An 84048-nucleotide genomic window follows, 5' to 3' on the forward strand; every position below is an offset into this window, starting at 1 on the left:
TCCGTGCGATCAAGGTGGTCGGCGCGCTGCGCCGGCGCGGGATCGACCTGACGGTGCAGAACCTGCTGGTGCACCAGAGCGTCGAGGGCCTGGCCGGGTTCGCCGAGACGGCCGCGCCCGGCGGGCCGGCGAGCGTCGAGGAGGAGCGGGTGGCGCCGTTCGCGCTGCTGTCGCCCGCCGACCGCGCGGCTCTGCCGCCCGGCCTGGTGGACGCCTACCCGCTCGCGATGGTGCAGGCCGCGATGGTCTACCAGATGCTCGCCGACCGGGACGAGAGCCCGTACCACAACATCACGCTCTTCCCGTTCATCGACGACGCGCCGTTCTCGCTGCCGGCGCTGCGCGAGGCGGCCGCGCAGCTCACCAGGCGGCACGAGATCCTGCGCACCGGCTTCGACCTCACCGGCTTCTCCGAGCCGCTGCAACTCGTGCACGCCGAGGCCGTCGCCCAGGTCGGCTACGACGACCTGCGCGGGCTCGACGAGGAGCAGGTGAGGGCGGAGCTGGAACGGTTCACCGCCGAGACCCGCCGCACGCCCTTCGACATCGGCGAGGCGCCGATGCTGCGCTTCCACGTCCACCAGACCGCCGAGGACCGCTGGACATTCTCCTTCATCGAGTGCCACGCGATCCTCGACGGCTGGAGCCACCACTCGCTGATCGACGAGGTGATGGGCGACTACCGGGCGATCCGCGCCGGGCTGGCCCCGGCCGGCCCGGCCGGGCACACCGTCCGGTTCGCCGACCACGTCGCGCTGGAGCGGCGCTCGCTCGCCTCCGCCGAGGACCGCGAGTTCTGGCGGGCGCGCGTCGCCGACTTCGAGCGGGTCGCCCTGCCGTGCGCCTGGGCCGCCGATCCGCGGGCCGGCGAGCGGGCGTTCCAGGTCACCGTGCCGTTCCGGGACCTGGAGCCGGGCCTGCGCCGGCTGGCCGCCACCGCCGGAGTGCCGCTCAAGAGCGTGCTGTTCGCCGCCCACCTGAAGGCGCTGGCCACGATCAGCGGCAGCCACCGCTTCCACAGCGGCCTGGTCTGCAACGGCCGCCTGGAGACCGACGGCGGCGAGCTGGTCCGCGGCATGCATCTCAACACCCTTCCGCTCGGCGTCGAGCTGACCGGCGCCACCTGGAGCGAACTGGCCGGGCAGGTCTTCACCGCCGAGGTGGAGGCCTGGCCGCACCGCCGGTTCCCGCTGCCGGAGATGCAGCGCGCCTGGGGCGAGGGCACTCCGCTCGTCGACGTCGCCTTCACCTACCTGGACTTCCACGTCCTGGACAGCCGGCAGATCGACTCCGGCAAGGTGGTCGACGTCAGCCCCAACGAGTTCGCGCTGGACGTGTGGACCTTCCCCGGCGTGGTCTTCATCTCCGGCCGGCCCGAGCGGATCAGCCGCGCCAACGGGCGCCGGCTGGCCGCGCTGTACCGGCGGATCCTGGAGGCGATGGCCGCCGACCCGCTGGGCGACGCCCGGCGCAGCGTCCTGGCCGCCGAGGAGCACGCCCGCCTGGCGGAGTTCGCGACCGGCCCCGCCACGGCCTACCCGGACGCCTGCCTGCACCAGCTGTTCGAGGCGCAGGCCGAGCGCACCCCGCGGGCCACGGCGCTGCGCTGCGCCGACGGAAGCACCCTCGACTACGCCGCACTCAACGCCCGCGCCAACCGGCTGGCCGGACGCCTGGGCGAGCTCGGGGTCGGCCAGGAGTCCCGGGTCGGCGTGCTGCTGCGCCGCGGCCCGGAGCTGGTGGTCGCGCTGCTGGCGGTCCTCAAGGCGGGCGCCGGCTACCTGCCCCTCGACCCGGGCCACCCGGCGGCCAGGCTGACCGCACTGGTCGACGAGACCGGCGCCCGGGTCGTGGTCACCGAGACCGCCCTGGCCGGCCTGCTCGCCGCGAGCGCCGCCGAGCCGCTGCTGGTCGACCACGACCCGGGCATCGCCGGCCAGGACCCGGGCAACCCCGGCCTTGCGGTGACACCGGACTCGCTGGCCTACGTGATCTACACCTCCGGCTCGACCGGCACGCCGAAGGGCGTGATGATCGAGCACCGCAACCTGGTCAACTACGTGTGCTGGTGCCTGGAGGGCTACCGGCCGCTGGGCGGCACCGGCGCTCCGCTGTACTCCTCGATGGCCTTCGACCTCCCGGTCACCTCGCTCTTCCCCGCGCTGCTCTCCGGCCAGCCGGTCACCCTCACCGAGGACGACGGCACGCCCGGGATCGACGCCCTGGTGGCGGAGCTGGAGCGCGGCGGGTTCGGGCTGCTGAAACTGACGCCGTCCCACCTGGCGCTGCTGAACCGGTCACTGTCGCCACAGGCGCTGCGCCGCGCGGCCGGGCGCCTGATCGCCGGCGGCGAGGAGCTCACCCGGGAGATGGTCTCGCGCTGGGCCGAGCACGCGCCGGACACCGTGGTGGACAACGAGTACGGCCCGACCGAGACCACCGTCGGCTGCTCCCACCTCGAAGGCACCCCGGGGGAGCTGCCGCCGGGCGTGCTGCCGATCGGCCGTCCGTTCGCCAACACCACGATGCGGGTGCTGGACCGCGACCTGCAGCTGCTGCCGGTCGGGGTGGTCGGCGAACTGTACATCGGCGGGGCCCAGTTGGCCCGCGGGTACGTCGAGCGGCCCGGGCTGACCGCCGAACGCTTCGTGCCGGACCCGTACGCGGCGCGTCCCGGCGAGCGGCTCTACCGATCCGGCGACCTGGCCCGCTACCGGGAGGACGGGGTGCTGGAGTTCGCCGGCCGGGTGGACCACCAGGTGAAGATCCGCGGCTACCGGATCGAGCCGGGCGAGGTGGAGGCCGCGCTGCGCCGCGAGGCCGGGTTGCGCGACGTCGCGGTGCACATGGTCAGCACACCGGGCGGGGAGAAGGAACTGGCCGCCTACCTGGTGCCCGCCGACGGCGGCACGCTCGATCCGGTGGCGCTGCGCGACCGGCTGGCCCAGGTGCTGCCGGCCCACCTCGTGCCGTCCAGGTACCTGGTGCTCGACGAGCTGCCGATGACCGCGAGCGGCAAGATCGACCTGGCGAGGCTGCCGAAGGACACCCAGCCGGTCTCCGCCCGCCCCTACCGGGCCCCGCGCACGGCCGTGGAGAACATCCTGGCCCGGGCCTGGGCCGCGGCGCTCAAGCACGAGCAGGTGGGGATCGACGACAGCTTCACCGAGCTGGGCGGCCACTCGCTGACGGTGATGCAGGTGATCACCAAACTCCGGGCCGAGCACGGCTACAAGCTCACCTTCCAGGACTTCTACCGGCACCGGACGGTGGCCGAGCTGGCCGCCGTGGTGACCGACGCCAAGGCCGCGGAGGCCGCAGAGGGCGCGGGCGGCCCGGACGGCCCGGGAGGCGCGCAGGCCATGGCTGCGGACTCGATCGTCTGGCTGCGCCGCACCGGCAGCCGGCCGCCGCTGTTCTGCGTGCACCCCGGCAGCGCGCACTGGTTCGCCGAGCTGGCCGACCACCTGGATCCGGACCAGCCGGTGGCCGCCTTCGAGTGGCCGGGCCTGAGCCGTCCGTGCCCGGCGCCGGAGAGCGTCGAGCAGGTCGCCGAGCTGAACCTGGCCGAGCTGCGGCGCATCGCCCCCAGCGGTCCGTACCACCTGCTCGGCTGGTGCGGCGGCAGCCAGATCACCACCGAGATGGTGCGGCGCCTGCACGCGGCGGGCGAGGAGGTCACCTTCCTGCTGCTCGACCCCGCACTGGACACCTACGAGCGGGAGAACATGCACGAGTTCGTCCGCCGGTTCGAGCGGGCCGAGGCGGCGTTCGCCGAACTCGCCGACGCCGCACGGTCCGGAGCCGGGCAGGAGCGCGTGGCCGAGCTGCGGCAGCGGGCCGGCGACCTGCTCAACGGGATCCTGGACGACGGCGAGGTGGCCCCGCCGGAGCCGGGTGACGACTTCTGGCCGGGACGGATCCGGGTCTGGCGGGAGCTGCTGCAGACCCGGCTGGCCTACCGCCACACGCCCTACCAGGGCCGGTTGCACCTGCTCGCGGGTGACGACGTCGCGGCGGGCGAGCACGAGGTCGCGGAAGGGGTCAGCTTCGAGGACTTCACCGCGCGCTGGCGGGAGCTGGCCCCCGGCGGGCTGACGGTCCACCGGGTGGGCGGGAACCACCTGGGCGTCCTGAAGGCGCCCCATGTCGCGCAGGTGGCAGCGGTGCTGACCGGCCTGCTGGCCGGCGAGCAGCAGTAGGCACCCGGCCGGGACGGGTGGCCGGGGCCGCCCGCCCCGGTGCCGGACGAACCGGCCGGCGCGTGCACGACCCACCCGCCGGGTCCGCCTCCGGGCCCGGCCGGGACCACGTACCACCGACGAAGGAAGTGAACCGATGCCCCCCGTCCTCACAGCGGATTCGCACGACAGCGCGGTGACCCTGGACCCCAGCGCGTCCATGGCCGTCGAGAGCCTGGCCGCCGACCTCCTGTCCTTCGCGGGCGGACGGATCGACGATCCCGCCTGGATCCGCCAAGCCGGCCGGCGCCGCCACGAACTGCCCGCCCCCCTGCGCAGATCGCTGGCCGACTTCGGCCGCGACCCGGGACCGGCCGGCACGCTGCTGATCCGAGGGCTGCCGGTCGACGAGGAGCTGATCGGGCCGACCCCCATGGTCAGCGGCTCCGTCCAGCGCGAGGCCACCGTCCCCGCGGCCGTTCTGATGCTCCTCACCCACACGCTCGGCGAGCCGATCTCCTTCCGGCCCGAGAAGTCGGGCGCGATGGTCCACGACGTGGTCCCGGTGCCGGGCAGCGAGGAGTTCCAGGGCAACGAGGGCTCGGCCCTGCTGACCTTCCACAACGAGAACGCCTTCCACCCGCACCGCCCCGACTTCGTCCTGCTGTTGTGCGTGCGGGCGGACCACGACCGGGTGGCCGGGCTGCGCACCGCCTCCATCCGGCAGGTCCACCACCTGCTCGACGACAGCCACCGGGAGGCGCTCTTCCAGCCCGAGTTCAGCACCGCGCCGCCGCCCTCCTTCGCGCTGCCCGCGGCGCACACCCGGCCGCACCCGGTGCTCAGCGGCGCTCGCGAGGACCCGGACCTGCTGGTCGACTTCGCCGCCACCGAGCCGCTCACCGAACGGGCGGCGCAGGCCATGCTCGAACTCCAGCGGCTCTTCGCGGCGCACGCGCTCACCCACCACCTGCTGCCCGGTGACCTGGCGATCGTCGACAACCGGGTGACCGCGCACGGTCGCACCGGTTTCGCACCGCGCTACGACGGACGCGACCGCTGGCTGCACCGCACCTTCGCGACCCAGAACCTGCGCCGCTCGCGCGTCCACCGGGCCGGCGACGGCCACGTCCTGACCGGCTGACGCCGGGTCGCCGGCGGGGAGGACCCGATCACGCAGCCGACCGTGCGAAGCGCCACCGTCTCGTTCGCCGATGTCCTGATCACGGTCGTGGCCGGCGGCGAGCCGCACGCCGCGGCCGCGCGCGTCCTGCGGCCGGCGCAGGACGCGGCGCCCCGGTCGGCACCGTGGCGTCCCGGGGCGGCCCCGACATGGTGGCGCTCACCGTCCCGCCGCCGCACGGGCCGGCTCCGGCCGTGGCGCGGCGCCGGCCCTGGCCGATGCCGACCGGGTCCGCCCGCACGACCGGGCGGTCGAGGTGCCCCGCTCGGCACCGGCCTGCGACCGGCCCCCGCGAGGGCGGCGGCCTCCGGCGCGGCGCCGGCCCGCGCGCGGGTGAGCCCGGCGGCCACCTCGTTCGACTCCTGCCGGCTCGGTGCGTTCCGCCCGCAGGCGCGACCAGGCCTGGCGCGACCGGGCCGGGTGGTGCGCGCGGTGGGGGAGACCTTCGGGACCGGCGTGCCCGGTACCAGTGCACCGGCCGAGCCGCGGCGGTCGGGACGGCTGCCGACCCCCGGTTGCCCGCTCCCTGACGCGGTCCCTGCCAGACCTCGCTGAAACGCTCCCCGACGGACCGTCGGCGCTCCGGCGCCGGCGGTCCGTCAGTGTTTCGCCGCTCAACGTGGCATGGTGACGGGCCGCCCCCGGTCGGTCGTCGGGGGCGGCCCGTCCGGCCGGCCGGCGTCAGTCGCCGAGGGCGACGAAGCGCAGTTCGCTGGTGTAGCGGTTGCCCTGGTCGTCCGTGAGCCAGGTCTGCTCCGGGCTGGGCAGCATCTCGGTGACCGTCAGCCGGCCCTGCGGGTCCTGCCGGGCCAGCCGCCGGACCGCCTTGGCGAACAGGTTGACGTACGCCGGACTCTCGAAGTCCACGAAGAACGGCCGGGGTTCGGCCGGCGTGGTGACGAAGACGAACCTGGGCAGCCCGCTCGCGGCGTGCCAGCGGCGGACCCGCACGAAGCGGCGCGCCTCGTTCTTGTCCTGGGCGCAGTCCAGCGCGGCGCCGGGGTACCGCCAGGTCTCCCGGGCCAGTACCAGCCGGTCCACGGTGATCCGGGGCGTGTGGTCGGCCTCCGGCAGCAGCCGGCAGAGGTCGATCACCAGCGTGGTCAGCACGTGCGCGAAGACGTCCAGCACGCCGAAGACCGCGCCGTCGGGCAGCCGGACCACCAGGCGGCCGTCCCGCCGCTCCACCACCGCCTCGGCGCTCGGCACGGTGCGCTCCCGGTGCGGGTCGGCACCGTGGTCGAGCAGGGCGATCTGGTAGTCCTCGGGGCGGACCAGGGCGTGCCGGACCCGGGTGGAGAGCCGGGCCCGGTGCTCCTTGGGCAGCAGCGGCATCAGCCGCGGCCCCGGGTGGTCCAGGCCGGTCTGCGCGAACAGTTCGGCCGGGGCCGGGTGCTGGTGGACGAAGAGCGAGGCACCGAGGGTGTTGATGGCCACGTGCAGCTCGCCGAGCACCAGCTCGAACTCGCCCCGTTCGACGGCCCGCCGGCCGTCGGCGGCGAGCATCACGTCCGGACTGAGGTAGCGGGCCGCGGTCCAGCCGGCCGACCGCTCGCCGAAGGCCGCCCGGACCGCCTCGGCGATGTCCGCCGCGGCGACCGCGACGTTGCCCTCGTGCTCCGGCAGGCGCAGGATCGCGGACCAGCGCTGCCAGAACTCGCGCTGCAGGGCAGTCGCCTCGCCGGCCGCGTCACCGTGCAGGATCGGCATGCAGGCGAACCAGAACGACGCCAGGTCCACCGGTCCGCCGGCGGCCGTGCTGAGCCTCTCGTGGACCTGTTCGGCCAGTGCCAGCACCCGGGAGGCCAGCCGGGAGGTGAGCCAGCCGGCGCTGCTCATCAGCAGGTCCAGCGGCTCCAGCGCCCGCAGCACCTCGGCGCCGACCGTGGCGGTCGCGGCCCTGATGCTGTCCGAGTAGACGAGGGTGCGGCAGGGCGCGGTGGTGCTGCCCTTCTCGCGGGCCGCCGCCGTGTCGGTCAGCTCCCGGAACTCTGATTCCAGGGCGGCCAGCGCCGCGGTCAGCTCCGGCCCGGTGGCCGCCGCGGCGACTTCGGCCCGGCCGCGTTCGAGCACCTCCAGCATGCCGAGGCCGCGCCGGCGCGCCGGCTCGTCGCCGACCCGCTCCAGCCAGTCCCGCAGGTGGCGCTCGGGGTGGGTGCCGGCCGGCACCTCCAGCTTGCGGACGATCCAGCGCCGCCGGACCAGCTGGTCGAGCAGGTCCTCGACCTGCAGCGGCGTGGCCCGGTCGGCCAGCTCGCGCCGGATCTCCCGGGCCGGGCGCCGGCCGTCGCACAGCCGCAGGGCAGCCAGCTCCAGATCGGTGGCCGGCTGCGCGGGCCGGCCGGGCAGCAGGACCGCCGCCGGGCCGGTCCGCAGGTACGGCATGCGGCGCGGGGCGACCCACTCGCGCAGCCGCGGGTCGGCGTCCAGGACCTTGGCCAGCTCGTCGATCGACCAGCTGGAGAAGTACACCTCGGTCCCGGCCACCAGGCCCTCACCCGGCTCGACCGTCACGCCGGGCCGGTCCGGGTCGAGGGTGCCCCAGCCGACCGGGCCGAAGAAGCCGATGGTGTCGTTCTTGACGCAGAACCGCTGCCAGTAGTGCGCCACCAGCTCCTCGCGCTGCCGGTGGCCGCTGGTCCGGCCGGCCGCGCTCGGCTCCCACCGCACGAACGGCTCCACGGCGCGGCCGACCACCGCACGGTTCTGCCAGGCCACCGCGGCCTGGAAGTCCGGGCGGGCGGCGATCCGTTGCAGCTCCCTGGCGCCGTCCACCGCGGCCTCGGCGAAGGCCGCCTCGAAGGCCTTCCAAGCGGGCCCGGTCAGCACGGCCCGCGGGCCCAGGGCGTCGGCCGCCCGGGCCACGTCGGGCGCGGCCAGCCGCAGCACCCCGTCGGCCGGGAAGCCCGGCCCGCGCAGGGCGAACTGCCGCCACAGCTGCCATGTGTCCCCCAGCGGGACGGTTGTCCCGGCCATGGTCCCTCCTCCTAGCTCAGGCCGGCGTCGGCGATGACGACCATGGCGAGGTCCCCAGGCGACGGGTAGGTGAAGACCAGGGCGACCGGCACCTCCGCACCGACGGCCTGCTGCAGCCGGGCGGTGATCTGGAAGGCGCTGAGCGAGTCGCCGCCCGCCTCGAAGAAGTCGCTGAAGGTGTCCAGCGTGTCGTCCCCCAGCGTCTCCCGGTAGTAGGAGGCGATCAGCTCGGGCAGTTCTGCCGCTGCCACCTGTGGGCTGTGCGTGCTGGTCATCCGGTACCTCCGAGTGAGTAGCTGCTTGCTGTACGGGTGAGTTGGCGCAACGTCGGGGAAACGGTGCGGTACCGCCGGCCCGGTGCCGGCGGTGTTGCGGGGGTCAGACGGAAGCGCCCGGGGGAACCTCCGACAGCCCGGCGGACAGTGCTGCGGGCGTGTTGCCCCCCGACACCACGACGGCGACGCGCTCGCCGCGCAGCCGGCGGCCCGCCGGACAGAGCGCTCCGGCCAGCGCGACGCTGCCGCTGGGCTCGGCGGCAACGCCCGCCCGGTGCAGCAGCCGCATGGCCCGCAGGATCGCCTCGTCGGCGACCTCGACCAGCGCGTCCACCCGCTCCTGGACGATCGGGAACGTGACGGTGCCCGGCCGCTGCCCACGCAGCCCGTCGGCGACGGTGGCCGACGGCGGCACGGCCACCGGACGTCCGGCGGCCAGCGAGCGGGCGTACCGCTCGGCCCCGGCCGGCTCCACGCCGACGATCCGCACCGGGTGGCGGGCCGCCCGCGCGGCCAGGCAGATGCCGGCGAGCAGGCCGCCGCCGCCGGTCGGGACGAAGACGGTGTCGACCTCGGGCGCCTGCTCGAAGATCTCCAGGCCGACCGTGCCCTGGCCCGCGACCACCAGCTCGTGGTCGGAGGAGGGCACGAGCAGCGCGCCGGTCCGCTTCGCGTGGGCCAGTGCCTGCCGGTCGCGCTCGGCCACGCCGCCGTCCACCCGCAGTACCCGCGCGCCCAGCGAGCGGATGACCCGCTCCTTGTCCGCGCTGGCCCCGGCCGCCATCACCACGGTGACCGGGACGCCGAGGGCCCGGCCGCTGCGGGCCACCGCGATGCCGTGGTTGCCCGAGGAGCCGGCGACGATCTCGCCCGCGGTGACACCGGCCATCGCGTTGGCGGCGCCGCGGACCTTGAAGGAGCCGCTGTGCTGCAGGTGTTCTGCCTTGAGCAGGATGCCGGGCAGCGCGTCGAGGGCCAGGAGCGGGGTGCGGCGCACCCGGGCGGCGATGCGGTCGGCCGCCGCCCGGACGTCCGCCAGCCCGAGCCGGGTCGGCAGGGCCGTCACGGCGTCCGGTCCAGGGGCGGGGAACTCAGCGCGCGGCGGTCGGCCTTGCCGGTGCTGGTGGTCGGCACCCGGTCGATCCGGGCGAAGCGGCGCGGCATCAGGTGGAACGGCAGGGTCCGCGCCAGGTGGGCGCGGAGCCCGGCGTCGGTCACCCCGGCCAGTGCCCCGGAGAGGTGGGCGACCAGGTAGGTGCGGCCCTGGCCGTCGGTATCCGCGGTGACCACGGCGCCGGTCACCGCGGGGTGGCCGAGCAGCTCGCCCTCGATCTCGGCCGGGTCCACCCGGTAGCCGCGAATCTTGATCTGCCGGTCGCCGCGGCCCAGGTACTCCAGGTTGCCGTCGGGCCGCCGCCGGGCCAGGTCGCCGGTCCGGTACATCCGCGCGCCGGGCGGGCCCGCCGGATCGGGCAGGAAGCGCTCGGCGGTCAGCGCGGGGCGGCCGCAGTAGCCGCGCGCCACGCCGGCGCCGGCGATGTGGATCTCGCCGACCTCGCCGTCCGCCACCGGGTCGGACCCGCTGTCCAGCAGCCGGATGGCGACCCCGTCGATCGGCGTGCCGATCAGGTCGGCGGTGGTCTCCGGCCGCTCGGGCAGGTGCAGCCGGGTCGAGGTCATGGTGCACTCGGTCGGGCCGTACTGGTTGACCAGCCCGCCGCCGAGCGCCCGGTGGCCGCCGGCGGCGAGGAACGGCCGCAGCGACTCCCCGCTGGAGACGGCCAGCCGCAGCCCGCGCAGCTCCGCGGCGATCGTCTCGTGCCGGGTCAGGAAGGTGAGCAGCGACGGGGTGGCGCTGAGCACCGTGTCCACGCCGAACCGCCGCACCGTCTCGGCGAACCCCTCCGCCCGGAGCAGCACCGAGCGGTCCGCCAGGACCAGCCGGGCGCCCGCGACCAGCGGGGCGAAGGTGTCCCGGACGGACGCGTCGTAGCCGAGCGGGGCCAGCTGCAGTGCGGTGGTGTGCGGGCCCAGCCCGTAGTCGCGGGCCACGAACCGCAGGTAGCGGGTGAGCCCGCGGTGCTCGATCAGCACCGCGTTGGGCGTACCGGTCGAGCCGGACGTGTGCGAGACGTACGCCAGCGAGGACGCCACGATCTGCGGCGGCGCGGTCCGCGCGGCCGGTTCCGGCGCGACTTCGGAGCCCGCCCGGGCCTCCTCGTCGATCAGCACGGTCGGCCCGGGGACGGCGAGTTCGAGCTTCTCGGCCAGAGCGGCGGTGGTGAGCAGCGCGCCGGCCCGGGCACTGTCGGCCATCGCCTGCAGCCGTGGCGGCGGCGCGTCCACGTCCAGGGTGAGGAAGGCACCACCGGCCCGGGAGACGGCGGCCATCGCCACCACGGCGTGCGGGCCGCGCTCCAGCGCCACCGCGCAGACCCGCTCGGGCCCGACCCCCCGCGCGGCCAGCAGCCCGGCCAACCGGTCGATACGGGCAACCAGTTCACCGTACGTCAGGACGCCCTCCGGGGTGAGGAGGGCGGGCGCCCCGGGAGCACCGGCGGCGTGCGTCGCGATCGCGTCGACGTAGCTCGGCTCCACGGTCGGCTCTGCGGTCATCCGGCACCGCCCGGCAGCTTGGAGCGGTCGACCGCGACGAAGCGCAGCTCGGAGGTGTACCTGCGGCCCAGGTCGTCGGTGAGCCAGGCCTGTTCGGGGGTCGGAAGCATCTCGGAGACGGTCAGCCGGGCCTGCGGGTCCCGGGCGGCCAGCCGGCGGATCGCCTTGGCCAGGATGTTGACGTACACCGGGCTGTCGAAGTCCACGTAGAACGGCCGGGGTTCGGCGGGAGAGACCACGAAGACGTGCCGCGGCAGCTCCGTCGCGGCCTGCCAGTGGCGGGCCCGGACGAACCGCTTCGCCTCGCTCTTCTCGGTGGCGAAAGGCAGTTGGCCGGCGGCGAAGCGCCAGGTCTCGCGGGAGAGGACCATCTTGTCCACGGTGACCCGGGGGGAGTGGTCGGCGTCCGGACGGATCCGGAACCGGTCCATCACCCGGTTGGTCATCGCGTGGCAGAAGACGTCGAGCAGGTCGAACACGGCGCCGTCGGGCAGTTCGACGACCAGCCGGCCCGCCCGCTCCTCGACCGCCACGTCCGCACAGCGGACGGTGCGCGGCCGGCGCGGGTCGGCCGTGTGGTCCAGCAGCGCGACGTAGTAGTCCTCCGGACGGTCCAGCGCCGGGCGGCTGCGCGCGGACCAGCGGATCAGCGGCAGCTCCTTGGGCAGCATCGGGACCAGCCGGGGACCGGGGAAGTCCGCCGTGGTCTCCGCGATCAGCTCCTCGCGGTCCGGGTGCTGGGTGACGAAGAGCGAGGCGCCCAGCGTGTTCATCGCCACGTGCAGCTCACCCAGCACCAGGCTGAACTCGCCCCGCTCCACGGCCCGGAGGTCCTCGGCGATGAGCATCACGTCCGGGCTGGCGTAGCGGGACAGCGACCAGCCGGCGCCCGGCTCCCCGAACGCCTTGTGGACCTGCTCGGCGATGTCGGCCGAGGCCCGCTCCACCCGGCGGACACCCTCGGGGGCGGCGATCACGGCCGCCCAGCGCTCGCGCAGCTCCGCCTGGATGGCGTCGATGTCGGCGATCGACCGGCTGTGCGGGGCGGGCAGGCACTCGAACCAGAGTGAGCCCAGGTCCACCGTCCCGTGCCGCGCGCGCAGCCGCCGGTACACGTCGGTGATCCGGGCGCCGACGACCTCGGCGAACCGGTCGGTCATCCAGCGGGAGGCGGTCAGGCACAGCTCCAGCGGGGTGAGGGCGTCCAGCACCGCGCTGCCGACCCGGGCCGTCGCCGAGCGGCGGCAGTCCGCGTACACCAGGGAGCGGTTGGGCGCCGTCCTGACACCCTTCTCACGCTGCGCCGGAGCCTGCGTCAGGCGGGCGAAGTCGCCCTCCAGGGCGGCGAGCGCCGCGACCAGCTCCTCCGCGTCGGTCCCGGCGGCCTGCACCCGGTCCCGGCCGCGTTCCAGCACGGCGAGGCCGGCCAGGGCCGGCTCGCGGACCGCCGGGTCCCCGACCCGCTCCAGGGTCTCGCGCAGGTGGCGCTCCGGGTAGGCGGTGGCGGGGATCTCCAGCCGCCAGGTGACCCAGCGCCGGCGGACCAGCTGGTCGAGGAGGTCCGCCACCTCTTCCGGCGCGGCCAGGTCGGTCAGCTCCCGCTGGATGTCCCGGGCCGGGCGCACCCCGTCGCAGCGCAGCAGCACCTCGCGCTCCAGCTCCGACACCGGCTGCGCGGGCCGCCCCGGGAGCCGCACCTGCGCCTCCCCGAGCCGCAGGTACGGCAGCCGGCGCGGCGCCAGCCAGGGGCGCAGATGCGGATCGCGGTCCAGTGCCCTGGCCAGCTCGTCGATCGACCAGCTGGAGAAGAAGACCTCGGAGCGGCTGATCAGGCCCGTGCCGCGGTCCACCTCGACCCCGCGCAGCTCCGGGTCGAGGGTGGCCCAGCCGACCGGGCCGAAGAAGCCGATGGTGTCGTTCTTGACGCAGAACCGCTGCCAGTAGTGCGCCACCAGCTCCTCGCGCTGGCGGGGCATGCTGGTCCGGCCGGCCGCGCTCGGCGTCCAGGCCAGGAACGGCGCGATGCCGGTGCGCAGCACGGCGCGGTTCTGCCAGGCCACCGCGGCCCGGAAGTCGGGCCGGGCGGCGATCGTCTGCAGCTCCCTGGCGGTCTCCACGGCCGCGTCGGCGAAGGCGGTCTCGAAGGACTGCCAGTCGGCTCCTGCCAGCTGCGCGCCGGCGCCGAACCGGTCGGCCGCCTCGGCCAGGTCCCGCGGCGCCAGCCGCAGCACCCCGGTCACCGGGAAGCCCGGTCCGCGCAGCGCGAAGTGCCGCCACAGGCGCCAGCCGCCGCCGGGCAGCAGCACGGGCTCACTCATCGCCGTCTCCCGCCGGGGCGCCGCCGACGCACCACTCCAGCACCGCGCGGGCGCTGTGGTACTTGTTCTCGGCCTGCTCGAACGCGATCGAGGCGGGCCCTTCGAGCACCTCGGTGGTCACCTCGTCGCCGCGGTGCGCGGGCAGGTCGTGCATGAAGAGCGCGCCGGGGCTGGTCTCCATGACGGCCTTGTCGACCCGGAACGGCTCGAAGGCGCGCCGCCAGTCGGGGTCGGACTTGGTGGTGCCGGTGGTTTGCCAGCGAGTGGTGTAGACCACGTCCACCTCGGGCAGGTCGGCCGGGTCGTGCCGCTGCGTCACCAGCGCGCCGCCGGCCGCCGCGTACTCGGCGGCCCGGTCGAGGTAGTACTGCTCGACCCCGTACCCCCGCGGAGTGCGCAGGTGCAGCTCGGTGCCGCGGTAGCGGGACAGCGCCAGGGTCAGCGCCGAGGCGGTGCTGTTGCCCTCGCCGAGGTAGAGCACCCGCAGGCCGTCGATCCGCCCGAACCGGCGCAGCAGTGTGGTGAGGTCGGTGAGCGCCTGGGTGGGGTGCTCGGCGGCGCTCATCGCGTTGACCACGGCCATCCGCCGCTGGGCGGCGAAGGCCCTCAGCTCGGCCTCGCCACCGGCGGTCCTGGCCACCAGCACGTCGAGCATCCGGGACAGCACCGCGGCGGTGTCCTCGACCGTCTCCCCGGTGTTCTCCTGCAGGTCCCCGGGGCCGTACGTGATCAGCCGGCCGCCCAGGCGCAGGGCGCCGGCCGAGAAGGCGGTGCGGGTGCGGGTGGAGGTCTTGCGGAACAGCACGCCCACCACGGCGTCGTGCAGTGGGCGGGCGTCCTCGCGGCGGCCGGCGGCGAACTCGGCGCCCCGCCGCACGATGCCGTGCATCTCCTCGAAACCGAGGTCGTCGATCGAGATCAGGTGTCGGCGTAGCGGACCGGACATCTGCGGTCTCCTTCCTTCTTGACGGGCCTGACGGCCTGGGACAGGGGTTGACGGACCCGGGAGCAGTTGGGACGGACCATCAGATGGATCGCAGGCCCTGCCGCAGCACGTCGAGCCCCCGCTCCAGCACGGTGGGATCGACGGTCAGCGGCGGCAGCAGCTTGACCACCTCGTCACGGCGGCCGCACAGTTCGACGATCAGCCCGCGGTCGAAGGCGTACTGCTGCAGCCGCTCGGCGCGCAGCGGGCCGGCGCCGGCGCCGAGGTCGATGCCGAGCGCCATCCCGCTCCCGCGCGTCACCGGTCCCCGCCCCAGCGCGTCCAGTTCGGCGCGGAACCGGTCCAGGTGGTCGATCGAGGCGGCGAGCTGGGCGTGGAAGGCGTCCTGCCGCCACAGCTCGCAGGCCGCGGTGGCGGCGACGAAGGCCAGCTGGTTGCCGCGGAAGGTCCCGGTGTGCTCGCCGGGCTCCCAGACGTCCAGCTCCCGCCTGAACAGCACCATGGAGAGCGGGAGCCCGTAACCGCTCAGTGACTTGGAGAGGGTCACCACGTCGGGGGTGATCCCGGCGTGCTCGAAGCAGAAGAACCGGCCGGAGCGGCCGCAGCCCGCCTGGATCTCGTCCAGGATCAGCAGGATCCCGTGCCGCTCGGTGAGTTCTCGCAGGGCGCGCAGCCAGCCGGCGCTCGCGGGGTAGACGCCGCCCTCCATCTGCATCGGCTCCACGATCACCGCGGCGGGCAGCTCGACGCCCGAGGAGGGGTCGGTGAGCAGCCGCTCCAGGTAGCCGATCGAGTCGAACTGGCCCTGTGGACCGTCCTCGTAGGGCACGAACGTGACGTCCTGCCCGGTGACCCCGCCCGCCCGGCGGGCCCGGCGGCTGCCGGTGACCGCGAGTGAACCGCGCGACATGCCGTGGTACGCGCCGGTGAACGCGACCAGGCCGGAGCGGCCCGTCTGCTTGCGGGCGAGCTTGAGTGCGGCCTCCACGGCGTCGGTGCCGGTCGGTCCGGTGAACTGCGCCTTGTAGTCCAGCCCGCGGGGCCGCAGCACGGTGTCGGCGAACGCGGTCAGGAAGTCCCGCTTGGCCACCGTGTACATGTCCAGGCCGTGCGCGAGGCCGTCGGCGGCGAGGTAGCCGGCCACCCTGGCCTTGATGAAGTCGTTGTTGTGCCCGTAGTTGAGCGTCCCCGCACCGCAGAAGAAGTCGATGAACGTCCGGCCGTCCTCGGTGAACAGCTCGGCGCCCTTGGCCCGCTCGAAGACGGCCGGGAACTTGCGGCAGTACAGCCGGACCTCCGACTCCAGCTCCTCGAATATCTTGACGTCCGGCTCCGTCTGGGACTCCTGGCCGGTGGTCGGGGTGTCCTCGGCGATGTCCATCGGGTCCTCTCGGCAGGGAACGAACCCGCGGCAGCCGCTCGTGACAGTGCCCGCAGGTGGAGGGAGGGTCGCCATACCCGCCGGGCGGACATGGGCAGGAGCAGCGTGCCGCCGGACCGTTGCGCGGCACCAGGGAACGAATGGCAGCCGCGTGGCCGCGTCGTTGCGCGTTTGTCCCGGTCCGGCCCGCGAGCCGGTCCGGCATCCCGTCAGGCCCGGGGGTGGGCCCGGGACGGCCGGCCGGGGGTCAGATCAACCCGGTGCGCACGGCGTGCGCCACCGCGTGGGCCCGGTTGCGGACCTGGAGCTGGCCCATCAACTCGTAGATCACGTTCTTGACGGTGTGCTTGGAGCAGCGCAGCGTCGCGGCGATCGCCTCGTTGCCGTGGCCGTCCGCCATCAGCCGCAGCACCTTCAGCTGCCGGCCGGTCAGCGTCGGGGCGCCCGGCCGCCGCCCGGGCCCGGTCGGCTCCGGTGATCCGTCGAGCAGGCGGGCCAGCGCCAGGTGGGAGAGCCGGCCCTCGCCGCGGTGGGCGGAGTGGACGGCCGCGGCCAGTCGCTCCGGCGTCGCCTCGGCGGACAGCACCATGGCCCGCACGCCCACCCGCAACGCTTGCAGGGCGCCGTGGCGGGACAACACGTCGGCCACCACCAGCAGCCGCTCGTGACCGCCCGGCAGGCCTGGCCGGCAGGCCTCGATCGCGCCCTCCACGGTGTCGCCGACGGCCACCAGCACGTCCTGCGGGGACGGATCCGGCGCCTGGGTCGGCCGGAGCCCCGCGATGATCAGTTTGGCCTCCACCACCGCGCACGCCGCCGCGTCGCTCGACCGCACCCGCACCCTGACCCCCGCGCGGGGCGCGGTGGCGGCCGGGGCGGCCGTGGACGGGGCCGCGGCGGGGGCCGCCATCGTCGCGATCACAGCAGGCCCGCCCGCAGGGCGAAGGCCACCGCGTGGGCCCGGTTGCGCAGTTGGAACCGCCGGGTGACGTCGTGCACCACGGTGGTCACGGTGCGGGGCGAGTAGCACAGTTCTCGTGCGATCTCCTCGGTCTCCCGGCCGTCCGCGACCAGTCGCAGGACTGCCCGTTCCCGGTCCGACAGCGCCGAGCCGCCGGGCGCGGCCGCCCCGCCCGCGCCCGGGCGGCTGGCACCGGCTCCGTGGCCGTGTTCCAGCAGCCCGTCCAGCAGGTCCGGCGGCAGCGTGCAGTCGCCCGCGGCGGCCGCCACGACCGTCGACGCCAAGCGCTCGGCGGTGGCCTCGGAACGGCGCAGCAGCCCCCGGATGCCCGCCGCGAACGCCTGGACCGCGTCGCCGGCCGCCAGCTCGGTCGCGACCAGCACCACCTCCAGGCGCTCGTCCGCCTCGCGCCCGGCCCGCACCGCGTTCATCACCTGCGGGGCCACCCGGTCCACCATCATGACCGCGACCTGCGCCCGCTCCCCGGACAGCGCCACCGCGATGTCGCCGTGGCACTGCAGGCTGATCCGGGTACCGGCCTCCAGTATCGGGTCCTGCGCGACGATGCTGACTCTCACCGGTTCGCCCATCGGCTCCTCCTGGGAATTGGCCCTTGCCCGACAGGAGAGAGCATCGGCCGCGGGGCCCCGAGCGGCATCGGGTGCGGGCACCCAGTTTTCCCGACCCGACGGCGGTGCGGGTCCGCAGCGACCGCCGCCGACCCGCACCGCCGTCCCCGCGGCCTTCACCGCCCGCTCGTCCCCGCCGCCCGCAGGTGCCGTCCGCACCGCCCCACCGCCCGCCGCCACCGGGTTCGGCGGCCACCGCCGGTCCACCGCCGGGCCCCGGGCGGAAACATGGGGGCGATGCCCCCATGTCCGCCGCGGCCGTCACCCGGAACCGCACGGGGAGGGCGACGGGAGGGGCCGCCGCACCCGCTTGCCGGTCGGCCTCTCGTGCGACGGCGCCCCTCAGCCGCCGGGGACCGCGACGGGGTCGCCGCTGAACCTGGTGCTGTCGATGCGCAGGTGCTCGATTGAGCCATCGGTCGCCGCAGCGCACCAGCTCGACGGTGTGGGAGCTCTTGACCAGGGTGTGCCACGCCGGGACCGGCCGTGAGCACGTGCCGGGCCTCGACGAACGCGCTGAGGCGGGCGGTGTCACCTTCGATCGGCCCGGACGCGCGCAGGACGGCGCGCGTCCGCCGCGTGGTCGGCCGGGGTGGGAATGTCCTGCGGGCCGGTGTGGTTGAACCAGGCGTGATGGTGAAGGGGACAGTGTCCCCGGGCCTCATCCATCGCCTGCGGGGACGATCGTCCGGCTGAAGCCCTGCAGTGCCTTTCGCCGCGTAGGCGACCGCCCTTCACGATCACATCCCGTACGGGTTCAGCCCCGGCTCGGCCTCTTGGCCGTCCGGGCCTGACTCGTACCCGGGCCCGGTACACACGTGAAGCGTGCGACCCAGGTCAGCACCGCTGGCCGCTGACCCAGAGCCGTGTAGGGAACCCGGTGACCTTCACGGACAGGGAAGACCCTGTCACGGTCATCAGTGGTGGAAGCCGCCGCCGTGGGGACCGTGCCGGTCGTCGCCGCGGTCGTCGCCGTGATCACCGCGGTCGTCGCGCCCGTCACTGACGACGTCGTGCCGGCGCTGCAGCGTGGCGGTGATCCGTGGGCGCAGGGAGCGGGTCGGCTCCCAGGAGGGGCCGGTGAGGCTGACCGCGAGCGACCGGCCGGGCCGGACCGTCAGTCCCGGTCGGGCAGGGTGCGGACCAGGTCGGCGAGGACGACCGGTGACATCTCGTCGCGGGATCGGTCTCCGTCGGACCCTGCTGCCGCCGGAGGGCCGGCGCTCGCCGAATCCTCCGTGGAATCCTCCGTGGAAGCCACCACCGCCACCACCCCCCACCGTGCCGGCCCGCGACGGGAGGACCGCGCAAATCGCCGAAGGGCCTCAGGGTGGCAGGACGCGTCGCGTGGAAAGTCATGGGGAAACGCCTCGTTCGAGGTCGTGGGAGTTGGGTGCGGACCTGCGCCGGCGCGACTCGCCTCTTCCCCGAGTTTCACCCGGGTGGCGTACTCCTGCCACTGAGGCCGGCGCCGCAGCAGGCATTTCTGGCGTCAACAAGTGACGTTTCAACCAAATCTGGCGATACATCACCACGACGGTCGCGAGGGCGCCGACCAACGTCAAGGGAACGTCACCTTGACCGCCGTGCCTCTGGGAACGGTCGCTCCTGCGGCGGGGTCCTGACGGGAGATGGCGGCCGGTGCCGCGGACGGTCCCGAGCCGGGTGCCAGTTCGAGCGTCAGCGTGGTCCCGCCCAGCTTCACGGCGGCCTGATCCCTGGTGCACCTGATCAGGTCGGGCACCACCTCCTCGCCGCCGAACGCGGCGCTGAGCACATCCTTGCGGGCATCCTCGGCGACCTTGCCGGAGAAATAGAAGGCCACCGCCGAACCGGCGGCCGCGGCGAGCGCTCCGACCAGCGTGCTGCGCAGGTTGGTGTCCCGAACCGCGAAGGACACCGCGCAGAACGCCACGAGGCCGGTGACGAGTGCCATGGCGATCCAACTGCGCACGATGCTGTTCGACGACGCCGTGCGGCTCGGCACCGCGCGCCGGGCGATGACCAGGAGGAATCCGATGGCGACGACCGCGGACAGCAGGATGCACAGCAGGACCTGGACATGCCCCCACGAGATGGTCGCCGGATCGTTCGTCCGCGACCGGAGAACGCTCATGGTTCCGTCCTCCCACCAGCGATCCGGAGGGCAGACAGTGCCTCCGTGGATCCCCCTGCCGAGTCTGACCGCCGGCCGACGGGTCCGCAAACCGCGAAGTTGCACGGCCCGGTCGCACCGGCCGAGACTGATGTCCGGAGGCTCACGGTGTCTTCCCCTCCCGAATTGCGACTGCTCGGCCATTTCCGGCTGGAACGGGATGCCGAGCCCGTCGAGCTGTGCCGCAACGGGCAGCGCCTGCTGGCCTTCGTCGCGCTGCGCAGACGCGTGTCCCGTACGGTCCTCGCCGGGACGCTGTGGCCCGAGGTCACCGAGGATCACGCCCGGGGCAGCCTGCGCACCACCCTGTGGAAGCTTCCGCGGGGAGACCAGCCGCTGATCCGGTGCTCGGGAGACTCTCTCCTGACCACCGACACCCTCCACGTCGACGTGCACACCCTCACCGAGACGGCACTCGGGGTCGTCCAGGGCTGCGGGCCGCCACTCACCGCCCAGCTCCCGCGGGAACTGCTGCGGGGGGAGGATCTACTGCCGGGCTGGGACGAGGAATGGGTGCTGCTGGAGCGCGAACGCCTGCGGCAACTGCGGCTGCACGCCCTCGACGCGCTGGCCGAGGCGCTCGTCGGCGAGGGAAGGCCGGCGCTGGCCCTGGAGGCGGCGTGGGAGAGCGTCCGCACGGAGCCGCTGCGGGAGAGCGCGCACCGGGCCGCCGTCTCCGCGCACCTCGCGGAAGGCAACCTCGTCGAAGCGGTACGTCACTATCGCTCGTTCCAGCGGTTGCTGCGGGAGGAGCTGGGGGTCGAGCCGTCTCCGCGGTTCACGCGGTTGCTCGCCCGCCACGGGTGGCGGCCCCAGGACGGATGATGCCGGATTGACGCCGGGCTGACGCCACGTCCGTAGCCTCGACATGCTGATCCCGGAGGCAGCATGGCACCGACCCCGAAACTGCCGATCGTCCACGTCCGGGGATGCGCCGGTGACACCGCTTGCGTCGACAAGGTGGTGACCGACCCCTTCTACGGGTTCGACCAGGCTCCACGCACATCCCTGTCGGACCGGACGACACACCGTGCTTCTACGAGTTCGAGAGCCCTCTGCTCCGTCTCCACCTGGACCGGCTCACCGTGGCTCCCTGGGGCTGACGACACGAAGGGAGACGAACCGTCATGGTCGCACTGCCCAACGTCCGGTTCGGGGCGTCCAACGACGACGTCCGCATCGTGCAGAAGGCACTGATCGCCCAGGGCCACGACATCCCCGGCGGTCCCACCGGCTTCTTCGGCGAACAGACCAGGGCCGCCTACCGTGCCGAACAGCTCGCCCAGGGCTTCACCGGGGCCGACGCCGACGGCGTCCCGGGCTACGCCTCCCTGAGCGCGCTCGGCCGGCGCGCCGGCTTCACCGTCGACCCTCCCGGGGCCGGGGCCGGGGCAGGGCTCGGACGGCTCGGTCTCAGCCAGGTCACCTACGACGATCCGCACGACGACGTCGGACTGGAGGCCATGCAACGCTACGCGCGAAAGGCGTGCGAGCTGACCGGCATGGACTCGCGGTACGGCGTACCCGCGCTGGTCACCATCACCGAGCGCGAGTCGTCCTACAACCGGAAGCGGGTGAACCTCAACGACATCAACGCCCGAGGCCCCAGAGCGCCCGACGGCCACCCGCAGAACTGCTCCCGGGGTGCCACCCAGTGCATTCCCTCCACTTTCGCCGCCTACCACCAGGCGGGGACCGCCACCACGCCGTACGACGTGGTCGCGGACATGTGCGCCACGATCAACTACGTCCGCGACCGCTACCACGTGAACCGTTCCGGTTCCGACTTCACGGCGCGCGTGCAGCAGGCGGACCGGAACCGTCGTCCGCACGGCTACTAGAAGACCGCAATGGCCGCACTGTCCAACGTCGGGTTTCGGGGAGTCCAACGACGGTGTCCGCATCGTGCGGAAGGCACTGATCGCCCAGGGCCACGACATCCCCGGTGGCCCCACCTTCTTCTTCGGCGAACAGACCAAGCCACTCGACGGCAGGTGAGCGACGGTCAGAGGGTGACCGCCGGCCAGCATCTCGGCGGGGCCGGCGCCACGGGCAACGCCACGGGATCCGCATCCGCACTTCCAGATGCCCAAGGGCCCCTCGATGGTCCTACGGCGACGTCGCGAAGCCCGCTCGGATACCGGGGAGGTTCCACGTCCGGGGGCGCCCGGATGGCGACCCGGTGGTCCACCACGGACGATGGTGCAGGACATCACCGCGCGGCAGCAGATCTCCCGAGGCCGCGCCGCAGAGGTGTGCGTCCGCACCGCACGCCCGCCCTCGACCGACGGCCTCAGGAGGTGATCGGGTGCGTACTCCCCCCAAGCCCCCCGTCGGCTTGCGCCCGAAAGTGCTACGGCCCTCGCTGAACACCCGGCAGGCCCAGCTCGACGTGGCAGTGAACCTGGTGGTCCTCCTCGGGACGACGGTACTGCTGGGCTGGTTCGGCATCGGCAACTTCGCCCATGCTCTGACCTTCCCCGGTCGGCTCACCGGTGCCGTCCTCATCATGGTCGCGTTCACCACGCTCCTGGCCGTCGGCGCGGTCCTGGATCACTGGATCATGCACAGCTTCCCGTACTCAGGCCTGATCGCACTGATCGGCCTGTTCGCGGCGCTCCTGACCAACTCCCTGCTCCTGATCAGGACGCTGAAGAACGGCGATCTGGTCCTCTTCCCGGTGCTGTTCGGCGCACTCATGGCGGGGGCGGCATGGGCTCTCTTCGCCGTGTGGCGGACGTCGGTCACGGTTCCCGCCCCGAAGCGGGTAGCCGCTGCGCTGGTGGTCTCCTCGGTCCTCGCCGTCGCCAATTTCGGTTACCAGAACCTCTATCTGCCGTACCGGCGTGAGCCCAGACCTGTCATCACATTGTCCGTGGGGAAGGCTGTCCTGAGCAAGGACCGGAAAGCGTTCGCCTTACCGGTCGACATCACACTTCAGAACCACACCGACGTGGGGTTCTACGTCCTCGGCACCGAAGTCCACGCCATGGGGCAACGGGTGCGGCTGAGCTCCACGGACCGCCTCCAAGAGAAGTGGCGAAGCGATGCCGTGCAGATCTCCAGATCCTCGGGGGAGATGAACCCGCTCTCCCGCCGGGAAATCCACCAGGCCGGCCAGTTGGTGGACGCGAAACCCTGGATGCTGCCCGGAAGCTGGGTGGAACCGAGCGACGTCTTCACCACGCGCATGATGGTGCAACTGCCCATGGACACGCGGTACGACCAGCTGGCCTTCTACGCCACCGCGAGCCTCGCGCGCAAGGATCAGATCGTGCTGGATCCACCGCTCAACTTCGTGAGAACCACCTGGGGTGGTGGCAAGGCCCCGGCATGGTTGAGGAAGCACCAGAAGGGAGGCCCCGACTCCCTCGTCTACCGTGCCCGGGTGCACGAGAACAATGCGATCGACGAACACACCAGGGACCCCCGCTTCGTCACCGTCTATTGGACGTTCGGCACGCACGGTGCGTCTCTGCAGTCGTACGTGACGCGCAAGGACGACGATGGCAGCAGCCAGTTGTCCGGGGAGAAGCAACGTGAGCTGGTGAGCCGGTACGGCTTCGTGGATCCCTTCGCCGGCCCTGTCGAGCGGAGCCTGTGGGACGTCAAGAACCAGCGGTGAGCCGCTCCAGCCAGGCCACCAGGGCGAGTGAGCTGTTCATCCGGTCCCAGGCGTAGGCGTCCCCCATGCCGAGTTGCGCCTCCCGCACGGCCCGGCACAGCGTCTCCACGTCGAACATCTCCGCGATGAGCGGGTGCCGCGCGGAGCGGCACAGAGCGATGAGGTCGTCGCCGTGTGCCCGCAGCCCCCGGGCGTAGAGGTCGTCGAAGGGCACCTTGACCACCCTGCCGCGGATCGGGGCGGGTAGGAGGTCCGCCAAGGCCTCGCGGAGCACGGCCTTCGGGCGGCCCGGCCGGAAGGTGGCCGCGACGGGGAGGCGGCTCATCGTGGCGACGACCTCCGGGTCGAGGAAGGGGTGGGAGAGGAAGAACCCGTCTTGAGCCGCGCGGCACCAGGACAGCGGGTCGGGAGCGGCGATGTAGTTGGCGGCGTCGTACAGCGATTCCTCCGGTCTGCGTCCGAACAGGAAGCGGCTCTCCTCGATGCCGGCCTCCCGGTAGCCGTGAGTGCGCGCGAACCCGGACCGCAGCCATGGGGGGCGGTTGAAGGTGCCGAGTCCGCCGAGCACCGTTCCATGGCGGGCCAGTGCGGCGACCCGTTCGGTGGTGAGGGGGAGAGCCGGCTGGATCACGTAGGCGTGGACGACGTCCCGCAGGCCCCGCTCGCTTCCCGCGGCCCAGGCGCGTGCCTGCCGGGTCATCTGCCGGAACCGGCCCGTGCGGGCGAGCCGGTGCAGGTGGAAGGGGTTGGCGTCCGCGATCGGATCGGCGCCGCAGCCGGTCAGGAGCGTGTCACAGCCCCGTTCCGCCGCCGCGGCGTGGAGCCGGCTCCAGAAGGGGGCGCGGAAGGCGTGCGCGTGGGGCTCGTCCGAGTCTCCCGCGTGGTGCGGGAAGTCGTCGAAGTCGGCCACGTCGTCGGCGTCGACGATCACCGGGCGGGCACCGGGGGTGTGCCGGCGGATCTCCTCCAGCGCGAGGTAGAGGTACGGCTGCTCCGCGGCCAGCTCTCCGCGGGAGAAGCGCCCGGCGAGCAGGACCAGCTCCCCGGGGTCGCCGTGTTCCGCGGCGAGCAGACGTGCGGCGAGCAGCGCGACGCCGGTGGAGTCGGTGCCGCCCGAGACATGGCAGGCCGTCGTCGTGCCCATACGGCGTCCGACGGCGCTCTCCAGCGCCAGGCGCAACTGCTGCGCGGCCTCGTCGAGGCGGGGTTCGCCGGCCGTGGACGTCAGCGGGTCGGTGGCGGGACGGGCGCGTCGCGGCGTACGACCGCGCAGTCGTCCGGTGCGGGAGAGCTCCACCACCTCGCCGCCGAGGACGCGGTGCACCCCGGCGAACGGGGTGCGGTCCGTGTGCGGTTGTGCCAGGTTCCCGGTGAGGTACCGGCAGAAGTAGCGGGAGTCGAGCTCTGTGGCGCTGCCAAGGCTGCGGGCGGAGGTGCTCACGGCGTCCAGGTGGCCCCCGGACTCCCTGAAGAACAGGGGTATGCGTGCCTGCTCGTCGCGCGTCAGCACGATGCGGTCGCGGCACACCAGAACGGCCGCGTAGTCGCCGGCCGGCAGCGGCGGGGCGCCTCCCGGCCGGCCGAAGGCGTCGAGCAGGCCGTGGGCACCCGCCACCCGGTCGCGGGTCGAGCCGACCCAGCCGACGACGGCCGCGGTGCCGGCAGGCGAGGAGACCGTCGTCACGAGGCCCTCACGTGCCAGGGCGGCGCTGGTGCGGAGCCTCGGGGCGCCGCCGGACCAGTCAAGGCGGAGCGCGTCCATGTCACGGTCTCCCGCAGCCGATCGACAGCACGGGGGTGAAGGCATGCCCTCGCGGATCGGCGTCGGGGATGCACAGTCCGCCCGAGGACGTCCAGGCGTGCAGGGCGAAAGGGTGCTCGCGCACACCGACGTGGAGTACGGCCTCCAGGCCGCACCGCCGCAGCAGGACGAAGGCCGTCACCGCCTCGGACTTGCAGTCGCCGTTGACCAGCCAGCTGCTGTGGCTGTGCGACCGCACCGCTCGCTTCAGCCGTGCGACCTCCTCCGCCGGGGGAAGATCCGCGCGGGCGTATTCCGGGGCGGCCAGGGACAGCAGCCCCACAGCACGTCCGAATCCCACGGTCCGGATCAGCACGTGCACTCCTCGCAACCACAACCCGACGGCGGCGTCCGCGTGCCGCATCCGGCGGTCCGTCGCGCACCCGGCCCGCAGGAGAGCGGTGACGAGCTCGGCGCGGTCCTCGGGGCTTTCTCCGGCGAACTTCCTCAGATCCGCCGCTGTCATTCCGAGAAAACGCGTCCGTTTCCAGTCCGCGATCAGCGCTCCGTCGGACATCCCGGTGACACGGCAGTGCGGTGACAGGATCCTTGCCATGGCTGCCAGGGCGTCGGTGTCCTCAGCCACCGCACATCCTCCAGGTGTTTCCCTGCGAAAGGTGTCAGGACAGGTAACCGTGGCCGTCGTAGAGTCCGCCGCTGAAGCCCCGGATCAGACGGCCGTTGCCGAGAAGGACCAGCCGGTGCGGCTTACGGCGCCGCAGCAATCGGAGAAACATCGCCCACCTCCAGAACCAGGCAGGGCAGGACCGATCAACTCCAGGCTACTCCGCCCGGAATGCCCCGCAACCGGACTGCCGCGCCGATCGGTCCGGCCTTCCATGACCGCGCGCCGCACAAGGCCGGCCGACGTCAACGAGCCGTGCAGGTCCGGGATTTGCGCACATCCATCGCCCGCCCGGGTCGCGACCGGCCGGGTCGCGGAGCACGATGGAAGCACAGGGATTCCGCCCCGCGAGCCGGCGGCCGGCCCGTGAGGCCGAGCCAAGGAGGTCAGCATGGGCCACCCCGAACCCCGGCCGGACGGTATCGAATCGGAGAACCATCCGTGGAAGATCCGCCTCGTCGAGCACCCGAAGCGTTTTGAATCGTCACATTTTCGGGCCGCCAAAGAGACGGCCCACAAGATACTCCACGCCATGGACGATGCCGACCTGCCGTACGGGCCGAGGCCCGTGGACGACGAGGGGGCGAAGCATTCCGAGCGCTGGGAGATGCACCACGGCGGCAGTCTGTGGGTCAAGGGGTCCCGCGGGTGGTGCATGTACCGTGCCCGGGTCGGCATCGAGTGGAGCATGCAGTTCTGCGCCGATCCCGCGAAGGTGGACCGGCTCCGGCAGGACGCCGCCGAACTGGTCGACGCCTTCCCGCTCACGCTGCCCGCGCTGGCGGAACTCGGCTACGAGCGCGCCGAGGACCTGTTGCGCACGCCGATCAAGGACGCCGACGCCGTCGAGGCGTGGACCGACTCCTTGTTCAACTCGTGCGTGCCCCTGAGCCACGCCAACCACCAGGGCATCCTTCCGAGCGTGCCCGGTGAACACCACTATCCCTGGCCGGTGAAGGGTGCGGACTTCGTCCGGTACGACGACTTCCAGCTCTGGGTGACCCTGCCCGACGGCACCCACGGCGCCGTCGCTCCGGTGGACCGTCGCGGCTCCGGTGACGGGCACGTCCGCCTGACCTTCGTCCCGGAGGGAAGTGCCGCCGCCCCCACGATCGCCGAGGCCCAGGACCGGGGGCTGATGGCCGTCCTGCCGGCGAACAGCGATGTGGCCCTGCAGGCATTCGCCCGGCAGGTCGCCCCCGGCCGGCGCACCGCGGCCGGCCCGCTGTCGTCCCGCGCACCGCGGCGCACCGCCCGGAGTCCCGGCTAGCCAGGCGGGGTCCCGGTCAATCGCCGGGCTGAGAGCGTGCCTTATGTGGTGAGGAGGGCATGCGTGCCGCTTCGCCGTCTGCCACGCGGCGGGCCGGAAGTCGAACCGAACAGCGGGTGTGCAGGCCTGTCGGGGTGCAGTGCGCCGCCCGGGCCGCCGCTCGGGGAAGCAGGGCCCTGACCGCCTCGACCAAGCCCTCGCCCGCCTGTGTACGGCCCCGTACCGGCCATGAGCAGCGGCAGGTTGCGGATCGCCATGCCGAGTGCCGGAAGGAGGCCGCGCCCCGGGCAGCCGGTCAGAGCTGTCTCGCAGAACTCTCGCGTCCGGTCATTCGTGGACGGCGCGGAGCTTCGTCCTGTTGGCCGGGAGGCGTCCCGCCGGGGAATCATCCGGCGGGACGCCTCCCGGCCAAGGTCGGTGTCGCCGTCAACGATTCTTCGCGGACACCTCGTCCGGCGCGCTGACCGCGTCTGTATCGGCGGAACGGTGCGGCACCGCCGACCCTTCCACGGGCTTGGACCTCGCCAGCCACAGGCCGGTGAACACGGCGGTGGCCGAAGTGACGGTGCCGGCAGTGACGAAGGCGCTGTTGAGGCCGGTCTCGAAGGAGGCGCCGCCGGATTGCCGGGTGCGGACGACGGCACCGAGTACCGCCACGCCGAGCACCGCGCCGATCTGCCGGGTGGTGCTGCTGATGCCAGAGGCGAGGCCGCCCTCTTGCGGGCTGACCGCTTGGATGGCGGCGCCTGTCAGTGGGGACATGGTCAGGGCGAAGCCGATGCCGACGACTCCCAGCCGCCACCACACGTTCCCGTAACCGGTGTCGGCGTGCACCGTGCCCAGTGCCCGCAGCCCCCCTCCGGCCAGGGCCAGGCCGATGGTGACCACGATGCGGAAGCCGTACCGGGCGGCGAGCCGGCCCGCGAACGGGCTGGCGATCACCATGGCAAGAGATGCGGGGAGGGTCTGCAGGCCGGCGCGCAGGATCGAGCTGCCCTGGACGTACACGAAGAACTGGGAGAAGAAGAACGACGAGCCCATGAGCGCGAACCCCACCACGATCATGGCGGTGTTGGACACGGTGAACAGCCGCTGCCGGAACAGCCGCAGCGGCAGCATCGGTGCGGAGCGACGCGCTTCGACGAGAACGAACCCGGCGAGGAGGATCGCCGCGGCGGCGAAGCTTCCCAGGATGACCGGTGTGGTCCAGCCGCGGGCGCCACCCTCGATCAGCCCGTAGGTCAGTGCCCCCACCGCCAGAACGGACAGCACCGTCCCCGGGATGTCGATCGCGGGGGCGCTCGGATTGCGGGACTCGCCAAGGTGGCGCAGGCCGACCAGCAGCAGGATCACGCCGATGGGCAGATTGACCAGGAAGATGGCGGGCCAGCCGAAGGCATCTGTCAGCACGCCGCCGGCCACGGGTCCGGCGGCCAGACCGATTCCGCTGAATCCTGCCCACAGCCCGATCGCCTTGACGCGTTCCTGAGGAACGGGATAGGCGGCGGCAAGCAGGGCCAGCGAGGCGGGGCTCAGCGCCGAGGCCCCGATGCCCTGCAGCACCCGGGCGGCGACAAGCCATCCGGCTGAGGGTGCGAGGCTGCACAGCACCGATGCGGCGGTGAACACCACCGCACCGGCCAGGTACACCCGCTTGCGGCCGAACCGGTCGGCGAAGACGCCGCCGGACAGCAGCAGCATGGCGACCGCCAGCACGTACGCGTCGACGATCCACTGCAGACCGGTCAGCTGAGTGTGCAGCCGATGCTGCATATCGGGCAGCGCCGCTCCGACAATCGTGTTGTCGAGCAGCACCATGAATTGGCCCAGGCAGGTCACCGTGAGCAGGACGGCCCGGTTTGGTCGACTGCCTACGGCGGCAGGCGATGCAGCCATGGGGATTCCTCCCAAAAAGGTAGTTGCGCCTCTCCACGGCGGACGCGGTCAGCCCTTGGGCGCTCTAACGCAGTCATCGACTGCGTTAGGCGACTGTAGGGAGGCCCGGTGCGTAAACGCAAGTCACGGCTGCGTTAAAGTGGGGGCATGGACGAGCGACAGCGAGCCCGGCGACCCGGCGGGCGCGGCGCCCGCGTCGGCGCGGCGGTGCACCAGGCCGTCACCGATCTGATCAGCGAGCGCGGCTACGGCACGTTCACCGTCGGCGAGGTCGCGGCCCGCGCGGGCGTGGCCGACAGCAGCATCTACCGCCGGTGGGGGAGTTTGGAGACCCTGCTCACCGACGTGGCGCTCACCCGCCTCAACGCGCGGTCGCCGATGCCGGACACCGGGAGTCTGGCGGGCGACCTGCGCGCTTACGCGGCCAACGTGGCCCGTGAGATCACCGGACCCGACGGCCTGGCGTTGCTACGCCTGTCCGTCGCTCTGTCGAGCAATGGTCAGCAGGGCCTGCAGGCGCGTGACGACCTCCTGGGCGAACGCACCCGGCAACTGCAGTCCATGCTCGATCGTGCCCGCGAACGCGGCGAGGACGCACCCGACGCATTCGGCGTGCTGGACCACGTGCTGGCCCCGATGTACATCCGCGTGTTGTTCGGCATGGGCCCGCTCAGCCCCGACTACGTCGACGGGCTGGTCGACCGATTGCTGTGACCTCAGCCCGGTCCGCGGAAGCGGAGCGCGAAGGTGCCGCCCCGCGGACGCGGTGCCAGGGCTCCGTGAGGTGTTCGCCGACACGCGCCCGCCGGCTCGGGCATCCGGCCCTTGGCTGGCGAACGAGCTGGACGGCGGACGCGACGCCTGATGACCGGGCCCGGGTCGACACCGGGCTTGAAGCCGCCGGGCAGAGGCTTGCCGTCCCGGCAGGGCAGGAAGTCCAGCGGGCTGACGCCGCCGGCCGCATGGACGACGCCGTCGGAGGGATCGCGACCGGGTGCTGACCGGGGAACGCCGCCTGCTTGACGAGCTTTTGGTGCGGGTTGATCCGGGTGCGGGAGATGACCGCCGCGCGGATGTCGGGCCGCCAGGTGGGAAGGGACAGGGCGCGCCATGGTCATCGAGCCCAGCCTGCACAGCCCCTGGGAGCACGACTACGTCGTGTTACGTCCCTGTGACACCAAACGGACGGTTCCAAGATCGGGGCTTGACAGGCTGTTCCACGGACAGAGCGGCAGGCGCTCGCGGGGCCCTCGGCGGACCCGGGGGACGGCGCGGCTGCTCTGGCTCCGCCGCACGGCACGACATGACCATGTTCCTGGGGGATCGCCATGACCACACGCACCCGCACCACGGCCGCCGCCATCGCGGTGGCCGCGGCTGTCACCGGCACCGCGCTGCTGGGCGCCTCCGGCGCCGCCTCGGCGGCCGACGCCGTCGCCTCGCACGGCACCCTGACCGTCAGCAACGGCACCAAGTACGTGCAGATCAACGGACACCGGGTGAACTTCGGGGTGACCGTCCGCGACCTCGCCTGGTCCCCGGACGGCGCCAAGGCCGCCTTCGTCGACGGATCCGGCAACCTGGACATCGCCAACCCCGACGGCAGCCGGCGGGTCGTGGTGGCCAAGAACCCCGGCGGCCAGACCTGGTCACACCCGACCTGGCAGGTGACCAAGAAGGACACCCAGTACGGGATCCCCGCCAAGGACAACCTCATCTTCGCCGCCCGCGCCAAGGGCGTCTCCCGACTGAAGTACGTCTCCGCCAAGGCCGTCCACGGCACCCCGAAGACGCTGACCCTGAACGGCGCCCCGGACCCGGACGGCGCGGTCCCGCAGACCGGCAACGTCTGGCCCAACGCGGCCGGCCATCACGGCACCTCGGTCTACGCCAACGCCGACACGGGCGCCGTCTACATCCGTGACGACTATCTGCGCCAGCAGGGCGGCAAGCTCACCAAGGGATCCCAGCCGGCGCTGTCGCCGAACGAGGAGGAGGTCGTCTTCGTTCGCTCCGTCGCGGGCCACGACCACCTCTTCGTCGAGGACTTCACGCACGGCAACCACGTCAAGGACCTCACCCCGCACGCCACCACGGACTACACCGAGCCGGCCTGGTCCCCCGACGGCAAGACGCTCGCGGCCCGTACCCCCGCCGGCACGGTCACCCTGCCGGCCGACGGCACGGGCCGGCCGGCCAAGGTCACGTCGACGGCCGGCCTGGCCGCCTACCGTCCCTGAGTGTCCCCACACCGCACGGCATCGGGCCGAGCCCGTCCCAGGCGCGGAGTCACTCCGCCGTCCGGGCGAGCTCGGCCCTCAGTGCGTCCAGGTGCGCGTCGGCCGTGTCGTGCGGCAAGAACTCGACGACGTCGAGGAACCGGAACAGCACCTGGCTGCTCGTGACGGCGTACTCGTACTCCCCGAACCCCACCACCGCGCCCATCGCCCCCCGGACGGCGCCCCGCACCACGTGCGCGGTCATCTCGTCCGGTTCGGTCGCCGACATCCCCCGCCGGGCGTTGGGCCGGGCCAGGTACGGGCACACCATCGAGGCGTACAGCATGCACGCGCGGTGCCCGGGGCCTTCGAGGGTCGGCGCGACATTGCGGTACGGCCGTCCGGCGGCGAGCGCCTCACCGATCGCCGCGCTCTCCGCGGCCCCCACCACCCGCCACACCGGGCCCTGTGCCATGCCCCGGTCGCACACCGAGCACAGCCGTTTCCGGGCGCACGCCGCGCTGCGCTCGTAGTCGGTCAGCGCGAACTGCGGCTCGTCCCCCTCCCACGGAGTGATCGCCGGTACCGGATACCCCCGTACGTCCCGTGGCCGCGCCACTACCGCCGGCGGCATGGGAACACTTTCGAATCGCACCCCCCATGCCTACCAGACCGGCAGGCACGGGAGGAACCTTCCTCCGTGTCCCCGGCGCGGCACCGTACGCGGGGGCGGAGGATCGTCACCGGCCTCCCCTGGCGCCGCAGGGCGGCACCGTACGCGGGCCGGATTGGCCGGCGCCACCGGTGCGGCTGCGCCTGCTTCCCCTGCCGTAGGCCGTGCTGCTGACGGAGCCGGCCATCCCCGTGCGCTGGCGGGCGAGCCTCGTGCTGATCGCCCTGCCTCTGGCCACCGCCTCCGCGCACCGGCCCGTCGTCGTCGGCGCCGACACGGCGTTCGCCGGTGTCCTGGAGCGCGACGGGCCTTGTCGAACGATCGGTTCACGACAGGCGGGCTCGCCTCCGGGAGCTCCTCGAGCACCATTACTTGGCTAGCCACATAATGAGTGCTACTTTTATGTGGCTAGCCACGGAAGTTGCTCGGGGCGGCATCCCACTTCAAGGAGAGCAGTCATGAAGGCCATCGTTTTCGACACTTTCGGCGGCACCGAGGTCCTGCACGAGGCGGAGATCGACACCCCCCAGCCCGGCCCCGGCCAGGTCCGTGTGCGCGTCCAGGCTGTCGGCGTCAACCCGGTGGACGGCAAGATCCGCTCCGGCGGTATGGAGGCCATCTTCCCCACCACCCTCCCCGCCGTGCCCGGCGGCGAGATCGCTGGAGTGGTCGACGCCGTCGGCGAGGGCGTCGACCACCTCAAGGCCGGGGACGAGGTCCTTGGCTGGTCCGACACCGGCTCCTATGCCCAATACGCCCTGGCCTCCGCGGCCGTCCTCGCGCCCAAGCCCGCCGGTCTGGACTGGGCGCACGCCGCCGCCCTGCCCGTGGCGACCGACGCCGCCGAGCGCGTCCTGGACCTGCTCGGTGTCACCTCCGGTGAGACGCTGCTGATCCACGGTGCATCCGGGGCGCTGGGCACCATCGCCGTCCAACTGGCCGTCGCACGCGGCGCCCGCGTCATCGGCACCGCGGGGCCGGCCAACCAGGAGTACGTCACCTCCCTCGGCGCCACCGCACTGGTCTACGGCGACAAACTGGTCGACCGGGTCCGTGCGCTCGCCCCCGAAGGCGTGGACGCTGTCCTCGACGCCGCGGGCAGGGGTGCGCTGGAGGACTCCATCACTCTGCGCGGCGGCACGGACCGGATCGTCACCACCGCCGACTTCCGTGCCGCTGAGCTCGGCGTCGTCTTCGCCGAGGGTCCCCAGCGCCGCTCCGCCGCCCGCCTCGCCGAGCTGGCGCAGCAGGCCGCCGACGGCACCCTGGTCACCACGATCAGCGCCACCTACCCCCTCGCCGAAGCGGCCAAGGCCCAGCAGACCAGCGACGCCGGCCACAACCGCGGCAAGATCGTCCTCACCGTCGACTAGTACGCCGGCCCACTTGTTGTGTGATGAGGGAGAGCCATGTCAGACCCCACCTCAGCGGAGCTTCCGAACACGGCGGGAGCGGGGCCGTTGAGCTACGCCATCTTCCAGCTGGCCCGCACCCACCGTGCCCATGCCGCCGGCATGCTGCGCGCCATGAACCTGCACCCGGGGCAGGAGCTGCTGCTGATGCAGCTCTTCGACCACGATGGCCGGACCCAGGCGGAACTGCTGGAGCGGGCCGGTCTCGACCACTCCACCGTTTCCAAGTCCCTGCGCCGTATGCAGGAGGCCGGGCTGCTCACCCGGGAGCCCGCCTCCCACGACCGGCGAGTCATGGTGGTCCACCTCACCGATGCCGGGCGCGCCCTCCAGGAGCCCATCGCCGACATGTGGCGGACCCTGGAGCAGGTGTCCGTGCGCGACCTGACCCCTGACCAGATCCAGGCATTCACCACATGCGCGCGCATCATCGAGAAGTCGGTCAGGGACCACAGCCGACAGCCACCTGACGAGTAAGCGAGCGCGGAGAGCCGGCTGACTTGCCGGCACCATCCGTGTCCTGTGCGGAGCGAGGGGTTGCCCGAAGGCAGTCCTCATCGGGTGCCGTGCGGATCGCATCCCGTACTGCGTATGAATTGCGTACACAGTCCGCTCCTGTCGCGGACTTACGGGCCGCCCGGTCCACGGGCCAGGAGGGCCGCCAGTCCGGGGTCGATCGCGGTCAGCTGCCCCGGCGCGCCGCGACGCCCGCGCCCCCTTGCCGAGTCCGCCGCTTTGCGGCACTGGCCAGCCACTGTCCGGCCGGTTCGTCCGGCGCGGTCGCGGTGATGGGGCGGCCGGTGTGCCGGTCTCCGCGTGAGAGACGCGGGCCACGACGCTTTCCTCCCACGCCTCCTTCGCCGGGTTCCACATCGTCCCCGGCTCATCGAGGTCCACCGCCCGGCAGCCAGGCACTGCGGCCCGGCGCCGGAAGACTTCGCGATGAGTTATCGGCGGTTGTGCCGTCTACCCGTCGACGAAAGGAGCGCACCATGCGCGAGATCATCGTTTGCACGTTCCTGACGCTGGACGGCGTCATGCAGGCGCCGGGCGGTCCGGACGAGGACGCTGAGAGCGGCTTCGAGCACGGCGGCTGGCAGAAACCGGTGGCCGACGACGAGGTCGGCACGGCCATCTCCGGTTGGTACGAGTCCTCCGACGCGATGCTGCTCGGCCGCAAGACGTACGAGATCTTCGCCTCGTACTGGCCGGCCGCCGATCCCGGCAACCCGTTCACCCATCGGATGAACAGCATGCACAAATACGTGGCGTCTCGGACCCTGACGTCCGTCGGGTGGCAGAACTCCACACTGCTGGGGGGCGACATCGTCGATGCCGTGCGCGAGCTGAAGGCGTCCGACGGCGGCAACATCAACGTCGTCGGCAGCGGCGACCTCGCCCAGACCCTCATGCGGCACGGCCTCGTCGACGAGTACCGGCTGACCATCCATCCGGTGATCATCGGCACTGGCAAGCGGCTGTTCGCCGACGGAGCGATCCCCACTGCGCTGGAGCCGGTCAGTGTCTCGCCGACGAAGGGCGGCACCGTCGTCGGCGTCTACCGGCCGAGCGGTAGGCCCAGCTACGACAGCTACTAGTCGAGGACCCGCTGCGCTTTCGCACGCCAACCGCTCTTCGAAGCTGTTTCCCATCCCCGGTCGGCGCTTACACGCCCGAAGGCGGTCGCCACCATCATCGACTCCCGGTCCGTGATGGCGGCCTCCACGATCGGCAGGGACTCTCGCCCTACGACACGGGCAAGAAAATCAACGGGCGCAAGCGGCACCTCGTCGTCGACACCCGCGGCCCGCCGCTGAGGGCAGGCTGGTGACCTGCTGGTCTCACACCCGGCGGTGCGCGCGTGGGGCTGTCTGTTCGAGTACGCCGCCGGCCGGGCCCCCGTGGGCGGCGTACAGCTGCGGGTTCTGCACCGCCGCGCCCCCGCCTTCACCGCCGCCCCCGGTGCCAGCAGCCGGCGCGCCCGGATGCGGTTGTGCCCAGCCCGTTCGAAGCGGGGCCGGCGTGCATGCCGACGGCTCCCGTCCTGCGACCAGGAGGGGAGCCGTTCAGGTGCGTCGGAGGCGTGTGTCTTCAGTGGGTCATGCGTGGCGGTGCGAGTGCCGGTTACCGATGACGAGGCGGTAGAGGAGCAGCAGGATGAGCGAGCCGACGATTGCGGCGATCCAGGTGGAGAGGTTGAAGAACCCGTCAATGGAGTCGACGCCGAAGATCACCTTGCCGAGCCAGCCGCCGAGCAGGCCGCCGGCGATACCGATGAGCATGGTGACGATGATGCCGCCGGGGTCCTTGCCCGGCATCAGGGCTTTGGCGATGGCGCCGGCGAGCAGGCCGATGATGATCCACGCGATGATGCCCATGGTGTGTCTCCGCTTCGTCGTCGTATAAAGGCTGTGTTAGCTCATCGTCTGCACCGAGCGCGCCCGAGTAAACGTCTTCTCCGGTCGCAACCCGGCCGGCTCCTGATCCGTGAGGGGAGGGGCCGGGACGAGAACGTGCGGAAATCCGCCTCTTTCGGCCTGCGTCAATCCCCACCTGTGCTGGTGCCTCACCCGTTCACGCGCTGGACCACGGGGCGGACCTGCTGGACCGCACGTGGCGGCGGCTCCGGTGGGCGTGGCGTCCAGGTCGTGGCCCAGCTATCGGCAGGATCCGCTCCTGATCTCGCAGAGGGTCCAGGTCCGCGGGTAGCAACCGCCCACGGACTGAGTACCGGCCCCGCGCAGCGATCCTGTCCTGGCCGGCCAGGACAGGTCGTGGCCACGGTGGAGGCCGCCCGCCCGGCGCCCGGGGTGGCCTGCCGCGTGAGCAGATCATGCCGCGCACCCCCGCCCTGCTCGTCGCGCGACCCGCCGTCACGGCCGTGGAGTCAGCGAGCGTCTGGGCGTCCACCGTGACCGCGCGCACTGTGCCGTGAACGGTCCTCAGGACGGATGCCGTCGCAGCTCTGCTCGAGCGGGAGCCGGTCGCGCCTCCGCAGGCGGGATGTCCGCGGGTGCTGCTTCCCGGGCGGCGTTCTGATCCGCACGCTTGTCAGGTAGCGCGTCGCGCCGATCAGGTTGTGCCATCTTTGCTGTGCGTGGGGCAGTTCGGTGCTCGTTGGTGCGCGGCGGTGCCGGGGCGAGCGGTTGGTGTTCGGCATGGCCCAGGTTGGTCGGCGGCCTGAATCGGGACCTGCGCCAACGGCCACCGGCACACCCGCCCGCTGCGTTCGGTCGTCCGCCCCCCCCGCAACCGGGTGGGAGCACCACCCGAGTTCCTGGTGCTCCCTGCCGCCCTGCGACTTCCTGGGACGCCTCCACGACGGCCTGCTGACCTTCAGCGGCGATCGACTGCGGGACGACATGGCGCTCGCCGCCTGCGTGCCTTCGGTCCCCCCCGCCCACCGGCCGGATCAGTACCACCGCGCGGTGACCGCGCAGGGCGCCCGTACGGCGTTCCGGCAGGCCGTCCGGATCAAAAGGCCGTGTGGTCGAACCAGCGGTCGAGGACCGCGGCGTCCCCCGAGACGTCGAAGACCGTCTCCTGGTACGACCGTCGGCCGTAGAGCAGCAGCAGAAGATCCGCCGCCTGCCCCCGCAATGCCGCCGTGTCCGGCCCGGACTCGGCAACCCCGCCGGACAGCAGCCGGATACCGACAGGCTCCAGCCGCACCCGCCATTGCTCACCGGCCGCATCCGTGCACCTGAACGCGATCGTCTCGCCGTCGCCGCGCAGCTTTGTCACCCCGGGCGCGAAAAGCCCCGCGTATGGCAGGTTCACCAAAAACTCGTCCACTCCGTCCGCCGCCAACACCGGGTCGACGTCCGGCTCCCGGCCGACGGCACGCTCGGCGTCCACCCGGTGCACCAGCGTCTCGAACAGCATCCGGCGCGCCCAGAACCGCGCATGCCGGTCCTCGCCCCATGTCCACATCGGCGTGTCGGGGTCTGTGTCCCGCAGCACGGCCGCCACCTCGGGCACCCCCGCCGTCACCCAGTCGGGGTAGTCCCGCAGGTCATCGGGCAGCCCCAGTTCCACGTCCCGGCTGCGGGGAAACTCCTGCACGCGCCGGGACAGCAGGGCGCAGAACCAGCGCTGCAGCGAGCCGACGTGCCGGGTGAGCTCGGCCAGTGTCCAGTCGGGGCAGGAGGGCACGGCACCCGCGGGGTCGGCGCCGCGTACCGCGTCGGCGAACCGGTGGGTCTCCCGCTCGATCTCCTCACGGTAGGTGTCGTACGGCAGGGGATGCCCTGCGTTGCTCGTCGTCGCCATCTGCTGCCGCCGTTCTGTCACGGGTACGGATTCCGGTGACGATCAGTGTGGCGGCTGGAGTGCGCTCGAAGGCAAGTCGGCCTCGGGGGCATCGTCCATCCGGCTGCGGCGAGCCGAGCACGTCGAAGCGGTGGCCGCGGGTGAGGTCCTCGGCGAAGAAGGTCACCGGGTGACCGGCCGTCAGTTCGGCGTGGTGATCGGCGGCCGTCGCGATCCGGTTCATCAGCAGCAGGCCGGGGCCCGGCGCTCTAGACGAAGTCGGCGGGCAGCGGGAAGAGCCCGTCCGGGTTCGGGGTGCCGGTCGGCGGGTTGCCGGCCAGCCGGGTGCAGACATTGGCGGCGTCGCCGAACAACTTCACGGTGCGCGCGTTCTCCGAGGCGTCGTCGCTGAACGCGAACTCCTGGCAGCGCCGCAGCCAGAGTCCCAGTTGGCCGAACAGCGCGGCGGGGCCCTGCGCCCGGATGCCGGGGAGATATCCGTTGGCATCGAACAGCTCGGTGTCCTCGGCGTAGAAGCGCACCGCGTCCACCAAACGCTCGGGGGTCAGGAAGCCCGGCGCGGTCGGATTGCCGGCCGTCTCCTGCAGCATGATCCAGTGCACGTGGCGAGCGCAGACCTCCCCCACGAAGGTACGCAGCACCTCAGCGGTGGGCGAGACGGCGGCCGAGCTGTTCTGCGCCAGGACGGTGTCGACGTAGCTGTCGGTGTCGGTGTCCGGCGTCTGCAGCAGGTTCACCACCGCCGCACGGTTGCGGACATGGGTGAGCTCGTGGATCAGCACCCCCTGGGTGGTCACCGGCGCCCGGGTGCCGGTGGACCTCCGCAGGATCGTCTCGCGCCCGAGCAGCACCTGGTCGTTGAGCAGCAGATAGGCCTGCCGGGTGCCGTCGCTGGCGTCGTACTCGACGGTGCGGCCGGCGGTGGAGCGCATCGGAAGGACGCCGTCGAACACCGACGCAGCGCTCGAGCCGTCCGCCTGGGTGGGCGCGGCCACATCGAGGAAGCGGGCGCGCTGGTCCTGGGCGCAGCTCTCGGCGGTGATCGCCAGCAGCTGACCGGAGTTGAGATTGTTCAGGGTGAAGAAGCCGAACATGCGCCGCCACTGGTTCAGCGGGGTGTCGATCAGCGCGGCCAACTCGAGGCCGGCGAACGGCTCGACCCGACCGTCCGCCACTGAGGGAGCGAACTCCTTGTAGTCCGGGTCGAGTTGCGGCGGGTCGAAGAAGAGATCGTCGTCCAGCGCCTGGATGGTGCCGGGGCCCACCACCGGATCGTCCGGCGTCAGCCCCTTGGAGTCCTTGTAGGCCGTTACCGCCGCACCGGTGTCCGGCCCGAAGATCCCGTCGTCCCCGGCAAGCCCGACATCACGGCCCAGCGCGAGCAGCGCGAACTGCACCCGCCTGACCGCCAGGCCGTCCTCCGGCTCCAGCATCCGGTGGTTGCCCGCCTGCGTGTCGCGCAACTCCGGGTCCACCGAGAACCTCGGACACCTCAGCACCATGACGCCACGTCCCTTCGCATGCGTTGCGTGCCTGACTGTATCCGGAGCGTCACCGTTGCGGTGGGATGCGCGCCTGGGGACTGCCTGTAGTGCGGGCGGGGGGAGCGGTTGACTGCCGGCCTCGCCCGTGTGGCCGTCGGGTGGCCGGGTCGGCGTCGCCCCCGCACCCGCAACGGCGCCTTCGTCGCCGACCCCGTTCGCCTGCCGGCCGGTCAGGGCCGTCACGTGTCTCGGTCAGGCCGCGGGCAGGGCCACTTCGTGCCGCTCCCCACCCAGCGCGACCTTGAGCGCACCGGTCTCGGCGGCCTTGGAGAAGACGTCGTAGGCCTCCTCCATCTGCTCCAGGGGGAAGGCGTGGGTGACGAGTTGCCCGGTCGGCAGCCGGCCGGCGGCGGCCATGCGCAGCAGGGCGGGCGTGGAGTAGGTGTCCACCAGGCCGGTCGTGATCGTCACGTTCTTGATCCACAGGTCTTCCAGATGCAGCGTGGCCGGCTTGCCGTGGACGCCGACATTGGCAACGTGTCCACCCGGCCGCACCATGCGGGTGCACAGCTCGAAACTCTCCGGGACACCGACCGCCTCAATGACCACGTCGGCGCCGAGTCCGTCGGTCAGGTCGGCCACCAGCTGGCCCGGGGCCTCACGGGCGTCCGCGATCGCGTCGGCGCCGAGCCGGTGGGCGGCCTCCAGCCGGGCAGGTGCCAGATCGACGGCGATGATCCGCTCGGGCGCGAACAGGCGTGCCGTCGCGATGGCCGCCAGTCCGACGGGACCGGCGCCGACGATGGCCACGGTGTCACCGGGACGCACCCGTCCGTTGAGGACGCCGACCTCGTAAGAGGTGGGGAAGATGTCGGCGAGCAGGACGGCGTCCTCGCTGCGGACGGCAGCGGGCAACGGGTGAACGGACAGATCGGCGTGGGGCACGCGTACGTACTCGGCCTGGGTGCCGTCGATCAGGTGGCCGAGGATCCAGCCTCCGCCGCCCCGGCACTGACCGTACGCACGCTCCCGGCAGAAGCGGCACCGTCCGCAGGAGGTGATGCAGGACATCAGCACGCGGTCACCGGGCCGTACGGTGCGCACGTCGCTGCCGACCTCGACGATCTCCCCGACCGCCTCGTGGCCGAGCACCGTGCCGGGGCGCACCTCGGGCACGTCGCCCTTGAGGATGTGCAGGTCCGTCCCGCAGATGGTCACGACGCCGACCCGCACGATCGCGTCGGTCGGTTCCTTGATGCCCGGGTCCGGGACGTCCTGCCAGGAGGCATGCCCGGGACCGTGGAAGACGAAGCCCTTCATAGCGTTCCTCACCCTCTTCGGTAGGTGCACCGCCAGGTCGGCGGCTCCGGCTCCGCACCGGAACCGCCCCGCACCTCCACCCTCGCCGACGGGTGCACTGACCGCATGGGCCGTCCGGCCCTCACCCCGGGCCGCACGGCGCCCATCGAGGCCGGTGGCCGCGCGTGCACCCGCCGGATCGCGCGGGGGCCGGCCCAGGACCTTCCGGACGGTCCGCCGATCGGGGCCGAACGGCCCTTCCGCCCGGCCCGGCGCACCCGGTTCTCTCGTTGCATGGCCGAGAACCACGAGGTGTGCGTCACCCCCGGCTCCCGCGAACCGGCTCCGGTGCGCGCCCACCGCACCTCGGACGGAACGACAGTCGTATCCCTGTACGGCGAGCTCGACCTGCTGACCGCGACCGGGCTGCGGGAACGCCTCGATGCGCTCACCGCGCGCCCGCACCCCGACCTGGTACTGGATCTGCGCCCCACAACCTTCGTGGACTGCGCCGGACTGGGCGTCCTGTGCCGTGCGCGCAACCGGGTCCTCGCCCGGGCGGGACGCCTGCGGCTGGTCACGGACAGCGCCGAGTTCCTGCGCTTGCTGCGCCTCACGGGACTGCGAGACGTCTTCGCGCTGCTCCCACGGCTCCCGGTCCCGGGAACGGTCGTCGAACCCCCGGAGATCAGGCGCGCTTCCTGACATGCGGTCGGCCTCCCCGGGCAAGGGCGTCCGACACGGCCTGACGTACGGAGGCCGCGCGTGCGGTGAGGCGGGGGGCCGTCGAACTCACCGCCCGGGACCTCACCGTGTGGGTGCTGTTCTTCTCGGCCGCCGGTGTCCCCGGCCGCCCCGGGCGAGCCGCCCGCGCGGGGCGGCCCGTCAATGGGAGGGTTCGGGTACGACGGCGACCGGGCACGCCGCGTGGTGGAGGACTCCGTGGGCGACACGGCCGAGCTGGTGCCCGAACGGGCCGTGCCTGCGTCGAGCGCCGACGACCAGGAGGTCGGCCTCGTAGGAGGCGGCGACGAGGGCGTCGCGCGCGTGGCCCTCGACGACCTGGCGGTGTACCCGGAGGCCGGCCGGTACATCCCGTAGGGCCTCCTCCACTGCCTCGACGGCCCGCCGTTCGTCGGCGTGTACCGGTTCGCCGACGACAAGCGGGTGCGCGGTGGTGGCGTGCGCGGGGCGCCGCCACGCGCACAGGGCCTCCAGGTGCACTCCGCGCAGCACGGCCTCCTCGGTGGCGAACCGTACGCGCTCCGAGCCCGCCGGCTTCACGCCGACGCCGAGGAGGATACGGCCCCGGGTCCCGGAGCGGGCCTGGTTGTCATGGCTGCCCCGCAGGACGATCACCGGGCAGTGTCCGTGCCCGGCGACCGACAGGCTGACGGAACCGAGCAGCGCCTCGCTGATCGCGCTGCGTCCCCGGCACCCGAGGACCACGGCCAGGGCGGAGCGACTCTCGTGCACCAGCCCGTGTTCCGGCTCCTCCGCCAGCACGCCGGTGGTGACCTCCACTTCCGGTCGGCGGTGCCGGGCCCGGTGTCGCGCGACACCGACGACGTCCTGGGCCATCACCTCCTCGGCCGGTTCGCCGAGTTCCTGGGCGAGGAGGGCGCCTTCGTAGCGATCCCAGAGCGACGCGTACACCAGCCGCAGCGGTGCCCCGCGCAGGGCGGCCTCGTCGGCCGCCCAGTCGACGGCGCGCAGACTCGGTTCCGAGCCGTCGACACCGACGACGATGGGCAGGTCCATCGTGTTCACCGTCCCCTGCCGGGTTCGCGGCACCCCTTGACGGCCCCGAGCCCCTCGGTCGGCCCGGTCCCTGTCGCCTTCATGGTCTCCTCCTCGATCGAGTCAGTCGTGCGCGGCCGCGGCGTCGAGGACGAGGTCCGGCAGTTCCTCCTTCGGGCCGCCGGTGCCGAGGCCCCCGACGGGCGGAGAGGGGGGCGATTCCAGTGTGATGAGACCGCGGCCGCCCGGTCAGGGGCCGCAGGTCCCCGTCCGGGGCCGAACGGCCCCCTTTCCCGACCCACTCGAAGGCGGCGTCGCACCGGACGGGCCCGCTCCGGTCTCACGGAGTCATCGTCTCCCGCGCCCATGCGCGCGCACTCCCGCGTCGAGACGCTCTCCGACGAGGACGAGGCGTTCCGCGCCCTCGCCCGCCGCCACCCCGGCCTTGTCGCCTTCCTCGTGGACCCCTACGCCCCACACTGCGGCACTCCTGCGGCTGAGCAAGGCGGGTGTCGAGGTCATCGGGACCGCGATCACCGGGAGGTTGCGGGGCGCCGGACATCTCCTGGGCGGGATCGCCCCGCCGAACGGCACGGTCGTCGCCACCGTCGTCCGCGACGGCCGGCCCACGGTCCCGGATCCCGGGGTGCGGCTGCAGCCCGGTGACGAGCTCCTGCTGGTGTCGCCCGAGGCGCCCGAGCAGGAGATTCACCGGCCTTCCAGTGACCGGCCGGGGTCCGGCACCGATGCGGGGCCCCGGTGGGCTCACTTCTCCGCTGAGCGTACGATCACGACCGGGCAGCTCGCATGCTGTGACACGTGCTGGCTGACGGAGCCCAGCAGGGCGCGCGCGAAGCCGCCCCTGCCCCGGCTGCCCACGACCAGGACCTCGGCTCCTTCGGCGGCCCGCAGCAGCACGTCGGTGGGATTGCCGTGCACCACGTGGGCCCGCACCGAGCCGGCCGCGTCCGCGCCGAGCACCTCGGTCAGCTCCTTCCGCATCTGCTGCCGGGTCTCGTCCTCGTCGACGTCCAGGTCCACGGCCGGCGCCGACCAGCCGTACCGACCGGGCAGCTCCCACACCGCTACCGCGTCCACGGTGGCGCCGATCAGGCCGGCGTAACGCGCGGCCCACCGCAGCGCCTCGTGCGAGCACTGCGAGCCGTCGACGCCCACCACCACTTTCCGGGAGACTTCCTCGTCCATGCGTCCCACCTCTCCTTCCACGTGTGCGCACCTGGCCACCGCTGCGGCCCTCTCTGTTCTCCACGCTGCGGGACAGATCGCCACCCCGCCAGAGCGGGACGCGGCGGCGGGACGCAGGACGCTGCGTCGAGTCGACGGTTCCGCGTGTGTCTCCCACCCTCCCGCTCCGCGCACCCGCCGGGGTAGGGGCCGGACGGCCCTCATGGGTGCCGTTCGACCCGTCGAGCCGGCCTGCTGCGGAATGCCGAGGGCAGGCGGGAAGTCCCCGGTGCCCATGTCGGTGCAGCGTGCGCCCGGGAAGACCCGCTCCGGTCACGGCGGCCGGGCGCCGTCAGTCCGGCTCCATGTAGGGACGGCGGAAGACCGGGGCCCGGCCGGTGTCCCATGGGCGCACGGCTGACAGCGCACGGGCGACCGCGGCCTCCAACGCGCCACCGGTGTCGATGGGGACGGCTTCCGGCCACGGTGGCTCCCTGACGGCCATAGCGGCGGCGGTGTCGGGGCCGGCGTCGGACGTGCCGGGGCCGCGCGCGCTCAGCCGTGCCGCGGTCACGTCTGCCGGCACCTGGCAGTGCAGGGCCACCAGGTCGGCGCTGGTGCGTTCGGCCACGCGCGAAGCCGCCGCACGCCGTCCCGCGTCGGACCATGTGGCGTCCAGGACGACGGACTCGCCGCAGGACAGCAACGCGGCTGCGCGATCGAGCAGGGCCGCATAGGTCCTGGCCGTCCACTCGGGTGTGTACAGCCCCTCGCCGTAACCGGCCGCCGCGGACTGCTCGGCGGGGATGCCCGCCAACTCCTTGCGGACGCGGTCGCTGCTGAGCAGGGTGACGCCGAGCCGGTCGGCCAGCGCCCCGGAAAGGGTGGACTTGCCGCTGCCCGGCAGCCCAGCGACCACGGTCAGGCTCACGGCGGACGTCCGCAGATGGCGCAGTGCCGTCGACGTCAGCCGCCGCGACACCGTCTCCGCGCCGGACGCGCCCTGGCCTGCCCGGATCAGGGAGACCTTGGCTCGGACGAACGCGCGGTAGGCGACGTAGTGGTGCCACAGCGACGGGGGCGCGGGATCACCGGCGTACTCGCCGTACCGGGCGAGGAAGTAGGCCGCGGCCTCCGGGGCGCCGAGGTGTTCCAGGTCCATGGCGAGGAAGGCGGCGTCGTCCAGCCCGTCGACATACCGGAGGTGGTCGTCGAACTCCAGACAGTCCAGGACGCGGGGACCGTCGTCGAGGCAGAAGATGTCCTCGGCGAGCAGGTCTCCGTGACCGTCGACCACCCGGCCCCGCTCGATCCGGGCGTCGAACAGCGGCTCGCGGCCGGCGAGATAGCGGCGCACCAGCCGTTCCACCTCCGACACGCCGTCACACGCGAGGCCCTCGGCTGCCAGGGCGTGCATCTGCGCGAAGCTCGCCTCCCACCGGGCCGACAGCGCGTCACGTGTGGCCTGTTCGTCCACGTCCCGGCCGCGGGGCGCACGCGCGTGCCATGCGGCCAGGTGCCGGGCGACGGTACGGAGGACGCCGTCCACCGCGGCCCCTTCCCGTACGAGGCGCGAGAGGCGGCGTTCCGCCGGCATGCGGCGCATCACCACGAGCGGTTCGGGGGTTTCCGCACCAGGGCCGCGGAATTCCCCCACCCCCACGTAGACGTCGGGCGCGAACCTGCGGTTGAGGACGACTTCGCGCTCGCACGCGGTCCGGCGCGACGCCACCGCGGTGTAGTCCAGGAAGCCGAGGTCGACCGGTTTCTTCAGCTTGTAGGCGCGGTCGCCGACGAAGAACAGGGTCGCGGTGTGGGTCTCGTACACCTCCGCGCGCGGCGGGCCCTCCCCGCCGCGCCGGGCTCCGGATGTGTCGTCCCGCGGCGCCGGCCGCCCCTGCGTCGCGCGCAGGCCGGGCTCAGTCATGAGGGACGACGGCGACGGGGCAGCGCCCGTGATCGACGGTTGCCTGGGCCACCGGACCCAGGTGGGGCGAAGGCCCGGCGGGGTGGGCGGCGGCCAGGCTCTCGGGCGAGCCGTCGAGGCCCACGGTGACGGCTGGTTGCATGGCGGCGGCCTCCGTCTCGTTGGAAGGCTGGGATGACGGCGATGAGGCGGTGGTGACGGGGGACGAGTCCTCCCGGGCGGCTGGTCCGTGGCACATCGGCGTGGTGAGTCCTCGTTCAAGGATCGCCCCGGTTCCCGCCGCGGCGCATGTGGAGGGCCGGACGGGCCGGGACGTGGCCCGGCAGGACACGAGGCGGGACTTCGACTCGCGTGACGGACTTGTTGGCGTGCCGGGGCAGTGCCGCCGTTCGCCCCCTGCCCGCGTCCCGGCCCGGCCCGGGACGCGGGCCGCCGGTTGCGTGTCGTTCTGCCGTCTCCGGCTCCGTCTTGCCTGTGGTGTTCCGTGCCCGTTCAGGCCGCCGCCGCGCCCGGCCAGTTTCCGCTGCTCGGCCACGGTGCCGCCCCCGCCCGTGCCGGCTGCTGCCTGCCGCACGTCCGGTGACATGGGCGCGCCCGGCTCCGGTCGCGCGCCGCCGGGTGGTGTCCCTTGCCTGATCTGCGCCTTTTCTTCCTGCCCGGCAGTCCAGGATGTCGTGGTGGGGGAGCAGGGGCCGGTACGAGGCGGTCACGGCGGCGGCGCAGCGGCCGGAGATCGGCCCGCACCGGGAGCTGCTCGGTGGCCGCGGCTCGGGGCGCACGAGGCCGGCGTCGATCGCACCGAACCGCAGCGACCGGCTGGCCGATGCTGCGGCACACCGGCTCAGACGCCGGACGAGGAGACAAGGAGACGGGTGGCCACGGCCGGGACGCTGGCGGCACCGACGGCGGTCTCAGCGCCGCGCGTGCGTCATGGTGCCGTCCGCGGCCTCGCGGAAGCCGAGCGCAGCGCAGAAGGCGACCAGATCGAGCTCCCATGCCGCCATGAATGCTTCCGTGTGCGGGAAGGCGGCCAGTACATGGACCACCAGCGCCCGCGCCACCCCGCGGTTGCGGTGCTGAGGAACGACGATGATCCGGTCGACGGCGATGTAGTCCGACTCGTGCGGACGGTGGGCGCCGTACACGATGTACCGCCGGTGGGTGTTCTCGACCACCGTCCGCTCCAGGCCACCGTCGGCCGAGACGGCTCGCTCGGAAGACTTCCGGCACTCGGTCCCGAGCAGCGCGCCGGGCCCCTCACACCGCTGATCTTGGCTGGCGACCCAGTGGCCGTCCGCCCTCCACACGTAGGCGGGGCCGGCCATGCGGTCCGGCGGCCCTGTGAGGTGGTCACCCGCGGCGTCCGGGTGGTCGGTAGGCCAGGAGAGCAGGGCGTAGAGCCCCTCGTGCAGCCTTACGTCCAGGACCTGGGCCCAGTGGTCGGCCCGGGCAGCGGACGACGGGTTGCCTCTAGATCCTCCGGGAGTAGTCCGAAACCGGGCGGTGCAGCGCGGCAACTCGGTCTGCGGTTCATGGGGACGGCCGGGACTGTCTCGGCAACCGGACGTTCCGAGTTCGCGCCATCATCGGAAACCACTGGAGTGTCGGCGCCGACTCGTGCGAACGTCAGCCCCGTTGTTCACGGGGGTGGGAACTCCAGTTCCCATGCGATCCCCCTGCCCGACCAAGCAGGAGGAGAACCGCCTGATGAAGCGATCTTTACTCGCGGCTTGCGCCGCCGGTGCGACGCTGACCGTCCTGGCTGCGCCCGCCGCAGAGGCAGCCGTGTCCAAGTCCAAGCCGCGCACCTGGCGTTGTTCGTTCGACGACTGGTGCACGAAGCACACCCGCAGCGGTCCTGGGGGAGCGGCGGCCTACCGGTGGTTCACCGGCGACTTCGACGACACGCTCATACGCCAGGGCAGCTCCAAGTGGGGTCTCGCCCACATCAAGCAGGGCGGCAGTTATCGCAACAAGCACAATCACCCGTACGACTCGTACGCCATGAAGCTGTGGGACAAGGCGCTGAACAACTTCGCCAGCGGGGCCTACAGCCATCGCTACCCGGACAGCTCCACCTTCACCTGGCATTTCGGCCGTGGGAACAAGAAGAAGACGATGTGCGTCATCACCGACGACCGACACCTGCACTACAACCACGTCGACTACGGCCTGTGGGGGATCCGTACGGCGTACTGGGTGAAGGGACACGTAGGCTGGAAGGGCTGTGGAGGGTCGGACTGACCGAGGAGTCCCATGGGGCGGTGGCACGAGGGTGACATCGTCACCCCGCTCGACGACCCGGAGCAGGCTGACGACCCTGTCGGCGTCGTGGTGATGGTCACGGCCGAGGGGGAAGTGCTGGTGGACTTCCCCCTCGGCGGCGGAAGCTCGTACCGGCCGCAGGAGCTGACGGCGGCCGACCGGTCCTCACTCCTCAAGCAGTGCCCGTGGACCATCGGCGACACCGTCGCGCCGGACTCGGTGTACGGGCACCCCGGCGAGGTCACCGACCCCGATGACCCCGAGGGCTGGACACCTTGCCCGGCCGACCACACGGCCGGGCAGGTGACCAGCATCAGTGAGTGGGGATACGTCACGGTGCAGTTCTCCTGCGGCTACCAGGGGGTTTACTCCCCGGTGTCCCTGTCGTCCCCGAAAGGGCACCGGTAGCCGCCACGGCATCGACGCTCGCTCATTGCCTGAAGACTCCGCGCGGCCGCCCGGGCGGCGGCCGGAGTCCGGCGTCGGCGAGCGCGAGCGTCGCCTTGCGCAGCGCCACACCCAGCTTCATCATCATGTCCTCGGTGACGATGCGAGTGCCGGGCGGGACGACGGCGTTGCTCGGCATCCGTCAGATCTCCCCGCCCCATGTCCACATCGACGACTACGGCGCGCAGTAGTCACATGATCGGCCGGACAAGTCCTAGTAGTACGTGATGTCCCAGTGGTTGGCCCAGTACTCGTCGGCGTAGTCGATGACCGTCTTGCCGGCGGAGGTGACACGCCAGACCCAGGCGCCGTCCCCGCGCTTGTACTGCTTCCTGGAGTGCGCCTCGATGTAGTTGGTGACGCAGGCGGTGCGGGCCACGTCGACCTTGTAGCCGTTCCAGTGGCTGTACGTGCCTCCCGCGTGACCGACCTCCGTGCCGCCGGTGATGACGATACGGCAGCCGCTCTGCTTCTTCAGGGCGATGACACCGTCGACGGTGCGGGCCCGGATGTCCTGAAGACTGGTGCAGTTCTTGCGGTTGCGGTCGCTGCAGTTGCCCGAGGAGGACCGGGTGATGCCCGCTGCCTTCAGCCGGGCCATGGCCTGGGCGTCGGTGAGCTTGCCGCCGCCAGTGCCCCCGCCGCCCTCGACCAGGGCGGCCCAGGTCGTGACATCGACGGTGCCGTCCGCAGTGAGGTGCTTCGCCGCCTGAAACGCCTTTACCTTTGCGGCGGTGCCCCGGCCGAAGACTCCGTCCACGGTGACGGAGTAGCCGTTGTCGGTGAGCTGGTCCTGCACGGCCTTGACGCCCGCCCCCTTGGAGCCGGACTGGAGCGTCACGACCAGCTTGCCCCAGGTGTGGGGACCGACGATGCCGTCGGGGGTGAGGTGCTGGGTCTTCTGGAACGCCTTCACGTTCGCGGCGGTCGCCGGACCGAAGGCTCCGTCGGCGGCGGTCGTGTAGCCGCGGGCGGTGAGCAGCAATTGGACGGTGGTGACGTCCACGCCGCGCTGGCCAGGCCCGACCGTCGGCCAGGACGCCTGCACGGTGGCGCCGGCAGGTGCGCCCGCCTGCACGGCCGCGGGGATGGCGGTTGCCGCGGCGGTGGTGGCGTCGGCCGCGATGATGCCGGACGTCAGAGCCGTGGCGAGAAGGGCCACGGACAGGTTTCGGCTCCGACGAAGCCTTCGAGCCAGGGTGCGCATGAGTACGGTGCTCCTCAATGGTGAGTGCGGCTGGGTGGTGAGGGTGGATGCCGGCGGCCGGCCGCCGGGCGGCCACCACCCCCGGGAGTGGTGGCCGCTCGTCGGGTGGTCGTGCCGGTGCTCGGACGGGGCGAATCGTCCTCCGCCCCGCGGGCGGAAGGTTCAGGTCAGCCGTGCGTGCTGGGCACGTAGTAGTAGCAGTCGTGCCGCCAGGTGCTGTCTCCCTGCAGGTTGGCGAGCACGCTGTTGCCGGTCTGCCTGCCCACGATGCCGTCGGCGCCGAGACGCGAGGCGGTCTGGAACTTCTTGACCCAGGTGCGGGTCCCCGACCCGAAGCTGCCGTCGACCTTCAGCGGCCAGCCGTGGCCGGTCCGCCAGGCCCAGTCGTTGACGCCCTCCTGCACGCACTTGACTCCCCAGCCGTGGCTCCCGTAGTGGAGGGTGGCCGCGGCCGGGGAGGCGTTCGCCGTCATGGACAGACCGCTGGTGACGACAGTCACGGCAGCGGCCAAGAGGCCGACCCTGGCAGCCGTTTTCCGAGTGGACATCTGCTCTTCCGTTCGTTCGTCCGATGGGAACGGTGGCCTCTGCCAGCGGAACCCCGCAGCTTCGCGGGCCGGGTTCCGCGCCGGCCACCGGACCCTTTCTAGGCTGATGCCGTTGTCCGGTGTCGGCGGACGAACACCGGACAACAGCGGCCGGACAACGGCGGCGGAATGACGCAGGTCAGACCGGTGCGGAGGGTGTCCGCCCTGGCCGGCCGCGTCAGGAGCAGGGTTGTTTCAGGGCCGGTTCGGGCGCGTAGTGGCGCCACTGCTGCGCGGTGACACCGCCGGTCGCGGCGCACAGCCGCCGGATCGCCTGCTCGGGGTCGAGGGTCCACAGGCGCACAGTGTGGTCGTCGCTCGCGCTCGCGAGGGTGAGGCCGTCGGGACTGAAGGCCACGTCGTCGATGGGTCCGGTGTGGGCGACCAGAGCGGTACCCGACTGGGAGGGGTGTCGCGGGTCGGCGACGTTCCACACGTTCACGGTGTGATCGTCGCTGCTGCTGACCAGGGTCCGGCCGTCGGGGCTGAAGGCGAGCCCGTAGACGAAGCTGGTGTGGCCGGTCAGGGGCTCGGCCGTGGGCCGCGGCCGTTCCGGATCGGTGACGTTCCACAGCCGTACGGTGTGGTCGACGTTGGCCGTGGCCAGGGTCCGACCGTCGGGGCTGAACGCGACTCCGTACACACCGCCGCTGTCGGCGGCGAGGGGGCTGCCCAGTGGCACCGGCCTCGCGGGACGGCTCACGTCCCAGAGTCGGGTGGTGTCGTCCGTGGAGGCCGTGGCCAGCACATGCCCACGCGGGCTGAACGCCAGGGCGGTGACCGGTCCGGTGTGCAGCGTGAGCGGTTCGCCCAGGCGGCTGGCGCTCGCCGGCCGCGAGACGTCCCACAGGCGCACCTGGTGGTCCTGATACCCCGCACTGGCGAGTGTCCGGCCGTCCGGGCTGAAGGCGACTGAGTAGACCGCACCGCTGTGGCCGGTGAGCGGCTGTCCCACCAGAGACGTCCGCGCCGGGTCGCGGACGTCCCACAGCCGGATGGTGCCGTCCCGGCTGGCGCTGGCCAGGAGCCTGCCGTCAGGGCTGAAGGCCACTTTCCGTACGGCGTTTCGGTGGCCGGTCAGGGGATGGCCGAGAGGGGAGGGCCGGGAGGGGTCGGCGACGTTCCACAATCGGACGGTGCCGTCGGTGCTGCCGCTGGCCAGGATGTGCCGTGCGGGACCGAAGGCCACGGTGTTCACGTAGCTCGGCTCCAGGAGAGTGGTGCTGGGGAGGTGCCAGAGCATCACGGAGTGGTCTGCGCCGGCCGAGGCCAGGTAGTGCCCGTCGGGGCTGAAGGCCAGCCAGTAGACGTATTCGGTGTGTCCGGTGAGGGGCTGTCCCATCGGTACGGGTGCGGAGGGGTCCGTGACGTTCCACAGGCGGACGGTGTGGTCCGCTCCGGCGGTGGCCATGACCTGGCCGCTGGGGCTGAAGGCGACCGCGTATACGGTGTCGTGATGAACGGTCAGGGGCGCCCCTTGCGGCACGGGGTCGGTCGGGTTCGCAACGTTCCACAGCCGCACGGTGCGGTCGTTGCCCACGCCTGCCAGGAGGTGGCTGTCGGGGCTGAACGCGACGGCGTACACGGTGTCCTTGAAGCCGGTGAGCTGTCCCAGGCGCTGCGGGTGGGCGGGGTCGGCGACGTTCCACAGCCGGATGGTGTGATCGTGCCCCGCGCTGGCGAGGGTGCGGCCGTCGGGGCTGAACGCGGCCGAGGCCACCGCACCGTGGTCGTGGCCCCTCAGCGGTTGTCCGAGCCGCTGGGGGTGGGCCGGATCGGCGACGTTCCACAGCCGGACTGTCCCATCGTCGCTCGCGCTGGCGAGTGTGCGTCCGTCCCGGCTGAAAGAGACGGAGAAGACGTAACTCACGTGCCCGGTCAGCGGCTGCCCCCAGGGCGCGGGGTGTGCGGGGCGGGTCACGTTCCATAGCCGCACAGTGTGGTCGCGTCCGGCGGAGGCCAGGGTGCGGCCGTCGGGGCTGAATGCGAGCCAGTAGACCCACTGGCTGTGGCTGGCCACCGGGTTGCCGAGCGGCACCGGGTCGGTCGCGTCGGCGACGTTCCAGAGCCGGATCATGCCGTCCGCTCCCGACGCCGCCAGAGTACGGCGATCGGGGCTGTAGGCCACCGCGTATACGATGCCGCTGCCGGCGGTCAGGCGCCTGGCGATCGGGGCGTCTGCGGCGCTGATCAGATCGGTGCGCAACTGCGGCCGGGGGCGGAGGCGATAGGCAGCGATCTCCAGTCGGGCGGCGAGTGAGGGGTCGGTGCCGCGCAATTGGCCGGCTTGCACCTGCACCTCTCCGGCGATGGCGTTGTTGCGCTGGATCTGGGCGGTCGCGCTCTTCTTGAACGCCACACCGGCGGCCACCGAGGCGACGAGGGCCAGGGCGCACACGGCGGCGATGCCGGCGCGGCGCAGTCGGGCCGCGCGGTCCGCGTGGCGGGCGGACGCGGCCAGGAATTCGTCGATGCGGGAACCGAGGACCGGCGTGTTGCCACGGGTGGCGGCCCACTGACGCGCCGCTGCCAGGACCCCGCCACGGTAGAGGGCGCCCGGGTCACGTCCTTGCCGGTGCCAGAAGGTGGCTGCTTCGGCGACCTGCTGGTGCATGAGCAGGCCCGCCCGGTCTTCGTCGATCCAGCGGCGCAGCCTGGGCCAGGCGTGCAGCAGCGCCTCATGGGTGAGTTCGGCGCTGTCCCGGTCCAGGGTGACCAGGCGGGCCCGGGCGAGGAGGTCCAGCACGGCGTCGGCGCCGGGGCCGAGGTCCTCGCGTGGTACGGGGCGTTTGGTGTCGTCGGTGCCGTCGCCGAGGGCCACCATCTGCAGCAGGACGGAACGGGTGAGTTGTTGCTGCTCGGCGGTCAGCTGTTGGTAGAGGGCTTCCGCGGTGTTGGCCAGGGCGTGGGTGATGCCGCCTGCCGTCTCGTAGCCGCTCAATGTGAGCGTGTTCCCACGGCGGCGGAGCCAGGTCTCGCGCATGGCGTGGGAGACGAGTGGCAGGACGCTGGCCTGTCCGGTGGCCTCCGCGACGACGCGGGCCAGGAGGGCTGTCTCCACCGCGCATTCGGACCGGACGGCCGGTTGGCTGACGGCACGGCGCAGTTCTTCCGTCGTCATGGGGCCGACGAGGACCTGGGCGTCCTGGAGGGCCTCGACGAGTTCGGGGTGTTGCGAGCAGTTCGCGTAGAAGTCGGCCCGGACACCGATGACGACGCGCGTGCGGCTGTTGGCGGCCCGGGCCGCCGTGAGTAACGCGCTGATGAAGCGGGCGCTTTCGGTTCTGTCCTGGCAGAGGGTGAAGACCTCTTCGAACTGGTCCACGACCAGTACCAGATCTGTGCCGTCGGGGAAGTCCGACGCCGCCAGCGCCTGCAGCACGATCTGGTGCAAGGACCGGGGGTCGCCGCTCAGCTCCCTGTGCAGCACGGTGGCCGTACCGGAGGTGAAGGCCGCGAGTCGGGCCGCGCACTCCTCCAGAGGGTGTGCTCCGGGAGTGAACAGCAGGGTGGGCCACCCCGGGCAGCCGTGCGGATCGCGCCCGTTCAGCCGGGGGACCATCCCGGCTCGCAGCAGCGAGGACTTGCCGGACCCGGAGGCGCCGAACACCGCCACGAACCGATCGGTCCGGACCCGGGTCACGAGGTCGGCCGTGAGCCGTTCGCGCCCGAAGAACCAGGAGGCGTGCTCCGGCTGGAACGCCGCGAGGCCCACATAGGGACACGGCCGGTCCTGGTTCGGCCCTGCGTCGTCCCGGTCGTCCGGCGACACCGGACCGACGCTTGCCGCGACCGCGTGCCAGCGCGCCTTCCATTCCTCCTCGTCGCCCTCGCAGGCCCGGACGAAGGCGAGGGTGACTTCCAGACTGGGCAGTCTCCGGCCGGCGGCCGCGTCGGCGAGTGTCGTCGACGAGTAGTGCGCCTTGACGGCCAGCTGGCGGTAGGTGGGCTTCCCCGCTTTGTCCCGCAGCAAGCGCAGTCGCGTGGCGAATTCGGTCAGCGGGCTGCCGTCGTCCTCTAACGGCTTTTCCTTCCGTGGCACTCGGTCCTCCCCCAAGGCTCGTGAAGTGACGCGGCGAGCTTATTGTCCGGAGCCGGTTGTCCGGAGCCTCTTCTCCGACACCGGACAACGCGAGGAGCCGTAGAACTGATTGCGGCGACGGCGGACACGGGGGAGCCGCCGTCCGGGCACCTGCCAGCGAGGGCACCAGCGGCATCGAACGCCGCGAGGACGCCCCTTCCGGTTCACCGTCTGTCCCCTGACGTGAGGAGTCTTCGAACATGTTGACGGACGAATATGCGGCCCATCATCCGGTGCGGCGTTCTCGGCGGGCTGCCATCGGCCTGCTGACGGCGGCTGCGGCGGCCGGCGCCCTGGCGGTCATGCCGGGTCAGGCCTTGGCGCACACCGCGGCGACGGCCAGGCCGGCGGCCGTCTCGGCGCAGATCAAGGTGGCCCAACGCGATCTGAACGGCCTGGCCTACGACGCCGGTCGTGTGGACGGTGTCGGCGGCCCCAGGACCAAGGCGGCCACGCAGGCCTTCCAGGGCGATCGGTGCCTGAACATCGACGGCGTCATCGGCCCGCAGACGCTCGCCGGACTCACTTCCGTGATCCAGCAGGTCCAGGACAAGGCCGGAGCCCCTGCCAACGGCGACTACGGGGCGGCCACGACGAGCGCGGTGAAGCACTACCAGTCCGCCCACCATCTGACGGCGGACGGCATCGCCGGCGAGCGGACCATGAAGGCCATGGGCATCGAGCGGCTCGTCAAGAGCTGCCACACCACGAACGCGCTCCGGGCCAAGATCGTGAAAACCGCAAAGAGTCAGATCGGGGTCACGGCCGACTCCCACAAGTGCGTTCCCGGCAAGCCGTACAGCGTGTGCGACGAGTGGTGCGCGGCCTTCGCCACCTGGGTCTGGCGGCAGTCCGGTGTCGACATCCCCTTCATCAAGTACGTGCCCGATGTCTACGACTGGGCCGTCGCACACCACAAGTGGGTCGGCACCAGCGGCCTCGCCACCGCCGAACCCGGAGACCTGATCATTTTCGGCAGTGCCCACAACCGCCACCACATCGGCGTCGTCGACCAGGTCAGCGGCAAGACCGTGCGCGTCGTCTCCGGCAACACCTCCGACCCCGCCGGCTCCGGCAAGCACGGCGTCTACGACAAGACCTACTCGCTGTCCGCATCCGTCTTCTACGGCCTGGTCCGCCCGTAACGGAGCCACGCCCGACCGTTCCACGGGCCCTTGCGCGGTGCCTGAGGTGCCGCCAAGGGCCCGTGCGCGCTCTCGCAGCCCCCGGAACGACGATGCCGCCCACCACTGACCGACCACGGAACCACAACGGAGAGACAGCGATGACCCATCCTCACCACCGCAGCGGCAGGCCGAGCAGAACCGGTTGGCGAGCCCGCAGCGCGGCGATGCTCGCCGCAGCACTCGCGGTCCTGTGCCTCGACGCCCACCAGGTGGCCCACGCCGACACGACCACGTACGCCCGGAAGGCTCGGTCCACGGCCCCGGTGCGGGGGCTCGACGTGAGCGGCCACAACCCCCACATCGACTGGAAGGCAACGGCCGCCAAGGGCGCCTCCTTCGCCTACGTGAAGGCGACCGAAGGGGTCACCTACACCAGCAGCTACTTCACACAGCAGTACAACGGGGCGGCCGGCGCGGGCCTGATCCGCGGCGCCTACCACTTCGCCCGCCCGGACGCCTCAGGCGGACGCGCTCAGGCCGACTACTTCCTGGCCCACGGCGGCAAGTGGATCCGTGACGGCAAGACCCTCCCCGGCGCCTTGGACATGGAGGCCAGCGCGCACGGCGACCCCTGCTGGGGGCTCGGCCCCGGTGCGATGACCAGCTGGATAGCCGCGTTCGTGAACGAGTACCACGCCCGGACGGGACGCCACCCGGTGATCTACACCCCTGCCAGCTGGTGGGCGACCTGCACCGGCAACTACCGGGGCTTCGGCGCGACGACCCCGCTGTGGATCGTCAACCAGTCCGGCACGCCGACCCCTCTGCCCGCTGGATGGAGCACGTACACCGTCTGGCAGACCGCGGACTCGGGGGTCTTCCCCGGAGACCAGGACGTGTTCAACGGCAGGCTGAAAGACCTCAAGACGTTCGCCCTGCGGGACTACACGCCTCCGCCACCGGCCCCCAATTGGCCCCTCGTGTCTGAGGGGCACGCAGGACGGCAGGTGACCACCGTGCAGTACCTGCTCAACGCTCACGGGGCGGCCCTCACGGTGGACAGCCAGTTCGGGACGGCCACCCGCGACGCCGTGGTCTCTTTCCAGAACAGCATGGGGCTGACCCCTGACGGCATGGTGGGACCGAACACCTGGAAGCGCTTGGTCGTCACCGTACGGCAGGGCGACACCGGCGCGGCCGTGCGGGCCGCGCAGGACGAGCTGAAGGCCCACGGCGCCGCTGTCACGGTCGACGGCCGGTTCGGGGCCGGTACCTGGAAGGCGGTGCTCGCCTTCCAGAAGTCCAGGAAGTTGACCCCCGACGGGGTGATCGGCGCGAGCACCTGGATGAACCTGGTGAGCTGACCGTCTGTCGCGTCGGTCCCGGCACTCTTCGGCGCGCCCGCGGCATCGGGGATGATCAGGGGACCAGACCTGTTGGTCCTGGTCACCGAGGGTGTCCGCGCGACCGCCGGGGCCCCCGCAGCCACGACCACCGGGAACCGGGGCCTACGAGGGCGCGGTGGAGTGCCATGGCCGGCGCGGTGACCGGCTGGTACCGGTCCAGCACGGCTGGTGGGATCGGGAGGGACAAGTTCCGGCGCTGGATCGGCGAGTACGGAAGCCGCGGCGGTACACCGGAAGCATGCCGAAGCGACGCCCGTATCCGAGTGATCTGTCCGATGCCCGCTCGGAGTTGATCGAGCCGGTCCATACGGCCTGGCGTTTCGAGCACCTCGGCAGAGCCCGGGACTTGGGCCGCCCACCGGAACACGACCTGCGCGACAGCATGGACGCGATCTTGTACGTGGACCGCCCCGGCGTTTCGTGGCGCTACCTCCCGCACGACTCTCCGCACTGGAACACGCTCTACTGCTACTTCGCCAAGTGGGCGAACGCGGGTGTGTTTCCCCAGCTCAACGGCCGCTTCCGGCAGCTCCTAGGAGAGAAGGAAGGACGGGACGCCGAGCCGTCGGCCTGTGTGATCGACGCGCAGAGCGTCAAGACCTCCACCAGCGACCAGCCTGTTGCCGTGTTCGGACCACGCGCAACCAACTGACCGCTCCCACCCTCTTCCTGGTCGGTTGATGGATGAGGCCGAACCGGCCCAGCCATCTTCGAATTAGGGGGAAATCGTTGTTCCGCGAAGCAGTTGGGGCCGCGGGTGTCGCCGGTCTTGCCGTGACGTGCCTGTTTGGAGCGGCGGCCGCCGCATCAGCCGAGGGTGGGTACCCGGCTTCCGGCGGCAGCCCGTCCGCGGCAGTGCGGCTCGAGTACCACGTGCCTCAGGGCAACACCCCCGAGGCAGGTGACGGGCTCTGGTTCAGCATCGAGGGCATGCCGTCAGGATGGGACAAGGTCAAGGTCACCTCCCCGGCTCTGGAGAAGCCGATCACCCTGGCACCTGTGATGAAGGGATCGACGCAGTCGGTCCAGGTGAACGAACCGGGCGCAGAGCCTCGCATCCGCTCCCATCTGCACGCGGGCACATATCCGGTCACCGCGACGAGCCACGGTCGTACCGTCGCCGTGGCACGACTCCGGGTCAAGGCCGAGGGAGCTGCTCAGATCGACCGATTCGTCATCGGCCCCAGGGACGCGCTCCCCGGCAGCGCCGAACCTGCCTCCCTGCGACCGGGCAGTGATGCCCGGGTGGTCCTCACCGACCTGCGCGCCGCACCGGGCGAAGACTCCCTGACCGTCAGGTCGCCGATATTCGCCGCCCCGTTGACCATCAGGACGGACAGCCCGGACGACCCCGGCTGCAAATGCGACGACGGCGGCACCGTCTACGCGGGCCACGGGCAGGTACGAGGTGACGTACCCGAGGGCCGGTACACCGTCACCGTGGTCAGCCATCATGGGCAGCAGACCACGAAGCAACACGTCTTGATCGCCGGTCGGCCCGTCAGGAATGGCGGCTCTTCCTGGGCGGTCACCGGTGGCGCCGTGGCCGCGGGACTCGCCCTGGCTTTCGGCGGCGGGCTCGTGATGCGGCGCCGCCGGACACGGAAGGCGTGACGCGCCACATAGCTGCAATCCGGGCCGCAGCCGCAGATCGAATCCAGGCAGCACCGGCAGACCCAACCGTGGCGGCAGACCCACCTGAGGCGGTCGAACTGCCGTGACCCGCCGCGGACACGGCGCCCCGACCGCCGGAGTCCACCCGGTCTTGGCGTCCCGGTCGCCGCAGCCGGCCCCGGGCAGTCTTCGCTCTTCCTCCGGCCGCTGCCGGTCCGGAGGCAGTTGTTCCATCACTCAGAAAGCATTCCGTGCATACCTCACACAGACGAATATCGCGCCTTGCGGTCCTCGCGGCCGGAGCCACTCTGTTCCTGACCGGCGGGGGAGGTCTCGCCCAGGCCCGGGTCCAGGCCGCGACACCGATGCCCCACCCGTCTGCCACGACTGCGTCGTCCGCGGCGCCGTCCGCCTCGGCGTCCTTGGAACCGGCGCCCACACCCTCCGGTAGCCCCTCGGCCGAGATCGGTACCGGTACCGGTACCGGTACCGGTACCGGTACCGAGGGGCCCTCGGCCTCGCCGACGGCGAGCGCGAGCGGGTCCACCGGGACGGACGGCGGGGATGGCGACTGGTCGGACGCGGACGCCGTCCGCTTCTGGACCCCCGCACGCATGGCCTCGGCCACTGACCCGGCACTGCCCGCCTCGCAGACGGACACGCGCGCCAAGGCCCGTTCGCGGCGAGCGCTGCCGGCCGGACCCTCCGCGGCAGCCGACATGCCGACGGCGGAGCACATTCTCGGCCTGAAGTCCGTCGGGACGATCTTCACCTACAGCGCGGACCCGACCACCGAACAGATGCACGCCCACAAGTGCTCCGCCAGCGTGGTGGAGAGCCCCGGGCACAACCTGGTCCTGACCGCGGGGCACTGCTCCGGAGGCAGGGCCGTCTTCGTTCCCATGTACGCCGCTGAACACACGCTGGACCAGCAGACGTTCGGTTTCTATCGGATCTCCGACTGGTTCGCCGACAACCGGTACGTGCACAACAGCAAGAAGCCCATTTCCGACCTCGACTTCGCCTTCGGCCGACTGGAGGCCTCCAAGAGCGGCAAGCAAGCGCAGGACGTCGTGGGCGCGAACACGCTGGTGCGCACGCCGGGTTACCTGAACAAGGTCACGATGGTGGGCTATCCCTCCAGCCACGACCCCGAGGACCATCCCGTGCGGTGCCCCACGCAGACGGAGGCGCTGCCCGGCTTCTACCAGATCCAGGCCAAGTGCCGAGGCATGTGGGGCGGGGTCTCCGGCGGCCCCTGGTTCTCCCGCGTGGACTGGTCCAAGGGCACCGGTGAGATCATCGGCAACGTCGGCGGGTACAACGGCGGCGGAAACGACGAGAACGTGGACTGGCTCACCTACAGCCCCATGCACGGTGACTGGTTCCTCCGCCTGTACGACGAGGCGAAGAAGAACCAGCACGTTTCGCACGGCGCTTCCTACGACCAGCCGCCACTGCCCTACTCGATGGGCGGCGGTGAGACCTGGGTCCACGCCAAGCTGCTGGCCTCCGGCGAGTACACCGGCGACGGCAAGAGTGATCTGATCGTGGTCTGGACCGACGGCGAGGTCACCCTGTACTCCGGCGACGGCAACGGCGGCTTCACCGGCGAGCGCCGGCTCGCCGCGCCCCACGGCATCTGGAAGGACGCCAAGTCCCTCACCGGTGGTGACTTCTCCGGCGGCAACGGTTCGGATCTGCTGGTGGTGTTCGACTCCGGCGAGGTCACTCTCTTTCCCGACGTCGGCGCCAAGGGCGTGGACGGCGGGAAGAAGATGGCCGACGCCGGATCCATCTGGAGCCACGCCGACCAGATCACCGCGGGAAGTTTCGGAACCGCGAAGTACGTCAGCGACCTGCTGGTGCGCTGGAGCGACGGCGAAGTCACCGACTACACCGCGGTCGGCGACAAGGGGTTCGGCACCGAACACCAGCTCATGAAGCCCAAGAGCGCCTGGAAGGACGCCACCCTGGTGACCGCGGGTGACTTCACCGGCGGCAACAACTGGGACACCCTGGTGCGCTGGTCCGACGGAAGGGTCTCCCAGTTCCAGGAGACAGGCCCCGGCGGCGTCGGCGCGGAGGTCCAGATGGCTCCGGCAGGCAGCATCTGGTCCCACGACTCGGTGATGACGGCAGGCAGCTACGACTCCAACGGCTGGCCGGATGACCTGGTCGTCCGCTGGTCCGACGGTGAGACGACGATGTACGTACACACCGGAGCGACCTTCGGCACCGAACGCATGCTGGTCGCCCCGAAGTAACCATCCCCGTACGCCCGTCCGTAGACGTCGAACCTCACATCGCCTCACATCGCCGGCCCGAACGAAGGCCCGGCGGAAGCGGTGGCATCGGTGTGCATCACCCTTGAGTTCGGGCACGGTTGTAGATGGTGCTGCGGGAGACGCCGAGGAGCTTGGCGATCGAGGTGACGGTGTTCTCCGGGCGGGCGATTAGGTCGCGGGCGTGACGTACCTGCTCCTCGGTCATCGCCGGCGGGCGGCCGAGTCGGGCGCGGCGGGCGCGGGCGGCGTCCGGGCCCTCATAGGTGCCCTGCACGATGGGTTCCCGGATGGACTCCGCCAGGGCCGCGAACACGTGGAAGACCAGGCGCCCGCCGGGCGTGGTCGTGTCGAGCGCCTCGTGGAGCGAGATGAGGCCGACGCCACGCTTGCGGAAGCCGGACACGATCGCGATGAGGTCCCGGATGGAGCGGCCGAGCCGGTGCAGCGACGGGACGACGGGGGTGTCGCCCTCGCGCAGGTAGTCGAGGGCCTTCCAGAGTTCCTCGCGTTCGGCGATCTTGCCGGACTCCTTGTCGGAGAAGATCCGGATGCACCTTGCTTCGGTGAGTGCACGGATCTGCCGGCCGAGCAACTGTCCCTTTGGTGCACACGGTGCGTATCCCACACGCCTGCCGCCTCACCACGCCCGGCTCGGGCATGTTCACGTGGCCGGGCCACCAGCGGCAGCCTTCAGATGACGGAGCGCCCGGCGACCGCGATGCGACCCGCGTGGCCGACGGCTGTCTGCCCGTCGTCTGCCACCTCCGCCAGCGGGTGCGGCACCGCGAGGCGGCCGAGGGCGCTTGCTCCGCCGTCCTTTTGCCGGGTCTTGAGGGTGGGCCTCTTCGCGCTCTCGGGGCCGGGGCGCTGTGGCCGCGGTTGTCCAGGGCGCGAGCGGAGTGATCGACAAGCGGCCGAATTTTGGTAAATTGTCCGGTAATGTCGACGTTGATCACAGAGGAGCTTTGGCATGGGAATCAGGCGTACCGACATGTTCGCGATCTACGACGGTCACGAGGCAGCGCGCTTTGAGGGTAAGTGGATCGCTTTCGACCCTTCCGCAGGGGCGAGCGGCGACGTGGCCAAGTCTGGGGCGGGTTCCACCACAGCTATGACACTCACGGGAGCCCCGGCTTTGTGGGTCAAGTGCATCGACGGCTGGGAGGAGAACGGGGACTGGGCCGGGTACCTGCAAGTTGCCTGCGAGCACGAGAAGGGCAAGTGGATCGACTCGGACGACGGCTGGGTCAAGACCGTGACCAGCAGGGACAAATGTGAACCCGTGTGGTTCGTCGACAAGGGTGACCACTACGAGCTGTGGCAAGGCAGGACCAGGCGCCGCCCCCTCACCAGGGAGAAGAACTACCTTCGTTTCAACCTGGGCGCGACCCCGGGTCGCTTCGTCCTCCGCGACCTGGTCGACCGCGGACATCGCTGACAGCAGCGAGGAGGTTGATCCTGCCTGACAGCAGTGCTTCCGGCCGAGGCGGGGACGCGGGACACTGACGGACCGCGCCAGTGCTGCCTGCAGCAGGTACACGGTGACGCCCCGAAGCCACCGAAGGCGCAAACCCGGCTGCCTGCAGCCTCGGTGGAAGCGGTTGACGTGGTTGGGACCATCCCTGCGGGCGCGGGCGCGGGCACGCCGGCCGTCCGCTCCACGACCAGCTGGACCATCCCCGAGTCAGTGGGGAGGACGACGGCGTCCACCTCCTCCACTGGCTGGACGACGGAACACCCCGCGTCGGCGAGGAACGCGACGTCGGTCGGGACGGCGAGCGTACTCGCCGAAACCCCGTGGACGCGGGGGTGTTCCGAGACGCCGCCACGTTGCCGCCCTCCCTGCCCGACGGAGCCGGCGACGACGGTGCCCTACTGGCCCCCTTCGTGGGCCACCAGTTCACGCAGCGCGGCGTAGTGCCGCTGCCACTCCGCAGGCCACTTCGGGTTCCGGTCCTCGTCCACGGCCTCCAGCGCCGTCTTCCACTCGGGGTGGTCTTCCAGCGCACCAGGGCGGCGCAGGTTGGACAGCCACCGCCCCACCGGCCGGTCCGGCATCCTCGCGGACCGACCGGCGCCCCGGGCGGGCTGGGGCCCGCCCGGGGCGCGCGGCGCGCGTCAGCAGTAGAGGTTGGCGCCCGCGGAGGTGCCCAGGATCTGCACGAACCGCTGATAGGCGTCCACGCGGCTCTGCACCTGCGCGGGGTTCTTGCCGTCGCACTCCAGGGAGCCGTTGATGCTGCGGATGGTCTGGCCGAATCCGGCACCGTTGACCATCGCGTTGTGCGGAGTCATCGAGCCCGGTCCGGTCTGGGTGTTCCAGTACCAGAGCCCCGTCTTCCAGGCGACCGAAGCGTCGGTCTGCACCAGGTTCGGGTTGTGGAGCAGGTCGATGCCGAGCGCGTCGCCCGCGGCCTTGTAGTTGAAGTTCCAGCTGAGCTGGATGGGCCCGCGGCCGTAGTATGCGGACTGGCCGGCCGGGCAGCCGTACGGCTGGCTCCAGTCGCAATAGTGCGGGTAGTTGGCGGTGTTCTGCTCCACCACGTAGACCAGGCCGCCGGTCTCGTGACTGACGTTGGCGAGGAAGGCCGCGGCCTCCTGCTTCTTGACGGTGTCGCTGCCGGTGTTCGCGAAGCCCGGGTAGGCGCTGAGCGCGGCCTTGAGACCGCTGTAGGTGTAGAAGGAGTTCCGGTTGGGGAACATCTGGTTGAACTGCGCCTCGCTCACGACGAAGCTGCCGGAGGGGTTGGTCGGGCCGCCGTCGCAGGCGTACGGGTCCCAGTACCAGGTGCTGATGGTGGGGTCGTAACCCGGGTTGTCGTGTTCGGCGATGTACGTCTTGCCGTCGGTGTAGCGGACGATGTCGCCGGTGACGTAGGCCTTGCCGGCCGTCCAGCTCGGGTAGCTGGAGCAGGATGCGGCAGAGGCGCCGGTGGCCGGCAGCAGTGCCGGAGCGGTGGCTCCGATCACGATCGCGGCCATGAGTGCGGACAGGCGGCGCTTGGACATTGAGCAGCTCCTTTGCCGGGCCAGGCTGCACCGGGGGCGAGGCAGTGCCTTGCGTATGCCGTCCCAGGGGGCGGCCATGCCTTCCGGGCGCCTGGGTGGGGGGTGTGGGAGCCATATTCAACGACTTGGTGTGTCCCGGTCAAGGTATAGACCAATACTGCTGACAACGTTGGCGGGGAAGGATTGATCACGCCGGTACGGGCGAGGCATCCCAACGCTGGGGCCTCCCTGACACGCTATTGGCCGCAATCAACGCAGGGACTCCGCAGGCCCGCTGACACCGGATCGGTACCGACGGGACCGGTCCGCAAGGGCCGAAGCGACCAGCACCCTCAGCCACACCCCGCGAGAAGCGCGGACCACCCGTCCCGGACACCACGCCCTGCCGGTCACCGCGGATCAAGCACACGGGCAACTCACCACCTCGCCCGGGCCCCCGGTCCGCAGTAGCCCACGACCAGCGGCAAGCAGGGCATGCACCTCCCCTTCGACCGGCCGGCGTTGTAAGTGCCACGCCGCTGGCCACGCTGAACCGTCTGTCGTGACGGCATGCGAGTCGCCAACAGGGCGAACGTTGGCAGATGCGGCGCCAGTCGGCAGTTGTGCTGGACATGGGGAGTGTTCGGTGGGCATAGATCGTTCCGGACGGCTTGTGGGAGATCGCGAAGCCGTTGCCGCCGGCGGCGCGGGCCCGGCCGCAAGGGGCGGTGTCGCGACCGCTACATCCACGGACCGAGCGGTGTGGACAACACTTGGTCCCGCTTGCCGAGGCCTGGGACTCCGGGGCCTTCGCCTGGTCGGCGGGGGAGCGGGAGCCCTGCGCCAACGACCTCGGAGGCGACCGCACGCTGATCGCGGTGTCGGCTGGCTCGACGGTCCAAGGCCGACCATCGCCGAGATCCTCGACATCACCGAATCCGCAAGCCAGCAGCACCTGCACCGGGCCCGGCACCGCATCACCGCCGCGCGCCCCAGCGGCGGCGAAGTCGACCCGGCATCCGCCCGCAGGATCGTCGAGGAATTCCTCGCCGCTGCCTCCTCAGGCCGCACCGAACGCCTGGTGGCGCTGCTCACCGACGACGCGACCGCGATCGCCGACTCCAACGGCGCCGGCGCGGCCAAGGCGCTGCTGCAGTACGACACTCCGCAGCGCATCGCCGCCATCGCGCGGGCCGGTTTCAAACCCACACGGCGACTTGCCGGCGGCACGCCCGCCATCCACTACGCGCTCGTCAACGGCGCCCCCGCCATCCTCTTCGTGATCGGCGACCAGGTCATCGGCGCCGTGACGTTCGACATCACAGGCGGCAAGATCGCAACCGTGCGCGGCATCGCCGCCCCCACCCGCCTCGTCCGCCTCAGCGAAGCCTGGCGGCAGTACGGACCGGACACGCCGCTCGTCACCCGATGGTGACCCGACACCGGCTCAACCCGCCACGGGGGCCGCCAGGTGGCGTCATTTCTCACCTACAAAATCGGCACCCCCACCCACCGGGTGGAGTCAGAACTGACCTACAAGTGGCGTCAACCGTCACCTACGAAGCCACTGATCCACGTCGGCGGGATCGACGCCCCCCCTGAACCCGACGGGCGCCGGTCGTAGGCCAAAGGGTGTCAGTGGTGGGCTGGGACCCGAGCCGCTATCGGACGAGGTGACTCTCGATGTGGTCGATCACCACGGACACGGCCTGCCGGTAGGCGGTGCTCGACCGGCGGACCTGGGACAGCAGCATGCCGCCTTGGATGGCGGCCAGCAGAGCGGTGGCGAGCGCGGCGGTATCGGCGCGCTCGCTCAGCTCGCCGCGTGCCTGCATACGTGCGAGTCCCGACCTGATGGGGCCTTCCCACCGGTCGAAGGCGGAAACGAGGCTGGCCCGCGCCGACTGATCGCTGTCGGCGAGTTCGCTGGCGAGCGAGCCGATCTCGCAGCCGCCTTCACACCCCCTGGCATCCTGCCGGCGCCCTGCTCTGTCGCACCACTCACGCAGGGCCTCGATGCTGTCCAGACTGTCCAGCAGCGGACGTTGCCGGGCGAGCTGGGAATCCGTCTGATGGTCGATGACCGCCAGGACCAGGCCCTGCTTGTCGCCGAAGTAATGGTAAATCTGCGACGCGCTGACCCCGGCGGCCGCCTGGATGTCCGGGATGCTCGTGCCTGCCGCGCCGCGGTGGAACATCAGCTCCGCAGCGGTCTCGATGATGCGTTCGCGGGTCTTGCGGCCGCCCTTGGTGAGCCGCTGCTTTGCCGGCTCTCCGGCCTTCACTGGTGTGCTCATACCCGCACGCTACCCAAGTTGGAATTGACATTCCAATCATGTGCCGCCGATCATCCTGGAAAGGTCATTCCATAGAGGGTGGCCGTCTCTTCAGATAGGTGAGCGCCATGCCCCTCGACCCCCAGATCGAAAGCCTGCTCGAGCAGGTGGCCGCAGGAGCTGGACCGGCCCCGGAGACCCTGACGGTGGCGGAGAACCGCGCTTTCGGGCGCGCCTTCGGCGCCCTGGCCGGCGCTCCCGTACCGATCGCCGAGGTCAGGGACACCACTGCCCCTGCCGCCGGCCGCGACATACCCGTCCGTATCTACCGGCCCGGCACCGAGCCGGACGCCGGGCCGCTGCCCGTGACGCTCTTCTTCCACGGCGGCGGATGGGTCTTCGGCGACCTGGACACCCAGGACAACATCGCCCGCACCGTGGCCAGCCGCTCCGGCACGATCGTGGTCTCCGTCGACTACCGGCTGGCACCCGAGCACCGCTTCCCGGCCGCGATTGACGACGCCTACGCCGCGCTGACCTGGGTCGCGGACAACGCCCCCGACTTCGGGGGCGACGGAGAGCGCATCGCCGTGTTCGGCGAGAGCGCCGGCGGCAACCTTGCCGCGGTTCTCGCACAGGAATCCCTGCGCCGCGGGGGACCTCGCATCACGCTCCAGGTGCTCGCCTACCCGGCGGTCGACCGGTTCGACGACAGTCCCTCGATGTACGAGAACATGACGGGACCGGTCCTCTCCCGTTCCTACCTCGAGTGGTTCTGGGGCGCCTACCTCAGCACTCCGGACCAAGGCGCCGACCCGCGGGTCTCACCGGCGCGCTTCGACAAACTGGCCGGACTTGCTCCCACCGTCATCGTCACTGCCGAGAACGACCCCCTGCGCGACCAGGGCGACCACTACGCCCGCAAGCTGGCCGACGCAGGCGTGCCGGTCCGGCACCTCCCGGTCGAGGGAGCCATTCACGGCTTCCTCTCGTTCACCGGCTCGGTGCAACTCTCGCGGGACATACTGGACCAGCTCTCGGACGCCGTGGCCACAGCCTTCGACTGACCCGGCCTGGGCGGCATCGCCAGTCGCCGAACCTCTGCCGCACGCAAGCGTCCACCACTGCGCCGACCCTCGCCAGGAGGCAGCAACGCGCGCAGCGGGTTCCAGGACCGCCGCTGAGCCGCGCCTGCCGGTCGGAGTCAGGATGCCGTCCGTGGTCAGCTGCGTCGTGTCGCGGTGCCGGGCCCCGCTGCCAGGCATGCGTGCCCTGTTGGGACAGGCGGCATGGACCGTCGCCGGTTCCGGGGTGGCGAGCGCGCACGCAGTCAGGTGGGAATGTCGGGGGTGAAGCGGTAGCCGATGCCGGGTTCGGTGATGAGGTAACGAGGCTGGGCCGGTTCCGGTTCGAGTTTGCGGCGGAGGTTGGCGAGGTGGACGCGCAGGTAGTTGGTCTCCTTCTCGTAGCGGGGCCCCCAGACCTCTTGGAGGAGTTGGCGTTGGGTTACCAGGCGTCCGGGGTTGCGGACGAGGATTTCCAGCAGGTGCCATTCGGTGGGGGTGAGGCGGGTTTCGCCGGCTGCGGTGGTGACGCGCTTGGCGGCCAGGTCGACGGTGAACGCCGTTGTGGTGATCAGGGGCTGTTCGTCGGCGGGGGCGGCGCGGCGTAGGGCGGCGCGGATGCGGGCGAGGAGTTCGCCCATGCCGAAGGGTTTGGTGACGTAGTCGTCGGCGCCGGCGTCCAGGGCGTTGATCTTGGCGGTCTCGTCGTGGCGTGCGGACAGGACGATGATCGGGGCGGTGGACCAGCCGCGGAGGCTTTCGACGATGTTGATGCCGTCGAGGTCGGGCAGTCCGAGGTCGATGACGGCCAGGTCGGGTGCGGCGGTGGCGGCTGCCTGCAGGGCGGTGGTGGCGTCGGGGGCGGCGTTGGTCTGGTAGCCGCGGGCGGTCAGGGCGATGGTCAGGGCGCGCAGCAGGTGGGGGTCGTCGTCGACGATGAGGACGCGGGTCATGGCGTGGTGGGGAGGGTGAGGGTCATGGTGAGGCCGCCGCCGGGAGTGCCGGTGGGGGTGAGGGTGCCGTTCATGGCTTCGGTGAAGCCGCGGGCGATGGCCAGGCCCAGGCCGAGACCCTGGTGGGTGGTGTGGTCGGTCATGCGCTGGAAGGGAGCGAAGATGCGTTCCCGCTCCTCGGCGGGGATGCCGGGGCCGTGGTCGGTGACCTGCAGGCGGATCACGTTTCCTTCCTGGCGGGCGTGTACGTGGACGGGCTGGTCCGGTGGTCCGGCGCTGAGCGCGTTGGCAACCAGGTTGGCGATGACGCGTTCCAGCAGGCCCGGATCTGCCCAGGCGGCCGAGAGGTCGTCCGGCACATCGATATCCAGGGTGCGGCCGGACGGTGGTGGGGTGTGCAGGAGGGCGGCGGCGGTGACCTCGTCCAGAGCAGTGGCGCGGGGATGGACGCTGAGGGCGCCGGCTTGCAGGCGGCTGAGTGCGAGGAGGTTTTCGACCAGGTCGTTCATCTTGTCGGTGGAGGCGTCCACGGTGGCCAGGAGTTCGGCCTGCTGGGCGTCTGTGAGTTCCAGGTCGGGTTCGCGCAGGCTGGACACGCACGCTTTGATGCCGGCGAGCGGGGTGCGCAGGTCGTGGCCGACGGCAGCCAGCAGGGCCGCCCGCAGTTTGTCGATCTCGGTCAACTCCAGCGCGCGGGCGGCCTGAGCAGCGAGGCGCTCGGCTTGCAGCGCGCGGGCGGCGGCGGTGGCCAGCAGGGTGAGGAAGCGCTGGTCGGGGGCGAAGACGGCCGGCCCGTCCGCCACCAGCCGCAGGTGTTCTCCGACCGGCGCGGACAGCGTCGGATCAGCTGATGGCGGTTCGCCGACGACGGCGACCAGGCGTTCGCCGTCGTCGGTGTGTTCCAGCAGCGCGGCGCCGGTCATGCCGAAGGTCTCCCTCACGTGCTCCAGCACCGCGCTCAGCGGCCGTTCCTCCAAGGGCGCCTCGGTGATCCGGGCCAGCAGGGCGGCCTCGACGCCGCTGCGGGCGGCGGCGGCGCGCTGGCGGGCGGCCAGGTCGACCGCGACGCTGACGGTGGTGGCGACTACCACGTAGACGGCCAGGGTGATCACCAGGTCCCGGTTCTCCACCGTCAGCGCGTGGAAGGGCGGGACGAAGAAGAAGTTGACCAGCGTATCGGAGGCCACCGCGGCCGCCAGCGCCAGGCGCAGGCCTCCGGTAGCGGCCACGATGACCACCGCCGTGAGGTAGATCAGCACGATGCTGGCCAGCGACAGCGAGTTCCTCACGGGCACCAGGGCCGCAGTGAGGGCTGCCAGGCCCGCCGCGGCGGCGCCGGCCGTGGCCAGCTGACGGCGCCTGCTCCTGCGGCGCCGGCCACCGCGGTACGGCAGATCCAAGCCCTTCACGATCGAAACGCTATCCGACCTTGGACCCGGCGCCGCGCGGCTCGTCGTGCGGCTGCACGCGGTCGCTGGAATCCAGCTGCCACGGCACGCTGGTCACCATCACCCCGCGCTGGAACAGCAGCCGGGCCTTCAGCCGCAGCGCGGACTGGTTGTGCAGCAGCTGCTCCCACCAGTGGCCGACCACGTACTCGGGAATGTAGACGGCGATCAGATCCTGGGGATACTCGCGGTGCAGGTGGGCGACGTACTCCAGCACCGATCCGGTGATGTCCCGGTACGGAGAGGCCATCACCGTCAGCGGCACCGAGATCTGCCGCTCCTCCCACTCGGCGCGCAGAGCGCTCACCTCCTCGTCGGTGATCTTGGCTGTGAGTGCGGTGAGGGAGTCGGGGCGGGTGGCCTTGGCGTAGCCCAGCGCGCGCAGGGTGGGCCGGTGCAGTTGCGAGACGAGCACCACCGCGTGGATCCGGGTGGGCAGTACGATGCCGCCCGGCTGGGGGCGCAGCTCGACGGCCACCCGGTCGTAGTGGCGGCGAATGCCGCGCATTATTGCGTACAACACCGGCATGGCGATCACCACCAGGTACGCGCCGTGAGAGAACTTGGTGATCAGCACGACGACCAGCACCACTGCGGTCAGGCAGGCGCCCACCGTGTTGATCGCTCGGGAGCGGTGGACGCGCCGACGCTGCGCGGGGTCGCTCTGGCCGGCCAGTTCACGGTTCCAGTGCCGGACCATGCCGACCTGGGAGAGGGTGAAGGAGGTGAAAACGCCCAGGATGTAGAGCTGGATCAGACGGGTCACCGACCCCTGGAAGGCATAGATCAGGGTGCCGGCGATCACGGCCAGGATGACGATGCCGTTGGAGAAGGCGAGACGGTCACCGCGGGTGTGGAGCTGGCGGGGCAGATAGCGGTGCTCGGCCAGGATCGCCGCCAGCAGGGGGAAACCGTTGAAGGCGGTGTTGGCCGCCAGGATCAGGATCAATGCGGTCGCGGCCTGAATGTAGAAGAACATCACCGAGTGCGTACCGCCGAACACTGCTGCCGCGATCTGCGATCACCGTGCGCTGCGAGCCGGTTGCACAGTTTCCTGGGAAACCGACCAGCCGGCAGGGGTCTTCGACGTACCGCACATCCGCGATCAGAGCCAGCGCCGTGATCCCGGCGAACATGCCGATCGACAACCCGCCCATCGCCGCCATCGTGGTCGCCGCGTTGCGCGCCCTGGGCGGCCTGAACGCCGGCACCCCGTTGGAGATCGCCTCCGCACCGGTCAACGCCGTACAGCCGGAGGAGAACGCCCGCAGCGCCAGCATCACCAGCGCCATCCCGGTCAGTCCCATGCTTCCGGGCTCGGCGTGAACCTGCCAGGCGGCGCTCTCGGCAACCGGGGCGTGGCCGAATGCCGTCTGCAGCAACCCCGTCGCGACCATGGCCAGGACGCCGGCGATGAACAGATAGGTCGGCACCGCGAACAGCCGCCCCGACTCACGGACCCCACGCAGATTCATCGCGGTCAGCAGCGCCACGAACCCCAGATTCACCGCCACCCGGTACGGACCCAGTGCCGGTACCGCGGAGATGATGTTGTCCACGCCGGCCGCCACCGACACGGCCACCGTCATCACGTAGTCCACCATCAGCGCCGAGGCCACCACCAGCCCCGCCCACGGCCCCAGGTTGCGGGAGGCCACCTCGTACGAGCCCCCGCCGGAGGGGTAAGCCTGCACCACCTGCCGGTAGGACAGCACCACCACCGCCAGCAGCACCACCACCGCGGCCGCCACCCATGGCGCCAGGTGCAGATAGGCCAGCCCGCCCAGCGTCAGCACCAGCAGGATCTCCTGCGTCGCGTACGCCACCGACGACAACGGGTCACTGGCAAAAACCGGCAGGGCAATCCGCTTGGGCAGCATCTGCTCACCCAGACGGTCACTACTGAGGGGGCGGCCCACAATCAGCCGCTTGAACGATATAGACACAACCGGCAGCAAACCGGCCCGACGAAGCGGCGCCCGAATCTTCGCGCCGCCTTGACGCCGCCACCGGCGATCTTCACGCCGTCTTGGCGCGACGGTCCAACAACAGCGTGGCCGCGGTGGCCCGCGCCCGGTCCGGCGGTCGGCGCCGCGCGGCCTAGGGGTCCGGCTCCCGGCCTCGCGCCCGCGTGGCCCCGCGCGGTTTCCTCCTTGGCCTGCCGTCCGCGGCCGGTTCGGCGTCCCGGGCCCGCGGCCGGCTCCCGGCCCAGCGGCCCCGGCCCGGCTCCTCGGTACCGCCCCTGTAGATGATCACGTGCTTCCCGGGCTCCGGGGCGCGCGTCGTGAGATCGCCGCGTGTCAAAGGCTGTCGGCCCACGAGGGGACGGGGTAGGTGTGGACGCCGCCGAGTGCGAGACGGAGCGGGCCGAGGAGGCGCGTCTATGGCGCTGTGAAGAGCATCGGGAAGCGCAGGCCCAGCCACGGTTTGCGGCCCCAGACGACGACCTTGGCGCGAGCCATGGCGGTGGGGGCGGTCCAGCGGCCCAGGGCGAGGAGGAGGAACGCGACGGGGTCGATGGCTATCGTGCAATCGGGGCGCCGGGGCGGGGTGTCGGTGACCGTGGGCACGCCGTCCGCGAAGGTGACGGCGAAGCGGTCGCGGCCGATCCGCAACAGATAGCACGCATGGTGGCTGGCCGCGCCGGCGCTCACTACACGTGGCATGGCCAGTCGCATGAAGGGCAGCGTGAACGCGACCACTTCCCGGTTGACCATGTGCGGCCCGCGCAGCGCGACCGCGATGTCGTATCCGTGCCCGAGCAGGTGCGTGAGCAGGTACGAGCCCAGGGTGGCCATGTCCATCAGCCCCATCGGCGTCAGCACCGCCTCCCGCGGACTGTGGCCGGCCGCGGCCGCGACGAAGGCCCGGGCCCTGTCCGCGATCTCCGCACCGAGGACCGCCGGATCCCGCTGCGGGAAGACGGCCAGAGCCGCACGGTTGGCCGCCGCGAGACCGCTCGGTGTCCCATCGCCGTAGGGGCGGTCCTCGCCCGCCCCGAGGTCCGCCATCAGCTTCCCCGCCAGCGCGAGGTGCGCCGCCGCCTCCCCCACCGTCCACTCCGCGCCCGGCAGCGGCGTGTGTGGGTCGGCCCCCGCCTGCAGCAGCTCCGCGATCCGGTCGGCAGTGGTGACAATGGCATCCTCGGGTGTCATGAACGCGATCGTGTCCCCGCAAGAACTTGCTGTCCAGTGCCCTGTGTTCTTTTTCCGCACGGCCTTGGCGGAACCGGCTGTCGCGCACCCGGGGCCGCTCCAGCCCCGCGGGCCGACGAGGACGCGTTCGTGCGGCGGCGTGTCCAAGCAGGCCGCCGGCTGGCCGTGCCACAGGGCGTGGAGGACGTTGGTGGAGGATCTGGATCGGGTCGCCGACCGCTTCGGTGCCCTCGATCAGTGGCCGCGGCCGGCCAGCCGTTCCAGCCGACGTGCGCGCACGCCTCGGTTACGGTCTGGGCGGCTAACCAGGGCGCGCGCCGCCGGTGTCGGGGTGGGGCGAGCAGCGCGGACGGCGTGAGGGGGTCAGCGTGAGCGGCGGTGGGGGCGTCCAGATGGTCGGCACGCCGGAACCGCACCGGCCGTGGCGGGTGGGCGTGTCCGACCGCCCCCCGCGCCACGGCGGGCTGGCGGCGGTGGTCTCGGCGGCCGGGGTGGACGGACTGTCGGTGGCCGTGTCCGGTACGGCGGAGCGGGGCGCGCACCTCGTGGATCCGCGTACGGGCAGGTCGGCGGTGGCCGGCCTGGTCTCGGTGATGGTGGTGGGTCCCCAGCTGACCAGGGTGGTCTGCTGGGCGGCCGCGGCGTTCGCGAGGGGATCGCTGGTCTGGCCGCGTGGCCGGAGTCACTGCCCGGCGTGGAGGCGCTGCTGATCACGGCGAGCGGCGAGGTGCGTTGCACCGGGGGCTGGCGGCGCGCCTCGGCGGGGATGACAGCCGTCACTTCGCAGATTTTTTTCACTTTTGTCCCGGAAAGCCATCCAACTTCTGTTCTGAGACGTATCCCAAGTGCTGCAAGTTTCAGGAGGAAAGCCATGGCAATCTTCAGCAATCTCATGCCCGCCAGGCACCGCAACCACGGCAACGACACGTCCAACAACGACGACCGCAGCGGCCACGGCGGGCGTCACGGACACGGTGACCGTGAGGGCCACGGCGACCACGGCGGCCGTCACGGTCACGGTGACCACGACGACAACAACCGGTACTGACCCCACACGAAGGCTGAGCGGACCGGAGAACCAAGAACCCGGCCCGCTCGGCCGTCGGTCCATGTCGATCCACGAGGAACACATGCCATGGCGTACGGCCTTCGGCGTCTGCTGACGGTGGGTGAGGCGTCGGACGCCGTGGTCGCGGCCCCGCCGCCGGTGGCGCCGCGCGAGGTGTTCCGTCGGTTCTGGCCGTACACCCGCGGGGGCCGCCGCTGGTTCGTTCCCGTGGTCCTCTTCAGCCTGATCGGCCCCGCCATCGACGCCGGGGAGATATGGCTTTTCAAGATCGTGGTGGACGACGTGCTCGTCCCCCGTGACCTCGGGCCACTGCTGTGGCTCGCTCCGACCTACCTGGGCCTCGTCGTCGGCTCCGGCGTTCTCGGCTTCGCCGACGACGTGACGTCCACCTGGGTCAGCGAACGCTTCCTGCTCACCCTCCGCTCCGCCGTCTTCGGACACGTCCAGGGGCTGTCGCTCGGATTCTTCGAACGCCGGCGGCTGGGGGACGTGCTCTCCCGGGTGACGGGCGACGTCGACTCGGTCGAGACGTTCCTGCTCTCGGGCGTGGCGGACGCCTTCTACTACGTGATCCAGCTGGGCGTCTTCCTCGGCCTGCTCTTCTACCTGCAGTGGGACCTGACCCTCCTGGCCCTCGCCATCGTGCCGATGTTCTGGGGTGCGGCCCGGCACTTCTCGCGGCTGATCAAGAAGGCGTCCCGGGAACGCCGGCGGCGCAGCGGTTCGATCAGCGCGATCGCCGAGGAGACGCTGGGCAACGTGGCCCTGGTGCAGGCGTACAACCGGCAGGAATGGGAGCAGCGTCGCTTCGGTGCGGAGAACCTCGGCCGGTTCCACGCGGTGATGGCCTCGGCGCGGATCCACGCCGTCTACCGACCCGTCGTGGAGATGATCGAGGTGTCGGGCGGCCTGGCGGTCATGGGCCTGGGCACCTGGAAGCTCGCCCAGGGGCAGCTCACACTGGGCGGGCTGCTGGTCTTCCTCGCGCTGATCGGCAAGCTCTACAGCCCGGTCCGGGGCCTCTCGCGCCTCGGCACCACCTTCTACGCCGCCTCCGCCTCCGCCGAACGGATCATCGAACTGCTGGATGAGCGGCCGCAGGTCGTCCAGGCCGCGGGCGCCCGGCCGATCGGCCGCGCGCGGGGCGATGTGGAGTTCGACGGCGTCGGTTTCCGCTATCCCGGTACCTCGTCCTGGGCCCTGTCCGACGTGTCCTTCCAGGTCGCGGCCGGGCAGACGCTGGCGCTGGTCGGGGCGAGCGGCGCGGGCAAGTCGACGGTGGCCAAGCTGCAGTTGCGCTTCTACGACCCCGACCGGGGAGCGGTCCGCCTCGACGGGACCGACCTGCGCGACCTGCGTCTGTCCGACGTGCGGGAGAACGTCGCGGTGGTCCTGCAGGAGACGCTCGTCTTCCAAGGCACCGTACGGGACAACATCGCCTACGGCCGGCCGGAGGCGACGCAGGCGCAGATCGTCGCGGCGGCGCGCGCGGCGGACGCGCACGACTTCATCGAACTTCTGCCCGAGGGCTACGACACGATGGTCGGCCAGCGGGGCCGGACGCTCTCCGGCGGACAGTGCCAGCGCCTGGCGATCGCCCGCGCGATGATCAGGGACGCGCCGGTGCTCCTCCTGGACGAACCGACCAGCGGGCTGGACGTCCGGTCGGGACGGCGGATCATGGACCCGCTGCGGCGGCTCATGGCCGGGCGGACGACCATCGTGATCTCCCACAACCTGCTGACCGTCCGCGACGCCACGCACATCGCGGTGCTCGACCGCGGCCGGGTCGTCGAGTACGGCACCCACGAGGACCTGCTGCGGCGGGGCGGGGCCTACGCCCGGCTCCACCGGCTGAACGCCGCGAGCGGGTCCGCGGCCATGCGGCCGGTGCCGTCGTGAGCGCCTTTACCCCGCGGCGGCCCGCCGCCCTCGCACCGGGCGCGAAACCGGCCCCGGGCTACGAGGTGCTGGCGCATCTGACGCGCACGGGCTGGCTGGACGTCTACGACGCCTGGAGCGAGGAACGGGCCTGCCGGTGTGTGATCAAGACCGTGCGGCCCGACCGCCGGGACGACAAGCGGCTGCGCGAGCGGCTGCTGCGGGAGGGCGGGTGGCTGCGGGAGTTCACCCATCCGCATCTGACCCGGGCCTACGAGACCTTCGAGTCGCCCGAACCGCTCGTCGTGCTGGAGACGCTGACCGGTGAGACCCTGTCCCACCTCGTGCACCGGTTGCGGCGCCGACCGGGCGCCGCCGACGTGGCGCTGCTCGGGGTGCAGCTGTGCTCCGCGATCCACTACCTGCACGGCCGGGGCCTGCTGCACCTGGACGTCAAACCGTCCAACGTGGTGGTGGACTGCGGTCACGCGAAGGTGCTGGACCTGAGTGTCGCGCGGCCCCCCGGGCCCGCGCCCCCCGGGGTGGGCACGCGGGGCTACCTCGCTCCGGAGCAGGCCCGGGGAGGGCCGCTGACGGCCGCGGCCGACGTGTGGGGCATCGGCATCACCTTGTTCGAGGTCGCGTGCGGTGACGCGCCGTTCGCCCGCGACGACGACCACGCGAGGGCCGCGAGCGCCCAGAACGGCGAGAACGGCGAGAACGGCGGCGGGCCGGGTACCGGGCACGAGCGGCGTGAGCGGCGTGACGGGGCCGGCGAGAGCACCGGCAGCACCGGCGAGCGGTATCCGCAGCTGGACCGCAGCGCCCCGCCGATCGGCTCCCGGCGGCGCCTGCCGTCCGCTGTCGCCGGCGCCGTCGACGCCTGCCTGCGGGCCGATCCCTCCGCCCGGCCCGCCGTCGACGAACTGGCCGCCGCTCTGCGGTCGGCACTGCCCGCACCGCCCCGCTGAGGCCGTGGCGGACGGGGCCGGGCCTTTAGTCCACCGGCGTCTGGACGTGGCCGACCTGCAGCCGGGACGTGGCGATGACGGTGCCGTCGGAGGAGGTCAGGCGGGCACCGGAGACCGCCGCGGTGTCGACGGCGGCCGGCGCACCCCAGTCGCCGCGACCGTCCCGCACGGCGAAGTCACCGACCCGGACGGTCGTGCCGTCCGCGTGCTCCAGGAGACAGGTGACCCTGCCGCTGTACCGGGTGCCCCGGCCGTCGAGATCGACGGACACGAAGAGCCACCCGGAGGTACCGGGATGGGCGTACACCTCGCCGACGGGCTGCCCGCGGTCCGCGGCCGAGGTCAGGTCTCCGACCAGCATCGGCTCGCTCACGGAGGCGGCGGGGGGCGAGGCGGTGACCTCCTGCACGGCCGTGCTGATCCCCCAGCCGGCGAGCCCGCAGGCGACCGCCGCGGCGGCCCCGATCGACGCGAGCCGCAGCCGGGCCCGGTGGCCGCGGCCGCGCCAGCCGGTGGGCAGGCGGCCGGACGCGCGCGCGGGCGGGCGCGGCTCCTGTGCCGCGGCGTCCCGGATCAGCGCACGTCCCACCCGGGTCTCGAAGCCCAGGGGCGGCTCGCGGTCCGGCAGCAGCCCGATCAGCCCGTCGCCGACCAATGTCAGGTGCTCGATGTACTCCCGGCAGTCCGCGCACCGGTCCAGATGGGCGAACGCCTCGGCCCGCTCGCGGCCGGAGAGCACGCCCAGGGCCAGCTCTGCGCCGTATTCCCGCAGCTTCTTGCAATTCGCGTCACTGGACATGGTCGCCTCGGTTCGGAGACCCGAGTGTGGTCCGCAGCTTTGCCATCGCCGCCCGGATCCGTGTCTTGGCGGTGCCCAGCGGAATCTGCTCCAGGTCGGCGATCTGCTGGGCCGTCATTCCGTAGATGCCCGCCATCACCAGGGCACGGGCCTGCCCCCGTGGCAGCCGTGCCACGGCGGCCCGCAGCTGGGAGGAGGCCTCGTCGGCCAGCGCCCACCGCTCGGGGGTCTCGGTGACGGCGCCCACCAGCGCGTCGAGATCTTCGGGTGCCACCGGCTCCGTCCGCCGCGCGCGGACGGCGTCGATGGCGAGGTTGTGCGCGATGGTCGTCAGCCAGGTCGTGACCGAGCCGCGGCGCGAGTCGTAGACCTGCGCATGACGCCATGCGCGTTCGAATGTCTGCTGTGCGATGTCCTCGGCGATCTGCCGGTCGCCGATGACCGTCATGGCGACGCCGAAAACCCTGTGCTGGAACCTCCGTACGAAGGCGACGGCGAGTTCCGGGTCGCCGGTGGCCAGCCCGGACAGCAGAGCCTCGTCCGGGAGGCGGCCCACGGGGAACCGGAAACCCGACACACCTCTGTATACGGCCGGCCGCCGCCCGGAGATTGCTCGCCGACGGCGAAAGATCACACTCCCATTGTCCGCCGCATGCTCCGGGCCCGCACGCACGCGGGTCAGTGCCCGTCGTCACCCGCGATGGTGCTCAGGATGTCGTGCAGCTCGGCCTGTGTTGCCTGACCGAAGTCATGCAACAACACCCACGCGAAGACTCCCTCGACGAGCTCAACGACGCCTTCGCCGCGTTCGGACAGGCCGAGGAGAACCGGCGGATCGGGATGCGGATCCGTACCATCGGCCAGGACTTCACCAACGAGGCACCGCTCCTCCTGCCAGTCCCGGAGGACTCGTTCGAAACGGGGGTGGCCTCCGAGCCGCGGGTCGACCGCTACGGCATGGTCGCCGTCCGCGTCTGCCGGTACTCGGTTCCGGTCCGCTACATCGCCCGCCAGGTGCACGTCCTGCACGCCCTGCTCCGCTCGAGCGAGGTCGTCGTCTTCCACGGCCGAACCGAGATCGCCCGCCACCCGCGCCTGACCACCAAGGGCGCCGAGCGGGTGGTGCTCGACCACCACGTCCTGGAGGTCCTGCTGGCCAAGCCGGGAGCCCTGGCCGGTTCCGAGGCCCTGGACCAGGCCCGCCGCGCGGGCACCTTCACTCCCGCCTACGAGGCCTTCTGGTCCGCGGCCGAACACACGCTCGGCGAGGCAGACGGGACGAAGGCCCTGGTCCATGTCCTGCTGCTGCACCGGCACCTGCAGCACCGCGGTGTCGTCGCCGGCATCACCGCCGCACTGGAGGCCGGGGCCTGCACCGCGGACGTCGTCGCGCTCGAGGCGCACAAGGCCGCTGAGAGCGAGGGCCGGTCCCCGACCACTCGGCCAACCCCCACGTCACACCTGCCCTGGTCAATAGCCTCGCCACCTGCGAGTGGGTGAAGAAGGGCGAGCCGCTCTGCCTGATCGGAGACTCCGGTACCGGCAAGACACACCGGTGGGGCCAGCTCAGACCGTTGACGCCAGCCCTCGCTGCTCCAGCAACCGCAACCACCGAGCGGTGCCCGCTGGCCGTCGGGGCGAACGAATCCGCTTCCGCCGGCGTCTGTTCACTGTGAAGACTCAGATGATTGATCAGTGCGTTGTGCCGGTGACCCTGGCGATCCTGGGCCTGGTCGGCCTGACGGGATGCGCGGGTTCGCCGGCAGCGGGATCGACAACCGTTACGAGGAATGAGGAGATCGCTCACCCGGTCACGGTGAGCGTCGACCGTCGCACCCTCACCGTCATGGCTGAGTCGGGCGGGTGCGACAGCGTTCCTCGGCTCCATGTGACCGAGACACCCGAGACCCTCTCCCTCACCGTGCGCGTCACCACCCGCACGGGGCCGGACGTCGTCTGCCCGGCGGACGCCCGGATGGGTCCGGCCCGCGTGACTCTGCGCAAGCCCCTGGGTTCGAGGACCGTGACCGACGCAACGACCGGCCACCGGTTGCCGATTCGGGAGAGCCGGAGCGTAGTCACCCGGCAGAAGCAGGAGGAAACGGGGAAGTTCTCTGCCTTCCCCCAGAAGTGAACCTGTGAGCGATCCACAGGCGTCCCGTTCGCACCCGGAGCAGGCCCGTCACCGTGGCGAGAATGTCCAGATGGGCCAAGCTGCCACCGGCGAGAAGGCCGCCGACGGCCTGACGCCCGCGGGTCTCCCGACGCAGGCCGGCTCGGTGCAATTGCAGAAGCCGCCCACCTGCGACACGCAGCCCGCCGCCGCGCACGGCGACTCGCCCGGCCGACGCCTGGAGCACCACGCCGACCGCGGCCGCGCCCGACCCGGCCCCGGATCCGGCCGCCGAGCGCGACGTCGTCGCCGACGCCTGGGGCCTCAAGCCCCCGGCGGCCGACCCGGGCGCCACCACCCCAGTGTCGGCGTCGCCGGCGGCCCGGGTCGACAACGATCAGGCGGTGGGACTCCGCCAAGCCCATGAACGCCACCTGCTGGCGGGTGCGAGGCGGGGCAGTTGGAGGCGGCTGGCGAGGTGGTGGAGGAAGGCGGTCGGGTGGGTGCGGCTCAGGGGATGCGGGGGCAGGCGGGCCAGAGCTGCGGCGAGGGTGAGGGTCTCGGGGTAGGTGATCAGGCCGCGGCAGGTAAGGGTGGGGGAGGCCGGTCCTCGGGCGAGGTGGGGGTTCGCGGCGGTGAGCTGGTGAAGGCGCTCTTGCCAGTGGATGTGCAAGTGCTGGTGGTGGTCGTACCAGCGCGTGCTGATCGCGTCGCCCAGCTCAGGGAGGCCGCCGTCCATCGGCGGCGGGCGGCGAGGCGGGTTCGGGTGAATTCGGGCAGGAGCGGATGCCGAGCGGGCACGGTGTCGGGGGTCGCTGGAGGCCTGCTGGTGGTGGGTGCAGATCATGGTCCGGGGCAGGCCCGGCGCTGGATGGATCCGCGCGAGGACGGCGTTGCGCGGGCTGCGACGGGTGGTGCAGGCGGTGCATCACGGCAGCGGCTGCATGGCGGGCGGGCGGGCGGGTACGGGCTCGAGGGCGGCATGACCACCGCAACCTCGCCACCGCGCCGCTGCTGCTGCGCTGACATGCCGGCCCGCCACCTGGGCGCTAAGAATGCTGGCTGGGACACGGCTCCGTACGTACCGGTCCGGTCCATGGCAGCGCAGCGTGCACGGCGAGGGTCCGTTTGCGGACGTGGTTCGTGCGTGAAATGTCGCCCCTGCGCCGGGGGCGCCCAGTCGCAGCCGTCAGAATGGACGGATCTCACCTTCGCCGCTTCGTACGATGACGGGGCGACCGGCATAGCGCTCAGCGATCGTCTGCGCCGTCGGCCGGTCGTGGTCCAGAGTGACGATCACGACGCCACGACCATTCTCCTCACCGACACCGACGGCGACCACTCCGCCACGACCGAGCCACTCGTGGTTGATCTCCGTCTTGAGAGCGTCCAGATCCTCCGACACGGCCTTCTCTCCCATTCAGGACAGCAGATAGGTGCCCACTGGGTGCTGGTGGCTGGGATGGCGTACTGAGGTCGCTTGTTGTCGACGGGTTACCGCCGTGCCCCGGTACCCCCACCATCATGTCCCGGACCGCCACCATGCCCGGGGCCGCGCCCACCGGGGTGCGGGCCGGGACCGGTCACCGGGCCCGACGTGAGGATCGACACGCCGAGCGTGGCGATCACGTCGTCGATCGGGTTGGCGAAGGTGGTCGTGGTACCGCCTGCGAAGAGCAGTCCCACTGCTTTCCCCGTCACGCGGTCAATGATGAGAGAGCCGGAGTCGCCAGCAGCGCTGAAGGGATGCCCGCCATGGCCTGTGATGGCGATCTGACCGGTGAAGCTCAACGTCCCGGTCTCGTAGGAAACGATGGCGTCCGTGTTGACGCTTGTAACGGTACCAGTGGTAAAGCCCGTGGTACGCCCGGACTTCTCGACCGCCTCGTGCAGCACGGCTGTGGTAGTTCCGGTGGGCGGACCCGCCACCAGATCCGCGACGGCCGCGACGATTTCAGGATCGAGTTGAGCGATGGCACAGTCGACCGTGTTGTTCTTCGGCTCGAGCGGGATGAAGTGAGTCAATTTCGCCACTTCGTCGGTCGCCGGGTTGCCGCCGTCCAACAGTCCGGGCTGATAGATCGGAGCGCCTACGGGCAGGCGGCCTTCGTCTGCGAGGACATGGTTGTTGCTCAGGATGTAATAGTTATCGGAGTTGCCCACGATGGCGCCGAGCGTACCTGCCATCACGACTTGGCCCGCTGGATCCTGGTAGCCGACACTGCTTCCCGGGCGCAGCGGCCGGTAGCGAAGTTTGGGATCCGGCGCGAACGCGACGATGGTTCCCACCTGTTCGACGTCGACGTCCAGCCCGTTGAGATTCGTGGGTAGTTGGTGGTGCTCCGGCAGGTGGTCGAGCGGGAACTTGTGCCGTACAAACACCTTGACGGCCAGCAGTCCCGTGTTTCGCCCGGCCACGATCTTCTCGCCGATACCTACGCCGACCACGTTTTGGTCCGGCTGCGTAGTGGCGGGTCGTCGGAGCGCCTGCGCACGCGTCTCGGGGGATGGTGTCAGGAGACTCGCCGAGAGTTGAGACTTGGCCAGATTGGCATCATTGGCCACGGCGGATTCAGCGTACGAACTCAAAGGGACGGGCATGACGCGCTCCGGAGTGATGGTGACTGGGAAGGGGAGGACATTAGGCAATGTAGCCAGATTGCCCCTGTCTTATGCCAACATCGCGCCATGTGAGTGAATGGGTGACATGGATTGCTGCAAACTTCCTCAGGTGTAGATCCTAACGAGGTACGAATTTCACCCGACCAGGCGAAACCCCCAAGCAAGGCAAGCTCCCGCACGTGAGTCGGCGCGGCAGTAAAAACGGCCACGGGCAACACCGGTTCGGGGGTTGAGGAACATCCGGGTGCGCTAACAACGGCTGACACACAAAGGCGGATCGCCCCTCAGTGCCGTGTCCGGCAGGCGAGTTGAACGTTGTCTGACCGATCGAGCCGCCGCCCGCGGCGCCGACTGCCGGCCGACGCCCCGCACCGCCGGTCACCGCCCCGGCCGGGGCGCCACCCGCCCCGGCCGCCGTGCCCGCAGCCGCCGCGGCGCGGCCCCGTGCCGGGCTCACCACCCGGGACCGGATCACCGATTGGGTGGGCGAGATCTGGTCGCGGATGCTCGGGGTGGACCGGATCGGGCCGCAGGGCAACTTCTTCGACCTCGGGGGTCACTTCCTGCTGGCGACCCGGCTGGCCGCCCGGCTCTCCGACGAGCTGCAGGTGCCCCTCTCTCGGCGGCCGTTGAGGACCCGGGCGAAGTGGCTGCGCCTGGACGGCCGGGGTCCGGCGGGAGTGCAAGACATTCGAGTGCCCTGTGACCTCACTGGTCCAGGGCCAGGGGCGGGCGAGGCGGAGGATGCGGCGCCGGCTGGTGGTGACGAGTCGGGTGGCGGCGGAGAACAGGCGGAACCGCAGACGACGGGGCTCCCGAAGACGGGCCTGGCCGGTCAGGGCGAGCATCGACTGGTGGAGCGGCTGCTGGAGGCCGGCGCGGTCGGCTGCAACCTGGGGTACCGGTAAGAACACTGTCACCAGCCGCAAACGAGGGGCGTTACGTGCGGCGACGTGCGGCGGGGTCGCGTTCGGCGACGTGTCGGGCGACTGAGTCGACGCCGGGCCGGGCGTACCGCTCCAGGGAGCGGACAGAGGCGTGGCGGGAGCGGGCCAGCAGCATCGGGGTGGAGGTGCCGCCCTCGGCGTCGTGTGTCAGGGCACTGTGACGTAGCCGGTGAAGAGTCCACCCGTCCAGGTCCTCGATGTCCTCGGGTGAGGCGAGCGGGTTGGCCAGCAGCCGCGTGTTCTCCTCGAAGATCTCCTCAGCCCGGCGGTACGAGAGTCGGGCCCGCCCGGTCTCCCGGCACACGTCCAGCGTCGGCGTCCCGGCCGGGGCCTTGCGGCCGGTGAGAAACAGTGGGCCGCGGGTGCGGCCCGCGATCAGGCGGGGCAACAGCTGTGCGGTGCCGGACTGCCAGTGAATCCACTCGGTCGCCCCGCCCTTGGCGGCCCCGGACTCCCAGCTCTGTCCCCAGGGGCAAAGTAGCTAAGAGTGATGCTCGGGCCGTAGGTCAACGAGGGCGCTGACGCGGTTCTCGTACTCGCGGCGGGCCTTGCGCTGTGCCGGGATCGCCCCGGTGCCGTCGAGGGACTGGCAGCGGGCGAGGAGCTGACGGTGAACCGAGGGCAGGGCGCTGATGCGCAGGGTGTAGCCCTGTCCGCGCCGTACGGCCTGGCCGTGGTCAAGCGCGGCGCGCTCGGCGGGGTCCAGGTCGGCCGCGCGGAGGAAGTCCGCGATCTTTCCCGGCATGTCGAGGACGACCGGCAGCTCCGGAGCTGGGACGGACGTCCGGGGCGACGACGGTGTGCTCGGGCGGGAGGTCGGCAACGGCGGTACGGATGGCGCCGCGGCTGACGTGGTGGTCGCGGGCGAGACTGGCGATGGACCGGCCGCCCAGGTACGCGGCGCGTACGGCGGCGGCCTTCGCTGCCGTGACGACCGGGCGGCGCCCGCCCTTGTTGCCTTTGGCCTCGGCCGCGCGCAGCCCGTCGTAGGTCAGTTCCCGCTGGAGGTCGCGCTGGAGTTCGCCGGCGGCGGCGAGGGTCTGCACCATGAACTTCACGGTGGACAGCAGTTCTCCGGTGCGTGGGTGGCGGGCGGTGAGGTCCATCGCGGAGAACGCGCCGTCGTGGATGCGCAGGGCGAGGCGGTCGCGGTGGAGGACGTCGAGTACGTCGAGGATGTGCTGGGTTCCGCGTACGAGGCGGAACATCTCGGAGATGTGCACGGTGTCGCCCGGCCGCGCGTAGGTGAGCAGCTCGCGGACCTTCGGCCGTTCCAGCGGGTGGAGGCGGCTGGAGGTGTCGGCGTCCTCCTCGAAGACGACTGGGTCCTCGATCCCGGCCTCGGCGAGGACGAGGTTCTGGCGGTCGGTCGACTGCTGGTCGGTCGACACCCGCTTGTAGACCAGGTTGGCCATGCCGCTCCCCGTTGTGGTGGTCGCATTCGACCTTGGCTGTCAGCAAACCCTGTCATCATCCGCCATCGGATCTCATTGAATTCGCATCGCCGCGAGACCCCGAAAAGTCCGGGTTCATTGGACGCCCGCCGCGCCTGTCACCAAACGATGGCGAGCTCAAGCGGTCAGCGCATCACTGCTGTTCAGGAGGTCAGCGTAGACCTCTGCCGGAGTGCGGTAGCCGTGGGTCTTGCGCGGACGGTGGTTGAGTTCGTGAGCGATGGCGTCCAGGTCGGC

Annotated in this window: 68 protein-coding genes and 10 pseudogenes (1 of these 78 running past the window's edge); 31 read left to right on the forward strand and 47 right to left on the reverse strand. The window is 71.6% G+C overall.

What is annotated here, in order from left to right:
- Together ACGFT1_RS18490 and ACGFT1_RS18495 are read left to right on the forward strand one after the other, a co-directional pair.
- Window positions 1–4202, forward strand: the 3' portion of a protein-coding gene (locus ACGFT1_RS18490; RefSeq protein ID WP_373910033.1) for an amino acid adenylation domain-containing protein. It extends 3163 nt beyond the left edge of the window; the window shows 4202 of its 7365 coding nt (coding positions 3164–7365); its start codon lies off the left edge, out of view; its stop codon occupies window positions 4200–4202.
- Window positions 4203–4338: 136 nt separating this feature from the next.
- Window positions 4339–5325: a TauD/TfdA family dioxygenase gene (locus ACGFT1_RS18495; RefSeq protein ID WP_373910034.1), complete on the forward strand. Its 987-nt coding sequence runs from the start codon at window positions 4339–4341 to the stop codon at window positions 5323–5325.
- 720 nt (window positions 5326–6045) lie between these two features.
- On the opposite strand, the gene ACGFT1_RS18500 is transcribed toward ACGFT1_RS18495, so the two are convergent.
- From ACGFT1_RS18500 to ACGFT1_RS18545, 10 genes are all read right to left on the reverse strand, one after another.
- Window positions 6046–8340, reverse strand: a complete 2295-nt coding sequence (locus tag ACGFT1_RS18500; RefSeq protein WP_373910035.1) for a lantibiotic dehydratase — start codon at window positions 8338–8340, stop codon at window positions 6046–6048.
- 11 nt (window positions 8341–8351) lie between these two features.
- The gene (locus ACGFT1_RS18505; RefSeq protein WP_373910036.1) at window positions 8352–8615 is read right to left on the reverse strand and encodes an acyl carrier protein; all 264 of its coding nucleotides are present in this window, start codon (window positions 8613–8615) and stop codon (window positions 8352–8354) included.
- Window positions 8616–8718: 103 nt separating this feature from the next.
- The gene (locus ACGFT1_RS18510) at window positions 8719–9681 is read right to left on the reverse strand and encodes a threonine/serine dehydratase (protein ID WP_373910037.1); all 963 of its coding nucleotides are present in this window, start codon (window positions 9679–9681) and stop codon (window positions 8719–8721) included.
- Complete coding sequence (locus ACGFT1_RS18515) at window positions 9678–11231, reverse strand: amino acid adenylation domain-containing protein (RefSeq protein ID WP_373910038.1); 1554 nt, start codon at window positions 11229–11231, stop codon at window positions 9678–9680. The genes ACGFT1_RS18510 and ACGFT1_RS18515 overlap by 4 nt, the downstream gene beginning before the upstream one ends.
- A complete protein-coding gene (locus ACGFT1_RS18520) occupies window positions 11228–13549 on the reverse strand; it encodes a lantibiotic dehydratase (protein WP_373910039.1) in 2322 nt (773 codons plus the stop codon). Before ACGFT1_RS18520 ends, ACGFT1_RS18515 begins: the two co-directional genes overlap by 4 nt.
- On the reverse strand, window positions 13542–14495 hold the full coding sequence (locus tag ACGFT1_RS18525; protein ID WP_373910040.1) for an ornithine carbamoyltransferase: 954 nt from the start codon (window positions 14493–14495) through the stop codon (window positions 13542–13544). Before ACGFT1_RS18525 ends, ACGFT1_RS18520 begins: the two co-directional genes overlap by 8 nt.
- Before the next feature lie 79 nt (window positions 14496–14574).
- Entirely contained in the window at window positions 14575–15876 is a 1302-nt protein-coding gene (gene ectB / locus ACGFT1_RS18530; RefSeq protein ID WP_373910041.1) for a diaminobutyrate--2-oxoglutarate transaminase, read from the reverse strand.
- A 247-nt stretch (window positions 15877–16123) separates the two neighbouring features.
- A complete protein-coding gene (locus ACGFT1_RS18535; RefSeq protein WP_373910042.1) occupies window positions 16124–16786 on the reverse strand; it encodes a LuxR C-terminal-related transcriptional regulator in 663 nt (220 codons plus the stop codon).
- Between the two features lie 8 nt (window positions 16787–16794).
- Window positions 16795–17427 carry a response regulator transcription factor gene (locus ACGFT1_RS18540; RefSeq protein WP_373910043.1) on the reverse strand — a complete coding sequence of 211 codons (633 nt, stop codon included), beginning with the start codon at window positions 17425–17427 and terminating at the stop codon, window positions 16795–16797.
- Between the two features lie 1600 nt (window positions 17428–19027).
- Complete coding sequence (locus ACGFT1_RS18545; protein WP_373910044.1) at window positions 19028–19582, reverse strand: PASTA domain-containing protein; 555 nt, start codon at window positions 19580–19582, stop codon at window positions 19028–19030.
- A 147-nt stretch (window positions 19583–19729) separates the two neighbouring features.
- Here ACGFT1_RS18545 and ACGFT1_RS18550 point away from each other — a divergent pair, with 147 nt between their 5' ends.
- The 3 genes from ACGFT1_RS18550 to ACGFT1_RS18560 all read left to right on the forward strand — a co-directional run bounded on the left by ACGFT1_RS18550 (window position 19730) and on the right by ACGFT1_RS18560 (window position 23246).
- The gene (locus tag ACGFT1_RS18550) at window positions 19730–20446 is read left to right on the forward strand and encodes a BTAD domain-containing putative transcriptional regulator (RefSeq protein WP_373910045.1); all 717 of its coding nucleotides are present in this window, start codon (window positions 19730–19732) and stop codon (window positions 20444–20446) included.
- 302 nt (window positions 20447–20748) lie between these two features.
- Window positions 20749–21462, forward strand: coding sequence for a peptidoglycan-binding protein (locus tag ACGFT1_RS18555; RefSeq protein ID WP_373910046.1), 714 nt, complete (start codon window positions 20749–20751; stop codon window positions 21460–21462).
- 467 nt (window positions 21463–21929) lie between these two features.
- Window positions 21930–23246 (forward strand): hypothetical protein, encoded by a 1317-nt coding sequence (locus ACGFT1_RS18560; RefSeq protein WP_373910047.1) that lies wholly within the window; start codon window positions 21930–21932, stop codon window positions 23244–23246.
- On the opposite strand, the gene ACGFT1_RS18565 is transcribed toward ACGFT1_RS18560, so the two are convergent.
- Window positions 23230–25008, reverse strand: coding sequence for an asparagine synthase-related protein (locus tag ACGFT1_RS18565; RefSeq protein WP_373910048.1), 1779 nt, complete (start codon window positions 25006–25008; stop codon window positions 23230–23232). The genes ACGFT1_RS18560 and ACGFT1_RS18565 overlap by 17 nt on opposite strands.
- Before the next feature lies 1 nt (window position 25009).
- On the reverse strand, window positions 25010–25633 hold the full coding sequence (locus ACGFT1_RS18570) for a lasso peptide biosynthesis B2 protein (protein WP_373910049.1): 624 nt from the start codon (window positions 25631–25633) through the stop codon (window positions 25010–25012).
- 430 nt (window positions 25634–26063) lie between these two features.
- Between ACGFT1_RS18570 and ACGFT1_RS18575 the strand changes: the two genes are divergently transcribed.
- Window positions 26064–26942: a DUF6424 family protein gene (locus tag ACGFT1_RS18575; RefSeq protein ID WP_373910050.1), complete on the forward strand. Its 879-nt coding sequence runs from the start codon at window positions 26064–26066 to the stop codon at window positions 26940–26942.
- Window positions 26943–27368: 426 nt separating this feature from the next.
- Here ACGFT1_RS18575 and ACGFT1_RS18580 read toward each other — a convergent pair whose 3' ends face one another.
- Window positions 27369–28838 (reverse strand): MFS transporter, encoded by a 1470-nt coding sequence (locus ACGFT1_RS18580; RefSeq protein WP_373910051.1) that lies wholly within the window; start codon window positions 28836–28838, stop codon window positions 27369–27371.
- A gap of 147 nt (window positions 28839–28985) precedes the next feature.
- Here ACGFT1_RS18580 and ACGFT1_RS18585 point away from each other — a divergent pair, with 147 nt between their 5' ends.
- Window positions 28986–29552 carry a TetR/AcrR family transcriptional regulator gene (locus ACGFT1_RS18585; protein WP_373910052.1) on the forward strand — a complete coding sequence of 189 codons (567 nt, stop codon included), beginning with the start codon at window positions 28986–28988 and terminating at the stop codon, window positions 29550–29552.
- A gap of 152 nt (window positions 29553–29704) precedes the next feature.
- On the opposite strand, the pseudogene ACGFT1_RS18590 reads toward ACGFT1_RS18585, so the two are convergent.
- Window positions 29705–29952 (reverse strand): annotated as a pseudogene (locus ACGFT1_RS18590) (transcriptional regulator); the annotation flags it as partial.
- 214 nt (window positions 29953–30166) lie between these two features.
- Between ACGFT1_RS18590 and ACGFT1_RS18595 the strand changes: the two are divergent.
- Window positions 30167–31078: a hypothetical protein gene (locus tag ACGFT1_RS18595; RefSeq protein WP_373910053.1), complete on the forward strand. Its 912-nt coding sequence runs from the start codon at window positions 30167–30169 to the stop codon at window positions 31076–31078.
- Between the two features lie 49 nt (window positions 31079–31127).
- On the opposite strand, the gene ACGFT1_RS18600 is transcribed toward ACGFT1_RS18595, so the two are convergent.
- Entirely contained in the window at window positions 31128–31691 is a 564-nt protein-coding gene (locus ACGFT1_RS18600; protein WP_373910054.1) for a hypothetical protein, read from the reverse strand.
- Between the two features lie 497 nt (window positions 31692–32188).
- Here ACGFT1_RS18600 and ACGFT1_RS18605 point away from each other — a divergent pair, with 497 nt between their 5' ends.
- The 4 genes and pseudogenes from ACGFT1_RS18605 to ACGFT1_RS18620 form a co-directional block, all read left to right on the forward strand.
- Entirely contained in the window at window positions 32189–33103 is a 915-nt protein-coding gene (locus ACGFT1_RS18605; protein WP_373910055.1) for an NADP-dependent oxidoreductase, read from the forward strand.
- Between the two features lie 36 nt (window positions 33104–33139).
- A complete protein-coding gene (locus ACGFT1_RS18610; RefSeq protein WP_373910056.1) occupies window positions 33140–33619 on the forward strand; it encodes a MarR family winged helix-turn-helix transcriptional regulator in 480 nt (159 codons plus the stop codon).
- Between the two features lie 515 nt (window positions 33620–34134).
- Window positions 34135–34740 (forward strand): dihydrofolate reductase family protein, encoded by a 606-nt coding sequence (locus ACGFT1_RS18615; protein ID WP_373910057.1) that lies wholly within the window; start codon window positions 34135–34137, stop codon window positions 34738–34740.
- A gap of 75 nt (window positions 34741–34815) precedes the next feature.
- Window positions 34816–34958: pseudogene (locus ACGFT1_RS18620) on the forward strand (transposase); the annotation flags it as partial.
- Window positions 34959–35241: 283 nt separating this feature from the next.
- On the opposite strand, the gene ACGFT1_RS18625 reads toward ACGFT1_RS18620, so the two are convergent.
- The 5 genes from ACGFT1_RS18625 to ACGFT1_RS18645 all read right to left on the reverse strand — a co-directional run bounded on the left by ACGFT1_RS18625 (window position 35242) and on the right by ACGFT1_RS18645 (window position 40218).
- On the reverse strand, window positions 35242–35520 hold the full coding sequence (locus tag ACGFT1_RS18625; protein WP_373910058.1) for a GlsB/YeaQ/YmgE family stress response membrane protein: 279 nt from the start codon (window positions 35518–35520) through the stop codon (window positions 35242–35244).
- Between the two features lie 1096 nt (window positions 35521–36616).
- Window positions 36617–37414 carry a maleylpyruvate isomerase family mycothiol-dependent enzyme gene (locus ACGFT1_RS18630; protein WP_373910059.1) on the reverse strand — a complete coding sequence of 266 codons (798 nt, stop codon included), beginning with the start codon at window positions 37412–37414 and terminating at the stop codon, window positions 36617–36619.
- Window positions 37362–37637: a hypothetical protein gene (locus ACGFT1_RS18635; RefSeq protein WP_373910060.1), complete on the reverse strand. Its 276-nt coding sequence runs from the start codon at window positions 37635–37637 to the stop codon at window positions 37362–37364. The genes ACGFT1_RS18630 and ACGFT1_RS18635 overlap by 53 nt, the downstream gene beginning before the upstream one ends.
- 25 nt (window positions 37638–37662) lie before the next feature.
- On the reverse strand, window positions 37663–38916 hold the full coding sequence (locus tag ACGFT1_RS18640; protein ID WP_373910061.1) for a peptidoglycan-binding protein: 1254 nt from the start codon (window positions 38914–38916) through the stop codon (window positions 37663–37665).
- A gap of 234 nt (window positions 38917–39150) precedes the next feature.
- Window positions 39151–40218 (reverse strand): zinc-dependent alcohol dehydrogenase family protein, encoded by a 1068-nt coding sequence (locus tag ACGFT1_RS18645; RefSeq protein WP_373910062.1) that lies wholly within the window; start codon window positions 40216–40218, stop codon window positions 39151–39153.
- A gap of 273 nt (window positions 40219–40491) precedes the next feature.
- On the opposite strand from ACGFT1_RS18645, the gene ACGFT1_RS18650 reads away from it, so the two are divergent.
- Window positions 40492–40902 (forward strand): STAS domain-containing protein, encoded by a 411-nt coding sequence (locus tag ACGFT1_RS18650; RefSeq protein ID WP_373910063.1) that lies wholly within the window; start codon window positions 40492–40494, stop codon window positions 40900–40902.
- Between the two features lie 180 nt (window positions 40903–41082).
- Here the strand turns inward: ACGFT1_RS18650 and ACGFT1_RS18655 are convergent, their stop codons facing one another.
- From ACGFT1_RS18655 to ACGFT1_RS18675, 5 genes are all read right to left on the reverse strand, one after another.
- Window positions 41083–41958, reverse strand: a complete 876-nt coding sequence (locus ACGFT1_RS18655; RefSeq protein WP_373910064.1) for a universal stress protein — start codon at window positions 41956–41958, stop codon at window positions 41083–41085.
- A gap of 744 nt (window positions 41959–42702) precedes the next feature.
- Window positions 42703–43143 carry a universal stress protein gene (locus ACGFT1_RS18660; protein WP_373910065.1) on the reverse strand — a complete coding sequence of 147 codons (441 nt, stop codon included), beginning with the start codon at window positions 43141–43143 and terminating at the stop codon, window positions 42703–42705.
- Between the two features lie 331 nt (window positions 43144–43474).
- The gene (locus ACGFT1_RS18665) at window positions 43475–44950 is read right to left on the reverse strand and encodes an AAA family ATPase (protein WP_373910107.1); all 1476 of its coding nucleotides are present in this window, start codon (window positions 44948–44950) and stop codon (window positions 43475–43477) included.
- Between the two features lie 91 nt (window positions 44951–45041).
- Complete coding sequence (locus ACGFT1_RS18670) at window positions 45042–45191, reverse strand: hypothetical protein (protein WP_373910066.1); 150 nt, start codon at window positions 45189–45191, stop codon at window positions 45042–45044.
- Window positions 45192–45960: 769 nt separating this feature from the next.
- A complete protein-coding gene (locus ACGFT1_RS18675) occupies window positions 45961–46224 on the reverse strand; it encodes a GNAT family N-acetyltransferase (protein WP_373910067.1) in 264 nt (87 codons plus the stop codon).
- Window positions 46225–46756: 532 nt separating this feature from the next.
- On the opposite strand from ACGFT1_RS18675, the gene ACGFT1_RS18680 reads away from it, so the two are divergent.
- Together ACGFT1_RS18680 and ACGFT1_RS18685 are read left to right on the forward strand one after the other, a co-directional pair.
- Window positions 46757–47293 carry a hypothetical protein gene (locus ACGFT1_RS18680; RefSeq protein ID WP_373910068.1) on the forward strand — a complete coding sequence of 179 codons (537 nt, stop codon included), beginning with the start codon at window positions 46757–46759 and terminating at the stop codon, window positions 47291–47293.
- Between the two features lie 12 nt (window positions 47294–47305).
- Window positions 47306–47722, forward strand: a complete 417-nt coding sequence (locus ACGFT1_RS18685; RefSeq protein ID WP_373910069.1) for a hypothetical protein — start codon at window positions 47306–47308, stop codon at window positions 47720–47722.
- Window positions 47723–47744: 22 nt separating this feature from the next.
- Here ACGFT1_RS18685 and ACGFT1_RS18690 read toward each other — a convergent pair whose 3' ends face one another.
- The 4 genes from ACGFT1_RS18690 to ACGFT1_RS18705 form a co-directional block, all read right to left on the reverse strand.
- The gene (locus ACGFT1_RS18690) at window positions 47745–47900 is read right to left on the reverse strand and encodes a hypothetical protein (RefSeq protein WP_373910070.1); all 156 of its coding nucleotides are present in this window, start codon (window positions 47898–47900) and stop codon (window positions 47745–47747) included.
- A 75-nt stretch (window positions 47901–47975) separates the two neighbouring features.
- Entirely contained in the window at window positions 47976–48968 is a 993-nt protein-coding gene (locus tag ACGFT1_RS18695; protein WP_393733604.1) for a peptidoglycan-binding protein, read from the reverse strand.
- Window positions 48969–49135: 167 nt separating this feature from the next.
- Window positions 49136–49480, reverse strand: a complete 345-nt coding sequence (locus tag ACGFT1_RS18700; RefSeq protein ID WP_373910072.1) for a peptidoglycan-binding protein — start codon at window positions 49478–49480, stop codon at window positions 49136–49138.
- Window positions 49481–49733: 253 nt separating this feature from the next.
- On the reverse strand, window positions 49734–53597 hold the full coding sequence (locus ACGFT1_RS18705; protein ID WP_373910073.1) for a helix-turn-helix domain-containing protein: 3864 nt from the start codon (window positions 53595–53597) through the stop codon (window positions 49734–49736).
- A gap of 239 nt (window positions 53598–53836) precedes the next feature.
- On the opposite strand from ACGFT1_RS18705, the gene ACGFT1_RS18710 reads away from it, so the two are divergent.
- The 5 genes and pseudogenes from ACGFT1_RS18710 (at window position 53837) to ACGFT1_RS18730 (ending at window position 60050) form a co-directional block, all read left to right on the forward strand.
- The gene (locus ACGFT1_RS18710) at window positions 53837–54781 is read left to right on the forward strand and encodes a peptidoglycan-binding protein (RefSeq protein WP_373910074.1); all 945 of its coding nucleotides are present in this window, start codon (window positions 53837–53839) and stop codon (window positions 54779–54781) included.
- A 140-nt stretch (window positions 54782–54921) separates the two neighbouring features.
- Window positions 54922–56127 carry a GH25 family lysozyme gene (locus ACGFT1_RS18715; protein ID WP_373910075.1) on the forward strand — a complete coding sequence of 402 codons (1206 nt, stop codon included), beginning with the start codon at window positions 54922–54924 and terminating at the stop codon, window positions 56125–56127.
- A gap of 280 nt (window positions 56128–56407) precedes the next feature.
- Window positions 56408–56779: pseudogene (locus ACGFT1_RS18720) on the forward strand (transposase); the annotation flags it as partial.
- 320 nt (window positions 56780–57099) lie between these two features.
- On the forward strand, window positions 57100–57783 hold the full coding sequence (locus ACGFT1_RS18725) for a hypothetical protein (protein WP_373910076.1): 684 nt from the start codon (window positions 57100–57102) through the stop codon (window positions 57781–57783).
- Between the two features lie 614 nt (window positions 57784–58397).
- The gene (locus tag ACGFT1_RS18730) at window positions 58398–60050 is read left to right on the forward strand and encodes a serine protease (protein ID WP_373910077.1); all 1653 of its coding nucleotides are present in this window, start codon (window positions 58398–58400) and stop codon (window positions 60048–60050) included.
- Window positions 60051–60147: 97 nt separating this feature from the next.
- Here ACGFT1_RS18730 and ACGFT1_RS18735 read toward each other — a convergent pair whose 3' ends face one another.
- A complete protein-coding gene (locus ACGFT1_RS18735; protein ID WP_373910078.1) occupies window positions 60148–60696 on the reverse strand; it encodes a recombinase family protein in 549 nt (182 codons plus the stop codon).
- Window positions 60697–61182: 486 nt separating this feature from the next.
- Here ACGFT1_RS18735 and ACGFT1_RS18740 point away from each other — a divergent pair, with 486 nt between their 5' ends.
- A complete protein-coding gene (locus ACGFT1_RS18740; protein ID WP_393733608.1) occupies window positions 61183–61509 on the forward strand; it encodes a hypothetical protein in 327 nt (108 codons plus the stop codon).
- A gap of 434 nt (window positions 61510–61943) precedes the next feature.
- On the opposite strand, the gene ACGFT1_RS18745 is transcribed toward ACGFT1_RS18740, so the two are convergent.
- Together ACGFT1_RS18745 and ACGFT1_RS18750 are read right to left on the reverse strand one after the other, a co-directional pair.
- Window positions 61944–62114 carry a hypothetical protein gene (locus ACGFT1_RS18745; RefSeq protein WP_393733610.1) on the reverse strand — a complete coding sequence of 57 codons (171 nt, stop codon included), beginning with the start codon at window positions 62112–62114 and terminating at the stop codon, window positions 61944–61946.
- 75 nt (window positions 62115–62189) lie between these two features.
- A complete protein-coding gene (locus ACGFT1_RS18750) occupies window positions 62190–63080 on the reverse strand; it encodes a glycoside hydrolase family 19 protein (protein ID WP_373910080.1) in 891 nt (296 codons plus the stop codon).
- A gap of 625 nt (window positions 63081–63705) precedes the next feature.
- Between ACGFT1_RS18750 and ACGFT1_RS18755 the strand changes: the two genes are divergently transcribed.
- Window positions 63706–64494: a hypothetical protein gene (locus ACGFT1_RS18755; protein ID WP_373910081.1), complete on the forward strand. Its 789-nt coding sequence runs from the start codon at window positions 63706–63708 to the stop codon at window positions 64492–64494.
- 226 nt (window positions 64495–64720) lie between these two features.
- On the opposite strand, the gene ACGFT1_RS18760 is transcribed toward ACGFT1_RS18755, so the two are convergent.
- Window positions 64721–65356: a TetR/AcrR family transcriptional regulator gene (locus ACGFT1_RS18760; RefSeq protein WP_373910082.1), complete on the reverse strand. Its 636-nt coding sequence runs from the start codon at window positions 65354–65356 to the stop codon at window positions 64721–64723.
- Window positions 65357–65463: 107 nt separating this feature from the next.
- Here ACGFT1_RS18760 and ACGFT1_RS18765 point away from each other — a divergent pair, with 107 nt between their 5' ends.
- A complete protein-coding gene (locus tag ACGFT1_RS18765; RefSeq protein ID WP_373910083.1) occupies window positions 65464–66402 on the forward strand; it encodes an alpha/beta hydrolase in 939 nt (312 codons plus the stop codon).
- A 263-nt stretch (window positions 66403–66665) separates the two neighbouring features.
- On the opposite strand, the gene ACGFT1_RS18770 is transcribed toward ACGFT1_RS18765, so the two are convergent.
- The 4 genes and pseudogenes from ACGFT1_RS18770 to ACGFT1_RS18785 form a co-directional block, all read right to left on the reverse strand.
- Window positions 66666–67352 carry a response regulator gene (locus ACGFT1_RS18770; protein ID WP_373910084.1) on the reverse strand — a complete coding sequence of 229 codons (687 nt, stop codon included), beginning with the start codon at window positions 67350–67352 and terminating at the stop codon, window positions 66666–66668.
- On the reverse strand, window positions 67349–68761 hold the full coding sequence (locus ACGFT1_RS18775) for an ATP-binding protein (protein ID WP_373910085.1): 1413 nt from the start codon (window positions 68759–68761) through the stop codon (window positions 67349–67351). The genes ACGFT1_RS18770 and ACGFT1_RS18775 overlap by 4 nt, the downstream gene beginning before the upstream one ends.
- A gap of 10 nt (window positions 68762–68771) precedes the next feature.
- Window positions 68772–70755: pseudogene (locus tag ACGFT1_RS18780) on the reverse strand (APC family permease).
- Between the two features lie 426 nt (window positions 70756–71181).
- On the reverse strand, window positions 71182–71955 hold the full coding sequence (locus tag ACGFT1_RS18785) for a maleylpyruvate isomerase family mycothiol-dependent enzyme (RefSeq protein ID WP_373910086.1): 774 nt from the start codon (window positions 71953–71955) through the stop codon (window positions 71182–71184).
- Window positions 71956–72263: 308 nt separating this feature from the next.
- On the opposite strand from ACGFT1_RS18785, the pseudogene ACGFT1_RS18790 reads away from it, so the two are divergent.
- The 4 genes and pseudogenes from ACGFT1_RS18790 to ACGFT1_RS18805 all read left to right on the forward strand — a co-directional run.
- A pseudogene (locus ACGFT1_RS18790) lies at window positions 72264–72717 on the forward strand (FAD:protein FMN transferase); the annotation flags it as partial.
- A gap of 109 nt (window positions 72718–72826) precedes the next feature.
- On the forward strand, window positions 72827–73003 hold the full coding sequence (locus ACGFT1_RS18795) for a hypothetical protein (protein ID WP_373910087.1): 177 nt from the start codon (window positions 72827–72829) through the stop codon (window positions 73001–73003).
- A gap of 87 nt (window positions 73004–73090) precedes the next feature.
- Window positions 73091–74926: an ABC transporter ATP-binding protein gene (locus ACGFT1_RS18800; RefSeq protein WP_373910088.1), complete on the forward strand. Its 1836-nt coding sequence runs from the start codon at window positions 73091–73093 to the stop codon at window positions 74924–74926.
- Window positions 74923–75876: a serine/threonine-protein kinase gene (locus ACGFT1_RS18805; protein ID WP_373910089.1), complete on the forward strand. Its 954-nt coding sequence runs from the start codon at window positions 74923–74925 to the stop codon at window positions 75874–75876. Before ACGFT1_RS18800 ends, ACGFT1_RS18805 begins: the two co-directional genes overlap by 4 nt.
- A 25-nt stretch (window positions 75877–75901) precedes the next feature.
- Here ACGFT1_RS18805 and ACGFT1_RS18810 read toward each other — a convergent pair whose 3' ends face one another.
- A complete protein-coding gene (locus ACGFT1_RS18810; protein WP_373910090.1) occupies window positions 75902–76675 on the reverse strand; it encodes a hypothetical protein in 774 nt (257 codons plus the stop codon).
- Window positions 76665–77252 carry an RNA polymerase sigma factor gene (locus ACGFT1_RS18815; RefSeq protein WP_373910091.1) on the reverse strand — a complete coding sequence of 196 codons (588 nt, stop codon included), beginning with the start codon at window positions 77250–77252 and terminating at the stop codon, window positions 76665–76667. Before ACGFT1_RS18815 ends, ACGFT1_RS18810 begins: the two co-directional genes overlap by 11 nt.
- Window positions 77253–77515: 263 nt before the next feature.
- Between ACGFT1_RS18815 and ACGFT1_RS18820 the strand changes: the two are divergent.
- The 3 genes and pseudogenes from ACGFT1_RS18820 to ACGFT1_RS18830 form a co-directional block, all read left to right on the forward strand.
- Window positions 77516–77779: pseudogene (locus tag ACGFT1_RS18820) on the forward strand (IS21 family transposase); the annotation flags it as partial.
- Window positions 77780–78108: 329 nt separating this feature from the next.
- A pseudogene (locus ACGFT1_RS18825) lies at window positions 78109–78228 on the forward strand (ATP-binding protein); the annotation flags it as partial.
- Window positions 78229–78347: 119 nt separating this feature from the next.
- Entirely contained in the window at window positions 78348–78809 is a 462-nt protein-coding gene (locus tag ACGFT1_RS18830; protein WP_373910092.1) for a hypothetical protein, read from the forward strand.
- A gap of 376 nt (window positions 78810–79185) precedes the next feature.
- Here ACGFT1_RS18830 and ACGFT1_RS18835 read toward each other — a convergent pair whose 3' ends face one another.
- The 3 genes from ACGFT1_RS18835 to ACGFT1_RS18845 form a co-directional block, all read right to left on the reverse strand.
- Window positions 79186–79527: a hypothetical protein gene (locus tag ACGFT1_RS18835; protein WP_373910093.1), complete on the reverse strand. Its 342-nt coding sequence runs from the start codon at window positions 79525–79527 to the stop codon at window positions 79186–79188.
- Between the two features lie 450 nt (window positions 79528–79977).
- Window positions 79978–80208, reverse strand: coding sequence for a hypothetical protein (locus ACGFT1_RS18840; RefSeq protein WP_373910094.1), 231 nt, complete (start codon window positions 80206–80208; stop codon window positions 79978–79980).
- 74 nt (window positions 80209–80282) lie between these two features.
- Entirely contained in the window at window positions 80283–81353 is a 1071-nt protein-coding gene (locus ACGFT1_RS18845; protein WP_373910095.1) for a hypothetical protein, read from the reverse strand.
- A gap of 539 nt (window positions 81354–81892) precedes the next feature.
- Here ACGFT1_RS18845 and ACGFT1_RS18850 point away from each other — a divergent pair.
- A pseudogene (locus ACGFT1_RS18850) lies at window positions 81893–82018 on the forward strand (phosphopantetheine-binding protein); the annotation flags it as partial.
- 55 nt (window positions 82019–82073) lie between these two features.
- Here ACGFT1_RS18850 and ACGFT1_RS18855 read toward each other — a convergent pair.
- The 5 genes and pseudogenes from ACGFT1_RS18855 to ACGFT1_RS18875 form a co-directional block, all read right to left on the reverse strand.
- Window positions 82074–82372, reverse strand: a pseudogene (locus ACGFT1_RS18855) (hypothetical protein); the annotation flags it as partial.
- Complete coding sequence (locus ACGFT1_RS18860) at window positions 82350–82745, reverse strand: site-specific integrase (protein WP_373910096.1); 396 nt, start codon at window positions 82743–82745, stop codon at window positions 82350–82352. The gene ACGFT1_RS18860 and the pseudogene ACGFT1_RS18855, both read right to left, overlap by 23 nt.
- A gap of 93 nt (window positions 82746–82838) precedes the next feature.
- Window positions 82839–83102 (reverse strand): hypothetical protein, encoded by a 264-nt coding sequence (locus ACGFT1_RS18865; protein ID WP_373910097.1) that lies wholly within the window; start codon window positions 83100–83102, stop codon window positions 82839–82841.
- On the reverse strand, window positions 83035–83772 hold the full coding sequence (locus ACGFT1_RS18870) for a recombinase family protein (RefSeq protein ID WP_373910098.1): 738 nt from the start codon (window positions 83770–83772) through the stop codon (window positions 83035–83037). Before ACGFT1_RS18870 ends, ACGFT1_RS18865 begins: the two co-directional genes overlap by 68 nt.
- A 156-nt stretch (window positions 83773–83928) precedes the next feature.
- Window positions 83929–84048 (reverse strand): annotated as a pseudogene (locus ACGFT1_RS18875) (IS30 family transposase); the annotation flags it as partial.

Origin of the sequence: Streptomyces sp. Y20 (genome assembly GCF_043195475.1) — a bacterium.
Classification (GTDB): domain Bacteria; phylum Actinomycetota; class Actinomycetes; order Streptomycetales; family Streptomycetaceae; genus Streptomyces.

Excerpts from the sequence above, each read along its gene's own strand:
- ACGFT1_RS18495 (WP_373910034.1), top strand. The coding sequence starts at position 4,339 with ATGCCCCCCGTCCTCACAGCGGATTCGCACGACAGCGCGGTGACCCTG.
- ACGFT1_RS18500 (WP_373910035.1), bottom strand. The coding sequence starts at position 8,340 with ATGGCCGGGACAACCGTCCCGCTGGGGGACACATGGCAGCTGTGGCGG.
- ACGFT1_RS18505 (WP_373910036.1), bottom strand. The coding sequence starts at position 8,615 with ATGACCAGCACGCACAGCCCACAGGTGGCAGCGGCAGAACTGCCCGAG.
- ACGFT1_RS18515 (WP_373910038.1), bottom strand. The coding sequence starts at position 11,231 with ATGACCGCAGAGCCGACCGTGGAGCCGAGCTACGTCGACGCGATCGCG.
- ACGFT1_RS18520 (WP_373910039.1), bottom strand. The coding sequence starts at position 13,549 with ATGAGTGAGCCCGTGCTGCTGCCCGGCGGCGGCTGGCGCCTGTGGCGG.
- ACGFT1_RS18525 (WP_373910040.1), bottom strand. The coding sequence starts at position 14,495 with ATGTCCGGTCCGCTACGCCGACACCTGATCTCGATCGACGACCTCGGT.
- ectB (WP_373910041.1), bottom strand. The coding sequence starts at position 15,876 with ATGGACATCGCCGAGGACACCCCGACCACCGGCCAGGAGTCCCAGACG.
- ACGFT1_RS18535 (WP_373910042.1), bottom strand. The coding sequence starts at position 16,786 with ATGGCGGCCCCCGCCGCGGCCCCGTCCACGGCCGCCCCGGCCGCCACC.
- ACGFT1_RS18540 (WP_373910043.1), bottom strand. The coding sequence starts at position 17,427 with ATGGGCGAACCGGTGAGAGTCAGCATCGTCGCGCAGGACCCGATACTG.
- ACGFT1_RS18545 (WP_373910044.1), bottom strand. The coding sequence starts at position 19,582 with ATGAGCGTTCTCCGGTCGCGGACGAACGATCCGGCGACCATCTCGTGG.
- ACGFT1_RS18555 (WP_373910046.1), top strand. The coding sequence starts at position 20,749 with ATGGTCGCACTGCCCAACGTCCGGTTCGGGGCGTCCAACGACGACGTC.
- ACGFT1_RS18565 (WP_373910048.1), bottom strand. The coding sequence starts at position 25,008 with ATGGACGCGCTCCGCCTTGACTGGTCCGGCGGCGCCCCGAGGCTCCGC.
- ACGFT1_RS18575 (WP_373910050.1), top strand. The coding sequence starts at position 26,064 with ATGGGCCACCCCGAACCCCGGCCGGACGGTATCGAATCGGAGAACCAT.
- ACGFT1_RS18580 (WP_373910051.1), bottom strand. The coding sequence starts at position 28,838 with ATGGCTGCATCGCCTGCCGCCGTAGGCAGTCGACCAAACCGGGCCGTC.
- ACGFT1_RS18585 (WP_373910052.1), top strand. The coding sequence starts at position 28,986 with ATGGACGAGCGACAGCGAGCCCGGCGACCCGGCGGGCGCGGCGCCCGC.
- ACGFT1_RS18595 (WP_373910053.1), top strand. The coding sequence starts at position 30,167 with ATGACCACACGCACCCGCACCACGGCCGCCGCCATCGCGGTGGCCGCG.
- ACGFT1_RS18600 (WP_373910054.1), bottom strand. The coding sequence starts at position 31,691 with ATGCCGCCGGCGGTAGTGGCGCGGCCACGGGACGTACGGGGGTATCCG.
- ACGFT1_RS18605 (WP_373910055.1), top strand. The coding sequence starts at position 32,189 with ATGAAGGCCATCGTTTTCGACACTTTCGGCGGCACCGAGGTCCTGCAC.
- ACGFT1_RS18610 (WP_373910056.1), top strand. The coding sequence starts at position 33,140 with ATGTCAGACCCCACCTCAGCGGAGCTTCCGAACACGGCGGGAGCGGGG.
- ACGFT1_RS18615 (WP_373910057.1), top strand. The coding sequence starts at position 34,135 with ATGCGCGAGATCATCGTTTGCACGTTCCTGACGCTGGACGGCGTCATG.
- ACGFT1_RS18625 (WP_373910058.1), bottom strand. The coding sequence starts at position 35,520 with ATGGGCATCATCGCGTGGATCATCATCGGCCTGCTCGCCGGCGCCATC.
- ACGFT1_RS18630 (WP_373910059.1), bottom strand. The coding sequence starts at position 37,414 with ATGGCGACGACGAGCAACGCAGGGCATCCCCTGCCGTACGACACCTAC.
- ACGFT1_RS18635 (WP_373910060.1), bottom strand. The coding sequence starts at position 37,637 with ATGAACCGGATCGCGACGGCCGCCGATCACCACGCCGAACTGACGGCC.
- ACGFT1_RS18640 (WP_373910061.1), bottom strand. The coding sequence starts at position 38,916 with ATGGTGCTGAGGTGTCCGAGGTTCTCGGTGGACCCGGAGTTGCGCGAC.
- ACGFT1_RS18645 (WP_373910062.1), bottom strand. The coding sequence starts at position 40,218 with ATGAAGGGCTTCGTCTTCCACGGTCCCGGGCATGCCTCCTGGCAGGAC.
- ACGFT1_RS18650 (WP_373910063.1), top strand. The coding sequence starts at position 40,492 with ATGGCCGAGAACCACGAGGTGTGCGTCACCCCCGGCTCCCGCGAACCG.
- ACGFT1_RS18655 (WP_373910064.1), bottom strand. The coding sequence starts at position 41,958 with ATGGACCTGCCCATCGTCGTCGGTGTCGACGGCTCGGAACCGAGTCTG.
- ACGFT1_RS18660 (WP_373910065.1), bottom strand. The coding sequence starts at position 43,143 with ATGGACGAGGAAGTCTCCCGGAAAGTGGTGGTGGGCGTCGACGGCTCG.
- ACGFT1_RS18670 (WP_373910066.1), bottom strand. The coding sequence starts at position 45,191 with ATGCAACCAGCCGTCACCGTGGGCCTCGACGGCTCGCCCGAGAGCCTG.
- ACGFT1_RS18680 (WP_373910068.1), top strand. The coding sequence starts at position 46,757 with ATGAAGCGATCTTTACTCGCGGCTTGCGCCGCCGGTGCGACGCTGACC.
- ACGFT1_RS18685 (WP_373910069.1), top strand. The coding sequence starts at position 47,306 with ATGGGGCGGTGGCACGAGGGTGACATCGTCACCCCGCTCGACGACCCG.
- ACGFT1_RS18690 (WP_373910070.1), bottom strand. The coding sequence starts at position 47,900 with ATGCCGAGCAACGCCGTCGTCCCGCCCGGCACTCGCATCGTCACCGAG.
- ACGFT1_RS18695 (WP_393733604.1), bottom strand. The coding sequence starts at position 48,968 with ATGCGCACCCTGGCTCGAAGGCTTCGTCGGAGCCGAAACCTGTCCGTG.
- ACGFT1_RS18710 (WP_373910074.1), top strand. The coding sequence starts at position 53,837 with ATGTTGACGGACGAATATGCGGCCCATCATCCGGTGCGGCGTTCTCGG.
- ACGFT1_RS18715 (WP_373910075.1), top strand. The coding sequence starts at position 54,922 with ATGACCCATCCTCACCACCGCAGCGGCAGGCCGAGCAGAACCGGTTGG.
- ACGFT1_RS18725 (WP_373910076.1), top strand. The coding sequence starts at position 57,100 with ATGCCGTCAGGATGGGACAAGGTCAAGGTCACCTCCCCGGCTCTGGAG.
- ACGFT1_RS18730 (WP_373910077.1), top strand. The coding sequence starts at position 58,398 with ATGGCCTCGGCCACTGACCCGGCACTGCCCGCCTCGCAGACGGACACG.
- ACGFT1_RS18740 (WP_393733608.1), top strand. The coding sequence starts at position 61,183 with ATGACACTCACGGGAGCCCCGGCTTTGTGGGTCAAGTGCATCGACGGC.
- ACGFT1_RS18750 (WP_373910080.1), bottom strand. The coding sequence starts at position 63,080 with ATGTCCAAGCGCCGCCTGTCCGCACTCATGGCCGCGATCGTGATCGGA.
- ACGFT1_RS18760 (WP_373910082.1), bottom strand. The coding sequence starts at position 65,356 with ATGAGCACACCAGTGAAGGCCGGAGAGCCGGCAAAGCAGCGGCTCACC.
- ACGFT1_RS18765 (WP_373910083.1), top strand. The coding sequence starts at position 65,464 with ATGCCCCTCGACCCCCAGATCGAAAGCCTGCTCGAGCAGGTGGCCGCA.
- ACGFT1_RS18770 (WP_373910084.1), bottom strand. The coding sequence starts at position 67,352 with ATGACCCGCGTCCTCATCGTCGACGACGACCCCCACCTGCTGCGCGCC.
- ACGFT1_RS18785 (WP_373910086.1), bottom strand. The coding sequence starts at position 71,955 with ATGACACCCGAGGATGCCATTGTCACCACTGCCGACCGGATCGCGGAG.
- ACGFT1_RS18795 (WP_373910087.1), top strand. The coding sequence starts at position 72,827 with ATGGCAATCTTCAGCAATCTCATGCCCGCCAGGCACCGCAACCACGGC.
- ACGFT1_RS18800 (WP_373910088.1), top strand. The coding sequence starts at position 73,091 with ATGGCGTACGGCCTTCGGCGTCTGCTGACGGTGGGTGAGGCGTCGGAC.
- ACGFT1_RS18810 (WP_373910090.1), bottom strand. The coding sequence starts at position 76,675 with ATGTCCAGTGACGCGAATTGCAAGAAGCTGCGGGAATACGGCGCAGAG.
- ACGFT1_RS18835 (WP_373910093.1), bottom strand. The coding sequence starts at position 79,527 with ATGGACGGCGGCCTCCCTGAGCTGGGCGACGCGATCAGCACGCGCTGG.
- ACGFT1_RS18840 (WP_373910094.1), bottom strand. The coding sequence starts at position 80,208 with ATGGGAGAGAAGGCCGTGTCGGAGGATCTGGACGCTCTCAAGACGGAG.
- ACGFT1_RS18865 (WP_373910097.1), bottom strand. The coding sequence starts at position 83,102 with ATGCCGGGAAAGATCGCGGACTTCCTCCGCGCGGCCGACCTGGACCCC.
- ACGFT1_RS18870 (WP_373910098.1), bottom strand. The coding sequence starts at position 83,772 with ATGGCCAACCTGGTCTACAAGCGGGTGTCGACCGACCAGCAGTCGACC.